This is a genomic window from Mucilaginibacter sp. P1_D10 (assembly GCF_056406215.1).
In genome coordinates this window covers 115,344-230,686 of the sequence record NZ_JBFUAP010000005.1, presented here as the reverse complement: position 1 = coordinate 230,686, position 115,343 = coordinate 115,344, and the positions used below count along the sequence as shown (strand labels likewise).

Here is a 115,343-nt window from a genome sequence, read left to right as displayed (position 1 = left end):
TTGATTGGTGGTTATATGCTCAAAATACAGCTGGTGCAGGGAATCCAACCAGTAGTTTTAACTTTGCTTGCGCTATAAATAGTGGAAGTATAAATACTTTATATCAGTTTTTATCTAGCGGTACTTTTGTAGCAACTACTGGTGCAATATTTACTAATAAAGCAGGTATAGGTGCAACTTCAGGCGATGGAGTTGTAATGCAAAATACATTTGCTGCAACCTCTGGCGTTCCGGTGCAATATTCCACAAGAGTAAGGCAAACTGGGACTGCCTGGAATACTACAACTACGACTTCAAATACAATGGATGTGATTCAAGAGTTACGCCCTGTTACAGGAGCTGTACCTTCTTCAAAACTGGTTTGGGCATTTCAAAATATAGCTGTTGGAGGTTATTTTGATAAGTTAAGCTTAAGCAATACAGGTGTACTTGGCTTATATGGTAATACCAGCGGCATTGTTAGCATTCAAACTCAAGCTGCCGCCGGGACCTATAATTTTAACCTTCCTACTACAGCAGGGACAGCGGGTCAAGTTTTAACCTCGCAAGGAGGGGGTTCAAATGCGATGACATGGGCAACGCCTGCTGTAGACGCCGTTAATACCGCAACTGATGCAAACTATACCGTTACCTCAGCATTGCAGTTTGTTAAGCTACCATTTGTAACCGCGAACAGGACGGTAACCATCCCTTCGGCCTCCAGCTATACCGGGCAAACCATAAAAATATGGAATCAGAATACTGCTGCCGGAGGGTTTAACTGGTCTTTTGCAGGAGCAACTGTCAAAGATGCAACCAACACTACTATCACAACATTGGCTAATACAACGGTTTATATCATTGAGTCAGACGGGACTAACTGGATTAAAATGAATTAAACGTCATGCTACTAATCTGTGGCGCGGGTGTATTGATTATACAGCCTAAAGCCAAAAGAGCATACCTGTTCTTCCCCCCAGGATTTACTGATATGCTCTTTTTTATTTTTGTCGGACCCTGATTTCGATTCTTAAAACCTAATTTCAAATCCAATCCATGAAAAATGAAAATTTCCCTTTTATAGGGGGAAGAATAATCTTTGGATTAATTTACTTTTTCTTCAACTTGTAAATCGAAGCTTAGGACTCGGACCAGGGGACCATAATTCAAAAAGTTCGAAAAACGCTCAATAACCGTATTTTTGCAGGGGTCAGAGAGGTGATACCTAAAGCAGCTACAAAGCCTTTTGCGTACCTAGTAAGTGATTGAAATTAATTGATAATAGAGTTACGTATATTTCCCAGATGGGTGTACTTCAAACATCAAACACCGCCTCCACAATATCGTGGCTGCGGTGTTTTGTCTCGCATTATTTGCATCGAGTTCTCCGGTGCTTAGCAACGGCCATTTCGGCTATGCCGCTTTACAAATTCATGTCATTTTTTACCCTCAGGCGGCGTTATATTCACACCACGAAGACGACTTGCCTGGCGGACAATCCGGATTGCCCCCAATCATTATTACCCACCCATGACCTCCCCCGCAAGCCACTATGCTTACCTTTGCCGGTAAATATTGTTTTTGATGAAGAAGATAGGATTTTTATCGTTCGGGCATTGGTCTAACCACCCCGCTTACCAAACCCGTACCGCGGGCGATACCTTGCTGCAGTCGATAGATCTGGCGGTTGCGGCGGAGGAGATAGGGGTAGACGGTGCTTACTTCCGGGTGCATCATTTTGCGCGGCAGCTGGCTTCGCCCTTTCCCTTGCTTTCGGCTATCGGTGCCAAAACCAGTAAGATAGAAATCGGTACCGGCGTTATTGATATGCGTTATGAAAACCCGATGTACATGGTAGAAGATGCCGGCGCTGCCGACCTGATTTCGGGCGGGCGCTTGCAATTGGGCATCAGCCGTGGTTCGCCGGAGCAGGTAATTGAAGGCTGGCGTTATTTTGGCTATGCGCCTGAGGAGGGTGAAAACGATGCCGATATGGGGCGGAAAAAGGCTCTGGAGTTTTTGGATAAGCTGAAAGGCGAAGGGTTTGCGGAGCCAAACCCGTACCCGATGTTCCCGAACCCGCCGGGCTTATTACGCCTGGAACCACATGCGGACGGCTTGCGCGAACGTATCTGGTGGGGAGCTGCATCCAATGCAACTGCAGTTTGGGCAGCAGAGAACGGCATGAACCTGCAGAGTTCGACCTTGAAATTTGACGAAAGCGGCAAACCTTTCCATATACAGCAGGCAGAACAGATAAGATTATACAAAGAAGCCTGGAAAAAAGCAGGGCACGAGCGCGAAGCAAGGGTTTCGGTAAGCCGATCTATTTTTGCGCTGGTAACCGAGCAGGACAGGCAATACTTTGGGCAAGCAAAAGGAGCCGATAGCTTTGGTTACATAGAAGCTGATAAACGGGCGGTTTTCGGTAAGAGTTATGCCGCCGAACCGGATCAGCTGATCAAAGAACTGGCGCAGGACGAAGCAATACAGGAAGCAGATACCCTGCTACTCACCATACCGAACACATTGGGCGTTGACTACAACGTGCATGTGCTATCGGCTATTTTAGAGCATGTTGCCCCGGCATTAGGCTGGCGGTAATAAAGCTTCGCCATATATTTAAGCATTCGCCGGATGCAGCAATTGGCTTGCTGTTTTACCGAAAGTCTTTTTAAAGGCGAATGAAAAATGCGAAAGATCTTCAAAGCCCAGGTCGAGGTAAAAGGCCGAGGGCTTTTGTTGTTTTTTGGTAATGAGGAAATAGGCTTCCTTTAACCTTTTGCGCACCAGCCAGCGGTTGGGCGTATCGTTGAACATTTCTTTAAAATCGCGCTTAAAGGCCGAACGGCTGCGGCCGGTGAGGTAGGCAAAGCGCTCGATACTGGCGTTGAACTTATAATTGCGGTTCATGAAGGCTTCGAGGTCTATCTTTTCGGGTTTGCCAAAATCGAAGAAGATATTAGCAAGTTCGGGCCTTGAGGTTAATAAAAGGCGGAGCAATTCTTCGCGCTTTTGGTCGGCCACCTGCTGGGCTATTTTGCCGGCACCATCATAATGCGGCATAAGCGAATCCAGGAAATCTACGATTGCAGCGTCGTGCTTCAGCGGTATAAAAGCCGGTTCGGGTTTAGGGGAGAGGGTGAGCGGCTGATAATTTGCCTGCATTTTTTTCAGGAATGCTTCATCAAAAATAATTACCACTTTTTCGAACGCATCGTTCACCCTTTCCTTGTTATAACGGGCCAGGTGGTTCTTGCGGACGAGGCAATACTCGCCCGCCTCAAGCGTAGAACTCCGGTGCCCGTCGTAGCCGTGTATCCTTCCTTTAGCAATATACAAGAAGAAATGTTCGGCCACGAACTGCTCCGGGGAAATCACCGGCCCTATATAGCATGATTTTATTTCGCTTACCCTCATTTGATATGGCCGAATTTAAGCATACTCTCTACACTAAGCAATACGGCTTTTTCATTGTTGGCTGCCGGTTGCCAGCCCAGCACCCTGCGGGCTTTTTCGTTACTTACGTTGCGGCTGGCGTTTAACATAGAAGCGATAGCTTTTGCCTTTGGGTTGAACAATGCGGCAATCCGCACCAACCAGTTGGGCAAGGTTCGGCCTGATATATTTTGAGCTATAGCAGGCATTTTGCTTTTCAATAAAGCTGCTATCTGCGGCAGCGAGATCATACCGCCTGCCAGCGCCAGGAAACGCTCGCCTTTGGCTTCGGGATTAAGCATGGCCCGGATATGCAGGTCGGCCACATCGCGTACGTCGATAATATTGAGGTTTAGTTTGGGGATGGCTTTCATGCTGCCATCGATTATACCTTTCACCAGTTCGAAACCGCTGGAAAGGTCGGCCCCTAAAGCCGGCCCGAAAATCCCGACCGGGTTTATTACGCTGAGTTCGAGCGCACCACCTTCCCGCGCCATGAAATCCCATGCGGCACGTTCGGCCATTACTTTTGATTTGTTGTAAGAAGATAGGTCTTTTTCGTTCGGGTTGGTCCATTCTTTTTCGGTGATGGGCGTAAGCGGGTCTTTATGGCTGTAACCTACCGCGCCGAAATTGGAGGTCATCACCACGCGTTTCACCCCCGCATCGCGGGCAGCTTTCAGTACCCTTAAGGTGCCATCCACGGCCGGCCTTATCATTTCCTCTTCGTTTTTGGGCAGGGCCAGGAAGATGGGGGAGGCGATGTGCAAAACATAGGTGCAATTTTTGACGGCTTCGTCCCAGTGCTCATCTTTGGTCAGATCGGCTTCAAAAAAGTGTAGGCGGTCGGTGTCGGTTACGCCGCCATTTTTAAGCATATCGATGATTTCGTCTTTTCGTTTCAAGGAGCGGAGGGTGGTATTTACCTCGTAACCTTGCTGTAATAATTGCAGGATGGTATGGATACCGACAAAGCCCGTACCGCCGGTTACTAATACTTTGATATTTTTCATAACACAAAGATCGCATGGATGCGGCTATTGCGTTTTGTTCAAAGGTCCAAAATGCAATCGGGCTATTAATTTCCTTTTTTGCGACGTAAAGCGAGTGCATACGCCTAAAGCTATGCACCATCAATCCGGTTAAACCCCTCCGGGTTTTATTTGGCTGCAAGCAGCTTGTCCAGCTTCTTTTTCGTGTCCGGATTTTTGCCCAGTTGGTAGGCCTTGGTAAACATTTCTATGGCTTTCGTTTTGTTTTTTTGGTCGGCGTAGTAATCGCCCATGCTATCGTAGGCGTTGGCACTTTGAGGGTAGTTGGCTATATTGATCGCAAAGAATTGATAGGCCTTCTGTAGTTTATGCACCTTCAAATAGTAATGGCCGTTCTGGTTTATATCGCCTTCGTTTGGCAGTACCTTATAGCCCATATGTTTTGATATATCGGCATAAAAATTATTGTAAAACGCGGCAATATCGAAGGTGTCGTCCGTCTCAATTTTGCTCTCGGCACCCGGCGGCATCTTGTAGAAAGGGAACAAAAAGCGCATCCCATCGTATGCGGTTATCAGCGGTGCCGAGCTATGGGTATCATTGGGGTAATATTGATAACCAAAGGTGAGCCCATTGGCGGCGTTGCTTTGCAGCATATCCTTCAACGCTAATATCGACCGGATATGCAGAGATGCGTTGGCTGTGTCCTTCCTTACTTTCAGGGTGTCCATTCCTTCTTCCATGGTATTGGCAATGCCCATATACAACGATTTCCCGGCGAATTTTTTTTGAGCCAGGATCTGCTGCACCTGCGTAAGTAGCTTTTTGCCATCCCACCACATGCTGGGATCTATAGCGATATAGGCGTTGAACATATCGCTGTGGTTGATAAGCGTGTTGATAACCATCAGCCCACCTAAAGAGTGGCCGATAAACATTTTATAAGGCGCGGTGCGGTACGCCGAATCGATATGCGGCATCAGTTCCTGTTGTATGAAGGCGGTGAATTTTTCGCCCCCGCCGGATACCACTAACCCGGGGTCCTTTTTCCCTTCATAAGACGTTTTTGCCTGGGTGGGGGTAAGGTCGCGCATGCGGTTGGTGTTGGGTATGGCCACTATGATCATCTGTGGTACCACCGCATTGCCATTTACCTCGCTCAACTGCTGAATTATCCCCGCAATAGAGCTGAAGTGACCGTCGCCATCGAGCAGGTAAACCACCGGGTAAATTTTACGGGCGTTGCTATTGTCATTATAACCGCCGGGCAGGTAAATCCAAACTTGTCTTTTTTCGCCTATAATCTTCGAGTAAACACTATCTGTTTTGCCAAGGATAACCTGGTTGTTTTTAACAGTAACCTGCGCACCGGCAGTAAGGGCGGCAAATAAAAAGGACAGGACAAGTAAAGATTTCATCATTGGGCTGTTTGGAGCTAAATTTAGGATTTCTCCCAAATGCTCAAAGCCCTTTTCATATTTAAATTTTCGGTTAATTCCCCCGGAAATTTAAACGGCAATGAAAGTTGTTCCTGTACCCGGTGATATTACAGGCCAGCAAATGCTTACTACAGGCATATCTGCGCTACTTCGGTGGTTGCCGGCTTAACTTATTATAGTTCTTTAATTTTAATATTCTTGAATGAAACGCCTTTGGTCCAGTCTTGCAGGGCGATGCGGCCGCTGGTGTACCTGCCAAATTCGGGGTAGGCTTTGAAGTTGGTGTGTTTTATTTTCTCTTTCCAGGCCTCGGTAGTAAGGTCTTGCTCGGTGGTGAGCGTGCCGTTGAGGTAGAAGCTTATCTTTCCGTTTTTCTGCACGATTTCCGAGTGGTTCCATTGGCCGGTGGGGTTTAATTTCGCGGGATGCAACTGCGGACCGAAGCTGAACAGGCAGCCCGATATTTTACTGGGGATATGCGCATCGGGATGGTGCTCATCCAATAATTGGTACTCAGGCCCCGAAGCCCAAGCAGTTAGGATATCCTTGCGCTCCAGCACGTTGATAAATACGCCGCTATTGCCCTCGGCTGGTATCTTCCAATCGAAAACGAGGTCGTAATTGCTGTAGGGGTCGTCGGTAACCAGGTCGCCATGGTCGAGGTTGACATCGGGGTTGCAATACAAAACGCCATCTTTTACCAACCAATTATTCCCTATGGGCCCAACGTTATACAGGTGCCAGCCGTTGGTGGTGCTGCCGTCGAACAGCAATTTCCACCCGTCGGTGTTTTCTTTTTCGGTTAATTGATTGTCGGTAGCAGCTTTTGGGCTGCACGAACCTAACAGGGCGGCCACAAGGCAGCCTGCGGCTATCGTCTTGATAATATGCATATCGATATAATTGGTTTTAAATGGTTGTCCGCAGGCCAATACCGGGGTTATAGGCAATGGTGCGGATGGCCCGTAAAGATATAGATGAGGCGCGGATTACCAACCTCTTATAAAAAATAATACAGCCAAAAGGTAGTACCCCGCTGCTTACTGCGTTGTCACGTATGATTTCAGCCCGATGATGCCCCCCATGATCATCAGCATAAAGAATACTTCGGGCCCGGATACGGATTGTTTGAGGAAGAGCACTTCGGTTAGTTTGATGAAGATAAGTGTTACGGCCGTCCACACCGCGAAGGCGATGGCCATCGGCATCTGTTTAACTGCCAGCGAAAAGAAGTAAATATTCACCAGGCCGAATACGATATAACCCACGAATGGCAATATTACCGGCAGCGATACCGCAGGATCGAGCAGTGTTTGGAAGTTGAGTTTCTTCAGCTCGCTGAATTTCATCAGCTTGAGGGAGAAGGTCCAGGCGGTTTCGCAAGCCGCAGCGATGATAAGGAATATCCAGGCCATGGGCTATTGGTTTACGGTTAACATGGGCGGTTGTGACGCAGTATCTTGCGCTTTGGCCCGTTTAGGTGCCCTGCGGGTAAAAAGCTTGATGAGGTTGGGGCGCAAATCGTAATACCATTTAAACCAGGGGTATTTCAAAAGCTTCTGCTCGTCGAATCGTTTTACCGAGAACGCATGCTGCAAAAAGTAGTCGCGCGGGTAATCGTAGTACAAACCCCAGTGTTCGGGCTTGTCGCCGGGAGCGTGGCCGGGATCGTAAACCGTGCCGAAGAGGTAGTCCCACACTGAGAGTTTGGTAGAGAAATTGGCATGGAATACTTCCTGGTAATTGGCATGGTGCCACAAATGCAAGCCGGGGGTATTGAAGAAGTATTTGAACCTGCCCAGGTTAACTTTGATATTGGCGTGTATGAATAATCCGAACATGGAATCGAGCAGGGCCTTGATGGGTATTACCACAGGGTCGGCACCTAACAGGATGATGGGCGCAAATTCGATGGTTTGGTTGATGATGATTTCCATCACGTGCGAGCGAGAGCCCGCCAAAAAATCGACCTGTTTTACCGAATGGTGTGCCTCGTGTATCCGCCAGAAAAATTTATTGCTATGCTGAAAACGGTGGAAAAGGTAGATATACAGATCGTGCATCACCAAAAAAAACAGTACCTGCACCCAAACCGGCCAATGCTGCACGAATTGGAAGTGCGACCAATCGAAATGCTTTTGCATGGGCGCAATCAGGTAATCGAAGATTACTATCTTAAGCACATAGCTCTGTATCAGCGTGTACCATACCAGATCAACCCAAAAACCATCGCGCAAAAAGGGCAGGCCTTTGCGGTAAGGCGATATACGTTCCCAGGTAATAATTACCGCTATCCAGCAGAACAGGATAGCGGTAGTTAGGGTAATAACATTCAGTTGCGGCATTTACACCAATGGCTTTGTTTTATACTCGCCGCCAATGTTTACGCGCAGGCGTTTCATGGGAGCCAGTTCAGATTCGTAAACTTGTTTGATGCCGTCGCCTGCGGCGGTTTCGATATCGCGGATATCGCGCACCAGGCGCTGGAAACCTTGCGGCTCTACAGAAGCAGCATGATCAGATCCCCACATGGCGCGATCCAGGGTAAAGTGGCGCTCCACGAAGGTTGCTCCCAAAGCTACGGCGGCAACGGTTGTAGCCAGGCCGGTCTCGTGGCCCGAGTAACCGATGGGGATGCCGGGGAACTTATTGGCCAAAGTATTGATCATTCTTAGGTTCAACTCTTCGGGTTTGCAAGGGTAGGCAGATGTTGAATGTGCCAGGAATACCGGGTAGTTAGGGTCGAAATCGTTCACGAAACGCAGGGCGTTCTCAATTTCTTTCATGGTAGACATGCCGCTGGAAAGCATCAGCGGGCGACCGGTTTCCAATATCCTTTCGATCAGTTCGAAATCGGTAAGCGATGCCGATGCCAGTTTGTAAAGAAGGGTATCGAATTGCTCCATAAAATCCACCGATGGCGCATCCCAGGCAGATACGAACCAGTCGATGCCCACTTTTTTGCAGTACTGGTCAATCGTAGCATACTCCGCTATGCCGAATTCGGTTTTGCGCTTGTAATCTATGTAGCTCATGCGGCCCCATGGGGTATCGCGCATAATTTCCCACTGGTCGCGCGGTACGCAAATCTCCGGCGTGCGTTTCTGGAATTTTACGGCATCGGCCTTGGCGGTAACAGCTTCATCAATCAGTTGCTTGGTAATCTCCAGCGAACCGTTGTGGTTGATGCCAATTTCGGCAATAATATAAGTCGGCTGGCCGGGTCCTATTTTGCGGCCGTTGCTTAAAGTAATCACGCCCGATTTTACAGGCAGTGCGGCAACGGTATCATTTTTCGCATCGATGATCAGCTCGGCAAATTCGCGGTAGCAGCCCTCGCCACCTTTGGCCTGGCAAACGTAGTCTACTGCGTTTTTTATGGCAGGCAAGGCATCGGCAGGGGAGGCGGTAAGGCCAACCAGTTGCATCACTTCCATATCGTTATAATCATCGCCTATGTAGGCTATCTCTTCGGCAGCCAGTTGCAGGCGGGCAATGATTTCTTTAAGCACCTGCGGCTTGTCTTTTACGAAGAGGTGCAGCTCAGTAATCTGCAGTTTTTGGGCGCGCGTAATTACCGAGGGTGATTTTTCGCCGGTGATGATGGCGGTATCTACGCCCGCCAGTTTGCGCAAACGCTCTACACCCATGCCATCGCGGATGTTGAATTTTTTCAGGTACTCACCGTCCTGACCGTAATAAACGCCTGCATCGGTTAACACGCCGTCGCAATCGGTAATCAGTAACTTAATTCTTGTCGCTTTTTGTTTTATGATTTCTTTCATGGTTCTTTAGTTAATGTTGTTTATTTAAGAGTCGGTGCGCTTCGTGGCCTCACCCCAACCCCTCTCCAAAGGAGAGGGGCTTAAAGTCCTCTCCTTTGGAGAGGATTATTTCATGAGGGCTTCGCCGTTTAGGTGAGGCTTCTGAGCCACTTAAGTAAACGGCATTGGGTCTTAGGTTTAAATTGCGGTCCACCCGCCGTCTACAATTAGGTTTGCGCCGGTCATGTATGCCGATGCTTCGCTGGCCAGGAAAATGAGGGCACCCTGGTAATCTGTTGCTTTGGCCATGCGGCCCAGCAATGTTTTTGCTGAATAACTTTGTATGAAAAATTCGTCCTGGCTATTCTCTACGCCACCCGGCGAAAGTGTATTTACCCTAACGCCCTTACTGCCCCAGTAGGCGGCCAAAAAGCGGGTAAAATTGATTACGGCGCCTTTGGTAACGGGGTATGCCGGCGATTTAAAAAAGGTTTGTTCGCCACATTGGTTGCGGTAGATGCTTTGATCGGGACCAACTACGCCATAGGTTGATGCGATGTTGATGATGCTGCCGCTGCCTTGTTCGGCCATTTTTGTGCCGAACACCTGCGAGCACAGGAACACACCGGTAACGTTTACGTCCAAGGATTTTTGGAAGGCATCCAGCGGATAGTTCTCGAATGCCGAAAGGTCCTTGGCCAGTGCCGGGTTCTCGAACATATCGTTGATAGCGGCATTGTTCACCAAAATATCAACGCTGGCGTATCGCTTGTAGATTAGCTCCGCGCCATCCAGAAGCGATTGCTTGTTAGCCACATTCATGCCTACGCCCATGTGCCCCTTGCCGAGCTGCTGTGCAAAGTGCTGCGCCATCTTACCGTCCATATCGGCAACCACCACGTTTGCACCAGCCGTAGCCAATGCTTCGCAATGCTTTTTGCCGATGAGGCCGAGCGCGCCCGTTACGATGGCTGTTTTGCCTTTTAAGCTGAATAGTTCCATCAGGCCAGTGCGCTTGCTTTTGGTTTGATATTGTAATTGCTCACCTTACGGAAAACAGCTTCCAGCACTTCGCCTTTCAGGTAGCTTTTGAGGTTGCCGCTTTCTATGGCCTCTTTTACTATGGGCAATACCTCGCGGTACGCGGATAGGGTATAGGCGATATCCTCGTCGGTATGGCTGTAGCACATATTGTGGAAGCCGGCCCACAGCACACCGCGTTTGATCATTTCCTGCTGCATCAGGGTTTTTACTTCCAGGCCGTTGCCGGCTTCGGGCGTAAAGGTTACCATGCTGCGGCAATTGTAGCCCACGCAACGGGTGTATTTATCCATGCCCAGTTCAAGGGCCAGTTGGTTGTAGCCATCTTTAAGCAGGGCTCCTTTGGTATCGAGGTATTGCGGTACGTTTTTATCAATCAGCTCGTTAATGGTAGCTATGCAAGCCGCCAGCGAAAGCGCCTCGCCGCCGAAAGTGGTATAGCTGAAAACCTGCGAATTGAACAAATCCATCACATCGGCACGGCCGGTGAGCAGGGCTATGGGCATACCATTGGCGCAGGCTTTGGAGTAAACGGCCAAATCGGCTTTTACGCCGAAGTATTCCTGTGCGCCGCCTACGGCTATGCGGAAGCCGGTCCACATCTCGTCGAAGATGAGCAGTGTGCCGTTTTCTTTGCAAACGGCGGCCAGTTCCTGCAAAAAGCCCGGCTTTGGTGCCTCGAAGATGAAGGGCTCCAATATCAGCGCGGCTACGGTTTCGTCTAAGGCGGCTTTTATCGATTCGATGTCGTTGTATTCAAAGGTGTAAGTAAGGTCCTGTATAGCCTCGGGGATGCCTGCATTGCGGCTGGTGATGCCGATATACCAATCGTGCCAGCCATGGTAGCCACAGCAAAAAACCTTATCGCGACCTGTAAAAGCACGGGCCACACGGATGGCCGCCGAGCATACGTCGGCACCGGTTTTGGCTATCTTCACTGCCTCGGCATTTGGGATAACCTGCTGCACCAGTTCGCACAGTTCCACCTCCAGTGGGTGCATCAACGAAAAGGTAATACCATCTTCCAGTTGCTGCCTGATGGCATTATCCACAGCAGGGTAGGCGTAACCCAGCGATAATGGCCCTATCGCCGCGTTGAAATCAATGTACTCGTTGCCATCCACATCCCACACATGCGAACCTTTGCCCTTTACCAAATATTTGGGCGCAACGCCTTTGGTAAACTGGCCGGGGCCCTTGGCCAAAGTTTGTGTTACGGGCATCTGCACTTTCAGCGCACGGGCGTATAGTTCGTCGGATTGGGTGATCTGCGGATAATCCTGGTTCAATGCTATTTTATTGGCCATATCTTTTTATTCTGAAAATTCGGTGAGTAATATTTCGGGCTGCTCGCTTGCGGTGCGGTATCCCAGTATTTTTTCGGCTATTTGTTTGCCGGTAAAGCCTTCGTGTTGCAATACATCGGGCAGTAATGCGGGTTTAAACCAGCGTTCTTCCAGCGCAAAAGGCAGTACGTTGGCGGTTTGGCGGTGTTTAAGCAGTACTTCGGCTACTATGCTGTACAGGCCACCGGTCAGGAAATGGTCTTCCAGGGTAACAACCAGATCCGATTTTGCAGCTTCAAGTATAGCTTGCTCGTCTACCGGTTTCAGGCTGCGCATGTTTACCAGGCCGACAGAGAGACCTTCGCTCTTCAATATATCTACAGCTATCAGGGCCTGCTCGAACAGCAGTCCGTAGGTAAGTATGGTAACATCGCCGCCTTCGGCTATTACCTCGGCCTTGCCGGGTATGTAATCTGCATGCTGATAGCTGGTTTTGCGCGTATTAATGCGGGTGTAAGCGGGCTGTGCCGATTGCCAGATGGCGGGCAGCATCTTTACCAAATCGTCCTCGTCTGCCGGGGCAAACACTGTCATGTGCGGTATGCCGCGCATCAATGCAATATCTTCTATAGCCTGGTGGGTAGGGCCGTTGCCGTCTGATAAAAAACCGGGGATAAAACCACTAAGCTTTACCGGCAGGTTGGCTATACCCACATCCGTGCGCACGAATTCAAAAGCGCGCATGGTTAAGAACGCCGTTAGTGCGTGTACTACGGGGGTACGACCACGCAGCGCAAGGCCCGCAGCGGCGCCAACCATGGTTTGCTCGGTTATGCCGGTATCTATAAACCTTTTGCCCAATATGCCCGGCAGGTTTCGTACCAGCGCACGGTTTTCGGCAGTCATCACTACCACCCGTTCATTGGCAAGGGCGGTTTCGGTCAGTAATTCTTCGTAGGTCATCTTAGCGGACGATTAAGGTTTCGGATGTTAAGGTGGTGGCGGCTTCGCCGTGGAGTTCGAGCAGTAATTGGTCTATCTCCTGGCCGGAGAAATTGCAGAACCACCTGTCGGCACGCTCTTCTATGCTGGGTAGGCCTTTACCGCGCACGGTATCGGCTATGATCACGTTCAGTTTGCCCGGTTGGAAAGGGTAAGCGCTGAAGGCTTCTTCCAACTGACCGAAATTGTGCCCATCTACCCGTTTTACCGCCGCGCCAAAGGCCTCGAACTTATCTTTCAGCGGTTCCAGCGGAATGAGCTCTTCGGTGCGCATATTGGCCTGGAACTGGTTGCGGTCTATCACGAAAATCAGGTTATCCAGTTTATAGGCGTTGGCCACCAGCACGGCTTCCCAGCAGCTGCCTTCGTTCAGTTCGCCATCGCCCAGTATGCACACTACTTTGTTATTGCCGCCGCTTATTTTGATATCCATAGCTACGCCTACAGCCACCGAGGGCAAATGCCCCAAAGAACCCGAATGGAATTCTATGCCGGGTATATGTGTATTGGGGTGCCAGTAGATATGATCGTTAAGCGAAAGATGGTTAGCGAGGCGACTTTTTTCGATGATGCCCAGCTCAGCAAGCGTGCCGTAAAGCGCAGGCACATCGTGGCCCTTGGACAGGAAGAGGTAATCGCGGTCGGGGTCGTTCAGGTTATCCTTGTTTACGTTGAGGAAACTGGTGTACAGGTAAACCATCAGGTCGGCGGCAGAAAGCGATGCGCCTATGAAGCAGCCGCCATCGGTAGCCATTTTGATGATGTGTTCGCGTACGTTTAAAGCTATTTTTTCCATTTATTAGTTAATGGGTTGAGGATTTGTTGGTGTAATGGTTTTGGTTTGCCCGGCATCTATGGTTTTCAATTCATCCAGGTGATGGCGGTACCAGTTTACCCCGGCATAGGCGCTGTTGATAGCCATGATATCGGGCCGCTCATCAAGCAGGTTCAGGATATCCGCACAACTAAAACCAGGATTTTGTGGATACAAGGCCTCGAAAACCGCCTTGATGAACTCATAATCCTCCCGGTAATCTATCGTGAAGCGGTGCGACATAGAATAATCCAGCCCGGTTTGCCAGGGAATATTGCCTATATTGAAGAGCCCGGGGTTCTCCCATATATAAGGCGTGGTGTGTTCCAACTCCAGTTGGCGACTGGCCTGCTGATGTGCGCGTGCAAGGCATTGCATGGTCATTATTTCTACATCGTTACCATCTGGCCAGGTGGCAGGGTGCAGGTTGCTGATATAATCGAAACGGCTGCCTGCTGCAAAGAAATACTCCAGCGCGGCATCTATGGCGGCGGGGTCTATCAGCGGGCAATCAGATGGTATCTTCAACACTACGGTCGCTTGCAGCTCTTGCGCTGCCTGGTAGTGCCTGTCGAGCAGATTGTTTTCGCTGCCGCGATAGCAGGCTACGCCCAATGCATCCGCTTCCTGCGCAAGTACATCATCTGCTTCGTTCACAGAAGTTGCGATTACCAGCGTTACATCGTACTTTACCATACGCAGCCGCTCTATCATCCTGGCCAGCAGGCTTTGGCCCAGTATGGGTAGCATTACCTTACCCTGCAAACGGCTGGAACCCATGCGGGCCTGTATCACGATGACGATTTTATCCGGCATATACTTCGTTTAATACCGAATGATGGGCCAGAGCCTCTGCCATGGCTGCGGTCGGGTCGAAATGTTTTTTATCGCCTTGATAGTCCAGGTAACTTTGGCATACTGCGGCTATATTTTGTGCCGATGTGCCTCCATTTTGCCATGGCGAAAGCTTGTGCAGCGTAGGTACATCGAACCAGGAATGTACTTTTTTGCCCAAGGCAATGCCCGTGAAAACCACGGTAGAATATTGGGTGATGAGTTCGGCGCAATTGGCAATCATATGGTTGGTATTGCCCGTGCGGAACACCAGCGTGCCTTGAGGTGCATGCTCGCGTATCTCGGCTTCGGCGCGTTCAAAATCTTCGTTGGGATGGAATTTGAATAGCAAACGCCTACCGGCGGCAATCTTAACGGCTTCTTTGATAAACGCGGGCCTGTTCTCGAAACGATACGTCTCGCGCATATCGGTGGTGGCCACCATCACGTAATCGCGGTAGGGGAAATCGTTATCCCTGAATTGCACCGCATTATCGTAATTGGGGATGCCGGTAACCACCAGCTTGCGACTCTCGGTGCCCAGGCTGCTGAAATATTGCTTATAACCCTCGGAGGCTGCGCAATAAACATCGCAGATGTTTGAGGAGCCGTTCAACGAGGTATTGGCAGATAATGCTGCGGGCAGCTTCAATGCTTTTACTACCTTGCTAAATGGCGTCATCCTATCTACCATGCCTTCCTGCACCCAAATGGTCTTGAATTTGCGCAGGCGGTGGGGGATAAGCATATCCGAGCAATACACCACCAGGTCGTACTGATGAAGGTGAGCACCATAATCTACCTGCAGGCTGTGCTCGCGCATATATTTTTCGGCATTGGCCCTAAACTGCCCACCGAGCACAGTACCATTCAGTAAGGTGGTCTTGTTCGTAAGGAAATTGATCAGGGGGCTATCGGCAAATACCTGGCTAAACCAGCAATCAACGCCAAAGAGCTCAGAAGCAATCTGATGCATTTGCGATGTTTGATGTACAGAGCCGGTAATGAATAATACTTTCTTCATATCCTATTCCAAATAAGCAGATTGTAAACAAATCTTAAGCTTCATGTGAATGAGGATAAATTTAGATGTGCCAGTTTTCGGTAATGAACATTTTACATTATCAAATTGTTAAGCGTCAAATAATGACATTAAACCGCAATGAAGCTTAGTTAACGCAAATGCGCTAATTTGTTAGCAATAAGGTAGTTTGAGAGGATATGAGGCGGATTAGGTGTGGGGATTTATTTTTTGGTTTTGCACGCTCTTTTACATTAAAAAACCGCAAAGTACCCCTAACGGGTACCTGCGGCGAATTTAACAGGGAACAGTTTGCTTAGTCGATTAGCGGTAATAGCTCGATGAGGTTATCTATTACGGCGTTGGGGTTGGCGGTTTGCAGTTGCGCCGCTGTGTGCGCGCCGGTGGTGATGCCTATGCTTAAGCCGCAACCTGCGTTTTGGCCTTCGTGTATGTCGATGATGGAGTCGCCTACTTTTACTACACCGGCAGCATCCGTTATGCCGAATTTTTCCATGGCGAACACGATCATGGCCGGGTCGGGCCTGTTTTTGCCAACATCGGTAGCGGTAACCATGGCATCATAATCAACGCCTTCCTGCCAGCCCAGTTTGGTGATGATGGATTGCGCGGTAGTCCGGTCGTACCCGGTATTCAATACAGCGTATATGCCGCGTTTTTTCAGTTCGGCAAAAAGCTCCAGGGCATTAGGCTGGGGAATGATATCCGCAGTAACGTAGGCCTCAGTAAGCTGCGGCAAAAAGCTATCGTATATCTTATTGGTAAACTCTTCGTCTTCTATGCCCGCGAAGGCGGCCAATACCGAACGTATGGCTTGTTTCTTCTCTTTTCCTGCGCCCTCGGCCAGTACCTGGTCTAAAGTAAAGTCGAAACCGGCTTCGTTGATGGCTTTTCTCAGGGTTTTGTAAACCAGGTTATTCTCGTCTATGGTGGTTCCTGCCATATCAAAAACCACCATTTTAATTTTCTGCTCCATAATTATCGTATTTATTTAGTTTTCATTATCTATACTGATGCCTACGCGCACCGGCTTTTGCTCGCTGGCGTATTTAAAAGCTTCGGCAATTTCATCAAGCGTGTATTCTTTTTCTACCAGTTCCTCAAAAGGGTATTTCTCGTAGTTCTGCTCTATAAAAATGGTGGCGTTCACAAAATCGGCATAATTGTAGTTGTGCAGGCCCTTTATTTCTAAAAGGTTGCGCACCACGCGCTGCGCATCCACAGGCACAGGTGCTGCCGGGAAAACCGCGCCTATCCAAACAACGCAGCCGCCCAGACCCAGCGACTCTACACCGACTTTCATCGCTTCAGGGTGGCCGGTCATATCGAACACTACATCCGCCTGTGGCCATGGGAAACTGCCATCTACGGGGCTTTTTGGGAAGATGAATTGTTCATCGGCCCCAAACTTTTCGCCCCAGCTTAAGCGCGAGGCATCGTTATCTATCAGGCCCACCCAACTTGCGCCGGCTTCGCGGCACATGGCTACGCAGGAAATACCCAAAAGCCCGGCACCGAAAACCAACACTTTTTTGCCGCTGATATTACCCGCTACACGCAGAGCACCCGTTACTGTAGAATGCGCGCAGCTGATGGTAGCGGCAACCTTCATCGGTATCTGTGGCGATATTTTTAGGAAAGCGGTGTTTGGCCTCAGTACGCAGTAATCGGCGAGGCCGCCGTTGAACAGGTCGGTATCGGTGGCTTGCGCGTGGCCGTATTTGAATAAGCCCGTGCTTTTCTGCGGCATATCTGCCCTTGGGGCCTCAATACCTGCCGGCACAGCAAAAATAGACCAGGTGATCCGGTCGCCGATTTGTACGGACTCGCCCCGGTAATCTTTAACATCTTCACCTGGTGGTAACCAAAGGATATCGCCGATGATTTCGTGGCCCAAAACCACCTCATCGGGCTCTTTGCGATGACCGCAGTAGGTGTGTATATCGCTGCCGCAAAGGGTAGTATAGCGGTTTTTGACCAGTATCTCGCCTTCGGCAAGGGCTGGTGCTTCGCGGTTTATCGCCTTAAAGGGCTTGCCTACGCCCTCAAACAGCGCTGCCCGCCCCTGTGGGAATGTTGGCATTTGTTGGTTCATCAACTTTCAGTTTTGTTTTAAAATATAAATGACAGAAAACCATCAGCAGCATGCCGGCAATAGCCAGGCCGATGCAAATCTTCAGGAATAAGGACAGCATGGTATCTGATGCGGGCAGGAAATACCGCATCAGCATCAGGCCTATATAGCCGGTATAACCTACAGAATCTACGATATACATCAGGAAACCCACAGTAGCCTTTTCACGAGTGATGGCGATAAGCCGCTCGAAGATTACGGCGTGTACAGCCACATAGGGCAAGTAAACGCCCAAACCAACCAACACCATAAAGCTGAATTTGCCCAGCCCGTAGTTGAGGCCTAAAGCAGCAAGCAAAACGATCAGGAAGCCCACGAAACTAGTGAGCAGCGAAACCTTGAAAGCCCGGTAATGGCTTTGCACGAAAACCGCAAGGCCGGTTATCACGATAACGCCGAGCGATACCAATATTTCTGAAGTGGTAAATATATCCGGCGTGTGGGTATAACCCAGGCCTGCCCATAGCTCTACTGCAAAATCGGCACGTACGCTGCGCAACAGGGTTACGAATAAATAAATGAGGATGATGGCGATGAGCCCCGGCATGTATTTTTTGAAGAAACGGAGGCGGTCGGCCCCCGTCATGGGGATGCGTGCCGAGCGCGATTTGATATCGCTTGCGGTGGGCTTGGGCACAAAGGCCAGCATGGTGGTGAACAGCGCGGTGGGCAGCATAAACACCAGCCCGGCCATAAAAGGCATCCAGTTTTCGGTTACGTGGACGGATAGCAGAAACGCGCCTACCGATTTAGACACCCCATCCGACAGGATAAAGCTGGCGCAAAGCCCCGCTATCAGGAACTCGGTTTGCCTGCGCCCCTCTACAAAACTCAACACCAGTCCGAAAATGACGCCCAACGGCAGGCCGTTCAAAAGCATAAAGGCAAGGCTCCAGGGGCGGGGCGTTATTGCGAACAACAACAGCATCGCCTCGGCAAAGGCCAATAGTATGATGATGGCAGTGATGCGTTGATGGGCTTTTATTTCGGAGACGAATTTAATGCCGAACCATTTGGCCAGTACGTAGCCGATAGTTTGTACGATGATGAGGCTGAATTTGTAGCTGAGCCCCCAATAACCGGCATCGGCAAAGGACGCAGCGGTGTAGGGCTTGCGGTAACCGTACATGCAAAAGTACGTGCCGAAGGCGGCCACCAGCGCCCAGGCGGGGTTTGCAAATATTTTTGCCGGGAAGATGTTTGGCGAAGGAGCTTCGGTTTTGGCCACAATCATAGTAAACAATGTTTAGCAAAACTAAATATTGTTTACTATTCTGTAGGGTATGGCGTATTAAGTTTTTGTTATGCTTTGTTTACCCCATTGCAATTGAATGCTAATTCTTCACCCGGTTTTGCTCGCTTTCTGCACCGTTAGCATCGTGCTTGCGCTGCCCGGCAATAGACTTGCCGAAACGGTAGGATAGGGACAATACCGCTGTACGGGAGTCTGACCGGTTTATCCAGTTGGCCGTGGTGTTGGCCAGGTTGTTTATTGCGCCGTGGGTTTGGAAAGTATAGAATATATCGTTCACTACCAATTTGAGCGAGGTGGCGGGGGAAAGTTTTTTAGATATCGCGCCGTTTACCCGCCCCCGGCCCTGGATAACGAATTGCGCGCTGGTTACCTTAGTTTGATAGCCACCATCGAGTTGCAAGGTCCAGTCCTTGCCGGTTTTAAAGCTGAATACCGGCCTTACGAAGTACAGGGTTCCCTTGGTGTCGAGCGTCCCGGTATAAAAATCACTTACCGAATGGATTTGCGTGGCATGCGTATGCAACTGGATACTGAGCCACTTCGCAGGGTCGAAAGAGGCATCGAATGATAAAGTCATCACCGTGCTTTTACCGATGTTTCCGGGGCGGCTGTAGTAGATGCCGTTCACTATTTCGATGGTTTCGTTCACGTCGTCCTTTGTGTTGCTGTAGCTAAAAGTAGTGGTAAACCGATCGTGGTAGGTGTGCGATATTTCGATGTTATTGGCAAACGATGGCTTCAGGAAAGGGTTGCCTGTATAATAGGTAAACTTATCCAGCGGATTAAGGAAGGGGTTCAAATCCTGGTAATATGGCCTGTCTATACGGCGGCCATAATCGATGCTGAACACGTTGAGCCCTGCGGTATCGGCCTTGTATTGCATGTAAAACGTAGGGAAGAGGCTGGTATAATTGCGTCGGAAACTGGAATCGGCTTTCTGCGCGTTGCCCAACTGGTGCCCATTGGACACGGTGTTCTCCAAACGTAGGCCCGCCTGGAACGAGAAGCGCTTAAACTCGCGCGAAGCGTTTAGGTAAGCTGCATTTATATTTTCTTTGTAGAGGAAGTGGTTGGTTTTACCATAATCAGGCGAGGTGATGCCGCTTGTGGTGTAAAAATAATCGGCAACGTTATCGGTTTTGGTATAGCTGGATTTAAGGCCCGCCGACAGCTTGATTCCGCTGGATAGGGGGTGCTCGTAATCGGCCTTGGCCGAATAGATATCGATATGCGCCGGCAGGCTGCCGGTAAGCAGGTCGCTGCCTTTTGGGGTGCCGTCGGCAAAGAAGCTCCGGTTATCGAACGATTGCCGGTCGTTGGTATAATAGTTCAGGTAATCCAGGTCGGCGCTTAACTGCGGCCCGTCTTTTTTAAACTGGTGCCGGTAATTGATGTTGGCGCTACCGTTGCGCAGCAGCGTGCGTTCGCTGTTGGCGGCTAATACGGTAGAATCCAGCATCCCTGCAGCGTTCGTAAAAAGACTGGTAACCGGCGTGTTTCGGTTTGCAGGGTTGTATAAGCCAGTGAAATTTACGCCCAGCGTGCTTTTATCCGAGAGGTAATAATCGGCGCCTATCTTGGCCAAATAGTTATTGCTGTGGTTGCGGATGTATGAGGCCTGCATAAAGTTGCTGAACAGGTTGCCCTGGGCATCAAAAAAATGGCGGTTGATGGTAAGGTCGGTAAAGGAATTGCCGTAATTATAGCTGAAATTGCCGAATAGGTTGAGCTTGCCGCTGCGGTAGTTTAAATTTAGGCTGTTATTGGTTTTGGCAAGTTTACCCTGTATGTAAGCGAGGTTTAGCCCGCCGTTAAAACCTTTTGCCTTATTGCGTTTGGTGCGTATGTTAATTACCCCGCCGTTACCCGCCGCATCGTATTTGGCGGGAGGGTTGGTCATCAGTTCCAGTTGATCTATACCCGCCGAGTTGAGCGAACGCAGGTAATTCTGCAGGTCGGCACCGGATAAATAGGTAGGCTTATCGTCTATAAAAATGACAACGCCTTTGCCCTTAAGGGTAATCCCGCCATTTTGGTCTACTATAACGCCGGGTGCTTTCTCCAATACATCCAACGCCGTGCTGCCCGCATTGCTGATGAGCGCTTCGGGGTTTACTACGGTGCGGTCTATCTTCTGCTCTACGAAGGGCCGCGCTGCAGTTACCGTCACTTCCTGCAACTGTTTGTTTGTGGCGGTAAGTACGATGTCGGCCAGTTTCAAATCCGCAGACAAGCTGAAGGGGCCGATTTTGGCTGTGATATGCCCCATCATGGTAACCGATAAGCGATAATCGCCAGCCGCTTGCCTGGCGAACGCGAAATTGCCCGACGCATCGGTAAGGGCACTTTTTATCAGTGTAGAATCTTGTGCTTTTAGCAGGTAAACGGTTGCGCCATCTAATGCTTTCTGTTCAGTGCTGAGTACCTTACCGCTAAGCAGGTACGTGGTTTGGGCCCTTGCCAAAATTGGGGCAATACTTATCCATACGGCAATGAGGGCCGCTATCCTTAATTTCATGATGGGTGGGTTTTAAAGGTTAAATGTTGTTTTTCTTAGTTTAGGGCCATAGTTATCCTGCGGGACTAAAAGCCCTATGTTGTTATTCTTTGTAGTTTCCGTTACTTTTCGTCGAAATTATACTTCCAGGTCCAGCTACCCTGCTTGCCGTTCTCGGGTGCTTTTACGTAGGCTTTTCGGTATTTGAGGTAGGTTTCGTCGGGTATTTTTTTGCCGTTTACAATGAATTCGGTGTCGCTCAACTTAAAGGATGTCAGTTCGTCGGCGTTTTTGATGATGCCATCGGCAATCAGGTCGGCGGTGAGTTTTTCTCTCGCCGTGCCATCGTGATAAGCTAGTGTGCCGGCCTTATAAGCATTGTAATTTGCATTGTAATTGGCGTTATTATTGGCATTGTACTGCGTATTGGTATTGTAGTCGGGCTGCTGCTTTAAGTTGGTTAGGCCGGTACTGATGGGCGATAGGGGAGACGCGGTAACCTTTAGCGGCCTGGTGATGCCTCGCAATTTCGTTTGCATAAGATTATCGATGATGCTGAGGTAACGAGGATAATCTTCCGTAGGTATAGTTTTGCCGTTTACCTGCATGGACATCAGCCTATCGGCATGGCTGTTCAGCTGGTATAAAACGCCATCCACTTTTACCAGGCGGGTTTGTATGTCGCCATTGCCTATGAGTATATCGGTAGGGTCGCCAATTTTTTCGGGGCGGTAAATCGTCAGCAGCGGCGTATCCAAATGGACAATCGGTTCTGCCAAGCTTAATGCAGCCACATTTTTTGGCTTGCTTGCCGGCGGCAGTTTCTTTAGGGTATCGGGTTTTTGAGCTTTCTGTTCGTCAACCTTGGTAATGGTACTTGTGGCATGCTTTGCTTTGGCAACCAGCTCGCTTACTTTATCCGGGTTGGTAAACGCAGCGGTGAACAATACGGCCGTAAGTAAACCGACCGCTAAAACAGCGCGTTCGACTATGCTTAATGATGCGTTGCTGTTTGATAGCATGCGTTTTACACGGCCGAGCAGGTGGTTTTTTTGCCCGCCAAAAGCCATGGCATAAGCCGGTACAGCGGCCTGGTATTCGTGGCATGCCACCAGGGCCTTGATGTAATTGGTTTTACTCCCGGTTTGGGCAAGCGCCATATCGTCGCAGCAGTTCTCGCGTTCCGCGCGGATAAGCGCGGCCAGCCAAAGTACTGCGGGGTTGAAGAAGAACACCACCTCCAGGCTGCTGATGAGCAGGTTCACCAGGTAATCGCGGCGATGGATGTGCGCCAGTTCGTGAACCAATATGGCTTCAATGCCCGCCGGAGGCAAGGCAGTAATTAAGCCCGCCGGGATAAGGATGAGTGGCTTCAAATGCCCAATTACCATAGGCACCTTAGCCATGCCCGATTCTGCAATGCCCACCAAACGTTTTATACCCATCTGGCCCGCGAGTTGCTGTACCCGCTCTGCCCATTCATGTCCAACCTCGCTAATCTGCCTGCGCCGCAAAAAATAGAGGCTCTGCAAGCCGGTAAGCAGCTGCAATGCCCTGGCCAACACAATAAGCATCCACACCAGTACGATACTGTTTGCATGCGTACGAAGCAAGCCGGCAATATGATTGTATTTGTTCGTGTCGATGTGTTGTTGCGATATAATTATGGTCGGCAGTGCGGTAGGCTGCGCGGCAACAGTACCTGATACCGTTTGGTGCGCCAGCATCTGTTTCACGAATATGAACAGCACCGCTGCCGTAAAAACTCCCAGGCCACCAACCAGCAGATTGTATCGTAATTGCGCACTTTGCTTACGGGTGCAGAGCACGGCCAGCCCGGCAGCAGCCGCCAATAAAAGCCCCAGCCAAAGGGAGCTCAGCAGCGTATCGCAAATGGCATTTATCAGGTGGTTGGGTATCGTTTCCATTGGGTGGTTTTTTTGGTGCTACGGTATTACTCTTCGTATTTATCAAGCAGGTCTTTTATCTGCTGCAGTTCCTGTTTCGATGGTTTTTTATCGCCCAGCAGCTGCATTACCAATTTGCCGGCCGAGCCTTTATACATCGAATCCACGAATTTATCCAGCAGATGCGCCCTCGTTTTCTCTTCGGCCTCGGCTACGCTGTAAATGTGCTTCATCTGGCTGTCGTCGCGTTTCAGTAAACCTTTTTCGGTCATAATCTGCATAAACTTAAGGGTGGTGCTATAGTTCACCTCCTTTTGCTTCAGCAATTCATCATTCACCGTGCGTACGGTAGCCGGACCGGTTTCCCACAAAACCTGCAGTATCTCCAGTTCCGATTTGGTTGGCTCCACTATTTGCCGCTCGTATTTGGTATCCATAATCCAAAGGTAGGAATTATTTTCTACCATCCAAATTTATTTAGGAATTTTTTCCTACCTTTTGATTGGAGGTAATCGGAAGGGTTTTTTTAGACACATCTTCAATAAAACAAAAAAAATGAATGACATCCGGCGTCCCGCGCCTATATAGTATTAGTAACACAAAAAACTATAAAGTACTTATGATGACTATCCTGAAAAATATAACGGCTCGTACCCAAAAAGCGTCGGCCACGCTCCTGAAATTGCTGTTTTACGCAATATCCGCAAGTTCTTTTACCTACTATACGGTATTGCGCAACTACATTAAACTCATTAATATAGGCCCGGATAGGTGCATGGATATTACAGGCTACGCACGCCCGGCTTTTAGTTTAGCTATGGCGCATCCTAAAAACCATAACGATACTATTATTTAGTAACTAAATAAATTAATAATTAGCGTTTCATTGCTGTTTTAAATATTTGATTTATTTTTTTGATACCTTTCACAATCAATTATGAACCTTAAAGATCGTTACAAATATCACTCTGGCAGAGATTTGCCGGGTAAGGGGGATTTCGCCCGGATATTATCTTGCCGACTAAGCTAAATGCTATTTTCATAATACTAAAAAAACCAGACTATAAACTAACACACAATAAACAACACACTAAATAAACTAATACGATGGAATTTAAAGACCGTTACCAATACCACCCAAGGACAGATTTGCTGGGTAAAGGGGGGTTCGCCCGGGTGTTCAAGGCGTACGATACGCTGCTGGATAGGGAGGTTGCCCTCAAAGTGTTCAACACCGAGGCATCTACCAAGTACGATCTGGTTGCCGAGATAAAGAAAGTGATCAAGCTGGATCATCCTAATCTTTGCCGCTACTACGATGTAGCCTTTGTAGAATCGGTAAGCGCGTTCAACGAAGAAGAGAAGCACCAGGTGGGTATTATGGAATATATCAATGGCGGCGAACTTAAAGCTTACATCAAGGCGCATCCCGAAAGTCTGGATGGCCTGCTGAAAGGCATACTGCATGGCTTGTCGTTTTTGCACAAACGCCACATCGTACACCGCGACCTAAAGCCGCAGAATATCCTCGTAAATAACACCGAGGATGGACCTGTGGCCAAGATAACTGATTTCGGCATCAGTAAAGATACGGGCGCAGCCGGCAATACGGCATCCTCGCAACTGATGGGTACCATAGAGTTTATGGCTCCGGAGCAATTCAACCCGGCTAAATACGGTATTGATGGCCGCATAAGCACTAACCTGGATCTGTGGAGCTTTGGCGTAATGCTTTACGAACTGGCCATGCCGGGCTCAAAGCTGTTCCCTACTGCCAGTACTGAGCAGATGATGAACAACATACTCGATCTGGAACAGGTGCTACCTAAGCTTATCACGCTTAAACAGCCTTACCGGGCCATGGCGCAGCGCTGCCTGGTGAAAGATGCCGCGCAAAGGGTGCAAAACGCCGACGAATTGCTGGCGATAATGGAAGGCAAAGCGCCGGCTGCAGCACCGGTACCCGCAGATGGAGGCGAAACCCGCGACCTATCGGGGACCATGCAGCACGCTAAACCATTCGACTCTGGTGCTACCACGGTAATGCCAAAGCCTTTGGATCCGGGTGCAACCACGGTGCACCCAAGGCCGCAAACCCAGCCCGTGCCGCAACCTGCACCAAGGCCAAAGCCGGTACCTGTGCCGGTCCCAGCCAAAAAAAGCAATTGGCAGGTGCCTGCTATCATAGTGGCGGTATTGCTGCTGATAGGGGTGATAGCCTTTGTTAACAAAGATAAATTCGGCGATAGCAAACGCACGGCCGATACCAACGACACCACAAAAAAAGATACCAACAAGGTAGATTCGCCTAAAAAAGTTGTGCCAAAGGTAGATACCGTTGCAAAAGCACCGGTGGGCGGAGTGAAACCATTGCCAGGTGTTAAACCAAAACCGGTAACGCTGGCAGATAAGCCGCAAACGGTGGATAAGCCAACCGTAAGGCAACAAACACCGGATAAGCCCGTAGTTACTGCCCCATCGGGCGGTGGCAGTGGCACAGGCGGCGTAGGTGGCTTGGGCTCGGGTAGTTCAGGTTCCGGCGGCGGCTCAGGCTCCGGCGGTAGTGGTGCTGGTGTGGGCGCGGCCGGTGGCTTAGGTTCCGGCTCGGGCGGTTCAGGTTCCGGCGGTAAAGGCGGTGTAGGTGGCCTGGGCTCGGCCGGTGGCCTTGGTTCCGGCGGCGGCGGCAGTACAACTACGCAATACGATGAAACGGCCAGCTTCCGCGAGGGTATGGCCCGGGTTAAGCTAAACGGCAAGTTTGGCTTCATTAACACCGACAGGAAATTGGTTATCCCCATCAAGTACGAATCGGCAAACGGTTTCTTCAATGGCGTAGTACCCGTTGAGCTGAACAACAAATGGGGTTTGATAGATAAGAACGGGGATGTAGTTATCCCTATTAAATACGAACTGGCCTTCAGGCTGGCAGCCGAAGGGCTCATTGCCGTAGAGCTGAACGATAAATGGGGCTTTATTGATAAATACGATAATGTGAAGATCCCCATCAAATACGAAGATGCCTGGAGCTTTAACGAGGGCGTAGCCGCTGTTAAGATGGGTGGCAAATGGGGTTTCATCAACAAATACGGCCAAACGGTAGTAGCGTTCTTGTACGATGATGTTGACAACGGCTACCTCATCAGCAAACCTACCATGAAAGTGAAGCTTAACGGCACCTGGTTCGAGATTGATAAACAAGGCAACAAAGTAGATTAATTACCGATAATATCAACAGGCAATGGATTTCCACGCCCGTTACAAATACAACCCCAAAACCGACCTCTTAGGCAGAGGCGGTTTTGCGCGGGTGTTTAAGGTACAAGATACGGTGCTGAAACGGGAGGTGGCCCTTAAGAAAGTGCCATAGCTTGCAGCCCAAAAAAGCCGCATAGTACCTGCAAAATCAGCATAAAAAGAATAGATATTTAGTCAACAAACCTTATAAACCAAATGATGAACAATACAGCCTTACAGCCGCATGCCTTCCCGCCTTAGCGTGGTTAAAGCAACCTTTTAAGGCCGTCGCCCCCGGCATCGTTTTATCTCTTTAATATTAAAATGACATTTTTACAACCCATCCTATATCATATAAAAACACAATGAAAAAATACATCATAGTATCGCTGGTTATTGTATCTACAACAATCAACGCTTTCTCACAAGACACCAAATTCAGTAAAGAGAGAATGGACCGGATCATGGCGACCTATAAAAAGGGGCTGTCGGCCTTTGCAAGCTACGATCGTTGCGGCAGCGCTTTCGATCGCCCGGCCGACGTTGTAAAACGTGCCGAGAACCGGCAGTTAGATAAGTTGGGGAATATTACGCCAGACCAGGAAGCCGAGCTGGGGCTGCAGATGTTCAAGAACTCGCAGGAGCCCAACCTGGCCAACGACCCCCGCAGCCTGGCAATGGTGCGCGGCCTGGTTACTAAAATGGCTGCCTACTCGTCAGATCCATCCCGCACGTACCATGTGTATATCCTTAACTCCGATCAGGTAAACGCCTACTCAACTATTGGCGATTATATCTATATCACCACCGAATTGTTGAAATTCGTTAAATCTAAAGACGAACTGGCATTTGTTGTTGGGCACGAGATGGGCCACATCCTCAACCACCATTGTTTACGCAAAATGAAAAAAATAGCCCTTATTGCCAGCATGGGCGAAAAACTCAACTACCAGCGGCTTTCAAACGTAGCCATCAATGCAACCATGGCCATATCTGCACCCTTCGATCAAATGGATGAGTACGATGCCGATGCCACAGGTTTTGATTTGGTAAAAAAATCAGGCATGGACCCAAGCGCGTTCAACTCCTTTTTTGGCGAACTCGAAAAAATGGAGCATAAGAAACTGCTTGCCCGTTTCACCTCTACGCACCCTTCATCGGCCAATCGCCGCAAATGCTTAAATGTGTTGCTGAACCAATAATAAAGCTATAGCCAACAGATAATGATACTTAAAATAGATGAGTTAGGCGTTAACCGTACCCTTATCGAGGGCAAAACGGTATCGATAGGGCGTAAAGGGTCGGGGAGCGATGTGCAGATAGATAACGTCAGCGTATCCCGGCACCATGCCGATGTGATGCTGCAGGATGGCAAGGCCATGATAAGCGATGCGGGCAGCACCAACGGCGTGCTGGTAAACGGCGTAAGGCTGGAAGCAGGCAAGTGGTACCTGGTTGGCAGCAACGATAAAGTTACGCTACAGAATTACGTGCTGAAGTTTGCCGACGCGAAGCCGAACGCAACTTCATCGCCGGAACCATCAAACACCGGCGACCTGAATAAGCGTTTCAAAGATTTGCTTGCCCTTAAGCTGCCCATAAAAATAGGCCGCCTTACCACTAACGATATCCCCCTGCCGGATGCCTTGCCCGATGATAAGATAGTAGGCCGCCTGCATGCCGAGATAACTTACCGCGACGGCAACTATTATATAGAGGACCTCGACTCGAAGAACGGCACCTATGTAAACGAGATACGCATCCCCCCAAGGCAGCCCAGGATGATAGATAAGGCGGATACCATACTTATCCACCTGCATTATTTTAGTTTGGAAGATGGGTATCGCGATTTGCGCAACGAGGTGGCCATCCGCGCCGAAGGTATTGGCAAGAAGTACCCAAGCGGTTTTGTTGGCCTGCAGCCTTTAAGCATAGAAGTAGAATTTAAGCAGATAGTAGCTTTGATGGGCCCTTCCGGTTGCGGTAAATCAACCCTGCTGAAAACGCTTAACGGCGATAGCCCCGCAACTTCGGGCGATGTTTTCATACACGGCCTCTCGTTACGCAAAAACTATCACCTGCTTAAAAAGAAGATAGGTTACGTACCTCAGGATGATATCATACACAAAGAACTTACCGTTGCGCGTACGCTTTACCTGGCGGCCAAGCTAAGGCTGCCTGATGGTACTTCGGAAGCGGCTATCCAGCAGAAAATAAGCGAAGTATTAAAGGATCTGAATTTTGATGAGGATGATGGCGACATCATCAATAAAGTAGTAGGCGGCCTATCGGGCGGGCAGCGCAAACGTATCTGTATAGCAGTAGAGTTGCTTAGCCAGCCTACCATCCTGTTTTTAGATGAGCCCACCTCGCCGCTGGATCCCGAAACGATCGAGAAATTCCTGATATCGCTGGCCAACCTGGCCCGTAAGGGCACTACCATCGTAATGGTTACCCACAAGCCCGAAGACTTGAACTATGCCGATAAGGTGATTTTTTTGGCGGCCAAAGGTTATTTGGTGCACGATGGCAGCAAGGCCAAACTGCTGGAGAAATTTAAGGTGGATAACATTATTAAAGTGTACACCCAGTGCGGCGACACCAAGGGCCAACCTTTCGATGTGCGGTATTATGTACCGCCTAAAGGGGCGTCTACACAACGGAACCCGCCTAAAGAAATGGCTGCCGACAAACAGAACTCGCTTTGGCTGCAGTTTTATTGGCTAACGGTGCGCTACCTCAATATTAAATTCAACGATAAAGACAACCTGTACCTGCTGCTGGCCCAGCCCCTCATCATTGGCGGCCTGGTAGCTATTATCTTCCCGAAGATAATGCCGCAGGTTTTGTTCATGATGTCTGTTTCGGCTATATGGTTCGGGGTGAGTAACTCTTCCAAAGAAATAGTGGCCGAATTCCCGATTTATAAGCGCGAGCGCATGTACAACCTCAATATACACATGTACGTATTGTCTAAATGGGCGGTGTTGTCGCTGATAGCCCTGGTGCAGGTGCTCATCTTCGTAACCATAGTACAGCTGCGTTTCCACAGCGATGAAAACTTAGGGGAATATATACCCAATGCGGGTTATATGTTTATGATATCTTCGGCTGCTACATTGTTTGGGCTGTTCCTATCGGCCTTTTTCGATAATACCGAGAAAGTGCTCACCGTAGTGCCCATTGCGCTGATGCCGCAGATTATGCTGGCCGGTATCGTAACACCATTTCAGAAACTGGCGGTGGTAATCATCAGCTACTTTACATTCGGCCGCTGGGGTACCGAGGGCCTGATGCGTTTGCAAAAGAACGTGATTAAAGAAGAATTGCCACCAGGCTCCAAGCATTTTGTACTCCCTCCAAGGAACGAGATTCACTTTTATTATAACAAAGAACTTAAAGAGAAAGGCGAGACTATAGTTACCCTGTTCAACGGCATGGACAAGAATGTGCTGGCTGTATTTATACTGGCTGCCATTATGTACACGGCTACTTACATCTCCTTAAAACGGAAAGACACGATATGATGACGCTGCAGATCAACAGATTTTTACCGGCCAAAAGCAGACTAATGCTTTTTTGCGCCATGCTATTGTATAGCCTGTTGATGGCATCATGTGCAAAAAAGCCCGTTTTCATCAACGTGGAATCGGTGAAGATCGGCTCGCTTAAAGATTCTATACTGCAAACTTATATCAATTTCAAGGTATATAATCCTAACAGCATCGGTTCTACGCTCACGGCATCAGACGTAAAAACGTATTATAAGGGCAAGTTGGTAGGCAGCAGCAGCATCGAAAAGGAAGTCAAATTGCCTGCCAATGATACCATCATCATCCCAATAGTATCGCAGCTGAATATATGGAGCCTGGCCGATGTGTTCCCCGAACTTTTGGCTACAGATACCGCTGTTTTCAGGATAGAGGGTAGCAATAGGGTAAGGGCGCTGGGCATGAATATTACGGTACCGGTAAAGCAGGATATAAAGCTGAACGTAAAACATGCCGTAAGCGATCAGCTTAGCCGTACCTTCCAGAACGACTCTAACTTCCGGATAAAACAGATCAGGCTAAGCCGGATGCCGGGACTCAGTAAAAGTGGCTTCAATATGGTGGTGCAGGTGAAAAATAGTTTCCCATTCGATTACCAGCTGCAGAGCCTTGATTTGGATATCTATCGAAAAGGGGGTACCAACGCCGTTGCCAACTGGAAAATGACCGACACCATCGACCAGAAAGCCGGCGGCGTAGCCAATATCCCCATCAAGATAGAGGTAGATAACCTAAATTTGCTGGGCGAGGCCAGGCTATCAGATTTGTTTAACCCTAAAATCGAAGTCGTAGTTAAAGGCCAGGCCGTAATTGCCATACAGGGGCGCACGTTCACTATCCCCGTAGAAGAAAACAGGACAGTATCTTTTAACCCTTTAACCGGTGTGTCTTATTGAGATATGGATGATTTGGAATTGATAGCAGGATTGATAGACGGCGACGACGCGTGCTGCAGGTACTTTTATAAAAAGAACCTGCCCGCAGCTAAAAGGTACATCTTAAATAACAGCGGCGACGAAGACGATGCCAAAGATACCTTTCAGGATGCGGTAGCAGATTTGATTGATAACCTGCGGAAAGGTAAATATGTACATAAAAGTAAGCTCGAAGGCTATTTTTTCATCATGGTAAAAAACAAATGGCACGATAAGCTCGACAAGATGAAGACCTGGAAAAAGCACCTGCCCGGCCTGGCGGTTGACGAGGACACGCAGGACGATGGCGTGACCTTTAAGCCAACCATGAGCCTGGCCGATTTTATGAACCGCGAACTGAACAAACTAGGCGAACGCTGCCGTGCGGTTATTACGGCCACTATTTATATAGGCATGAGCATGGAAAAAGCTGCTGAGGAATTGGGTTTCCCTACGGCGCATGCGGTAAGGCAAAAAAAGCTTACCTGCCTTAAAGAGATGCGTGGCTTTGTGCGCTACGAAGACGTGATTAATTTAACTTAAAAGGTTGTGGAGAAGGATTTAAACGATATAGACCTTATTGATAAATACCTCAGCGGCAATCTTAACGAGGTTGAGCAGCGGGAATTTAAAGAGCGCTTTTTAACCGACGAGGAGTTTAAGAAGGAAGTAGAGGTATATCAAAAAATTTATGAGGGCATAGAACAGGCGGGCCGCGAAAACCTAAAGAAACAGCTTAATTTTTATTACGACGAATACGCAGCAGAGGACGAGGAAAGCGATAACGTACGAAGCATAAACTGGCGGCGGAATATCTACGTAATAAGTGCCATTGCCGCTGCTTCTGCCGCTTTCTTTGTAGTATTTAAGTTGACGAGCCCTGTTACCAATAACGGTACCACAGGTACCGGCAGCTCGCCCGTGGCAGTTAGGCCCGTAAAGCCGACACCACCAAAAGTAGGGCCACAAGATACCGATGTTAAGGTTCCGCAGCCGCAGGTGGCACAACACCCTAAGCCGCACCCATCGCGGCCGCTGCCGAAAGATACTTCAGGCAGGCAAATGTTGCCCAATATAACCCCGCCCGGTGGAGGCTACGCCCTTAACGACCAAACGCGTTTGCCTGCAACAGCCATACGCCGCGCCGGCTATCCGCAAGCGCTAAGCTATACCTTTAGCCAGGGGCAGCTTACGGTATTCGGCAATCCCTTGCTTAGGATGCTGGACATAAGCGTGTATAAAAAAGGCGGGCATTATTATCTGGATTGTGATGATTCTGTTTATGAAATAGTGAATACAGCTACCGAAAAACCGCTGGTAAAGCTGGATAAGCAAATAACCGGCGACGGGATAAAATCTGCCGAAAAAATTAAGGTAGTGCTGGCTCCGCTTAAGGCTGCCGTTTATGCTAATGCCCCATTTGCCGTAGTTGTTGAAAAAGCAGCCGGTGCACCCAGGTATTATTTTACAAAAAGCGCGGGGGTGAATACACTGGTCCTACTGGGCAATTTCGTGCCCGGTAACACAACAGTAGTAAGCCTTAAAAACGATAGCGGCACCAATTGGTACGTGCGCAGCGGCACCCATATCTATAGTGTGGATGGCCAGCCCGCTAGCCCGTTGGCATTTAAAGAATTACAGACGTTAACTAACGACAACGCCCGGATGTTGATTGGCCGCGAGGGCATAGAAAGAACAGTGTTGACGTTTTAAAGAAAGAAGAAAAAAAATTAGAATAATTCGTGACGTTTTGAATTAAACCCTATATACTATAAACCAAGGACCGTTTAACAAGCATAACCAAATGATTACCCTAAAGAAAATAAATTACTTAAACCAAATAGGCCAACGGCCCCAGCTGGAAGATTCTATTTATCCGAAAGCGGGCAGCGCCACCACCGCCGACAAGCTATTTTTGGTTTGCGACGGCGTGGGCGGCGAAAGCATGGGCGAGGAAGCCAGCCGTATTGTAAGCGAAGAGCTCCCGGTTTACTTTAAAAAGAATCCGCCACCAGTAACCGGGCTGACCAAAACCTACATCAACGATGCCCAGCAGCATGCATTGAACACTATGCGTGTTTTTGCGGCTATACACCCCGAGGCAATAAAAATGAGCACCACCCTCACGATGGCTCATCTGGAAAAAGACCATGTTACCATTGCCTGGTGCGGCGACAGCCGTATTTATCACCTGCGTAACGGCGAAGTAGTTTGGAAATCTATCGACCACTCCCTTGTGGCCAACCTGGTAAAACAAGGCGAAATAACCGAAGAGCAGGCCGCCACCCATCCGAACCGCAACGTAATCACCCGCAGCCTAAGCGCATCGGGCGGGGCATCTGAAATAGAGTTGCATCGCATAGATGATATTCGCGATAACGATTACCTGCTGCTTTGCACCGATGGCGTGCTGGAGCAGATAAACGAAGACCGGCTGAAGGGCATCCTGCTGAACGATAACGACGATAAAGAAGGTCTGTTTATGACCTATTGCAAGGATAAAACCCGCGATAACTTTTCGCTGTACCTGCTGAAACTGGGCAGCGACAAAAAGGCGGTACCTGTGGGCGCCATGGGCAAAAGTAAGGGCATCAGTCCGCTTATTTTTGTGTTGATAGCCGTGTTGGCCCTGTTAATTTTAGGCGGCATATTCAACAAGCAGGTACTGGGGTTGCTGGATGGGACTAAAAAGGATACTACGGAAACACATACAGTTAAGGATAAACCGAAATTAGTGGAGCCGGATCCCGTTCCCGCAGGCGGAGCGGTGGAGCCAACTCATACCGACAAACCAACTTCCACAAAACCAAAAACCGGCGGGAATCAAAAACCGGCTGTTACAACTGGTGGTACTACTGCAACGCCGCAGGGGGGTAAACCGGCTAAACCGGTAGGCACAACAGGTGCGGCGGGTACCGGAAAGCCTCCTGTAGATATAAAACCCGGCGCTGGCTCCGACGGAAACCCCGGCCGTACCACAAATGGGAGCGGAGGTAGTGGAACCGGTGGTAATGGCGACAATGGCAGTAGTGGCAATCAGCAGAAAACGGAACAGGACCCGGTTGTTTCCCCCTCTGATAAACCGCTCGACAGAATTAAGGACAGAGTGAAAAGCACGCAACACAAACTGGATAGCATCAAAAAAGCAAAACTCGACAGTATTAAGGTGCGAAGAGTATCCCACGATATTTAAGCGCCTTTAAGAAACACGTATCTTATCGCACTTCAGGCCATCATACACCAAAGCCGCGGCAGCAATGCCCGGCTTTTTGCTTTTAGTCGGGCATTGCTGCATGACCGGCCATAAAAAGCCCCACCTCGTTACTGAAGCAGGGCCCATAGTATTAATTGTGATGTATAGGTTAAAACTTGTGTTTCGTTGTTCGTAACGTTGTTTTCAACGTCGTTAACATCTTTATATAGGGCACATGTAAGCTATGTCACATGCAAACACTGATTTATTTGTAATTTTTTGAGGAAGGCGGCGCATACTCACCGCCGGGGCGGTTATGCGCTCCGGCAATAGCTTCCCCGGCTATTTCATTTCTTTAAAAACCCGTGGGGCTATAATCTGTTAACCCACAAGCCATTCCCTATAGGATGGCACTTATACAGAAATGAAATTATTTAAATGCACCAATTGCGGCCAGTTGTTATACTTTGAAAACAGCCTTTGCGAATGCTGCAAACACCCCTTAGGTTTTATCCCCGAAAACTTGAGCCTTGCCACGCTGGTGCAGGGCGAGAACCTTACTTATACCCTGCACAGTGCCGAAAAGACACCCTTGTTTGCTAAGCTTTTCGGGAAAAACACTAAGCCGACTTTTAAGTATTGCAACAACTTCCAGTTTGGCGTTTGTAACTGGCTGATTCCTGCCGAAAGCGACAAAACCTTTTGCCGTGCCTGCGAACTCAACCACATCGTGCCCGATCTGACCGACCCTGAGCATATACGCCAATGGGGATTGATAGAAGGCGCAAAGCACCGCCTTATATACAGTTTGCTTCAAATGAAGCTGCCGCTGCTAAGCAAACTGGATGATTTGGAAAAAGGCCTCAGCTTCGATTTTCTGACAGACGTGAATGCCGTGCAAAAGGTGCTCACCGGGCACGAGAACGGCCTCATTACCCTGAATATAAACGAAGCCGACGACGATAAGCGCGAGCTATCCCGCAAGGAAATGAACGAGCCATACCGCACGCTGCTGGGGCATTTCAGGCATGAGGTTGGCCATTATTATTGGGACCGCCTGATAGATAACAGTGCTTTTATCGACGAATACCGGCAGGTATTCGGCGATGAGCGCGAGGATTATGGCCAGGCTTTGCAGCGGCATTACAGCCAGGGCGCTCCTGCCGGTTGGAACCAGAATTTCATCAGCGAGTATGCCACATCACACTCCTGGGAAGACTGGGCCGAAACCTGGGCACACTACCTGCACATTATGGATACGCTGGAAACGGCGGATACCTTTGGGATAAGTGTAGCGCCGCGCATCGCCACAAAAAGCGACCACTCTAACGCCGTGATAAAGGTAAACCCGTACGAACAGCAAAACTTTCAGCAATTATTGGATATGTGGCTCCCACTAACCTTCGCCATGAACAGCATGAACCGCAGCATGGGCAACCACGACCTGTATCCCTTCGTTATCCCGCCAAAGGTGGTTGAGAAGCTAAGCTTTATACACAAGGTATGCTATGCTTCGAGGGTAAATTAGCAAGGAATTAACCGGAATGCTGATCAAATTAACGTCATTCTGAACTTGTTTCAGAACCCCATCATAAAAGTAGCCGATATGCTGACGACATTGCATTGCCACGAACTAATCAGATGGGGTACCGAAATAAATTCGGCATGACGTTGTTATGTAGGGGGGCTAATTACTCCACCCGCCGTACGTCCACATTTACATACATGCGCTGGCCTGCGCCGCTGTACACAACGCCTTTGAGTGGAACAACGTCGGCAAAATCGCGGCCTATGGCGGTACGAATGTGCCTGTCGTTTACCAGCAGGTTGTTGGTCGCGTCGAACTCGGTCCACCCTACGGAAGGGATATAAAGGGCTATCCACGCGTGCGAGGCATCCGAGCCGAATAGTTTGGGTTTGCCGGGCGGGGGCAGAGTTTCTATATAGCCGCTCACGTAACGTGCGGCAAGGCCTATGGCCCGCAGGCAGGCCAACGAGAAGTGGGCAAAATCCTGGCAAACACCTTTGCGGTGCAGGAAAACATCTTCCAGCTTGGTGGTTACATCGGTAAAGCCGGGGGTGAAATCGAAATCGTTGAAGATGCGGGCGTTCAGATGCAGCATGGCCTCCATAATGGGCCTGCCCGGCGTAAAGGATTCCAGTGCGTATTCCCGTATGCCGGGGATAAATGTAACATGGTCCGATTCGAGGTAGAACTGCCTGATGTCGTTATCGGCGCTGGTACTGCGCAGCCAACTGGCCACGTTTTCCCAGGGCGTAGTATCCTTGGCTATGGTGTTTGTCCAGATGGGCTGCGCCACCTTAACCTCGCTTTTTATCTCTACGGTAAGCTTCTGATGGAACTCCTCAATGGAAAAATAAATGAACTTATTATTGAAGAAATCCTCCCGCGTGGCCAAAAAATGGGGTACGGGGTGTATCTGGTAATGTACCTTTTCCACCTCCTGGAAACTATGGTTCACGGGAACCTGGTACACCAGGTTGTGGCAAAGCGAGGCCGGGAGCTGGTACTCGTACCGGGTGATGTGGGTAACCTGGTATTTCATAGTTCGGGTAAGGCGTTATTGCTTTTTACGAAGCTGTACTGGCTTTGGGTAGGGCTAAAATAGCTCTCGAATATGAGGCTTGCCGCCTGCCCCAGCACATCGATCAAATGATGCAGGAACCTGTTGAGGTCCCTTTTACTGAAATCGTTAAGCGGGCCTGTAGGCACCATTTTGTTAATATCGCAAAGCCTTATCATAGTCAAGGCTTCCAATAGTTTTTTATGTGCGGGACTAAGGCCGCCTTCATCGTAATTATCGGGCAGGTGGGCCAGGTGCTCATCTATCTTGGCGACTAAAAACGCTACCGACTTGGGGTTATCCTCGTTCACCAGCAATAAATTGAGCACGCCGGGCAGTTGCAGCGTAGAGCGGTACAGGTAACGGTAGGTAACCAGGCTTTCGTTGCACATCAGCACCAGTTCCATCAGTTGCTTCTCTACATCGGGCTTTACGTTATTGCCCAGCGCGGCCTGCAATACGGCGCAGGTATTAATTGCCGACTCTAAAAAACGACCTATATTGAGCAAGCGCCAGCTGGAGGCGCGCGTCATGTTATCATTATTGAGGCCGATGAAGGCCATCAGCTTAATGATGAACTGATCCAGGTTATGGTATATCTTGCGCAAATCGTTGCCGTTTTGCTTCATCAGCTCAAACTCTTCTGATATGCTGTCTAAAATACGCCAGGTATCCAGGCTCAGTCGGTCGCGCACGGCGTAACCGTTGGTCAGGAATGACTGCAGCGATTGCGCCAGCGTGCCCGCACGACCTGTTTCTACAGCAAGGGAAAGCAATTCCTTTTCGGGCTGCCGTAGTTTGGTTTGGTCGGGCGCGGTAAAGCCGGGCAGGGTGCTGGTGAGAGTGGTGAGGCTCTTGAGCAAGATTACCAGCGTTTCGTTGGTTTCGGGGTGTATCTCGTCGTCGCGCTCGTTGTATATTTTTAGTACGATGCGCATCATCCGCACACCGTTCACGGCCCTATCCAGGTAGCGGCCAAGCCAAAAAAGGCTCTCGCCGGTGCGGCTGGGTAATATATTTTTTACTTGCCTTAGTATCGGCTGGTTTACAATGCGTTTGGGCTGGTCCTCCGGCGAGGGGCCCAGCACCCAGGTGTCTTTGCTGATGCCGCCCGTTTGGTTAGAAATGATGAACTCGCCTTTGGTAGGGAAGCTGCGCGATAGGCCGCCCGGCATTACGTTATAGGCTTCCTTCTCGGTATCGGCCACGATGTAGCTGCGGAAGATGGCGTTACAGGCCTGGAGGCTGTTATCTATCAATGATGGCGTGGTGCTGAAGCTCACCACCTCCTGCGCCACGTATAAATAGGGGCGGGTGATGATTTCTTTGCGCAAATCCTCTATCTGTTTCTTGCTCATCTCGCTGCCGATGTAGGGCCGGTTTTCGTTGCTGCGGTATATGGAGCGGATGATGAGGAAGGGCAGGTTATCCAGCACGTATTTCTTTTCCTTTTCGTGCCCGCACCACCAGGTAGCTACAGATGGCAATATCAGTTCCTGGTTCAGCAGGTGCCTGCAGAGGCGTGGCAAAAAGGCCATCAGGCCGGGGTTCTCTAATATACGGGCGCCTAATGGGTTGATGACCGTGACCTTTTTTTGCCTTACGGCTTCCATAAGCCCCACTACGCCCAGGTGCGAATCGCCCAGGAACTCCAGCGGATCACAGAATATGTCGTCTACACGGCGCACAATAACGTCTACCTTTTCCAGCCCTTTGAGGGTTTTGAGCCAAACGTAGCCGTCGCTCACGGTAAGGTCCTGCCCAAAAACGAGGGTAAAACCTAAGGATGATGCGAGATAGGCATGTTCGAAATAAGTTTCGTTGGCCGTACCCGGCGATAGCAATACCACCCGCGGGTTCTCCTTATTTTGGATGGATAGCTTTGTGAGGGTATTCTTAAGCGTTTGATAATAAGAAGATATCTTGCGTACCTGGTTCTCACGTATCAGATCCGGGAATACGCGTGTCATGGCTGCACGGTTTTCAAGCGTGTAGCCTGCGCCTGAAGGGGCATCGGTACGATCATGCAGTACCCACATTTTGCCGTTTGGCCCGCGCACCAAATCTGCTGAGTATTGTATCAGTTGGAATTTGCCCGGCATGATCACTTTATCGGCCTGCCGCAAAAAGCCCTTGTGTGTAAATATCAGATCGAAAGGGATAAAGCCTTCTTTGATCAGCCTGCGCTCGCCGTAAATATCCGTGAGGATAAGGTTCAGCAGTTCCGCGCGTTGCGCAAGGCCACGTTCTATGCTTTCCCATTCCAACTGGCTGAAAACCATGGGTACTGGGTCGAGCTTCCATGGGCGGTTGATGCCGTCGGGGTCGCTGTAAACGTTGTAGGTTACGCCGTTATCACGTAGCTCCTGGCTAATTTCGCGGCTGCGCAGCTCCATCTTATCAAGGCCCAGCTCTTCGTAAGCATGCGCAAGCTTTTTCCAATGCTCGCGCACCACACCTTCGGGCGCAGCGAGCTCATCAAAGAAAGGTTTGGCAGTGGTGCCGCTCCGGCGCAGGTACGTTTCAATCATTTCCCAAATCTATATTTTTCCGCTATAAATTTTTGGCATTTTTATATCTGCGTAAATCCATGGTATAAGGGTATTCGGGGCTTACCACCTCGTTGGTAATGGTGTACTGCGGTAATATGTTCATTTTGGTTACGAAACGGCCGCCGGTAGTTTGCTGCGCGGCGGCAGGTTCTACCAGGTTTACCGAATGCCCAAAATCGAAGAAGCGGGAAATGATACGCGATTCGGCCTCGTAGCTGTTCACCGGGAAGGTATCATAACTGCGGCCGCCCGGGTGCGATACATGGTATTGGCAGGCTGCTACGGATTTCTGCGTCCAGGTGTCGAACAAATCGAAAACCAGCGGGGTATCCGTGCCAATGGTGGGATGTAGCGCCGATGGCGGCTGCCAGGCACGGTAACGCACGCCTGCAATATATTCGCCTTGTACGCCCGTGCTTTTCAGCGGGATTTTGAGGCCGTTGCACAGGAAGGTGTAGCGCGAATCGGTAAGGCCGGATATTTTTACCTGTACGCGCTCCAACGACGAATCGACGAAGCGGGAAGTGCCGGTGCTCGACATCTCTTCGCCCAGTACGTGCCATGGCTCTATGGCCATTTTTATCTCAATGTTGATATCATCTACCTGCAGCTCGCCCAGGAATGGGAAACGGAAGCTGAAGAAGGGCTCGAACCAGGAGATATCGAAGCCGTAACCGGCATCGCGCAGGCTGTTTACTACCTCCGTCATGTCCTTTAAGCAATAATGCGGTAGCAGGAAACGGTCATGCAGCTCGGTACCCCAGCGCACCAGTTTGTGGTTATAAGGGGTTTTCCAGAACCAGGCCAGCAGCGTGCGGATGAGCAGGAACTGTACCATGCTCATGCGGTAATGCGGTGGCATATCAAAACCGCGGAATTCGAGTATCCCCAGCCTCCCGCTCGATGAATCGGGCGAGTAGAGCTTATCGATGCAGAACTCCGAACGGTGCGTGTTGCCGGTGATATCCGTTAAAAAGTGGCGGAAGATACGGTCGACCAGCCAGAACGGCACTTCGTTCTCGGCTCTTTCGGGCACCTGCTGGAAGGCGATTTCCAGTTCGTACAGGTTTTCCATGCGGCCCTCATCTACCCGTGGCGCCTGGCTGGTTGGCCCGATGAACTGGGTAGAGAACAGGTACGACAGCGATGGATGGTGCTGCCAGAAAGTGATGAAGCTGCGCAATATATCCGGCCGGCGCAACAGCGGACTATCCGCAGGGGTTTCGCCGCCAAGGGTTACGTGGTTGCCGCCCCCCGTGCCGGTATGCCTGCCATCGATATTGAATTTTTCTGTAGCCAGGCGCGATTCCGCTGCCTTTTTATAAAGGATATCGTAATTGGTGGCCAGTTCGCGCCAGCTGGCTGCGGGGTGGATGTTCACCTCGATAACCCCCGGATCAGGCGTTATCATCATTTTGGTAACGCGGTTATCGGTAGGCGGGTCGTAGCCCTCTATCAGCACCGGCATTTTTAATTGCTGCGCCGTGCGTTCAACGGCGTTAACCAGGTATAAATAATGCTCGAAATAACTGGTAGGCGGGAAGAAGATGAACAACTTACCCTGCCGCACCTCTACCACCAATGCGGTCTTGAATATGATTTTGCTGTTGTTGAATTTTGCGCCTACAGACGGGATAAGATGGTCGCCATCCGGCAGTGCTTCTACATCGGCAAACAGGCTCCTTTCGGGCAGTTGTTCCTGCTCGGCCGGGTCGTAATATTGTATCGAATCCAGCGGAAGGCGCAGCCCTACGGGCGAATTGCCCGGCACAACAAACAGGTTGTTGCGGCGGAAACTCCATTTACAGCTTTGCCAATTGCTTTGCTCCAGATCCCACTTGATAGGTATCACATAGCCAACAGGCTCGTTGAGGCCGGTGTTGAGCAGCTCGGCCAGTTTTTGCCTTTCCAAAGGCGATTTCAAGTCAACATTTAGCGGGTCTACATTTATCGGGGTTTTGCTTTCTTCCCACAAAAAGTAAAAAGGATCCTCGTAGGTTGGGGCGATGTTTTTGGTATCCAGATGCAGCTCTTTGGCCAGCATCCGCATAAAGTTTTTAGCATCCTTTGGGCCAAGGCCGTAATCTTTGGAGATATCGGCCATCAGCTTATCGTTGTTCCACATCGGCACATGGTCCTTGCGCCAGTAGCAGGCCAGTTTCCAGCGGGGGAGGGGTTCGCCGGGGTACCATTTGCCCTGCCCGTATTGCATCAGCGCGCCATCGCCGTATTCGTTCTTTAGCTTATGGAACAGGATATTGGAGAGGCGGCGTTTATGCTCCCCATCGGCGGCGGAGTTCCATTCCGGGGCCTCGTTATTGTCTACAGATACGAAGGTAGGCTCGCCACCCATGGTAAGGCGCACGTTGTTGGCGGCAAATTCTTCGTCAACCTTATCGCCCAGGGCCATAATATCCTCCCATTGCTCATCAGAGAAGGGTTTGGTTACCCTTGGTTTTTCTTCAATACGGGTGATGGTGTTCTCAAAGTGGAATTCGGTTTCGGCAGGCTCGGCCATGCCGCTGATGGGTGCCGCGCTCTGCGGGTCCGGCGTACAGGCCAGCGGGATGTGGCCCTCACCGGCAAACAGGCCGGAGGTAGGGTCGAGGCCCACCCAGCCGGCACCGGGGAGGTAAACTTCCGTCCAGGCATGCAGGTCGGTAAAGTCTTCTTCGGGGCCGGATGCGCCGTCTAATGATTTGATATCCGGCCTTAGCTGCACCAGGTAACCAGATGCGAAACGGGCGGCCAGCCCGAAATGGCGAAGCAATTGCACGAACAGCCAGGCAGTGTCGCGGCAGGAGCCTGATTTAAGCCCTAAGGTTTCCTCGCAGCTTTGTATGCCCGGCTCCATCCGGATGTTGTAGGAGATGGTGAGGTACAGCAAGCGGTTAAGGCTCACCAGGAAATCCTGTGTAACGGTATTTTTTTTGAGCAATTCGGCGGCTTTTTCGGTAAGCTCCATCAGCAGGGGGCCGCGCTCGGTTATCTCCAGGTAGGGCACCAGGTTTTTCTGCAGCGAATCCTCGTACTCGAAAGGGTAGTGGTTGGCGTATTCCTCCACGAAGAAATCGAAGGGGTTTATCACCACCATATCGGCAATCACCTCAACATCTATCACAAATTCGTTCACCTTCTCGGGGAACACGATGCGGGCCAGGTAATTGCCAAAGGGGTCCTGCTGCCAGTTGATGAAGTGCTTCTCGGGCAGTATCTTAAGCGAATAGCCTTTGATCATGGTACGCGAATGCGCGGCGGGGCGCAAACGGATAACCTGCGGCGACAGCGTGATATGCTTGTCGTATTTATAACTTGTAAAATGACGGATTGCTACTTTTATCGACATCGGCTACGTTTTATGTTATAAACATAGCCTATTTATAGTAAAATACGTAACAAAAGGGTTGTTTTTTTGTAGGAATTGAAAAAAAAGGAAGAGAAGGTAGCAGGAATGGCGCGAGCTTGGGGAGTGGACCGTTTGAAGGATAAGCCTGCTTCTTTAAATATTGATTGTTGAAGTGGGCAGTAATCTGTTTTGCGCCGAGTGTAATGTGATTTTAATCATTTAATTGGCATCCAATTATTTGCAACTTTGTTACTACCCCAAAGTTGAGACCTTTAAAACGGGCCATCAATTTAAACTCATCTATAATGGAAATGAAAAAAATGCCATCAGGTATGGATCATAGCAAAATGCAGCACGGTCATGATGTACATAAAGGCATGTCGGAACATGACCACCATGCGATGATGATCGCAGATTTTAAAAAGCGGTTTTATGTAGTGCTACTTCTTACTATACCTATTATGCTGCTGTCCATGCAGATTCAGCAATGGCTGCATGTAGATCTCAGCTTTACAGGATCGCCTTACGTGCTTTTTGCATTAGCCTCCATTGTGTTTGTTTATGGCGGCTGGCCGTTTTTAACAGGGTTGGCGGACGAGGTAAAATCGAAAAACCCCGGCATGATGTTTCTGATCGGCTTTGCCATCACCGTTGCTTACAGCTATAGTGTTGCGGTTGTTTTTGGTTTAAAGGGTATGGACTTTTTTTGGGAACTGGCCACGCTGATCCTGATTATGCTACTGGGCCATTGGATAGAAATGAAGTCGGTAATGGGCGCATCTAATGAACTGGAATTGCTTGTGCAGTTGATGCCATCGGACGCACACATGGTTATGAAGGATATGGTGCATGATGTAAAGACCGATACGCTGAAAGAGAACGATATTATCCTGGTGAAACCGGGTGAAAAGGTGGCAGCAGACGGCATCATATTAGAAGGTGAAAGCTACCTGAATGAATCTATGCTGACGGGAGAATCCAAACCCGTACAAAAAATAAAAGGCGATAAAGTAATTGCGGGCTCTATCAACGGCAATGGGTCCTTTAAAGTAACCGTATCGCACGCTGCTAAAGATTCGTATCTCTCGCAAGTGGTTAAACTGGTTGACGATGCGCAAAAATCCAAATCACAAACGCAGTTGCTGGCAGATACAGCTGCCCGATGGCTGACCGTAATTGCGTTGGTTACCGGCATCGCTACCTTTCTGTATTGGTATTTAACCGGGCAAACATTAGCTTTTTCGATGGAAAGGATGGTGACGGTTATTGTGATCTGCTGCCCTCATGCCCTGGGGCTTGCCGTGCCATTGGTAGTTGCCAAATCAACAGCCTTGTCTGCAAAGCATGGTTTGCTAATTAAGAACAGGACCGCTTTTGAAAACGCAAGAAGAATCACTACGATTGTATTCGATAAGACGGGCACGCTCACAGTTGGGAAGTTTGAGGTATCAAAAGTGATTTCCTTAAATAAGGACTTTAATGAAAACGAGCTCATTCGTATGGCATCTGCGTTGGAACAAAAATCAGAGCACCCTATCGCCACAGGCATCCTGCAAAAGGCCGAGGATTTAAAAATCGCTATCCCAAAGGCGGATAATTTTAAGGCGATTACAGGGCAGGGCGTGGAAGCAATCGTAGAGGGCAAAAGCATCGGGGTTGTTAGCCCTGGTTATTTAAATGAGAATAAGTTAAAAGTTCCTGATAGTTTTGAAGCTAATGATACGGAAACGGTGGTTTTTGTATTAATCGATAAAAAATTGGCAGGATACATCGCACTATCAGATGAAATCAGGCCGGAGTCGGCAGAAGCGATTAATATCCTGAAGAAAGAAAATATCAAATCGATATTGCTTACCGGCGATAATAGTAAAGTAGCTGCCAGTGTTAGCAAAACATTGGGGATGGATAGTTTTATTGCCGAGGTATTGCCTCACCAAAAACTGGAAAAAATAAAAGAACTACAAAGCAAGGGCGAGTTTGTAGCCATGACGGGCGACGGCGTTAACGATGCACCTGCATTAGCCCAGGCAGATATTGGCATAGCCGTGGGTTCGGGTAGTGATATTGCTGCAGAAACCGCAGGAATTGTTTTGGTAAACAGCAACCCGAAGGATATCGTCAGCCTGATCTTGTTCGGTAAAGCTACCTACCGTAAAATGGTTCAAAACCTGGCCTGTGCAACAGGTTACAATGTAATAGCGCTACCGCTGGCTGCTGGTGTATTGTATAGCCAGGGTATTGTGTTAAGCCCGGCTGCAGGAGCGGTTCTAATGACAGTAAGCACGGTTGTGGTAGCTATTAATGCAAGCCTATTAAAAGTAAAAGGGTAGGCTCCCGGGCGCGTAGCCCCACCACTTGATCCACACCGGATAATAATGCCAAAGCAACATTAAAGACAAATAAAGGGCGACAAACAATCTGTGATTTTTTAAAATTTCGACCACTGCAATTGCTTGCAGGCAGAACTCGAATCTGCACCTTTCCCCGCAGGGAACGTCGTACCGATGTAATACAGGTTTACGGCACCTTTAAAAAGAAGAGCGACAATTGCCTGCGTGTTTTGGTATTTGCGTGACAGGCGAAGTAACGCAGGCTTACGGCATCCTGTTTTTTCATAATAAAAGGGCAACAACCAACCTGTGACGTTTTTTTTCCTAAACTACTTCCGGAACTAACCGCTGGCCGGAGTTGAACCGACGTTTCCCCGACATAGCCGGGGTGTTCTAACCGATGTATCACCAGGTTTACGGCACCTTTAAAAAGAAGAGCAACAATTGATCAGCGTGCGGTTTGGCGTTTAAGGCGAAGTAACGCTGATACACGGCATCTTCTTTTTTTCTTTAAAAAGGGTAACAAGCAATAAGTGAGACACGCCTTGCGGCGTTCCTGCTCTGACCAACTGAGCTACACCAACCTTCGCCAAAAGCGAGAAGCTGATGGTTGGACTTGAACCAACGACCCGGACGTTAACATCGAAGTAACACTTATTTACGACACCTTTTTATTTTCAATACCTTTAAAAAGAAGGGCGACAAGCAACAAGTGCCTTTTGCCTGCGTTGTACCGTCTCAACTATCCTTGCGGAACCGGGCTCGAACCGGTGTCTCAGTTTTGGGTTGCGAAGTAACACTTGTTTACGGCACCTTCTTAGTTTTCAATTTCTTTAAAAAGAAGGGCGAAAAGCAATAAGCCGATCTGCACTGTGCTCTATCCAGTTGAGCTACCCTCATACAGAGGGGCCGGGTTCGAACCGGCAACCGCAGCATCCCATCGAAGTAAGGCTTATTTACGGCACCTTCTTTTTGCCCCCTAACCCCCTAAAGGGGGAATTAAAATCAGTATTCAAAAGCTCCCCCTTCAGGGGGCTGGGGGGCTTAATAAAGAGCAACAAGCGAGAGCGGGATATTTGTAAGGAGTTGAACCTTATACGGCTTGCACCGCACTGACCACAGCAGTTCTAATTTGGGCGAAGTAACCCACCTCTAACGGCATCTTTAAGTTTTCAATTCCCTTTAATAAAGAGCGACAAGCGATACAGGACAGGGAAATTGCTCAGGATTCGAACCCACACCATAATTCGCATTACAGTGCCATTTCCCCCTAACCGGTGACTCGAAGTACCCCGCATCTAACGGCATCTTTATGTTTTTTATTTCTTTAATAAGGAGCAACAGGCGACTCGGGACGGGGGAACGCTTTTGGGACTCGAACCCACAGTTTGGCATAACCATACTGACCACCCCCTTAATGAGCGAAGTATCCCGTTTCTACGGCATCCTTAATTTTTAATTTCTTTTAAAAGTATGGGGCTTTAACTTCCCCATACTTATTTATAACGCTACGTTATTTATGGCATCCAGCGCGGTGCCGCCGGCTTCCAAGGCAGCTAGCACCTCAAAAACCTTATCGCTCCAGCCGGCTATCAGGTACACGCCGTTGTTCAGCACCTGCAATGGTGTCTGGCCGTAACCCTTCAGGTCGAACAGGTAGAGCTTTGCATCTGGCGCAACCTGTGCCTTGTAACGCACCCATAGGGCTTGTATATCGTCGGCAGTCTGGCGGCTGTTCCATAGCTGGCAGTCGGTAAATAACATTACCTTATCCATTTTTACGCGGCGCTGCAATATGTCCTTGATAACCAGGTAGCCATTGGTGGAGTAACCCACCTCGCCCTCGCGGCGGTAAAATTCCTGCACGTTGCCCAGTATATGGCTGTTTGGAACCATAATGGTTTTCCAGGTATCGCCGAACATGCCCACCTCCACGTTTTTGCAGCGGCTTTGCAGCAGCATGGCCAGCATCAGGCCCACATCGTACAGCAATATCTTGCTATTGGCCGATACAGCAGTTTGCATGGAACCCGATACGTCGCAAGCCAGCAGCACGCTTGTCTCAGAGCCGAAGCCTTTGATGTTGGCGGCGCTTGCTTGTACTGCTTTTTCCAATGCATCCAGCAGATGGCCGATATAGCCCTTGTTGCTTACAGCTTTGTTATCAGCCAGCAACTCGCGGTACGCCGCCAGGTAACGGAAAGGGAACTGCTTTGCGCGGGCCACCTCATCCGCATCGGCCAAACGGCCGCATACTTTTTCAAAGTGCGCGTAGCTTACGCCGGCCTGCTGTATGTTGCGCAGGTTACGCAGCAGGGCCATGTAACCCAGTTTGCCGCTTTCGATCAGTTCTTCCCACTTGTTGCGGAAGGCCATTGCTTTGGCCTCGGCGCTATCGTAATTCAGCTGACCTATGGCCGATAGCTCGGTTTCCCAGGTGTATGGCGTTTGCAATGTGCCGTTCACTATTTTATCGAAAACCTGCTGCTGTACATGGCTCGCCGCTTTTGGGTGCACCAAAAACAAGGCATCGCGCAGTTTTATGCTGCCATCGCGGTTGTACTTTGCAAACTGGTACTCATCAAACCGGTTAAACGCCGCCGAAAGGCCTTTCTGCATCTGCTTGCTCAGGCGGTTCAGCTTTTTGGTGCCGGTACGCGTGTTGAGCTGTTGGTAGCAGGCCAGCAGTTCGGTTATCTCGTCGGCGCGGTTTACCACGCCTTCGGTAACGCGGGCCACCAGGCCATCGCCGCGGTGCAGGTGCGCCAGTTCGGTAGTCAAAACCAATGGTACCGAGCGCATGTACATTTTGGTGCGGGCATACACTGCCAGCTTACCCACGAATGTTGGGTTGCATTGCGCAATCAATTCGCGCAGGCGGACTAGTCGCGTTTGATCTTTTTCGTAAAAAGAGTCGTTCAAGCTCCAGGTAACCACGGCGGCGTATAGCTCCATTTCGGGGCTCAGCTTATAGGCTTTGGCACCCTCGTGGTTTACCGTTTGGTTTTTGAATTTGCTTAACAGGTTGAATTTCATCTTTTACTCCTTTCTTTTTTTGTTTGTTGATACAAAGGAATAGGGCTACTGCGCAGTGTATTTGCGCAGTAGGAAATATTTTGAAAAAAGTTTAAAATAATTGAGGGATGTGTGATTTTGGGGTATGTTTACGGGTAAATAGCGTAAACCTTAGCCATGCAAGCCACGTTATGATTACCTTTTATTCAAATATTAAAATATGGAAAAGAAAAAATCAATATCATTTACGTTTAGCATCGTAGCAATTATTTTAGGCGTGGTGTTGTTTAAACATTTCGATTTTAAAAATTTAAGATTCGCGCAACCCGCGTTGGATATTGTTTACCTGATTGTTTTTGCAGTTTCGGTTTATATTTTGGTTAGGGGCTTAAGAGGTAAATAAATACGCAGCGGGTTGGCGGTGTGAATCCCATCCGGGTTTTGTAACAAATCCGCAAGTGGGCAATCCAAAAAGAGCATTTAAATTCGATAGCTCAAATGCGCAAACCACTCATGAAATTCCTCCCATTTGATGATTTCAACATCATTACGCCGCTAAGCCCCACCGCAGCAGGAGAACGTTTGCTAAAGGACATGGAGCCTTTGCAGTTTCACGGTTTCACTAGACGATCTTACAAATCTTCTGGCCCTTATTTTTCGGGGTATGCGTTTAACGCAGGTTTTAAATTGCAACCCGTCATTCCGGGTAACAATGTGTTTTTACCGCAAATTACCGTTTCTATCTCACCCTCGAAAAACGGTAGTAGTGTTCACATCAAAATGCAAATACATCTTCCTGCAATGATAGTGATGTTCGTATGCCTCGGTATTTTTTGCCCTGCGGGCATTTCGGAGTTTATAATCAACACGTCAAGGCCCCAATTTGGCCTGGCTACAATTTTTATACTGGCTTTTTGTTTATTTGCATACCTTTTAACCATGTTTTGCTTTAAACCCGACGCGCGCGATGCCAAAGCCAAGCTGCTTAAGATTTTAGACGGGAAGATAGAGCAACAGGACCGGGGGATTTAATGCTATATTTATGAAATACCTACCCTACGATGATTTCAACATCATCACGCCGCTTAGCCCCGCCGAAGTAGAAGAACGGTTGCAAAAGGAAATTGAACCACCAAGAGGATTTAGTTTTACGGCCTTGTTCTTCCAATCATCTGGTTATTACTTCTCCGGCTATATATTGAACGGAAATTTTGAACTGCAGCAGGTCATCAGGGGAAGAAATCACTTTACACCACAAATTACAGGCGTTACCGAACCTGGGATGAACGGAAGCCGCATCCATATTAAAATGAAAATGTATGCCGCCGTAGTTGTATTGCTTTGCATATGGATAGTCGGAACTGCATTAGCAGCTGTTGCCGGCTTTGTGGCAATTTTAACAAGAGGTCAGTCCGTTGCGGCGGTGGTCGTACCTCTGGGGATGTTACTGACTGGATACGTGCTCCCTATGTTTGGGTTTAAACCCGAAGCCGACGAAGTTAAGGCTAGGCTGCTTAAGATTTTGCAGGGGACTATAGAGGAATAAAAAATATTTTTAAAGAATTTCTTGATTTATTAAAAACAATGCGTATCATTGCAGCATGAAAACAATAACAATACCCTGCCAGTTGCCGCGCCCGATCTATCGGAGGTGAATGAGTGTGTATTGAATAAATATAACAGAATACTCAAATCCTCTTAGGTCGGCCTAAGGGGATTTTTTGTTTTAAGGGCATTTTTAGGGTAGTATATCAATTGGTTCAGATTACTCCGTTTGGAACGGAGAGGTTCCCGGTTCGAGTCCGGGTTACCCTACTATTAATGACGGAAATATAGCTTAATGGTTAGAGCAACACCCTTATACGGTGAGGGTTAAAGGTTCAAGTCCTTTTGTTTCCACGTAAGTTGGCCGGTTGCCCGAGCGGTTAGGGTATCCTCAGCAAAAGGATTGCACGCAAGTTCGAATCTTGTGCCGGCCTCGGATGTGTTTATGGACGATAGGGAAGGGAACCCAGCCCTGTTTTAAGAAAGGCAAGCCCGGACAAGCGGGCACTTTAAAAGAAAGAATAGCTGCGGATGCGGGTAGGGGAAGCTGCGTGATGATGTAAAGAAAATTCTGTATTTGGATTATTAAATGATGTCTTGCCTGTTACCCGCTGCCTACGCTATCGCAATAGTGTACTTAGCCACCATGTGGCCTTTATCATCGTGCGAAACCTGCATCAGCAGCGTATCGCGGCGGTGGGTGTCTTTATCGCCCCGTAGCTCAAAATCCTGCGCCATGGTAACCGGGTTTGGCCCTTTGGGGTAAAGCGGACTTTGGAAAACTTTATCCTCCACCTCCTTAGGGAAAAAGAAATTAGTAGTGAGCGGAGCTTTGCCTTCTACACGTACTTTGGCGTGCAGGTGGGTAAGGCGGCCATTATACCAACCGGGGAATACGGCATCAAAGCGGCAAAGGCCCTGTTTATCCGTTACCTGGTAACCCCGCAGCCAGGTTTCGCCAAGTGTTTTTTCCTGCTGATAATCTGAGTAGTGGCCGTTAATGTCGCACTGCCAAATATCCACTATGGCACCGGCAATGGGTTTGCAGTCACTATCCTCCACCTTAAATAGGTAGGTAATGGGCAACCCTTCTTTATGTTCGGCAATATTGGGGCGGTTCAGTTTTTCGTCTTTATAGTAGGGCCCTTCGGGAACGGTCGGGGTGATTGGGTCACCGCAGTCGGTTATGATTGCAACCTTTTTTGACGACGACAGTATGGCTCCTAAAAACGACAGCCCTATGGCGGAGAGGAAGTTTGCTCTTTTCATGGATTGGAAATGATTGACATTAATTGGCCCGATAAATTTACGTATGTTGGGGCTAATATGTGGGAGTTAACGATTAATTATTAACCATTTGAAGCTGTTTTTGTGACGCGAGGGATAAAAGTCGTAAAACATCATTTTCCTGCATCCTTCAAGCCTGTTTGCAAGTGTTGGGTACGTCGCCCACCACTTGATACTACTAGGCTATTTACTTCAGAACGGAGGATAGCAGAAAAACCATAAAATGCCACAATGCAAATCCCGGCAGCATTTTATGGTTTGTTTTAGGCGCTTATTCTATTTAAGAAAGAACGACATCATGCCTAAATGAAATCTAGCGGATTGATTACTTCAATGACATAAGGATTTTGTTCAGTATTGCTTTCAAGCGGGTCTAACTTAAGTGGCGAATGCTTACTTGCGGAAAATTCGCGATAGTTTTCAAACTTCTTTTTCAATCTCACTAAGGTGAAGAATACAGGCACATTCGCTGACCAATCTTTTATAAAAGAAGCTTCGTTATATTTCGATATTTTCAGGTTCAGGGTAGCGTCAATATCTCTTTCCCCAGACCCGGTCGGCACAAGATTCTTTACAGTTCCACTAATCTCAAGTGTTGCTGTATCCGTATTCGATTGCATTATCAGCGCTTTCGCCGCAGTTGTTACGGAGATAAACACGAAATAGTCTTTCCGGTTCAGCGCATTTTGGTGCGGTATTAATTTATCATCCAAACCAATGATGCTTTTAAAGCGCGTTTCCTTGCAGACGATGGCTGACAGGTAAGTCGATTGTATGGTTTAAGGTTAAAAAATTTGTTCTGTGGTAAGACGGTACCAATGCACGAAATTTCTTTCTAATAAACCAATATGGTCGGGTACGCCATATTGATCTTCCATGCCATAAGATACGTAAAAACAGTGGGCTCTCGACGCGCCAACACATCCCGGATTAGTACGTGCATACCTTCGCCCTATGTTACGATAGTTGTGGCGTAGGCCAAGCCAGTAGGGGCCTTGCAAATAGTTTTCTCCGTTATTTAATGTTGCAATGGCCTGTTGATAGGTAAGATTATCCTGTTGATCGTTCCCTTCAATCATTGCTCTTTTTGCCATCACCGCATAGCAAAGCACTGCATAGTCGTAAATTTCCTTATTCGCAAGCTCCTGGAACATTGAGCCCGACACAGCCTGTTCATATTCCTGCGGACTAATCGTTGATTGGAATCCGTCGCGCAGCATAAAATTATAATTACCAGAGTCTTCTAATTGGGAATGAAAGATTTGATTAAGACCGAAAATTTCGATGCCGGCTTTAATGATAGCGATGCTAACGCAATTTCCCGTTCCTCCCTGCCGGAAGGAGCGGATAATTTCAAGGTTTGTCATTTGATTGATTTGGTTAGGTGTTTGTTTCAGTATAAATGACCATTAAAAAATATCGTTAGGTCATTGTTAACTTTACTATTCTTTCCTTTGGGCGGTACACGGTAGCGCAAAAATCGAAAGTGCTCACACATTTCTAAGTCAGTTTTTTACATGATAGCTTAGACGTACAGTGTGTAAACTTGGGCGCCATTCCTCTTATCGCAATCTGTATATTCCACATCTGAATAAGGTGAATCTTCAAAAAACGGATCAGGGGTCAACTTAGCATCCCGCTATCGGCTTTCTCCCATCACTTCAAATTCTTCACCAAACAAATAAAAGGCGAGGTGGCCCTTTGAGCGATATGGCCATGGGCATCAAGCCGTATGGTTTTCGTGCGTATCGAATCGGATTCGTTGCCGCCTACGGTAACGATAAAGCCTCCCTGGGCATCGCTGCCTTTTTCGATGATGATAGCCGTGTGGGATTCGTATTGGGAATGCGCGGCAGCATAAGCGTAATTGAACTGGTTACCGTTGCGGTTGTTGTGCAGGATATCGCCAACCTCGGGTGCAAGCTCCCCGAAAGGATAGCCCCGGAAAACGCCTTGGTTACTGGTTTTGTTTTTAATCGCATGAAACACAAATTCTGAATGCCTGCTGCTGAAGTGGAACTCGGCACTGGTTGCCCCGGCCTGTTTAACGCACCAGGAAATAAATACCGCCGACCATGGCGTGGATACCCCGGGGAACGGGCCAATGCCGGTCCAATAATGTGGGATCTGACTTTTTAGAGGATCGTGCGTTTCAGTGTAAGCGTGGTAGGCGTTGTACTGCCCCCTGGCAGTATCAACAAGCGATTGTACGTAAGGAGTCATTTTGAGTAAGGGTTAAGATGGTGAGGTTATTCACCTTATTGCAGCAGCAATAAAGCACAGCAATGTAGCCAGACTTTGCTTGCCTAAATAGCGTGGAATAACCCTTTTTTGTACCGTATTTATACGGTGGGAGGGTTTGGGTTTTAATCGCGAGCCGCACAAATCATTACTTTGCAATTGGTTGCCTTGCATGCGGGGCCACAAGTGAGGACACTTGCGGCAGTGGTGGGAGGGTGCCGAAATCGGCATGACGAACCCTAATAAATCTTCCGCCCGAAGCTGTTCTTGGGCGGAAGATTATTTTCCTCAGGTTTAATTTACCCTTTACAAACTCGGGTCAAATTCTACGATCCATTCGATGCCGTATTTATCCCTGAACATGCCGGCGTAGGTACCCCAGGGGCCTTCGCCTATAGGGCCTTCAACATCTCCACCCGCCGATAGACCGTTGAATATTTTGTCGGCCTCTTCGCGGCTTTCCGTGCTTACGGCTATTTTCGATCTGTTCTCGGCTTCGTTTACCCGCCCCATAAATTCGGGCACGTCGTTGGCCAATAGCACATTGTTTTTGCCAAGAGGGAGTGCGATGTACATTATTTTTTCCGCCTCATTTTCCGGTACCTGGAATTCGGCGCTTGCCAGGTCTTTGAAACGGATGATCTTCGTAAACTCGCCGCCAAAAACCGATTTGTAAAAGGTGAATGCTTCTTCGGCATTGCCATTGAAGTTGATCCAGGGATTAATTGCTCTCATAATTTTTATGTTTAAATTGTTTAATTTCTCTACTTACGTTTTTGTTGATCTATTCAGGAACATGTTTTCGGCGTTTTTTTATTCCCCTCTTGAGAGGGGGCGGGTCGGCCTTGTGCGGTGGCAGGGGTGTGTTAGCCACTATGCAATAGTGTAAAGCATGGTGCAGAAACACACCCCTCCGCCCCTCTAAGAGGGGAATCGCACAGTCCCGGCTCTTTTCGATCCTCCGACCACCCAAGCCGACAAAAGCTTATGATTTATTTCTGCGATAAGGTTGCCAACAGATTCTCCAGATTCACCAATGTTAGCTTAAATCCTATTGTGAAGCCTTCCAGCAGGCTTTCCATCCGTTCGAACGATTCATTGTAAATGTTGATACGCACGGTAGTCGTACCGTTTTGTTCGCTGAAATTGTAATCCCATTCCGATCCCGGCAATTGAGGGTTTTCGTGCTCGTCGGCAAAGGAATTATACATTTTATAGTTGGTTTTCGGCGTTATGGAAGTGTACTTTTGCAGCGACCAACGCTCTTGCCCATCAGGGCTTATCATCGCATAAAACCTCTTCCCTCCAACTTCAAAATTCATGTGTTTGGTTACGGCGCGCATAGGCGCAGGGGCGCTCCATTGGTCAAGCAGTTCCTGTTTGGTGAACGCATCCCATACCAAATCCTGTGCGGCATCAAATTCCCTGGTTATCGATACCGTTTTGGCTGCCTTGTCAACGGTGAAATCAAATAGCAAATCGTTGTTCATTTTCCCTGGTTTTTTATGGTTGATAATACTTTGTCGAGCTGATTGAACTGTGTTTCCCAATTTTTCCTGAACTGGGCCACCCAAATGTCGAATTCCTGCATTTTTTTTGCGTTAAAGTGGTAATAAATCTCTCTGCCGGCCTGTTCGGGCCTTATTAAATCGCATTCGTGCAATACCTTAATATGTTTCGATACCGCCTGCCGGCTCATGTCGAAGTTTTCGGCCATGGCATTTGGGGTTAATGCCCTCAGGGCAATCAAAGTTAAAATGGCCCGGCGTGTAGGGTCGGCAATGGCCTGGAATATATCTTGTTTCATCTTTTAATATCCAAATGTGCAACTCTCTGGTTGCAAATATATATGCAACTTTTGGGTTGCGCAAATTTATTTGAAAATAGTTTGGGGAAGGGGGGAAGGAACGAGGCAACGGGTTTAGACACTCGCGGCAGATGTATGCGCTTTTATTTCATCCGTTAGGATATATAAACCAAGGGTTAATATTATTATTAAATTAATATCATTTTGGTTAATTTGCGGCAAAAACCATCCTACATGAAAAAACAACTTATTAGAAACTACTTAGTTTTAACATTATGCCTGGTGTGCTCTGTTAACGCCCGTGCGCAATTTGGTGGCCTCGGCAAAAAACTGCTGGATAAAGGCACAGAGGTAGTCTCCGGCGGCGGATTGAACAAAATACTGAAACAGCCACAAGCCATCACCACCAGTTTTAAAGACGTTGATAAAAAGGGCTCCAAGCCGCCTTCATTCACCGAGGGGCAACAACCTCAACCTTTGTACCTGTTACCCAAGGCCCCAACCGGCGGCTTTAAACTTTGCGAAGGTTTTTACGAAATGACCAACAAAAGCTATTGCCTGCATGCCGGTACCCGCGGCCCAAGCAGTGGCGATGGCTATATGCTGGCGCCTGTTTTGGGGCCCAAAAAGGATGTGGTGATATTGATCCTGAAAAATGCCGAGAAGCACCCCGAGGTTGCCCAGCGCAGCATACAGGTATTGCTTTGGGCCATTATTGCCCGCACCCGTTTTGTTGATATGGGCAACGATATTAAGCTTACCGCAAGCACCCTCTTAACGCCGCAGCAATTGCTGATGCTGGAGGGCGGCGCACTGGGCGTATTACCGGCAAGCCTTATGGATAAAGCCAAAGGGGAGTTGCCTCCGGCCGTACAGGCGGTGTTTGAGGCGGAGAACAATATCCGCAGGCTTGCGGCATCCGGCTCGTCATCGTACGAAGACATGGAGAAATATGCCGTACTTGCCGGGCTTGCCCCGCAGCCCGACCCGGAAGTACCCTCGGGCATATGGAGCTTGCACCCTGATGGGTACTACATCCGGTTTATCCCCAGCGGCTATTCGATCACCAAAACACAAATTTATGTACCCAAAGAACTTATCGCCACCAGGCCCGACCTGGTGTACGATGCCCCCAACGGTATTGCCTGCCCCGCAAACGTAGGTTCGCAGCGCCTTGCGCAAACCAACGAACCCCTGCACCCCGATTATACGCAAAAGCTAAAAACGATTTGCTTTAGTAAATAAGTAAAACCGCCGGGTAGCAATAAGCTGCCCGGCGGTTGTTTTTTATATCGGCTTTCGAATGATAGTTTATATATTTGATAAACAACGAACAACGCTGATGTGTTTTTTGGTAAGGTTGAAAATGCTATGACAAAATTAAGCCGTTATACAAATTTTGATGATCTGAAAGCCAGCAAAAAAGCCGACAAACCGGTACCTGTTGGCCGCGAAATAAAACCGGCTGAATTGGAAGGGTTTTTTAACCTTTTGAGGAACAACCTGGTAACCGAAAAGGCTAAATCAAAAGAAACTATTGTTCATGAAGAATAGTTTGGTGGGCAGCATAGTTGATGTTTGTAAGGTGCTGCAAAAGCACGGCGTAAAATATCTTATCGTAGGGGCACTGCGGTAGCCTTGCACGGTTATTTCAGGGTGACTAAAAATCCTGACGGATCCACTGCTGATAAACATGATCTTGATTTTTGGTACAATCCTACCTACGAAAACTACTACAGTTTGCTTAAAGCGCTGGAAGAGCTTGGACTCGATACTATGGAATTTAAAGAAGAGAAATCTCCAAATCCGAAAAAGTCATTTTTCAAATTTGAAAATGATGTCTTTACGCTCGATTTTTTGCCGGAACTAAAAAAGCTTAGGTCATTTAGCTCTTCTTTCAAAGCAAAGGGAATTGTAAAGCTACAAGAAACAGAAATTTGGTTTATAAACTATGAAGACCTGTTAAAGGAAAAGCAGGAAAATGCAAGAGCCAAAGATATAGAGGACATAGAGCAATTAAAAAGAATCAGAGGCATCGAATAAGGCTCCGTTTTCCACGAATGCTACCACTTTCCCCAACGCCGCATACCTGCCCAGAGCAGGTTTTTTCAAAGAGACCCGGGGACATCTAAATTTCTCTTTCCTAATTTTCATCATAATTTTCCATCTCGGTAAGAGCACCCCAACTACCGCTTTCCTCTATCGGGCAATCCTTTACTTTTTCAAAGCTGGGAAGAGCAATATTATTGTCTGTCATTAAAGAAAGTATATTGATTAAATAGGGCATTGATATTTCTGATTTGAACTTTCCGTATAAATTCGATATTCCCACCCAATAAGTATTCTCAATAATTTCATTTATCAATACGCTGCGTGTATAATACAATTTCAACTCGCTTATTATGTCAACCGAAATCATTTTATAATCAGCTAAGCCAATTTGCTCGTCCAATATAAAACCAGGCATCATTTCTTGCGCCTCTGCTTGCCAGTCATCCAACTGGTTGGAGAAAACATATAATCGTAACAGGTCATCGAGAACAATAGGCAAAGCCGGTATTTTTTCGTGAGCTATTGCGCGTTTTATACATAAATAGGCATATATGTACCGTCCTGTTATTGAAATACGTTGAAAATCTGTTATTATATTTTTGTCCATAGTTTAGTCTGTAATTGGTTAGCCACGGGTAGCCCACCACTTTTCCCGCCCGGATACTCGCGCCAGAGGGGAGGGGCAGTGTAGATTTTGTCCTGGTGCCGCAGGGTCCTTTTTCAAAGAGACCCTGCGGAAACTTCCAAAACTTCCAATTAAGGCTTAATTAGCTACCTTGCAGGTGAGGCACGAGTACACTTCCGCACTTGGCCTACGCTGCATACTCACGCCAAAAGTGGCATGCTTAATTTAAAGGTTTTAAATTATCAAAATAATCCGACGAAAATAATATAGAAACTAATTCTTTCATTCCTTCCAATGTTATTTCTTGCACAATTAATAACCCCGGTATTGCTATGTAATGCTCGTCCTGTATATCTTGTTGCAATCTAACAGAGTCATAAAAGCAAACCTTATACATAAGGTTATTTGGTAATGTAACGTGTACATTATCACAAAAGCCCTTCGACCTTATTTCTTCTTCATATAATTCGATATCAAATTCAAAATCCAGAACAGGTTTATTTTCCATTGTTGGTTGTATGGATTGTTTTAATTTGTTTTAAAAGGCTTCGCATTCTGCCGCGAATAAGCAGGGGGCGGCAGGAGCGGGGCGTACGCGTGACTTTTTTTATCAGACTCAGATAACGCCTACTTTGCACGCCGGGCACGCGTAGCTCACCACATAAACCAAGCCCGGATACTCACGCAAGAGTGGGCACGCGTGCCGCATGTGCTATAACGGTCCTTTCTCTAAGACACCAGGTAATAGGGCAGTAACAACCGGTGCTAAAATGGACAGCGCAACTTTTAAGCTCTCTAACGGCGATTGGTCAATTGCGAATTTGCTGGCCCATATCGTTTCCTCGGGCGTTCCGGCCAGCGTAGCCGAGATATGTTCTGCTGTGCTGCGCATGCGAAACGCTATCGGCAGGTAAAGTAATGCCAAAAACAGCGTAAAGGTCAATCCATATAGGTAAGTAAATTCCTTGGGGAGCATGCCATCTTTTTTCACACCATCAATCAGTATCTCCGCGCCAATCGCCCGGCGCAGGGTATCTGTAGTCAGGATCGAAAGGACGATAAGAGCAGCGTCAACGGTAAGGAAAAATTTAAGGCTGCTTTTCAGGAAAGTAAAATCAGCTGCGAGTGCGGCCCAGTCGATTGATTTTTTGTTGGCTCCCAGCCAGCCCAGTTTACTGATGGCCTGGTTAATCAGCAGCTGTCCGGCCATGCCCAGGAGCCCGGAAAACAGGCAAATACCAATCAAATTTTTAACCCGGTACGGGTGATGCAGCAACACATCGCCCCTGACCATCAAATCAGCGAGCATCAGCACATTTTTACTGCTGCTCGTTTTATACATTAATCCACCTAAAGTAATGATTATCAATGCGATTGCTAATTTTTGCCATAACGTGAATTGAAATCGCAAGCAAAGCTGGTAGATTGCGCCCCATAGGATAGGCTGTAGTGCCAGTGCCGCGCCCACCGTAACCGAGACCAGCGCAATCCACACAAGGAAGGTTGGATTATAGGTTAGGTAAAACAGGCGGTAATCCATCACCTTGTCAGGTGTGCCAACAGGCTTTTTGTTCAGCGCCATACTTGAGGGATGAACGGTAACCTTGAAAGTATCCACCAGCGGATATTGCCCGTTCACCATTGTTGCGCTTGAATCTACTATGGCCCAATGCAGTGTACGGTTGGCGCTCATTTTAACATCGGAGGTTAGGTAAGCCATAGTGCCCACCATGCCCGCAGCGCCCAGCAGGATTACCAGCAAGATTAGCCAGGCCGGCGCAGGTTTATTACTTTGTGAAGCCATTGTATGTTTGTTTTGCGGTTTTAGGTTTTCTTTCAGATAAAGCTACATGATTTTAATGAAATTTTAACTTGCGTTTATCTATTTGGCATAAGCGCGGGCTCCGGAGGGGCATATTTCAGAAAAGTTTAGGAAAATTGAAAAATGTGCATTAATTATACAGAAGCAAATCGGGCAGGCGAACATGGCCGCCCATATGGCGAGTATGCAGGGTAGGTGCGGGGTGTACCTGTCACTTATTTTATCAAACTCAGATAATCCCTATTTTGCATGCAGGGCACGAGTAGCCCACCACTTAGACCAAGTTGGATATTCGCGCCAATTAGGGATTCGTAATCAAAATTCTTCAAAAGTATCGCGCGGTTCAAATTCCATCACGGTAAAAACGATACTTCTATTCGTCTGATCAAGTTTAAAAGATAAATTGTCTTTGCGCTTGTACTGTCTGTCTTGATCATCACAGCCAAAGTAGATGTCAACCTCAAATTCAACTTCTACCGACCCGCTAAGGAGGTGTCTGTCTGCGAAATCGACAGATACAACCTCAAAATCATCGATGGACGGTGAGCCTTCGCCAACGAATTGCTGCAGTAAATTCCAGCACACTGTTCTTTTGGTTTCTTTATCATTCTCAAGTATTTGAGCAATAAATTCGTATTGGGTCGGATCGTCGTTATGCTTCATATCGCGCCAGCGATTCGCTAAATAGGGTAATGTAAAAGTTGCCATAAACCAAATATAAGGAACGGTTTTCGCAAACGCTAAATTGTAAAAGTCTGTGAGTGTTTGCAGTAAGCTATCTGACCCTGCTTATGAATTTATGGTATCAAGCAAAGTAGCTTGTAATGAAGTTTTATGATTTTGAGAAGGGCTTATAGCCGGGTTAAAGTGATTCGTACTCATCAGCAATCACTTCAATCTTTAGACATAAAAAGGTCAACGCATAACTTAACTGCCAAACCCGATGTTCTTCCTGTATCACAGGATCGATTTTAGGGTCAGGGAATCTTTCCTGCCATGTCTGTTGATAGTCGTAATCCTTGAATTGTGAATTTTCAAATCCCGTTTTGATCCTGCTCAATTTAAAAGAAATTAGATTATTGTAAGATAATTCCTCAATAATATGGGGGAAATTGAGTTCGAAAGTAAATATAGTCTTTACTTGCTCCCAAACAGAAATTAATGCGAAACTCTCTGAGTCATGCGCTGCTTTGTTTCTTACTTTTCTTAATGCGTTGAGCGACAAATAAAGTTTTTTGTCGATAATTCGAAATGCATATAATAATTCGATTTTTCCTGAAAAGGAACTAAGTGCACCTGGGTAGTTGAATAAACGGGATTTATATGCCTTGGAATTTTCGGGGATGATGACTGATAATAATTTTTCCAGATAGTTTTCAATCTTACTTGTACCAACGAGCACAGCACCTCGTTCTGATTCATTGGTTAGGCTAAAAGCAAATTCAAAATTGAGTTCGCCGTAAGTGCTCAATTTCATTTTTTCTAAAATTTTTTCTTGGTGTGAAATCATTTATTAAACTTTGGATTTAAAGCCCAAATGGCGAAATGTTCTAAAGCTTCTGCTTCTCTTTTAGATTCGCAAATATGTATTTTAAATTTGCATTGCAGCGTGATATAATTGACAGCCAAGTGGCGTTCTAAATAGATCTCATTCTTCAAAAATTTACGAATTAAAGTATGGGTCGATTCGTGTTTTAAATCTACACCAAATCTAATATTGAATTTATTAGTGCTACCCACATAGATAACTTCGTAATCAGGCGAGTAAATTATATACACTCCAGTTACGTTTTTTTGATCTTTTACATAATTGAATGGCAAGAAATTGCTTGCGAAGAGTTTTTTATACGAAGCTTGCAAAATATCAAAATGATCCATTAGTGTTTTTTGGTTATCCTTAGCACAGAGTGTATTGTTGCCAAGTAAAAATAAAATATCCAACTATACCAGACCGCTTTATCATAATCTGTTTTTTGATCGAGATTATGATGTCTAATACCAAAATTATTGGCGATATAAAATATGTCATTTTCGTCTTTTTTATTTAGATGTTTCTTTATTTCAGGCCTTAAAAATTCCAAAACATCAGCCAAGTCTCTAATTGCCTCCTTTCTGTCGTCAAGGGTAGATTTATGTCGTCGAAATTTAAGTATAGAATTATCGATTTTATTTCTAATATTGACATCGTCGTTTGTCGGAATGTTGGCTGCAAATAGAGTAGATAGTCCATTTTCAGAAAGTGTTAAAATTTCTCCGGCGTTAGATATCTCAAAGCCACCCAGATATTCATTTAGAATAGGGTTTATTAATTCGCGGAAGTGTCTCTGGCCTTCATCGTCATTAAATTCTTGAAAATGATATCCACAATCGTTGTATTGGTGGTAATATCCGTTCAATCCTTTAGAGGTATGGTCGTGTAAAAATTCAAGCATGTCGAAAAAATCATCTTCCGTATACGAAGCCAATTTTTCGTGAATAGGATATAGATTTTCTTTCCTTAAATTAATGAAGATCATCTCGTTTACATCGCCCCCTAACTCACCTTCCATAAAACCATCGTAACAGTCTGTACCAAAATATTTTTGGAAATAACCATCACGATACAATTTATTGTAAGTAATCAAAAAAAGCTTTTTCAATATTTCAAAATTCATTTTTTCTTCCGCCGCCATTTTTCCGGTGCGTACTGAATAATAATTCCTCTTAATCATAGCTTTAAATAAATTTTAAATATACATTGAAAGAATAGCTTTCGCGATTCGCTTAACTCGATAGGTCATTGTGGGGCAGAACCTAACCTAAGTACCGCTACCCCTGCTTTTCAAATACACTCAACATTTTCCTGCAGTAAACAATATAAACTCATCCTCCTCCAACTCAAAATAGTTCTCTTTCAAACTCATATCCCGGCTATTTAATACCCGGTGGTTTTGTATGGGGTCGGCTTCGTTTCCGCTCCAGCAGCAATAGTATTCCACGGTACTGTGGGTTGTCAATTCATTAAGTAAGTCTAATAAGGCTTGCGACGAACTTTTCCTGTCCTGCCAGTTAGGGTCATCATAAAACTGCGATTGAAAGCTGAACCCGCAGGAGCAGCCGCCATCTGCACCAACGTGATATACATACGGCAGGGTAAACTTACCCGCCAGCCTTTCCAGTTCACCAGCATCCGGCACGGACAAGCAAAGTTTCGATACGCCGTCTACAAATTCCGTTGTAGGTCGCGGTGTGGGGGTAGCTATAAATACGGTGTAACACATCTTATTCTTTGTTAAATTTTAATAGAACCATTTCCTTGCCGCTGCCTTTCCCAAACCCAAGTGTAAACCCATAGCCGGATTAACTGTTCCACCCCCGATTTTAAATTTATTTTTCCAATTTATATAAGTAGTTATTAGTTAAATACTTATATAAGTTATCTCAACAACAGGGGTGTTCCAAAGTGTTCCACAAAAAACTGCAACTATTTGATAGTCAACACTAATTTAAAAATAAGTGTTCCATATTCAAAAGTGGGACACCTGGCAGCGTCGGCCTTAACCCCTCCCTGCCTTTGCGCACTCCTTCGGCAAGCTTAGGATGACCCCGCGCGTCATCCACAGGAAGAGGATTTTAGCCACCCTCAGTAAACTGCCCACCGCCCACCGCCAACTGCTACCGCCACTGCAACTCCAACCTCAATCCTCCGGCCTTTCCTTCGGGTCCGCCATCCTTACAATCCTCGGCTCAAATTTCGCCAGCACTTCTACCAAACCTTCCTGCGCGGCCATTACGGTGTGGATATCCTTATAGGCCATCGGGGCCTCGTCCATATCGCTGCCCATCAGGGTGATGCGTTTATCAACCAGGTTGGCGGCAATTGCGGCTGCGTCCAGCGTCCTAAACGCTGCGCTGCGGCTCATGGCACGGCCCGCACCGTGGCTGGCCGAGTTGATGCTGGCTGCATCGCCTTTACCGCGCACCAAAAAGCCGGGGGTGCTCATGCTGCCGGGGATAATACCCAGCACGCCTTCGCCGGCCGGGGTGGCGCCTTTACGGTGTACCATCACCTCGGTACCATCGGCCAACTGCTCGCGCCAGGCAAAATTGTGGTGGTTCTCTATACGGGTAAGCGGCGTAATACCCAGGGCACGCGCAATTTTGTTGTGTATCTCGTGGTGGTTGGCGCTGGCGTATTCGCCGGCCAGGTTCATGGCAATCCAGTATTCCTGCCCTTCGTCTTTATCCAGGTCCAGCCAGGCCAGGTGTTTGGCTTCGGGCGGCAGCTTGGTTTTGGTCATGGCAATTTTGCTGTAGTAATCGGCCACGCTGCCGCCAAACCCGCGCGAGCCGGAGTGGGAGAGCAGTGCCAGGTATTCCCCTGCGGGGATACCGTCCAAGGCGCCTTCAGTAAGGGTCAATTCGCCCCATTCCACAAAATGGTTACCGGTGCCGCTGGTACCCAGCTGCGCGTAGGCTTTGTCCTTCAGGTTACGTATCACCTTGGTTTCGTTCCAGGTTTTGCTATCGAACAGCGAGCTGTCGTGGTAAGCCCTGGTGGTACCGCCAATGCCGAAGTTGGTATGGTTAAGCAGCAGGCCCTTCAGCAGGTCGGTTTCGGTATCCACCGTCGCCGCAGGCAGGTGGAAAATGCTCAGGCACATACGGCAGGCAATATCCACGCCCACCGCAAAAGGGATAATGGTATTGGCCGTGGTGGCCAGCACCCCACCGATGGGCAGGCCGTAACCCTGGTGCGCATCGGGCATCAGCGCGCCGGCAACAGTAATGGGCAACTGCATGGCGGTTTTCATCTGCGCAAGCGCGCCAACTTCTATATTTTCAAGTCCCCATACCGGGAAATCGGCTATCTCTTCCTTCAGCTTAAAATTGCTGCGCTGCTGCTTTACAAATTTGCCCTCTTTACGCAGGGCGATCACGTCTTCGGCCAGGTTTTTGAACTTGCCGCCTTTTTTGAGGGCGTAAGGCATCGGGTCGTCAATCAGGGCTTCCAGGTTGGCCAGTATCTGGGCTTTGTCCATTACGCCGTGCTTAAGCAAGCCATTGGCCACGCGGCTGAAGTTTACCAGTACGTCAACTTCGTTGATGCCGAGGGCTTTTAATTCGTTGTTGGATACTTTTTCTTTCAGCCCCGCTGCGCCTTCATGGAACAGGTTTGGGGCGGTTGTTTCCCTTTTCATGATACAAAGTAATATAGCTACTGCGCAATGTATTTGCGCAGTAGAGAATATTTTGATAAATTCGTCTGAACTCGAATTTTAAGGAATTTATTGAATTGGCAGAATCTAAGCACACGAATATCATTCTGCTCATTCAAATAATTCCCCCTGATTCGAGTTCAGACAAATTGCCGATGCGCAGTTTACCAGCATCCCAACAATAAATCCGAAATCGAACATCCGAAATCAAAACCATGCCTGTAAACCGCAACGCCCTCATCCGCTACCGCACTATAGACCAATGCCTGCAGAACCACCGCCGCAAATGGACGCTGGAGGACCTGATAGCCGCCTGCGGCGAGGCCATATACGAGTACCAGGGCATTGATACCGGCGTGAGCCGCCGCACCGTACAGGCCGATATGGAGATGATGCGCAGCAACAAGCTGGGCTATGAGGCCCCCATCGTAGTCATCGACCGCAAATACTATACCTACAGCGATAAGGACTACAGCATCGCTAACAGCCCCATCAACCAGCAGGATATGCAGGTGCTTAGCGAGGTGTCGGACCTGCTGAAGCAGTTCAAAGGCTTCAACCACTTTACCGACCTGAACGAGATGGTGAGCAAGTTGGAGGATAAAATATACTCGCAGAAAACCCACAGCGCGCCGGTAATCGATTTCGAGAAGAATGATAACCTGAAGGGGCTGGAGTGGATAGAAGTGATCCGCAAGGCTATCGTGGCCAAAAAGGCAATCTGCGTTACGTACCAGTCGTTTAGGGCACGGCAGGCCAATAGTTTTTGCTTCAGCGCCTATTTGCTGAAGGAGTACCGCAACCGCTGGTTCGTGCTGGGCGTATCGCACCAGGGGAGGGGCATGCTGCTCAATTTGGCGCTGGACAGGTTGCAGGCCATTACCGAACACCAGGAACCTTACCGCGAAAACACCACCATCGATTTTGCCACTTACTACAGCGATGCCATCGGCGTAACCAAATCACCGGGGCAGCAAGATTGCGAAGTGGTATTCTGGATGGATAACAAGGATGCGCCCTACGTAATTACCAAACCCCTGCACCATACCCAAAAGATGCTGCGTGATGATGGCGCGGGCAAGATCTTCAGCATTCGGGTAATATTGAATTTTGAGCTGGAGCGGGAGTTGCTTGGCTTCGGCGCCAGGCTGCGCGTGCTTGGCCCGCGGCCCCTGATCAAACGGATAAGGGAACAATTGCACCAGGCCGTTAATTACTATAAAACGCCGGAGAAGGAGGGATGATGGCTTTGTTGCCTTGTATAAACAAACAGGCCGTTCCACGCGAATGGGACGGCCTGTTTTTGGGTAGCGTATTTATACGGTATAAAAAAAGGGGGTAATACGCTTATTTAAAATATATAATAAGCGCAACTTGCATTATAAATCGCAATGATTTATATTTAGATGATAAACCTTTTATTCACAATTAAACACTTAAAACAATGGCGATTGAATTAGACGAACCGGGTGTGACTCCTATGATGGACCCCATCACCCTCCAGCGATTTAGAAAGCTCCAACAAAATTACCAAACATTGGACCCATCCAACAAAACCATCTCCGGATGGGTAAGCCTTATCGAGTTAATGAAGCTGGTAAGCGACAACAACGCCAACGGCGTGCGGATATATTTCGGCCGATATGAGGATGGCGAACAGCCTTACCCCGGCCAAAATACAGTGATGCTAGTTGCCACACGCGGTAAAGCTGACCCCACTACTGCCGACTCTGTCGACGTGTTAGACGAGCATGCTACAATTTTATTAGGCAACTTTACCGGATTGCCCGGCGATGTTATTCCGCTTTGCCCGCCCGCATGCCCATAATATTTTTAATATTATTGAAATATTCCATATGCAACATGCAGCTAAACAACGTATTATTGTGAATGCTAAATGTTATCATAGGGTCAGTATCGCTTTTAATTGCGCTTTTCGTTTCAATAATATTTAACAAAAAGCCCGGGCCTGCGCGGCTCTGGCTTTTTACATGGTTTTTGCTGTTTACGTTCGTTATCCAAATTGTAGGATATTTGTATTCCTGGGTAAGTCACGGCGGCAGCAATCACTTTATTTTCAATTGCTATATTATTGTCGAATATGCTTTTTACGCTTATATATATTATCAAATCATAACCCGGCCCTTGTTCAAAAAGGTAGTGGTTTGTGCCTCTGTGTTTTTTTCGGCGTTTTGTTTGTATCATATGTTTTTTATTAACCATTTCTTTTTATACAGCCCAATTTCGCGCCTCGCAAGCGGAATTTTAATACTGGGTTATTGCCTTTTGTACCTAACCGAATTGCAGCAGTCAGATGAGTTTGTTAATTTTTTTAAAACGCCAATGTTCTGGATATCCACAGGTGTTATGATATTCATCGTCGGCATGTTTTTGTACATATGCTTATTTAGCTATATCCTCAAGGGGGGAATGGACAAAGGCGGTCACATCTATCTTTTGTTGGCAACGGTGTTGAGCGTTATCGAATATTCGTTGTTCACAATTGGTTTTTATGTAAGAAAGAATGCTGGATAGTGATTTGATGCTGGCCATCTGTTTTGTAACGGTGCTTGTAGTTGCGCTTACCTGCTTTATGCTGTACGTGCTTTTATTGCAGCGCAACAAAAGCAACAGATACATCACTGAGCGCGAATTGATGAAGGCCAACTTTAACGAGCAGTTGCTGCGCTCGCGGCTGGAGATGCAGGAGGAGAGCTTCAACGCCATTAGCATGGAGATACACGATAGCGTAGGGCAAACCCTCAGCCTGCTAAAAGTGCAGCTGAATATCATCGAACAGAAAGAAGTGTTGGACAAAACGCTGCTTACCGAGGCTAAGGCCAACGCCAGCAAAGCCATGAATGATTTAAGGGATATTGCCAAAAGCCTCAGCACGGGGCATATCCAATCGCTTTCACTGATAGAGATGGCTGCCCAGGAGTTGCGGAGGATAGATACCACAGGCATTGTTGCCGGCACATTGCTTACACAAGGCGACGAGAAGCCCGTGCAAAGCGAAAAGAAACTCATCCTCTTCCGCATGGTGCAGGAGAGTTGCCAGAATATCATCAAGCACTCCGGCGCTACGCAGATCAAGATTGCCATCCATTTTTACGATGATGAATTAACAATCCAGATCAGCGATAACGGAAAAGGCTTCGATCCCTGCATTTTAACCGGTGCCGGAAAAGGCCTTGGCTTGCAGAATATCATGAGCCGCGCAGTAGTAATTGGTGGCCAGGCCGAAATAAGGAGCGGGATAGATGAGGGGACAACCATTGGCATTACCATGCCATACAATTAATAACAGATGAACATAGCTATAGTAGATGATCATGTGCTTTTCCGCAGGAGCCTAAAGGTGCTGATAGAACTTTTTCCCGGTTATAAGGTTACGCACGATGCCTCGCACGGCCAGGATTTAATCAGGCAGCTAACGCCTGCCAACCTGCCCGATATCGTGCTGATGGATATCAATATGCCGGTGATGGATGGCTACGCTACCACCACCTGGCTTCACAATAACCACCCCGCCATTAAAGTGCTCGCCTTGAGCACTATGGATGCTGAGGCTGCTATCATCAAAATGATAAAAAGCGGCGCCTGCGGCTATGTGCTTAAAGATGCCGAACCAGCCGAACTAAGGATGGCTTTTGAGGAAGTGATGAGCCGCGGTTATTTTTATAACGAGCTGGTAACCCGCAAGGTGATGCGCTCGGTAGGCTTACTCGCCGAGACCAAGGGAAATTCAGGCACCTTCGCCAGCTTGTCGGAACGGGAGCTTGAATTGCTAAAATACATCTGCACCGAGCTTACTTACAAAGAGATTGCCGACAAGATGTTCCTGAGCGCACGCACCGTAGAGGGCTACCGCGACAATTTATGCGAGAAGCTGAACCTGAAAAGCCGTGTAGGTTTGGCCATGTATGCCATCAAAAACCAGATTGTAACCAGTTACTGATTCAGGGGCATTATCGGTCTGCTAAATCGCTTATTATACTTTTTTTGCAATTAATACCAAATAACGCGCAAACCGTGCGGGCCAATCCTAACTTTTGTATTATTGTACTATAAACCAATAATACCGCTTATGGCCATCCGCAAATGCTTTTATATCCTGGCATTCATCTCTTTGTCTTTAAATCTTGCAGGCTACGCACACCCCATAGTAGGCGACCCGGACTTGCTGAAGGCAAAGCAACTAAAACCCTTTGGTAGGTATTTGTTCAACAGCAGCGGCCAGTTGGAACTCATCAGTTCGGCCGTGCATTTCGGCTTTACGTTCAGCGGCAGCAAATGCGAATTATACGTGGGCCTTAACGACCCTAACGCCCACAGTTATATTCAATACGAACTGGATGGGGTGTACCAAAAAAGGGTGCGCGTGGATGGCAGCGTAGGCGAGCCCACCGTAATTACCGCAGCAGGAGAGGGCAAGCATACCATTTGGATATATAAAGCCACCGAGGCGCATACCGGCCCGATTATAGTAGACAGGATTACTGCAAAGGATATAAAACCGTTGACTGCCCCCGATGCGCCCATGATTGAATTTATCGGCAACAGTATTACCTGCGGCGCCGCGGCAGATGCATCTGACGTGCCCTGCGGTACGGGCCAATATCACGATCAGCATAACGCGTATATGGCATACGGCCCGAGGGTGGCCCGGGCGCTTAATGCCAATTTTATGCTGAGCAGCGTAAGCGGCATAGGCATTTACCGCACCTGGAATATGGATGGCCCATCTATGCCGCAGGTGTACGAGAAGGTAGATTTCCAGGTGAACGGGAGCAAGAAATGGGATTTTAAAACCTACAGCCCCAAAGTAGTGAGCATAGCCCTCGGCACCAACGATTTCAGCAACGGCGACGGCAAAACTCCCAGGAAGCCACTGGATACGGCGGTGTTCCGAAGCAGTTTCGTGAAGTTTATCCAACTGGTGAAATCCAAATACCCTAAGGCCCGCATAGCTTTGCTGAGCAGCCCGATGATAAAAGGGGAGAAACGCGTAATCCTGCAAGATTGCTTAACCGCCATCGCCAAAAACGTAGATGCCCTATACCCCGGCGATAAACCGGTGGCTACGTTTTTCTTCGAACCGATGGACCCACGCGGCTGCAGCACCCATCCCAGCGTAGAAGACCACGCCATTTTAGCCGAACAACTTACACCGTTTTTTAAGGTGTTATTGGAGAAATAAATTGCTCAAATTACCCGTCCCGTCATGCCGAAATCTTTTCGGTACCCCATCTGATTAGTTCGTGGCGATGCAAAGCAGGTTAGCATAGTGGCCACTTTTATGATGGGGTTCTGAAACAAGAAGAATGACGTTTTGGTGTTTTTTTCGTCTCAACAGGGGCTCTTTGAAAAAGGACCCTGCGGAACACATTCTTTTCTATCCCCCCATTTTGAAAAAAAGCATGTTATTATGACAAATGATGCTTGTTGCGTTCCCCGTAATTTAAGCTAATTTTATGCGTCAGGCCGGTAAATAAAAAAACTTGGCATAAGTTTGGGGCGCACGCTGTTTTACACATTGTACCATGCAACAAAACATATTGATTATTGACGATGAAAAAAAGCTGAACGGCCTTTTAACCCGCATCATCGAACTGGAGGGCTATAAGGTTTTCCAGGCGTTTACAGGGAAGGAGGGGCTGAAGATTCTGGCCCAGGAAGAGATACAGGTAGTAATAAGCGATGTAAAACTGCCCGATGTAAACGGCGTGGAACTGGTAAAACAGATAAAAGAAAAGCAGCCCTATGTTGAGGTGATAAACCTAACCGCTTTTGGCACCATCGCCGATGGGGTGCTGTCCATCAAAAACGGCGCGTTCGATTATATTACCAAGGGCGACGACAACGACAAGATCCTCCCCATGCTTGCCCGCGCTATGGATAAAGCACACCTGCAGCTACAGGTGCATAACCTGCAAAACAAGATAGTAAAGCAGTTTACTTTCGAAGGTATTGTAGGGCATTCTAAAGCCATCAACGCCGCTATAGAGCTCGCCAAAAAAGTTTCTGTTACTGACACTACGGTATTATTGCTCGGCGAAACAGGTACGGGTAAAGAGGTTTTCGCTCATGCTATCCATTATAACAGTAAACGTAAAACTGAGAATTTTGTGGCAGTGAATTGCAGCTCGTTCAGTAAGGAATTGTTGGAGAGTGAGCTGTTCGGCCATAAGGCTGGTGCCTTTACCGGCGCATTGAAAGAAAAGAAAGGCCTGTTTGAAGAAGCCGACGGCGGTACGATGTTTTTGGATGAAATCGGCGAGATGGATATCAACCTGCAGGCCAAGATACTGAGGGTGATTGAACAGGGCGAATTCATTAAAGTGGGCGATACCAAAACCACCAAGGTAAATGTGCGCATCATAGCCGCCACCAACCGCAAACTGGAAGGCGAGATAGCCAAAGGCAATTTTAGAGAGGATTTGTTTTACCGCCTTTCAGTTTTCCAGATATTGCTGCCATCGCTCAACGAGCGCCGGGATGATATAGGCTTGTTGGCAAAGCATTACTTAAAAGAATACACCCGCAAAGTAGGGCAGAAGATAAACGATATGAGCCCCGAGTTTTTAGCCGGACTGGAGAAACATAACTGGAAAGGGAATATCCGCGAACTGAAGAACATTATCGAACGTGCAGTAATCATCTGCGACAGCCCCACGCTCACCGCCGACTTATTGCCGCTCGATTTTTACGATCATGCAGAGAACGCTCCCTCATCGTTCGCGCTCTCATCTATCGAAAAACATCACATCAACAAAATACTCCATTACACCAAAGGCAATAAAACCGAAACAGCGCGCTTGCTGGGCATCGGCTTAACTACTTTGTATCGTAAGATTGATGAGTATGAATTGGAGAAGTGATCGCCCGAAGATTTTAACCACAAAGAACACAAAGTATTTGCTATGTGACGAACACAAAGGGCACAAAGCTTTGCAAATTGCTTACGGGGTTAAAGCAAGCTAATAATATACAACTCCTCTGCTTAAATCTTTCTTTGCGCCTTAGCGGCTTTGCGTGACAAAAATACCGTCGTACAACTTTGTGCCCTTTGTGATTCTTCTTTGTGTCCTTTGTGGTTAAATTACCATCAACACAAATCAGCCACCCCAAAACGACAAACCTCACCCCAAAATAGAAATAACACCACCCCGAAATGAAAAAGCAACCCTTCCATTTTGGTAGGGTTAGGCATGTCGCACTTTTTATAAAGTGCCTTTAAAGCACGTATAAGCCTTTTTTTCATTTTGGTATGCTGGTTGTTAGCCGCTGGGCATGAATAAATACCCTTTACCCCCAAACTATTGCCATTACGCGCTATTGGTGAATACTAACCCAATGTTAACCTTTAACCATTTAGTTCGATGAATCCGCATGTGCGTAAACTTACTGCCGGCGGCGTTCTGGTTACCCTCGGTATCATCTTTGGCGATATAGGTACTTCGCCTTTATACGCTTTGCAAACCATATTGAAAGAAGGCGGTCGCGCCGATGAGTTTATGGTGCTTGGCGCTATCTCCTGCATTTTTTGGACGCTTACGCTGCAAACCACTTTTAAATACATCTTTATCACCTTGCAGGCCGATAACAGGGGCGAAGGCGGTATATTCTCCCTGTTTGCACTGGTGAGGCGCTACGGCAAGTGGCTGGCCATCCCGGCTATCATAGGTGCGGGTACTTTGCTGGCCGATGGCATCATCACGCCGCCAATATCGGTAACCTCAGCTATCGAAGGGTTGGGGTTGGTGCCGGTATTATCGCATGTTATCATCCCGGGCAGCACCATTATACTCATTATTGTAATCATCATTATTATCCTGCTGTTCTTCTTTCAGCAGTTTGGTACCAATGTAGTAGGGGCATCCTTTGGGCCTATTATGCTGATCTGGTTTGTAATGCTTGGTGGCCTGGGCCTTGTGCAGGTGGCACAATACCCTATTATATTTAAAGCTTTCAATCCTGTTTATGCGTTCGATTTGCTGGTAGAACATCCTAATGGGTTTTGGCTGCTTGGTGCGGTGTTCCTGTGTACTACAGGCGCCGAAGCCTTGTACTCCGATTTGGGGCATTGCGGCCGTAAAAACATCCAGGTGAGCTGGATTTTTGTAAAAACAACTTTGCTGCTTAACTACCTTGGCCAGGCTGCGTGGGTACTCAGGCAGGCCAACCCCCATATTGTAGATAGTGTAAACCCCTTTTTTGCTATCGTGCCGCATGGCTTTATCATCCCGGCGGTGGTTATTGCTACCCTGGCCACTATTATAGCCAGCCAGGCACTCATCAGCGGCTCTTTTACGCTCATCAGCGAAGCCATCAGCATGAACTTCTGGCCGCGCATCACCGTGAAGTACCCATCCAATATCCGCGGTCAAATTTATATCCCCAGCATCAACTGGCTGCTGTGTATCGGCTGTATATTGGTGAGCCTTTACTTTAAAACTTCCGAAGCCATGACGGCGGCCTACGGTTTCTCTATCACCATAGCCATGCTGATGACCACCATCCTGATGTATTACTTTATGCGCTATGTAAAGCACTGGCCAGTATGGCTGGTTACTATAATCCTGTGCATGTTTCTTACGGTTGAGTTCTCGTTCTTCGTGGCCAACGCTATCAAGATCCTAAAAAGACTGTTCTTTGTAGGCTTCGAGGTCGGGCTGATATTTACCATGTACATTTGGTTCAGAGCCAGGAAGATCAACAACAGGTTCCTGAGTTTTGTGGACCTGGCCGAACAACTCCCCGTACTTACTGCCCTGAGCGAGGATACTAGCATATCTAAATTCTCTACCCATCTTATATACCTCACCAAAGCCAACAACAGTAAGCAAATAGAGCAGAAGATTATCTATTCTATCCTTAGTCGCAAGCCAAAAAGAGCCGATGTTTACTGGTTCCTACACATCGAACGTACCGATGAGCCATTTACCATGGAATACAGCGTGGATGAATTAAAAGATGATAAGGTTATTCGGATAGAGTTTCGCCTCGGGTTCAGGATACAGCCGCGTATCAACGTGCTGTTCCGCAAGGTGGTACAGGAGATGGTGGCCAATAAGGAACTGGATATTACCAGCCGCTACCCATCTTTAAAAGAATACCACCTCGCGGCCGACTTCCAGTTTGTGTTGATGGAGAAATTCCTTAGCTACGAAAATGAATTCAGCGCCAAGGAAGGCTTTATTTTGAATAGCTACTTCGCCATTAAGCGCCTCGCACAGTCAGATGCTAAGGCTTTCGGGCTGGATACCAGCGAAACCAGGGTAGAAAAGATACCCTTGGTGGTGAGTCCGGTGTCCTACTTTAACCTGAAGAAGATAGCGCCTTCCGGCCAGGCTTAAGATTTTTTCTCTTATGACAAGCAACCCTTCCAAAACGGAAGGGTTTTTTGTTGTAAGGCATTTTTATTAATGCTGCTTATCACATTAATGTACTGATTGTCAATTAGTTTTGGATAGCTTTACAAAATTGGTATTGGTATTGGCATAAGCCACAAAACATTAACAATATGATCACTATAATCCTCTTTGTATCCATCCTTATTTCGAGCTGGGTAATTTTTAAATCAATCGACTGGTTCGAAAAAATCTAAAACATCATGATCGCATTATTTATCATCTCCATTGCAGTTTTCTTATACATGGTATATGTGCTGCTTAAACCCGAAAACTTTTAACCCCCTGACACAATGAACACTGAACTATTAGGGATCATTGCATCCTTCGTTATTACGCTGGCCATCGCAATACCGCTGGGTAAATACCTGGCCAAAATGTTTGCCGGCGAAAAAGTATGGACCGATTTTATGAAGCCTCTGGAAAAAGGCATTTATAAGCTATCAGGCATCAATCCAAACGAGCCGATGGACTGGAAACAGTTTTTGAAAGCGATGATGGTAATTAACATACTTTGGCTGGTGTACGGTTTTTTTATTTTGATTTACCAGGATAAACTTCCGCTTAACCCCGACGGCAACCCCGGTATGACAGCCGACCTTTCGTTCAATACCATCATCAGCTTTGTGGTAAACTGTAACTTACAGCACTACAGTGGCGAAAGTGGCGCAACTTATCTCACCCAGCACTTTATTTTCATGTTTTTGCACTTTACCAGTGCAGCAACAGGTATTGCATGTGCGGTGGCTGTATTTAGAGCATTCCGCGATAAAACCACTACCAATTTAGGTAACTTCTGGGAGTTTTTTATCAAATCAATTACCCGCTTGCTATTGCCTGTATCTATAGTAATTGCCTTGATTCTAACCTTCAACGGCACGCCAAGCAGTTACGCAGGTAAAGACCAATTCATTTCCTTGCAGGGAGATACCGTAAATGTGTCCCGTGGCCCCGCCGCGCAAATGATAGCCATTAAGCACTTAGGTACAAACGGTGGTGGTTATTTTGGCGCAAACTCGTCACACCCGTTTGAAAATCCAAACTACCTCACCAACATGGTAGAGATTGTTTCGCAATTTATAATACCGGTGGCAATGATATTGGCCTTTGGATATTTCATCCGCAGAAAGAAACTGGGTTGGGTAATTTTTGGAGTAATGACGATTGGTATGTTTATGCTGATGATACCAACCATCACCAGCGAGTTGGGCGGCAACCCCGCCATTGCTAAAATGGGCATTACCCAAACAACCGGCGCTATGGAAGGCAAAGAGGTACGCTTTGGGCCGGCGGCTACAGCATATTGGAGTACGCTCACTACCATCACCTCAACAGGTTCTGTTAATGGTATGCATGATAGTACAATGGCTTTGACCGGCGCATGGGAATTGCTTGCTATGATGATAAACGGCTTTTTTGGAGGTTGTGGTGTGGGTATATTAAATTACTTTATATATCTGATCATAGCGGTCTTCATTTCAGGCTTGATGGTGGGGCGAACCCCAGAGTTTTTGGGCCACAAGGTAGAGGCGCGCGAAGTGAAGATAGCCGCTTTAATAACACTGCTTAGCCCCTTCCTCATTATGGCGGGGACCGCGATAGCGGCTTATGTTTTCACCAACCACGGCAATGCGGATTGGGCTGTGAAACCATCGGCCTGGCTAAACAACCCCGGCTACCATGGCTTTAGCGAAATGCTTTACGAGATGACCTCAGCTAATGCCAACAACGGCTCTGGCTTTGAAGGGTTGGGCGACAACAACATCTTCTGGAACGTATCTACAGGTTTTGTGCTCATTTTGGGCAGGTTCCTGCCGATTATCGGCCCCGTCGCCATTGCAGGCTTGCTTGCCAAAAAGAAATTCATCCCCGAATCTGCAGGTACATTGAAGACCGATACCATAACCTTCGGCCTGATGACCTTCGCCGTAATATTGGTACTTAACGCATTATCATATTTCCCTGCCTTGGCTTTAGGGCCTATTGCAGAATATTTTTCAATGGTAAAATAAGCCCCACCCAACCCTCCCCGGAAGGGGAGGGCTTAAAAAACTATTAAAATGACAACCAGATCAAATAAATTGTTCGAACCGGCTCTGGTGCAAACTGCACTTAAAGAGTCGTTTATAAAGCTGAACCCCAAGGTAATGCTGCGCAACCCGGTAATGTTTACTGTGGAAGTAGGTACTGTAATTATGGCCTATATGTGCGTTTACAGCTTCCTGAACGCCGGCCAGGGTTCATTTGCTTATAACCTTATCATCTTCATTGTACTGTTGCTTACCCTGTTGTTTGCCAATTTTGCCGAGGCCATTGCCGAAGCACGCGGTAAAGCACAAGCTGATAGCCTCCGCAAAACCCGCGAAGAAACACCTGCTAAAGTTTTGCTGAAGGATGGCAGCGTAATAACTAAGTCATCCAACGAGCTACGTAAAGGCGATGTGTTCGTTTGCGAAACAGGTGATACTATCCCAACTGATGGAGAGATTATAGAAGGTTTAGCTACGATAGATGAGTCGGCCATTACCGGTGAATCTGCCCCGGTTATTCGCGAGGCAGGCGGGGATAAATCGTCGGTTACAGGCGGTACCAAGGTATTATCCGATAATATTAAGGTAATCGTAACTACCGAGCCGGGCGAAAGCTTCCTGGATAAGATGATTGCACTGGTAGAAGGTGCATCGCGCCAGAAAACGCCAAACGAGATAGCCTTAACTATCCTGCTGGCCAGCTTTACGCTGATATTCATCATCGTATGCGTTACGTTGAAACCCTTTGCCGACTATGCAAATACCCCTATCACTATAGCCGCATTGATATCGCTCTTCGTTTGTTTGATACCCACAACTATCGGTGGCCTTTTATCGGCCATCGGTATTGCGGGGATGGACAGGGCACTGCGTGCCAACGTAATTACCAAATCGGGTAAAGCGGTAGAAACCGCCGGCGATATCGACGTATTGCTACTGGACAAAACCGGTACCATCACCATCGGTAACCGTAAGGCCACTCATTTTTGGCCCGCTATTGATGTGTTGCCTGATGATTTGGTAAAGGCAGCTGTACTATCTTCCCTTGCTGATGAGACCCCCGAAGGTAAATCCATAGTGGAACTGGCTGCACAAAGTAAAATGAACATTGCCAGCACTGCCCCTGTAGGAGCAGAGTTTATCAAGTTTACTGCCGAAACCCGTTCAAGTGGTATCGATACTAAAGATGGCCTGCGCATCCGTAAAGGTGCTTTCGACTCGATACGCAACTTAACCCTGAAGGCTGGTAATAAAGTGCCTGCCGATGTGGAAGAGCGTGTAAAAGCAATCGCATCAAATGGTGGTACGCCGCTGGTGGTATCGCAAAACGAAAAGGTATTAGGTACTATAGAATTGCAGGACATTATCAAACCCGGCATTGCCGAACGTTTTGAACGCCTGCGCAAAATGGGTATCAAAACCGTAATGGTAACCGGCGATAACCCGCTCACCGCCAAATTTATTGCCGAAAAAGCCGGCGTGGATGATTTTATTGCCGAGGCCAAGCCGGAAGATAAAATGAACTACATCAAAGCCGAGCAGGCAAGCGGCCGCCTGGTAGCCATGATGGGCGATGGTACCAACGATGCCCCCGCACTGGCCCAGGCCGACGTAGGTGTGGCTATGAACAGTGGTACGCAAGCCGCCAAAGAAGCAGGCAATATGGTGGATTTGGATAACGACCCAACCAAGCTGATCGAGATCGTAGAGATAGGCAAGCAGTTGCTCATCACCCGCGGTACGCTCACCACCTTCTCCATCGCTAACGACGTGGCTAAATACTTCGCTATCGTTCCGGCTTTGTTTATCGCTTCTATCCCGGCATTGCAGGCCATTAATATTATGCATTTGCACAGTCCGGAAAGTGCGATATTATCTGCCGTGATATTCAACGCCATCATCATCCCGATGCTGATACCGTTGGCTTTGAAAGGCGTAGAGTATAAACCAATCGGCGCCAGCGCATTGCTTCGCCGCAACCTGCTGATATACGGTTTGGGCGGTGTGATCGCACCATTTATCGGTATCAAATTAATCGACTTACTTATTTCCCTATTCTTCTAATTAATAGAAATTATGAAAAATTTAATGACATCCATACGCTTAACGCTGGTAATCATTGTGTTGGTATGCGTAATATATCCTGTGTTTATCTCTTTTGCAGGTAAACTGTCCAAAGGGCACGGCGATGGCGAAACCATTGTTGTTAACGGCAAAGTAGTTGGCTATGCCAACGAGGGACAAAGCTTTACCCAGCAAAAATACTTTTGGGGCAGGCCATCGGCAGTGGGTTATAATGCAGCAGGTTCTGCAGGCAGCAACAAGGGCCCAAGCAACCCCGATTACCTGAAAGATGTGGCCAGCCGCATAGATACCTTGCTTAAATACCACCCATACTTAAAACGCAACGATATCCCTGCCGAAATGGTAACTGCATCGGGCAGCGGCCTCGACCCCGATATTTCGCCTTTGGTTGCCAAGATCCAAATCAAACGCGTAGCAGATGTACGAGGCTTAACCGTACAACAGGTTACCGACCTGGTAGCCGCCCATACCGAAGGACCGCTTTTAGGTTTATTTGGGCCAGCGAAGGTGAATGTGCTGAAATTGAATGTAGCCTTAGACCAGTTAAAAAAATAAAGAGAATTTAACCACAAAGAACACAAAGGGAGAACCCCAAAGGGCACAAAGAAAAATAAGCTTAGTGCTCTTTGTGGTTACCAACCCGCAAATCTTAGTGTCCTTTGTGGTAAAACAGCCAATAAGATGCCAGACCAGAAAGACGACTCCGTAAAAAACTTCATCGAACTGTTGAAGGATAGCAGGCGCGGCAAGCTGAAGATCTACATCGGCATGAGTGCCGGCGTGGGTAAAACTTACCGTATGCTGCAGGAGGCGCATGCCCTGCTCAAAAATGGCATCGATATCCAAATAGGATACATCGAAACCCACAACCGTGCCGAAACACATGCCCTGCTGGCCGGGATCCCCTACATAGGTCGTAGAAAGACATTTTACAAGGGCAAAGAACTGGAAGAGATGGATCTGCAGGGCATCCTCAACCGCCACCCGGAAGTGGTGATTGTAGATGAACTTGCCCACAGCAACATCGAAGGCAGCAAAAACAGCAAACGCTGGCAGGATGTAAAGGATATTTTGGAGGCGGGGATCAGCGTGATAACTGCCGTAAACATCCAGCACCTGGAGAGCCTGAACGAGGAAATAGAATCTATCACCGGCATTGCCATCACCGAACGCGTACCCGATAAGGTGCTGGAACTGGCAGATGAGATCGTGAATATTGACCTTACTGCCGATGAACTCATTAGCCGCCTAAAGGAAGGCAAGATATATGATAAGGCAAAGGTGGCAACCGCGCTGCAAAACTTTTTCCGTAACGAGAAGATATTGCAACTACGCGAGATTGCTTTAAAGGAAGTGGCACACCACCTGGAACGGAAGATAAACGTGGAGGTGCCTAAGCAGATAAAACTGCGGCCCGAAAAATTCCTGGCCTGCATTTCGTCCAATGCCGAAACGGCGAAAATCGTCATCCGCAAAACGGCGCGGCTGGCATCTTATTACCGCTCGCCCTGGATAGTGCTATATGTACAAAGCAGCAACGAAAGCCTGGATAAAATAAAACTGGATAAACAGCGTCATCTTATCAATAATTTTAAACTGGCCACAGAACTTGGTGCCGAACTCATCAAAATAAAAAGCGACAACGTTACCAAAACCATTATGCAAATAGCAGAAGAGAAGGAGGTTACCACCATCTGCATAGGTAAGCCTCATTTAAATTTATGGCAGGTGATATTAAGAACGGCTATATTTAACGAATTACTTAACAAAATTGCAGCAACAGAGACCGATTTGGTCATATTATCATGAAAGTAAAAACTAAACTCCGGCTGGGCTTCGGCTTTTTGTTTGTAGTGGTGCTGTTTTTCGGCGCTACCGCTTTGTTCTACATCCGCGATATTTCGGAGAACTCGAAGGCCATACTCAAGAACAATTACGAGTCGCTGAACTTTGTGCGGCAGATGCGGCTGTTGCTAGATAACGGAGGCATTAATGCCGATACGGCCGGCGAACGGAAGTTCGAGAAGTACCTGTCCCTACAGGAGCACAACATCACCGAGCCGAACGAAAAGGCAGCCACCGAGACCCTGCGCGCGGGGTTCACGGCATATAAATTGTCGCACCTAAGCAGCGATATCAATGTGATAGGGGCGGCCTACCATAAGATATTTGCAGGCCTTGGCAAAATAGAGGAACTGAATATGCAGGCGATCGTTCGCAAAGATGCCCAGGCACGAAAAACGGTGGATGACGCCACGCTTATCCTGGGTTTGGTGGCCAGTTTCTCCTTCATGGTGCTGTTCAGTTTCAGCGTCAATTTCCCTGGCTTTATTGCCAATCCCTTGCGGGCACTGCTGGCAGGTATCCGCGAGATTGGGCAGAAGAATTATGCTACCCGCATCCATTTTGAAAAAGACGACGAATTTGCCGAAGTTGCCAATGCCTTCAACCTGATGGCCGCGCGGCTGAACGAGTGGGAGAACAGCAACCTGGCCACCGTAATATCGGAAAAACGCCGCATCGAAGCCATCATAGAGCAGATGCAGGATGCCATCATCGGGGTAGACGAAAAGCAGGAAATACTTTTCATGAACGATGCCGCCCGCAAAGCGCTCAACATTAATGATGATAAGGTAATCGGCAAAAATACAGAAGCACTCACGAAAGGCAATGACCTGTTCAGGTCCATCATAGGTGATGATGCCCCAGCAAAGCCTTTCAAGATTGTGCTGGATGGGAGGGAAGCTTACTTCCAGTTGCAGAGCAGCAGTATATCGGTGCCCAATATCAACCACGGAACGGATGTATTGCAGATAGCCAATCGCCCGGCGGGCAAAGTATATATCCTCAAAAATATTACCGAATTCAAAGAGCGCGACGAAGCTAAAACCAATTTCATCGCCACCATTTCGCACGAGTTGAAAACGCCAATCGCATCCATCAAAATGAGCCTGAAGCTGCTGAACGACGAGCGCGTAGGCGCCATGAACAACGAACAGCACCAACTGATTGCCCACATTAAAGACGATAGCGAACGCCTGCTGAAAATAACCAGCGAATTGCTGGAGCTATCGCAGGTGGAAACCGGCAATATCCAGCTGAACTTTGTGCCGGTAAGCCCTATGAAGATTGTGGAGTATGCCATCACATCCATCAAATTCCAGGCAGAGCAAAAGAAGGTAGAACTGGAGATAGTGCAGGACCATACCCTGCCCGATGTGCACGTAGATATCGAGAAAACGGCCTGGGTGCTGGTGAATTTCCTCTCCAACGCCTTGCGCTACAGCGCCGAAAAATCGAAGATAGTGATACAGGTTGCTGCTAAACAGGGCAAGGTTGAGTTTTCGGTAAAAGATTTCGGCCGTGGGATAGATGAAGCCTACCAAAAACGCCTGTTCGACCGTTACTTCCAGGTACCTACGGATGGGCAGAACAAATCCGGCTCGGGCCTGGGCTTAGCCATTTCCAAAGATTTCATCAACGCACAAGGCGGCACCATCGGCGTAGAAAGCGAGTTAGGCGAGGGGAGCAGGTTTTATTTTAGTTTGCCGGTGTGAGGGGGGAAGCAAATTCGAATAAAATTATGGTTTTGAAACCTTTTCCGAATAATAAATTTTAAACCAGTTTGGTACGTTATCTTGGTTAATCTCGTCCCATGCTTTTTTGCCGCCAATTATTTTAAAGTGCGCAAACATTTTAAAGTCTTCGCCATCTTCGGAATTATCGAAGAAAAAGGCTTGATAAGCTAATTGGGCAGCATCATGCAATAAATCAAGCGCACGATAATACCTCGTTTCAATTTTATTTATTGGGACGCTGTGACCGCCTTGTTTAATCCTGGTTTCAACACGGAACTTATTAATCTCAGGAGATTCTGTACAAACGAAATAAAGGTAAACTTTATAGCCCGCATTGACTGCATCTTGTAAAATGGCAAGTTTGGAACTGTGAGAAAAAACAGTTTCAAAAGAAAATCTTTTTTGTTCCTGGAGCAGTTTCTTGCGGAGGTAATCGGCTGTTATTTGAGCTAATCTGTCGATATTGTTTTCCTGTAGTGAATGAATAGAATTATCGGTAAGTTGATAAGCTTTAACTAATTGTTGGTGTGTAAATACATTGTTAATCAAACCAGATGTCAGCGCGATTTGATTAAAATCTTTAGGGGTAGCTTTAAAGTTAAAAGGCGTAAACGAAAATTTCTTTTCCGTTTTTAGCGCGTATGCTATTTCATCTGCGTTGACATAGTATCCAAACTCAACGTTTTTATCGTTAACCTTATAGTTGCGAATAAAACTGATTACAGTGCTTTTGCCGGAGCCGTTCGGCCCGGCAAATACCCGGAGTTTTGGTTGTCCGGAATCCATTTATTAATCTAAAGCTATAGGACCAGAATGAATAGGGGTTTGTATCTGTTCAATCCGCTCCACACTACCGTCCTGATTTTTTTTTACTATCCAACCTTCCTGAGCTATAATTGTATAGCCCATCGTATTCATAGCTTCCTGCGATGCTATCTTCATGCCTTTTTTTGTTGCGCGAATGACCACTCGTTTCGTTAAGTATTCTTCGTGTGTATTCATAATTTAAAGTTACTGATATTTTAAATAAACCTGACGATTTAGTTTGTCTTCTGTTTTTCTAATCCACGTGTATGTGGTAAATAATGCGGTATCCACTTTACGATAATTCCTTTCCATGCCTTTTCCCCCACCAAGCCTCAATTCCAATAAGTACAACTCCAACTAAAAATCCCTGCAATAAAATAATCAATGCAGGCGCATAATACCAAAGGGGAGGATGTGCTGCCGGTATATAGTCACGATGCCTATTGGCCATATAAATAGTAAGTAATTCTAACAGCCATCCCAAATTCATCAAAATGCTCGCAAGTAGTATGATGTAGATATTGCGCCCCAGTCTTGGGATTAGCAGAAATAAGGGAAAAATACAATTGCCGCTAAGCATTGACCAGTATGCCCACCAATATGGCCCTGTTGCGCGGGTTAACCAAATGTAGTCGGAAGCGCCAAAATAACCCCATGCAATTAAAGTCAGCGTATAAATTAAAGAGAGAACTGCATAGGTAATCAATATCCATTTTATGATTTTAACAGACAAATTGGTGTGAACGTACTTGCCAAACAGCGTTTTAGCCAATAGGATAACCAAAACGGTGATAAAGCAGCCGCGGATAAGGTTATATTGAAGCAGTGTGAGTATTGCACTGTAAAGTGTCATGAATAACGGATTTAAGGGTTTAGATACTCACATAATTAAAAAATATCCCCGCTGGCGGACTATTTTTTTGTATTTAATATCCTGGCGCAACATCCTACTTCCCCCCATGCGGCAGCATCATCAAACTAATCATATCCCAGGCAAAGTGGCAGAATATGAGTACCCTGATGTTGCGGTATTTTTGGTAATGGAGGGCAAATATAAAACCGATGAACATGGGCACCAGCACATTGGCCAGCGTGCCCCAGCGGGCATGCGCAATGCCGAACAAAACCGACGATACGATAACGGGCCAATACCATTTCTTGAAGAACAATTGCAGCCGGGGCATCAGGTAGCCGCGCATCACCAATTCTTCTACTACGCCGGCCGTAAGCGATATGAATATTTTCAGCAGCAGGCTGAATTGCCCGAGCCCTAAAACGGCCTCGTTTGTTTTGTACAGGCCCGCAAAATACAGCGCATAAGTAATGGCGACGTTACCGATGCCCAGCGTAAAGATAATGCCGGGTACCGATGCCAGGTAAAAGCCAACGCCGTAGTTTTTCTCGGGCCACAGCAGCAGGGGCTGTTTTTCTACGCGAGTTACGTACAGGTAAATACAGCCCAGCCACAGCCAGTAAAAAAACCTCGAAATCGTAAACATCCCTGCCGACCATTCCTTCATCCCCGTAACCGCAATGATGATGTGATTGATTTGCGCTATGGCAAAGAAAAGCAGCATCGTTAAAATCAGCCCACGGGTAACCAGGGCGCGTTGCGTGTTGCTTTTTAAGTAGGTTAAGAGCATGGTGGGCTTGTGTATTGTTAAAGCTTTTATTGCGCTGTTTTCCCCATCAAGCCCTCGTTGAATTTCAGCAGCAGGTTAAACAGGTCTTCGTATTCGTTCAGCGGCAGGGTGGCGCTGATGTCGTAAATATCGTGGTAGGCTTTTATGCCGCCAAGGGTGTACATAAAAAATGCGGGCACGCCTTTCTCGCTGAAGAAGTAATGGTCGCTGTTGGCGGCTTTGCCACGCGAGTTCACCTTCACCAGGTAATTTCCTTTTTCGTTCACCTGTTTAAGTAGGGCAAATTCTTTTGGGAACACCGATGCATTCACTACCGTGATGCCTTCCACGCCGGTACCTTCCAGGTCCAGGTTCACCAAAAAGCGGATGTTTTTCAGATCGGTCAACGGGTTCTCTGTAAAATGTTTGGAGCCGAGCAGGCCCGCCTCTTCGCCCGCAAAAAAGATGAATGCCATGGTGTAAGGCTGCGGATGCTTGCCGTAGTATTTAGCTAGGCTAAGCACCTGGGTTACGCCGCTGGCGTTATCGTTGGCACCGGGGAAATAGGTTTTGCTGCCCATGCCACCCAGGTGGTCGTAATGGGCGGTGAACACGATGACGGAATCGGGCATCTTCGTTCCCTTCACCACAGCGCAGATATTGGCCGCCTTGAACGATGGGTTGAAGGTGTTCTCGATATCAATCTTAATGGTTTTCGGCAGGGTGCTTTGCAGTTTCTTATCCAGCTGTATCACCGTATAATCCAACACGGTTTGCTCGGCCGACCAGGTAAGTTTTGTTTCCAGTGTTACCATAATACGGTTCACCGCATCGACAAAGTGCGTGCTGTCCTGCTGCACCAGCTTGCCTTCGCCGGTAACCCCACGGCTATCCGGACTAACGATGAAATCCCTGCCAGGCACCAAAGCCACGCCGTTGATAGCTACTTCCATCTTACCAGGGAAGGTATTAACGGGGTAGCTAAATTCCTGCAGGTAAGTTTTGCCGGCCATGGGTTTTAACCCGTAGCTTTTCAGCTGACCGGCAATAAAATCTGCTGCTTTGCCCATGCCGTTGTTGGTATAACCACGACCCCAAAAGTAGGGGGAGGTGAGGGTATCCACCATCTTATGGGCAAATTTGATATCCTGCGCCAGGCCCAGTTGGCAGGTAAGCAGTAGTATAAGGCTTAGTTTAAGTTTCATCAGCGTAAAAATACGAAAAAGCGTTCATGGTTGATGGTTCATAGTTCATGGTAGCTGCGGTTAGTTCATAGTCGATGGTTGATAGTTCATGGTAGCTGCGGAGAGTAAATCAAGGCCATCCTTTAATCCAAAGAATCAAGGTTCAATTCGTGTAATTCGTCTCAATTGGTGAAATTCGTGTCAATCAATTCGTCCTCGTTCGCACCAATCAATTATAATTGCATTATCTATGGATTATACGCCCATCCTCGCCAATATTGCCCGTTACGTTACCCTCGGCCCGGAGGAGGCCGCTTACTTTACCTCCCTGCTGCATTACAAAAAAGTTAAACGCAAGCAATATCTGCTGGAACAGGGCGACGTGGACAGCAAAATATATTTCGTTACCGCTGGCTGCCTTCGCAGCTACGCGATAGATAAGAATGGCGGCGAACATGTGCTACAATTTGCGCCCCCCGGCTGGTGGATAGTAGATATGCGCAGCCTGCTCACCGGCGAACCTGCACGCTTGAATATAGATGCGATAGAAGAAACAGAGCTGTTCTTCGTCCATAAGGTAGATATGGACGCCCTACAATTGAAGTACCCCATTTTTGAACGTTTCGGCCGTATGCTATCTGAGAATGCCATGGCCACCTACCAGCACCGGCAAATAGATAACATGATATTGAGCGCCATGGAGCGTTACGGCAACTTCTGCACCTTGTACCCATCGCTTATCCGCTCGCTGCCGCAAAAACAGGTAGCATCGTACATAGGCGTTACCCCTGAGTTTTTAAGCAAGATGCTGAATACGGTGGTTGTAAAATAGTTCATGGTTCATAGATGATGGTTCATAGTTAATAGGGGATGGTTGACAGGCCACAATCAGCCGTAACCCCACCGCAGCTACCATGAACTATGAACAATCAGCCATGAACTAAACCGCAGCTGCCATGAACTATGAACAATCAGCCATGAACTCCGCCGCAGCTACCATGAACCATCAACTATCATCTATGAACTAAGTTTCGCTTTCATCAGCATGCTCTTCCACATGTAAGGCATGCGGCCGCAGCCTACGAAATGCGTTACTTCAAACCCTGTTTGGGTAAGCAGTTTGCTTAATGAGGCGCGCGACCAGAATTTGATGTGCCCGCCAACCGCAACCGCGTTGGTATGCTTATCCCATTTATCGAAGATGCTTAGCACCAGGTTTTTGAGGTAGCCATGGTACGGCGTAGTGAGTATGATTTCGCCGCCGCCGTTTTTGCTGAGCACGTCCTTGCAAAGCGCCATAAAAATAAATGGGTTGTAAATATGCTCAATCACCTCGGTAGATACGATGGTATCGAAAGGCAGGTCGCGTATTTCGGCAGGGAGTTGGTTATCGTCCAGATCCTGGATGAAAAATCGGCCCGGGTTTACTTTATTGGCAATGGCAATGCCGGTTTGTGAGGCATCTATGCCGTAGGCATTGTACCCTTGCGAAATAAGGAAGTTTACCAGGTAACCGTTGCCGCAGCCCAGATCCAGTATACAACGGTTTTTATCCTTGTTCAGCAGCGAGATCATAGAGTCTTGCACGTATTGCCAAAATGGGCTCGCGTGTTCGCTGGAGAAGCCGTGGTCCTGATAATCTGCCATAGGGGTATATTGCGTTTTTCGTTGCAATATAATACATTTTTTGCAACAGAATTGGTGTTTTGGTGATAAAATTGGAACCGTTGATTTTTCGTGGGTTGATTGTTTTTTTGCGCTCAAGAGGGCTTCGCCGTTTTAATGATTAAATGATGTCGCTGATGCCATCCATCATTTAGAGATGAAAGCAGGCTCCCAAATCAACGCAATCCTAAAATTATTAAAATCAACGGTTTCGCCTTTGTTGGCCTTGTGATCAACAACCAAGGCCGCCAATTTTTAGTACTGCATACGGTAAAACTTATGCATATCATCAAGTTTTAAAGGGTTTGCCAGGTACCATTTTACAAAATCATCCCATTTGGCTTTGTTGGCAGTTTGCCAGGCGGTAAAAGCATCTTCGTCGCCTTTCATCAATAGCCAATGGTTATAGGCTTCCAGGTGGCCGGCGTTTTGCAACTGGCTTTGATAGTCGAAAAGTATATTTGGGTATTTTTTGTCGAAACCGCGCTCTGTATAGAATTTCAAAAAACCTTGTCGTATCCTGTCGAGCGAATTTAGGTTAATTTCCCGCTCAGTACTCACGGCTATGGCCATCGTTGGTTCGTATATCAGGCTGTAAGGCAATAACGTTGCGTTAGTAGCTATTATATTGTTTTTACTGAAACTAACGACTGCTTTGTCGGGAGCGGGGAAAGTAATGTGTGTTTTATAAGCATCGTACAGTAATTTGCTCATCGCCTGCGTGCGTTTGCTGTTACGTTCCAGGTTCATAAATAGCTCGCCGTATAGCATCCCCCACATTGGTTCGTCTGATTGCAGGTACAGTTCGGCAGCCCGGTAGTAATTAGACGAGAATTTCGGGTCTACCTGAATGCCTTTCTCGTAATAACCCATTGCGCTATCGTAATCTTTTTGCAGCTCCGCCATAATGCCACTTTCCAGGTATAAATTGCCTGATGCCGGGAATTTTTTAAGACCTTCTTTATAAGTGGCGATAGCCTTATCGGGTTGTTTTAAATAATCGTAGCTATTGCCCAGCAACTGGTACAAGCGGTCGAAACTGTCTGGCTTATCCTTAAGTTTCTCCATTAGGTCTATCGCGGTTTGATATTTCTCCTGCCGGTAATAAATATAGGCTATTTCGTAAGGGTAGGTAATATTATCCGGATCGAGTTTTTGGGCTTCATCAAGGAGTTTAAGTGCTTCATCAAATTTATCCTCGTCGCCCAGTTTTACCCCTTCCCGGGCTTTGGCAAGGGCAGTTTCCTTGTTGGTCTGCGCATAGCTACCAAGGCAAAACAGGGTGGCAACTAAAAATGCAACGAAAAATAAGCGTTTTTTCATAATGATATGGTTTTATGGCTAGGATGCAATTTGCGCATAAAATCCATAATCTGCTATAAAAATGTTATTTGTCTGTTTAAATGCTTTTTGGGTATCCGTTGATTCTTTTTTCACTTCATCATTCCATATTCAGCATTCGATGTTCGATATTGATTTTTCAGCGTAATCATTTAATCACACGAATCAGCGGTTCAGGCCCCAATTGTAATAACTTCTTTACGTCCTACCTCCACAATAAGCACAGGCTGCTGCTGTTCTAATCCTGTCTAATAAATACATCACAGCCCCAAAATGAAAACTTCCGCTCGATACCTTTTGCTGGCCGCGTTCGCGCTTCCGCTTGCTGCACTTGCCCAAAACAAAAACGATAAGCCAACCCTGCAGCCTGCGCCTGCCAAGGTATTGGTTGATGGCAAACTATCCGAATGGGGCGACAGCCTCCGTTACATCAACGAGGAAAAGAAGATACCCTACACCATTGCCAACGATAAGGACAATATATATGTGGCCCTGCGCATCAGCGACCATAGCGAGCAGCGCCGTGCGCTGATGGCCGGCATCACTTTCTCTATCGATCCGAAAGGCAAGAAGAAGGAAAGCTTCAGCGTAACCTTCCCCTATACCGACCCCGATGCGATGCCCGATTTCCGCGCAATGCAACAACAACAGCCCGGCGATGATAGTCAGCCGCCCCAACCCGGCACCGAGGGCGACAGGCAGGAACGTCTGGAAGCAGGCCTTACCCGCCTTAAGCAAATAAAGGCAACCGGCTTTGCCGATGTGCTGAACGAGGTGATGACCACCGCCAACCTTTATGGCATCAAAACCGCACTCTGCTTCGATAGCGAGGGATACCTGGTGTATGAAGCCGCGGTACCCATAGCCATGCTGCATGCAGATGCCAGCGGAAAGAACGAATGGGCATTCAATATCAAAATTAACGGACTCACCTTCCCTAAGAAAGGCGACAGGCCGGCAGGCGGCGATATGGGTGGCCCCGGCGGCCCTGGTGGTGGTGGCCGCGGTGGTATGGGCGGCGGCCGCGGCGGAGGTATGGGCGGCGGCGGTGGCCGTCGTGGTGGCGGCATGCGCGGTGGTGGCGCAGGCGGCGGCAACACAGCCGATAGGAGCGAACTCACCAAATCGGTAGATTTTTGGGAGAAGTTTTATTTGGCGGGGAAGTAGGGGAGGATGCCTTTGTTGGTCTTGTGACCAAAAAACCGAATGCGACAATGCCGACGACGGCGAAAAGGCAAAGAAATATTTATGGCAGTCCCCGATATTCATCGGGGCCGGGCTTTGCCGTCCCAACGCCTGTCGGGATTGCTTCGCCCTGCCTGTCTGACACCCAAGCCCCGCGCAGGCGGCTTCCCCTTTCAATCCCTACTGCGAATGCAGGTTCAATACACACGGCATTCGCACACCACCCGGGGGCATTCCCGCGCTTCAGTTGTTGGTCATAAGACACAACAACGGCCAGCACCGCGAACACCAACAAGGGCTCGAAAGGTCTATCCAGTTTACAACAGCGAAACTTATAAAGTAAAGCTTATCCTGGTCGCGGAATTTATATTTGGTGCTCATGCAAGCTAAAATAAAGCATCAGCCCTTACCTTGCAAGTGGTTAGGCACGAGTACCCCACCGCGCTTGCCTGCACTGCATACTCGCGCCAGGCTGGGAAACCTGCACCTTGCAAGTGGTTAGGAACGCGCGACACGCGCGCACCAGCAGAGGGATGAACAATTTCAAGCGTTTTTGACATAAAACYTCCTTTAATTAGTAAGCTTYAAGGCCTGCTGTTTWTAAARTTTGATAGCATCCTGCGCGGGAATACCWCTCSATATGGGCATCACCAATAAACCAYTCATTAAACAGCCGGAACAAGATTCMCTATCAGGTATTAAACACTAATTTGAAGCGCTGCTACTTCCAGTTAAAGCTTTATCAAATTTACTATCTGTCCCTTAATAAACCAACCGGCTTTCCGGCAAGACTTCCCTACTGCGAATGCAGGTTTTTAAAACAATTGCTTCATTTAACTAAACCTGCACCTTGCAAATGGTTGAGAACGCGCGATACGCGCGCACCAGCCGAGGTTATGCTGCATGCTCAGCGCCAAGTTGCCTTACTGACCGACTTTTGTAAGTTGTAAGGGTGACTCGCTTAAGTCGAATATTTTTTTTTGAGCATCCAAAGCAAAAAAATATTCAACTCCTTGTGGCAACGAAGATCGATATACTAAAATACCTCTTGCGGTAACTGGCTTATTATTAATATATAAGATAACGGTAGGGTCGATAATACTATTAATCGATTGGATTTTTTCCTTATTTAGAATAAATAAAGAGAGCCCCGTAGAATTAACTTCTATCTTACACTCATTCTTTTTTAAGATAATAGTGTCTAATTGATTGTAGAATCTAACCTGCACTTCCTTACTTTGGGTATCCTGATTATTATAAATTGAATGCTTAGGGGCGGGGTTGATAATAGCCAGTATCACCAGTGCCGCTAATACCTTGAACTTTTCCATATTCTGGGATTTTTTTTTCTAAATCTGAGCGTTTCATAACTTCGGGCTTCGCGTAATATCCATTTTTCGTGTATACATACTCTGTACCATCCTTGCTTTTTCCATAAAATACAGCACCATGTTGTGTCAAATTGTTGTCTTCACTTCCATAACGTAAAACCGTTTTACCAAATTCTGCGTTCTCCGGTTTGACAGAACTATAATTTGCGATTAAATTTCCATCAAATGTATTTTCACTAGGCATTGCAACTGATGGATTGATCTCTTTGCCTTGGCTACCAGCGATTGCAGAACCCCAGCAATTATATTTATCTTCCGGTGTTGCGAGGCCATTTGGTGCAATCCCGGCTGTCATTTTATCCGTAGTATAGGAACTTGTTGAGTTAGTAATTGACCGTGTGTAAACATTATCTAAGGTTAATTTCTCCCCGTCTTTTACATCAACGGAAAGTGAACCATCTCTATCAGACGTATTTACTGTTATCTTTAGCTTTTGATTGTCAATCATAGTTTGCGCATTATCTAAAGATGTGTTTAAATAAGTTGATAATGTTCCTGCGTTGTCTCCTTGTTCGGCAATTAGATTCCCTTGAGAATCTGGTTTCCATGCTGACATCCCATCCGGGTCAATGAACTTTATTGGATTGTCGAACCCATAAACATACGGCGACCACCTTCGTCCTTTCTCCGCCAATGGATCAACACTCGCCCACCTCCCAATCACTGGGTCGTAAAACCTCGCGCCATAATCGTATAGCCCCAAGTTCTCCTGTAATTCTTTCTTATTGTAAAGATATTCATTTTTAGGGCTTGTGGTAGTGCCGCCCGGTATTTCTAAACCAAAAGGATAGTACTCGTTCGTTTGTACTAACCTCGCTACGCCGGTGCCGGTATCGAAGTTTACGCGGCTGTTGCCCAGGTGGTCCGTTAAGGTATATTCATAGTTATAAGCAGTGGCACCGTTGGGCAATGCTCTTCCTTCCTCTGTCTGTATAAAAGTGACAGAGGGTGTCGTGCCGTCGTATTGTATGCCGCTGATGTAGTCGGTAGCCGCCGCGCCTATTACCCGCCTTAGCTTTTGCCCGGCGGCATTATAGGTGTAAGTAGTACTTTTGCCCATAAATGTTTCGGGCAGGTTGAGCAGATTATAGCTGATATCCGTAATACCTTTGCTGGCATCGGATTTCATATTGCCGTTGGGGTCATAGGTGTATCCCTGGTTAAGCCCGTGCTTAAAGCCTATGTCGCTGTTGGTGGCATCATCTACCGCCTGCAATTGGTTGGTAGGGTTTGCCCCAACCAGGCAGTAGTATTTCAGGTCATCTACCAGCACGTTGTTTTGGTAGCGTTTCAATGCGGTGATATTGCCTACAAGGTCGTATGCGATGCTGTTTTCGTTATTATTGCCCGTGGAGTTCCCGCTTGTTAGCCGGTTCAACAGGTCGTAGCCATAGGTAAAGGTTTTGGTATCCGGGTTCAGTTGCGTACCCCAGCTCTGGTAGGCTATATTGCCGTTATACTGCTTGTTCGTGCCGCTGTTGTACTTCAACTGCTCCTGGAACAATTGTGCCGCGCTGTTCAGCAGCCAGCCCCGTTCGTTATAGCTATAGGCAATGTCCTGCTTAAAGTTTATAGCATCCGTGCTATGAAGGTGCTTTTTCCACGCCTGCCCAATGGCGTTGTAATCCATTTTGGCAACCAGTATTTTTGCATCCGCTGCAAGCAAGCCGTTCTGCAGCTGCTGCCAGCTATTTATCTTTCGGCCCATGTGGTCGTAATCCCAACTGTTCGTTATCGTTACGGCCAATACTTTTGCTGTACCATTTGTATTCCTAACATAATGCATTCGCGTAAGGCTATTATCCTGATCGTTAAAATTGTAGCCTTTGCTTACCTCATCGTAGTTATACTGGCTTAATGCCGTTGCGCCGCCCAGGTAATGCTGGGCGTATGTTTTTATATTGCGCCCTTCATCGTCGTAATAACTTGCGCTCCAAAGCATGTCGGGGGTGGCATTTGCAATGGTGTTCAGTACCGCTATTTTGCTTGCCGTGGGCAGCCCTCTGGTTTGGGTGCTATAAGTGCCCGGCACCGGCACATAGCCCGATGGCATCAATGGGATATTGGTGTAGTCGTCGTAATAATTTACGCTCAAGTAACTTACAGTTCCCTGCGGCGTGGCCCCGTTGGTATATCCGGTTCCGTTGTTCGCATAGTCTCTTGTCTCCCATAAAACAGATTGCTGGTTGCTGTAGTTCTGCAGCCAAATAAGCTGCGCGGTTGATGGCGTGCTTGGGTTGTTATCAGCGGTGCTATTGGGGTAAGGATATATACCTGTTATTACGCTCCTTCCCAAGGCATCATACTTGGTAAACGTCCATTCCTGCGGGGCTTTGCCGCGCTGGTTGGCATCCTGCGACATCACGGGCTGATCCAGTTGGTTATAAACTGTGAACTCCCAGCCTTTACCCGGCAACTTTTTCTGCGTCAAACGGCTGCGTGCGTCGTAACGGTATTGGTAGCAAAGGTTATCCAGCATGGTTTGGGTAGGCATGGCGTTATCGGCATTGCTGGTGGGCGGCAACACAAAAGCCAGGTTGCCCAGATCGTCGTAAACGTAGTAGGTGCTTAATATTTGCAATGCCGGGGACCCGCCGGAAATATAATTGAACGTACGTTTCAGCACTACACGGCCCTCCTTATCTTTGTACTCTTCCATCGTCCCCCCGCGCCCGCTTTTCCAGTTCTCATTGTAGGCAACGGTGAGGTACAGCTCGTTGGCGTTGTACCTGCCAGCTGCGCCGCTACCCAGGGCCAGCGTGCGGCTTTGGTCCGCGTTAATAGTTACTGTATAAAGGGCCACCATTCGGGTGTTGGCCGTATCGGTTATCGCTGTGGTGTTATTACCGGCATAAGCCATTTTTAGGGTATGGCCAGTGGTAGCACCCGGCACGGGCTGCCAATCGGTACCCGGGGCGCCTTGTTCCAATACCCTGTTCAAAGGCGATGGTTCAAAAACAGTGGCTGAGAAAGGCTGCGGGTTATAAACAATGCCGTTAACAGTGCCGTTAATGTTTTGCTGCGCGCCCGAGGCTGCGGTACTGCCCGTTGGGTAATAGAAATTTGAAACCCCTGCGCCTGCTGTAAGCGCGTCTGCTTTATAGCTGCCGTTGGCCGTAGTGGCTGCATAGGGTAAGTATTTGTAAACCTCCCTGCCGTACTGATCGTAAGCAACAGGTTGAACAATATCCTTTTTGCCTGGCGAAGCCATTACCTGCACAGTTTGTATGGGGCGGCCCAGCCCATCAAAATACTGCACGGTCTGCATCAATTCACAAGCAGTGCGGTTAGCAAGGTCAGCATTGGTTAGCATGCCGCCAACGCGGGGTACCAAGGTGGTGATATAGTTTTGGTTCTGGCTTAGGCCGGCGGCTAAGAGCGCGCAGGTGTCTTTTATATTATAACGATAGCTATTATTGGCAGTCGCCGTTGCGCTGAACCCCGGCAAAAGGGATATCCGGGTTTCGTTGTAATAGTTGCCCGGCGCAGCGGGCGGCGCGCTTAATTGCGCAGGCGATGGCACATACTGCGCACGCGCGGTTAGCAAAGATGTTACCAGGCACAGGGTTAAAACAACCTTTGCCTGCAGGTGCTTAATATCGGTATAATTTAACATACGCTAAGGTTAGGGTGTTTATTATTGCTGGTAATGGTATTCGATATGTTTAAGGATGTTTCCGTCCTGGTCTTTGATATTCATTAGCCGCTGGAAACTGTCGTATTCGTAATAAGTAACCAGGCCCTTTGCATCTGCCATGCTGGTAATACCTACCAGTGGTTCGTAGGTGTAAGTGCTCATTTGTGCAGCAGAGGGGTGTAGCCTCAGTTCATCTATGTACCCTGCCCCGGTTAGGCTAATGGTTGTCTGCCCCGTTATTTTGTGCTCATAATAGGTCCAGCCCATGTGCGTGCCGCCTTTTACAGGGTAACCGCTAATAGTGCCGGCAATGCTAAATGGGGTGCTGTTCCGCGTCCAGTAAGATACGATATACGTTGTGGCAGCGGCCAACCCGCTTTTGCTTACCGCCCCGTTTGACAGGACATAGGAGCTTTTGCCCGTCAGCGCGACAGCGTTGTCGCGCAATGCGGAAGCTACCGTCCAGCCGGGGTTACCGTCAGTCTCAAAGCTGGTGAAAGCAACATTAGCTAAGCTCGCGTTATCCACCTTTGCCAACGGATAGGAAAGGCTGCTGCCCCATAAATACGCTGTGGATGCCCCGCGTTCGGGATACTGTTGCACTACGCGGCCAATATTATCGTATTTTAAGTTGAGGCGGCTGGCATAACCCGCAGCCTTGGCAAGGGTGCCGCCCGCAATAGACGAAAAGGCGAACCCGTATAAGGGCGATACGGTTTCGAGCACCTGCACCTGCTTAAGGGTGGGCAGGTCTGTATTGAAAATATTGAGCATTGCTCCCCAGTATTGCTTCGCTGCTGATGGAACAGTCGTAACGCGTTCGTTGTAGGATTCCAGCGGTACGATGACGTGTTTCTGCTGCAATAACTTAATGCCATTTGCCGCAGAATCGAGCCCGGTTGCCGCCTGAAGGTCGGGGTAATCCTGGGGGTATTTATAATAAGTATTCAAAGTATCCCCTCGGGAGGTACCGGCCGCTTTCTTAATCAGCTGAAAATGCCCGTTTGTTTTATCGTAGGTATAACCTTCGTAGGTTGTTTGCGTCTGATTGCCTGCCGCATCGTATTCAAAGTGCTCCTTCCGCTTCATTACATTCTTATAAACGGGTATCGGGAAATGGATGGCGTAAATTCTAAATACCTGGGCATTGTCGTACCCGGGCTGGCTGTAACTGCTCAAGCCCTGATTAAACAGCATCTGCCAAATTTTTGGTGCTGTATCGCGGTCATAGTAATAGTAATCCCTTGCAACCGGCACAAGGTTGCTGCCGGACGCTTTAAAACGCTTTTCCTCTATCAGGTCTCCGCGCCCGCCGGGTACCGAAGGTATCGTAGCCATGATGGGGTTGACAATAAACGGGGTGCTAAGCGTATTGCCGTAATACAATACGGTATTTAAATTAAAATTACTCGAAGCATTATAGCGGAACTCCGACAGCCCGTTTAGGTTGTTGCCTTCGCTTTCGGAGATCTGCACGGTGGAATATCCGAAGCAGGGGGCATCGCGGCCGTCGCTGAAAGGGTAGATCGATTGCCCGTAGCGATAACGGAAATTGTTAGAAGCCAGGACCACATTCGGGGCCTCAGACAACTTGTAATAATCCGTGCCTTCCTGGGAGACATAAATAGGTATATCGTCTTCCCTGCCATCAATGTAGGTGAATTTTTTAATGTTGCTTGTTTGTGTTACGGGGTCGTAGTTAGTAATCTTGCTGACTCGAAGCCCGCCTGAATAATAGGTTTTATCTACATAAACAGTACTACTGCTTGTTGCCTTAACATAGGTCTGAAGCCTGATCTCGCAGTTATTGAAAAAAGCCTGCGTATAAGGCTCGAAAAACACCCGGTAAGTGCTTGCGCTTTCGATAACTATAGAAGAATCGATTGCCGGCGTATAACTGGAGTTGGATGTTGCGATCCTTTTAAGGAATGCGCCGTTTTTGTAGACAAGAATATTTAGGAAATAATCGGACGTGTAAGTACCGTGCCTATCGACCAGGCAAAAAATGTTCAACTTTTTACCGACCCAGTTAGCAGCGGGTGTAATATTGCCGTTTGCGTCCATAAATCCGGAAGCGGACATCACGGTTGCCCCGGATGCTTTATAGGAATTGCTGACGGTATCCCGGTAAGTCGTTACCGGTTCGTTTCTGACATATTGGTTAGTTTCATAGTTGAACGTAGATGTCCCTCCTGTGGGGTATTGAATGGAGGTTAATATATTCGCCTGCATGTAATTAGGGTTGGCATCCCTGTTGGCACCGGTCAGCGATTGCCAGGCCCCATTCAAATAAATGTTTGCGGGAGGTACCAGTTGGAGGTTGCCCGCACCATTATAGTAGCCCCAATGATCGATCGATAAGGACAGTTTAGCCGGCAGATTAAGTGTTTCGTTGTAGGTATATACGGTTTTTTTAATCGGCACTGCACTTATGGAATCTGATTCTGCAATGCTATTTAATTTAAGCCGTTTATTATGGTTGTCGCTAGTATATTGGCTTAAGTTACTAAAAATGCCATTGAACCCCACGTTTCCGCTAAATCCGGCTGTCGCCGTAAAATAAGCATCATTGTCAAGCACGATTTTCTTCACCAATGAGCCCTTTTTATTCCTGATCTCGATAGCCTGCAAACGTCGGGCAACCTGGAGATCAGCCCGGGTTTCACCATATACAAACTTTACAAAACCATCTGAGAAGCTGATCTTACTGATATTGAGCTGCTGGTAAATTGAGAAGCTGGCCGTAACGTTATCCGCCTGTTGCAGCGTATGTGGCGAAACGTTTCCCACCAGATAGGTTTCGCCGATGTTCGGCAATGGATGGGTATAATTCTGCGTAGAATACAGGTACTCAAAGTTTATTTCGCCATTTATCGGAGAAACGATTTTTGTCAGGTGCCATGTATTGAGTGTATGGGAAACCCGGTTATTGATAAAAAAGGGGTCCGTCGAGTTCGTTGAATTAAGTTGTCGCTGCGTAAAATAATATATGATACCTTTCTCATCAGTTACTTTCCAGTCGGGGAAGCTACTGTTAGGGTAGGAAATGAGTTCGATCTTCAATGAACCGTCGCCCAATACTACGGGCTTAAAATTATTGTCGAAAATGAATTTATAGCTGCGGTCGCCGATACTGATCGTATACAGGTCGGACGCGAAATCGGGGGCCTTTCCATCATACCCCACCTCGAAATAATTAAAATATTCTTTGTTAACGCCGTTATGAGGAAGTGATAGCCCACTTATGATTGGGTTTGAAATGCCATTTGCAAAGAAAGTGTTGGTATTGTTATTCCAGATGTAATAATAGTTATCCATACTGAAGAGAGGCGATTTTGTTAACAGTGTCTGCTGAGGATTGTCGGGCATGTCCACGTAAGTAGCCCAAAACCCCCCTTCGAAATCGGGGCCTCCGCGAACAGTGCTGACAATTGACCCGCCTGCGCTGAGCGCCCAGCCCAAGCCTACTTCGCTGGCCTCCTCTTTCACCTTGATTCCCCCGGCATGGTACATCAGCGAGATGGGGAACTGAAGATTCCCCTCCTGGATCGTATAAACCGGGTAGCTGATGCTGGGTATGCCCGAAAAGTTACTAACCGGGATAAGCCCGAATTTACCCAGCGCGCTTACATCTGGCGGCGGGGGCGTAAGTAATTGGGGCTTAGGCCCTGTTTGAGCCTTTAAGGTTTGGGATAAAAACAAAACGGATATGGCCAATAAAACAGGCAGAATAGGCAATCGGTATTTCATGTTCGTATTTTATGAGGCTTGCTGGTAGGGACTTTGATTATTATTGAAGTAAGTCCGATAGCGCATGTAAATATTTCGCAAATTGTATCTCTGCCGATGTCCGTGCGCGGGACGACATGCAGAAAAGCAGTGTGATCACTAGCAATATTACTTCTCTACGGATATTATTTTCTTTTAAAAAGCTTGTTAACTTTTGTATTTAATTTTCTTTGTTCGTTCTGCATCCTCAGCAATAGACTATTTTGCGCCTCAATCTGCTTGTCTTTCTCAATCAGGTAAAGTGTCAACTCCTCCACCTTCTTCATCAACAGCTTATTCATTTCGCCGACATCCAAACCATTGGTCACCATTTCATTAGCAGATGGCACATCGGGCAGGTGGTGGTTCATGTCGATGTATGTTTTCACCGATTGCAACGAGGGTAATTTATAAGCCTTGTCGAACACATAATCGGACCAGCCAATCAAGTCAATGACTACCGCTTTGGAATGAACGGTACCATTCACGGCAAGTGCTTCCTGAGGGTTAGTTTTCCCAATCCCTACATTTCCTGAAAAGTAGCCGTTGCCGGTATTATCCACCGTGAATTTAGAGGTATGCGTACCACCGCCTAATGATGCACTATTAGTTCCCGCATCAATAAGGTTATGCACCCCGGTACCAACTGTAGTTTCCAGAGGTGATATCCATAGTGCCTGGTATCCTGCTGTGCCGGTTTGCGATATGGTATTTAAAATGGCCAGCCCACGCCCGGGCGCCCCGGATTGCATTAACGCCCCAGACACAGCCGCTATACTCGCATTTGACGTAGCTGTACCGCTGTTGAGTTGAAAAAAACCGGCTGGGCCGCCTGAATTGGCAATTGTAAACATCCTGGAGGATGTACCGAGTACCAGGTTACGAATGCTGCCTGTACCGCCGGCGTCGGTTATAGTATAGTAGGTATTGCCGCTCCAATATTGGCGTAGGCGCTCAAAATTAGTTGTTTGATCAGCCGTGTTATAGTAAGCAAGGCCAGTACCTGTTGAGCCAAAAGTTAAGGAATGGGTCGGTGCTGATGTGCCAATCCCAAGGTTTCCATTTTTATCTAATACCATTTTTGCAACAATACCTGAACCGCTTGATACACCGAAAACCAGGTTCGCGGCTGCATTAGTTGTGGCGCTACCCTGTATTTGCGATCCGATATAGGCCATCCCCTGGTTGCCAGTAGAATTTTTGGAAACCCAACTAATGGTTCCTCCGCCACTACCGTCCAATGTGGAACCTGTACTTAAAATAACATGAGACTGACTGTTCAGGGTAGTATTTGAGTTGAAAATCTCGAGTACTTTATTAGTGCCGCCATGGAAATAAGAAGAAGGGGATGTTGTACCTATGCCTAAGTTACCGTTTTGATCTATTCTCAATCTTTCGACAGTATTAGTCCAGAAGGTCATTGGCGCGTTTGAGCGCTGAACGATCCTGAAATCCAAGTTGGTATAGGCATTCAATTGGATAGGTTGCCCACCGCCTGCCGACATGGAGAGGAGATCAAAGCCGTTGCCGACTATATGCAATAAACCTAAGGTCGGCGTACTTGTACCTATACCAACGTTCCCTGAAGTTGGCCATGGGTTTGAATTTTGTGCGAACGCAGTTGAAAATGTACCACCAATAAGGCACAATAAAAACAAGATTTTTTTCATGTTGGAATAAGGTTGAGATAGAAAAAATAATTATAAAACAGACACGTATTTGACTTAACTATTAAGTATCAAATAGCACATCCACTTGATTTTTAAGACAATTTTTGGTGAGGGGTATTTTGTACATAGTATTGTGATATAAGGTTACAAGGATTTGTTCTAAACATAGAAATAAGATTTTTAAATTTCAAAAAAATAAATTGAAATATTTCTCCACAATTTAAAAACCCGAAATTGCATAACTAATCGGAACAAAAACAATGCGTTATTATATTTAACGCAAAATCAGCCAAATTAATTTTCGTTTAACGCTTACCGACTAAAACGTTAAATGATTGACGTAAGGACATTCGCACGCAGGATATCCGCTCTGCATGCTACCACAGGGTTCTCTATTGAGAGACCCGGCGGTGACGGCATAAACGCTTATACAAAAAAGCTGACCAAAAAAGCTTTTCACCTTTTTGGTCAGCCGTCCCTTTGCCTTGCAAGACAAGAAAAAAAGGGTGCAACTTACTTTTTAGAAAGGCTCAATTGAGGAGGGATTTCCTAAACGCGGGGTACAGTATCAAAGGGCTACTCTTTTACAGAGGTAGCTCCTTGTTATTCAATTGATTATTTCAAGCTTAGCTGAACAGAAGCCCGCGTTTCGTCAAAGAACAGGTTAAGTGCCTTAGGTTTGGCACCCGCTGGTAAACGATAAGTGATGTCGCTATCAGATTCCTTCGTGGATTCAGGCTCACAAGAGAAGTTTCCACCATACTTTTGCGAAATAGAGGTATTGTTGTCAAGCACCAATCTAAAATCTGCTGTATTGACACTGATTTCATCACCTCCTATTTTTTCTTTATTCGTAAGGCTAAGCTTAAAAACAAGTTCAATACCCAGGGATTTTCCATCCGGGTCGGTCAGGTCTGTAGCACTTACCGGTATTAATTTTACTAATGCTTCCTTTGCCTTACCAAGCAAGGCGGTATCCGGGCTGAATATTACTGTATAGGTTTTAGGTGCATTTGCCGGCTGTTCGGCAGATGCCGCTGTTGGTGAACTTGTTTGTTGGGTAGCATTTACGCTATCCTTTATTTCAAATCCGTTATTGCCTGATTTTGATTTGCAGGAATAGATCAACAATGAACCTGCGGCAAGTGTGATTAAACTTTTTTTCATCGTGTTGTTTTTTATAGGGATACTAAATTATTATTTCGAATTATTGCAAGCAGCATCATACTTTCTGCCTGGCGCCGGGATCAGGTGAGTCGATCAATTGCAATTGGCAATCCGGGGATTGTCCGGGCTGCTGCAGTAAAAAAGGTATTTGCTTTGATTATATTTCGGGCTGGGGTTATCAGTAACCTCCAACGGTGCCATCAGTTCTCCTTTGTATCCCGGCATAGTCACCTGTTCGGTAGAGCCATTGCCCAGGGCAACATTCTTACCGGCTTGACTGTTATTAAAGCTGTAGTCGATCAGCGCATCCAATAAACGGTAAACCCCATAGTAATCATAGGCATCATAAGCAGAACGGCTATTGGGTAAGTTATGTTCCGTTGCGTATTTATAGCCGGCAACAGTTGAGGACCGCAAGTAATAAAAGTCCTTTTCTGCATTGGAAATATTGATATTCTTAAAAATGTCAATGGCCAGGCGGTGGTCATTATAAATGTCCTCGTCATAAACCTGGGTGATCATCTTCGTATTAGCCGGGAAGTTCGAAAGCTGTGCGGGCGTGATCTGGTAACTGTACCAGGGTGCCATCGTGAACAGGAAACGGCCGTCTTGTCCCCATCCTTTTTCAGTAAAGGCCTTGTAAGACAATCCGATGGAAGCGCCGCCACCAAAGGAATGCCCCATGAAACCTGCTTTTTTGGTATCGATAATATTGGGGTAATCGGCTGCGGCCTTGGTAAAACCGGTCCACAACGTTAAGTAACGGTGATCAATGCTGATATCCGTTGTTGGGTAAGGTACAAATACAACAACATAACCTTTCTTTGCAATGAACTCGAACAGTCCCCGGTTGTATTCCTTATCCTCGCCGCCATACGGGTGCGAATAAAAGATCGTTGGCCTGGCTGAGGTGATGCCCGAAGGATAAAAAATAGTTACTTGCGTACCGGGATATTCGGTATTGGGAAAACTAATCTCCGCGACTTTATAGCTACCGTCGGCACCATAGCCGGATGAAGGGCGGGAGATCGGCCCTGCGAGATCATCATCTACGGGGTCGGTGTTTGTGCTGCTGTCACTATTTTTGGAACAGGCTGGTATCAGCAGCAATAAAAAACTCATTTTCAGCAGAGTAGATCTCATTGGGATATTTTTTTTAGTGAATATGTGTTGAATAATGGTACAGCCGGGTGTGGTAAGGGTTATGCCCAGATTATCGCTGCCCCATTTTTTCTTTCATTTTATCCTTCATTTCTGTCTTAAAAGCCTCATACTGTTTATATTGCTCGGCAGTGAAGATCTTTTTAAGCTCCTCGTCTTTTTCTTTTTGCAGTGCCTTAATTTGCCTGAACCTGGAAAACTTGCCGGCATCACTTTTAATGATCGGGTCGGTTTTTAGCGCGTACTTCAGGTTGATAGCCTGTAATTGGGTAACTTGCCCGGAATCCAGATTAAGTTTGCTTTTCATTAGGTTTGTTTGGAACTGCGCCCTTTCTTCCGGGGTTTTATCTGTCAATCCGGTCGCATTCTGTGCTATAGCCAGTTGGGCGAAGAATGTCAATAACAGGCTTAGCCCAAGGGTAAATATGTAAAAGCGATACGGGCCGATTTGATGTTTCATTTACTTCGTTTTTTTTTAATTCACGATGTGAAGTTGACTAAGAAAACAGGAAGAAAGCCGGGAAAACCGGGTGAAGCTGAAAAATCAGGCGGCGAAATGTTTTGGTGCTTTCCCTAACCGCTAATCTCAATTCTCTAACCTCTAATCCAACCGTTCGTCAACACCCCATTGCCGTTCGTCAAAACAATTTCTACACCCTGCCTGCAAGCCATTCTTTTGAATAAAAAACAACAAAATGGAAACCACGCAACGACAAACCTACCTCGACTGGCTCCGGATCATATCCATTGCCGGCGTACTCATCTTCCACTCGGGCATGCCCTATGCCGACGACGAATGGTGGCATATCCGCAATCACGATACCAGCCAGCTAATGGCCATGAGCAACTATTTTATGCACCTGGTGCGCATGCCCCTGCTGTTTTTTATCAGCGGTACGGTGAGCTATTATATGATGCAGCGCCGTTCGGCCTGGAGCTTTATCGGGGTGCGTTTTACCAGGCTATTTATCCCGCTGCTGGTGGGCATGTTTATCATCGTACCGCCGCAGATCTACATGGAGCGCCTTACGCAGGGCTTCACCGGCAACTACTGGGACTTTTATAAAACCACGTTCACCACCGGCACTTACCCCAAAGGCAACCTTAGCTGGCACCACCTGTGGTTTATTTGCTACCTTTTTGTGTACGATTTGGTTTTTGCACCGGTGTTTATGTGGCTTATCTCGCCAAAAAGCGCCCGTTTCAAGCAAGCGCTTAGTGTATTGGCAAAGGGCAAATGGGTTTACCTGCTGGCGCTGCCTTCTATAGTGTGGTACACCATGTATGCCCGCAAATTCCCCCAAACCAGCGACCTGATACACGATACCTGCTTTATAGTTTATTGGCTGCTGTTTTTGCTGGCAGGATTTATTTGCATACTGCAGCCCAGCCTGATGGAAAGCCTGCAGCGCAACCGCAGGTTTGCTATCACCATTGGCTTTATCAGCCTGGTTCCTATCTATTACTTTTGGCTAAACCCGCCTGCAAACGGTGCGGAGTGGAGCGTACTGAGAGGCTACGGCTTCCGTACCTTCTCGGTAATAGTAGCCTGGAGCTGGGTGCTTGGGCTGGTTGGCTATGGCAAACAATACCTCAACAGGCCGCACCGTTCGCTGGCTTATTTAAACCAGGCGGTGTATCCTTTTTACATCCTGCATCAAACCATAATTGTTATTTTAGCCTACTACATTGTAAAAACCAACGATACGGTGATCATGAAGTACATTTACACGGTAGGGGTAACGCTGTTCTTCACTATGGGTATTTACCATTTGCTAATAAAGCCCTATGCCATCACCAGGTTTTTATTTGGGATGAAACCGCTGGAGAGGGAACAGAAATTAGAGGTTGGTGGAGTGGAGGTTAGGAAGCAGGAGGTAGTGGTAGAGGAAGTTAAAGAAGCCGTACTCGTATAGCCCAATAAATTTTTTCTGAACTCGAATTAAACGAATTAAGGAATTAACAGAATTTGTATTGGCGATTTAAGCATTCTGGAAATTCTAAAAATTCGTTTAATTCGAGTTCAGACAATTAAAACAACATGAAACAATTCCTCAAAAATATATTCCCGGCGTTTTACGGTTTGCTCAACTACTTTACCATAAGGTTGTTGCAGGATACCGATTCGCACTCGCATTTTTGGAGGCGACCATGGCAAACCACAGCGGGAGAAATTGTGGTAAGCATACTGGTAGGTTATGTGGTGCTTTTTGGGGTTAAACGCATTTGCCGGTATAACGATAAGAAGTCGGTAAAAAGTTCGCTCACCTGGGAGCTACTTACCATAATGGCGCTTTCTTTCGTTGTAAATAACCTGGTGCTGATGCCTATGGCCGCCTTTACCGATGATGGGCTCTCCATTAGCGACCTGGCAGAGATAAACATCATCCCCCTTTTGTACACTATTTTATATTATGGTATAGTACGCAGCCGCACTTACCTGCGGGCTTACGTACAACACCAGGTATTGGTGGAAAAACTTACCAACGACCAACTGGAAACCGAACTGAAATTCCTGCGGGCGCAGTACCATCCGCATTTTTTGTTCAATGCGCTTAACACCATTTATTTCCAGGTGGATGATGATGTGCCGGGCGCGAAGCAAAGCATAGAGCTACTTTCCGAACTGCTGCGCTACCAGCTTTACGACCGCCAGCACCAGGTAAGCATTAGGCAGGAACTGGATTACCTGCAAAATTACATTCTGCTGCAAAAAGTACGTGCCAGCAAAAAAATGGCCTTACATATTGATTTTGATGCGGCGCTTACCGGGCAACAGGTTTACCCGCTGCTTTTTTTGCCGCTGGTAGAGAATGCTTTTAAATACGTGGGAGGGAAGTACGGCATCTGCATAACTGCCCAAAGTGAAGCCGGCGGCATATTATTTAAGGTAGAAAATGATTTGCCCGGACAATACCAACCCAATAAAGAAAACAGCGGTATCGGCCTCGAAAACCTGAAACGCCGGCTGGAGCTATTGTACCCCGGCAAGCATACTTTAACTTTGGATAGGCATGCCGATAGGTTCGTAGCCACGCTGCAACTAAAATATTAACATGAAACCGATCACCTGCATTATAACCGATGATGAACCTTACGCCCGCAAAGGCTTGCAGGCCTATGTGGAGAAAACATCCTTCCTGCAGTTAAAAGGGCAATGCGAGGATGCGATGGAACTGGGCGAAATGCTAAAGCAGCAACCGGTAGACCTGCTGTTCCTGGATATACAGATGCCGCATATTACCGGGGTAGAGTTCCTTCGTTCGTTAAGCAATCCGCCTAAGGTAATATTCACCACAGCCTTTAAGGAGTATGCGATAGAAGGTTTTGAGTTGGATGTGCTGGACTACCTGCTGAAACCCATCAGCCAGGAACGTTTTACCAAAGCGGCTTATAAGGCGAAGGATTATTTCGGACTGAAGGGCGCTACCGAACAACCTACCTACCTTTTTGTAAAAGCAGAGGGCAAGCTGGAGAAGGTGGTTTTTGACGAGGTGCTGTACCTGGAAGGGATGGAAAACTACGTGATCATCCATACGGCAACAAAAAAGCTGATCACGCACAGCACACTAAAAGCCCTGGCAGAAAAATTCCCCCGGCAGGCATTTATGCAAACCCATAAATCATTTGTTGTATCCCTGGGCAAGGTAAACACCATCGAGGGCAATATGCTGCACATTGGGCAGCACCGCATACCCATTGGCCGGCAACTGAAGGATGAGGTGATGAACCGGATAATTAAGTTGTAAAAGCAATATTTATGGAAGTCCCGCCGGTAGAAGCGGGCCTGCCTGTCCGGTAGGCAGGGCCGGGCTTTGCCGTCCCAACTACTGTCGGGAGCGCTTCGGCCTGCCACTCAAGCCCCGCGCGGGCGGCTTCCCCTTTTTATCCCTACTGCGAATGCAGGTTAAATACACATAGCGCGCGCCACCAAGGCATCAGCAGGGGGCATTCCCGCGCTTCAGTTGTTGGTCATAAGACACAACAACGGCCAGCTCCACGAACACCAACAAGGGCGGAGAAAATGGGAGCTGCCGACATTTTAGGTCGAAGTTACGCTAAACTTCGACCAGTTGAGGTAGTTTTTGAGCAATACGAATCCAATTAACAATACTAATAAGTTAATTTCTATAAAATATCCTATGATTTGATGATCCTTGTGAAAAAACATTAAAGTAATATTGAACCAATCGTACATTATTCCATAATCTGAACCAGCTGAGTTTTTGAAATAATAAATCGACAGCTTAATTCCGATCAAGTTGTTTATAAGCCAACTACCCAGCCGGAGTTTAAAACTAAAAACTAAACAAAACAATGCATTATATAAGAACACCCTACGTGACTCAATAACGTTTAGTTTTTTTAGAAAGAAAGCTATATTAAACGATGCCATTGTTAACGCCAAAAGCAAGAAAAAAACAACAACGTAGTTTCCACTATATAGTATAACATTGATATTTTTAATCAAAAATGCAAATAATATTACGTAAGTCACTGTCAAATAAACAAGTGTCATTTTTGACACCAACAATAGCTTATTCATCTATATAATTTTGTGGTTTAGTTGTTTTATCAAAAAAAGATTTAAAATAATTCCTCACTGATTGTACCGCGTCATTAAATTGTTTTTTTATTTCGGTTGGGTTTATTTTTACTGGTCCATATTCATATACTTCCGGGTCGTCTGTGACAAATGGAACCTTTGGTTCTCCCGAGTTTACTTCAGTGTCAATGTTATATTCAGCATCAGCATCGGACCATGCGATGCCTTCAACTGTTCCTTTTGCGACGGCATCATTACCTAATTCAAAGCTTACTTTTTGCCCTATACCCTTTTTTGAATTGAGAACAAGTGAGTAACTACCCCCACCGACACTAACATCTTTATCTCCCACTTTGACACCAACGTCCTTTGAAAGCAACTTCACTTCCAAAGTGTTTTTTCCCGTCGCTTGTCTCTGAACAGGTGCAGCAACTTTTGCTGTATTAAACGCTTTTTTAAATTTTGTTTGAATCATTGTTTTAAATGCATAGTAACTTGCTGTCAGTTGAGCAATGTCAATGAGCCCGCAACACTGAGCGTCGCTTTGTGCTACTTGTGCATTAAACGCAGCCTCAGCTGCCTTTGCCTGCGCTACAATCTTACGTAACCTTTCCGCTTCCTCCTCGACACTCATCCCATCAGGATCAATAAACCTAATCGGATTATTCATCACATAATTATAAGGGCTCCACCTTCTGTACTTTTCGGCCAAGGGGTCCATCGCCATCCACCTTGCTATCTCGGGATCATAATGCCTTGCGCCGTAATCGTAATCCCCTGTTTCGTCTTGTATTTCCTTACCGTTGTAAAGATACTTGTTTACAAGTGAAGTTGGGTTGATGGATTTTCGTTTGCCAAAAGCATAATAATTGTCGCTCTGTACTCTATCGGCCTTGCCGGTTGTTGTATTCTTCTGGAAGGTAAGCCGCACATTCCCTAATTGGTCTTTCAGGTCGTACTGGTAGCGATATGTACCGTCGCCATTATTGACGGCCCTGCCTTCTTCGGTCTGGATAAAATCGATGCGGTAGACGCTATTGAGCGTATTGTACACGATGCCCGAGATATAATCTGAAGTACCCGTTACATTACTTACTTTCCTAATCTTTTCTCCTGCCGCATTATAGGTATAGGCCAAACTGACTCCTGTTTTGGTAACTGTTTGGGGCAGATTTAAAAAGTTATAAGTGAGCAATGCGCTGTTTCGTGCATCCGTTACCATATTGCCGTTTCCATCGTAGCCATAGTCGGTGTTAGTTATGCCGGAAACGGATTTCAGCCTGTTGGTTTCAACGCTATTGTTGAAGAAGTAATTGTAACCTAACACTGCTCCATCCCTGGTAAGGCTTTTTATATTGCCCAACTCATCGTAGGTGATGTCTTTCTCCCGCATATTATCAGCTGCCAGGGTGGCACCCAAGGATTCGCCGCTGATGAGGCGGTTCAACTCATCATATTTGTAAGTAAATGTTTGCAGGGGTTCGGCGGTACTTCCGGTGTTTAAAAAAACCTGGTTGGCAATATTGCCATTGAATTGCTTATAAGTGCCGTCGGTATATTTCAACTCCATGCTAAACAGTTTTGTGTTGTCGGTAGGGGGCGTTACGTAAGGGTCGTTCACTTTCGCCAGCCAGCCCCGGTCATTGTAACGGTAGGCTATGGTTTGCAGGTAGCTGCCGCCGGTATTTTCTGAATGCAGCTTTTTCTGGTACAGCTGCCCAACCTCATTATAATCGCTATGTACAATAAGTATTTCCGGCGCATTGACTGCGCCGGTAGCCTGGTAAGTATCAATCTTGCGCCCCAGGTGGTCATACAAATAACGGTTGGCCACTGTAACCCCAAGCTGCTTTACATTGCCCGTCGCATTAATATAGTGAGAGCGTGTAACCGTAGTGGGTTCTCCTGCAAATGCGTAAGCGGTAGTAGCCTCGTCGTAATTGTTGGTGCTTGCCGCGCCATTGTAATAATGCTGTGAGAAGGTCTTTACCGCCCTGCCCAGGTCATCATAATAAATTACCGACATCAGCATGGCACTCGTCCCTAAAATATTCACTAAGCCGCCCGTGGGCTTGCCTTTTGTAGCTATGCTTGCTGAGGCAAAAGGATAGGGATTGGTACCCGCAAAGGTGTAAGTATCATAATAATTCACGGATAGCGTACTTGCTACAGCTGATGGGAAGCTGGATGCCGTGTAACCGTAATTAGCGGCGGTGCCTGTAGGCGTTTCCCAAAATACGGTAAAGGCATTGGCCAGATTCTGCACAGCGGTACGGTAATTGGTGAGTGCCGATCCGTATTGGTAAATGCCCGTCATCACAGGCCTGCCCAAGGCATCATAACGCATTACCGTCCATTCCTGGGTGGGTTTGCTTCGTTGTATCGTATCCTGCGTGGCAACAACTCTGTTGAGTTTATCGTAAATAATAAATTCCCAGCCCTTGCCCGGCAGCTTCTTTTGCGTCATCCTGCCGCGCTCGTCGTACCGGTATTGATAGCAAAGTTCATCCATTACGGTCTGCGATATTGCGCTGGCGTTATCCGGGTTGGCCTTAGGCGGCAATACAAACGCAAGCAATCCTCTGTTATCATAAACATAGTAGGTGGACAAGGGCTTTACGACACCGCCGCTGGTGATAAAAGTGCGTTTTACCAGCACATGCCCCTCTTTGTCTTTATATTCTTCTACTGTATTTAAGCGCCCGCTCGTCCAGTTCTCATCTTTACCAATGCTTACGGTAAGCTGCCCGGCATCATAGATCCCGGCACTACCAGCAGCACGTCCAAAAATACAACCCTGATGGGCCTGAACGGTTGCAGTGTATTTTGCAACCAGGCGCGTTGTTGCAATAGTTGCGATAGGTACAATATTGTTCACATCGTATTCCATCACAACAGTTCTGCCTGCAAGGTCTGTCCTCGATGTGGATGGCTGCCAAATATCGCCGGGAGCGCCCTGGTCCGTAACCCGGTTCAAAGGCGAAGGCTCGAATTTGCTTAAAGAAAACGGCGAGGTGATATCCTTATAACTTTGGCCCGTTAGCGCATAAAACTGCTTTTGCTTGCTGTCTGCATAGCCGTTTGGCCCTGCAAGGGCATCGGCACGGAAACTTCCGGATACGCCCGTGCTGCTTACGTAAGGCAAATAGTTATATGACGCGCGGCCATAAATATCATAAACAACCGGCTGTATAAGGTCTTTGGTAGCGTCGGGGCTGCCTTTTACCTGTACAGTTTGCAGGGGCCTGCCCAATCCATCAAAGTACTGTATGGTTTGCATCATATCGCAGGCGCCACGGTTAGCCAGTAGCGATGCATCGGATATGCCGGTACGGGGCGTACTGGTTACGATATAATTTTTCCAGTAACTGGCATTGGTTTGCAAGGGCGTGCAGCCGATATATAAATATAAACTCTGCCCTGTTGTTGCGGTAAAGGAGAATGGCGCCTGTAACGTAATGCTTGTATTGTTATAATATTGCCCTGCTGCAGGTGTCCCGGTCATGGGGGCGGTAACAAATGTTTGCGCTCGTAAATCGGCTACGCAAAACAATAACGCCGGTAGCAGCAAACCGATACCTCCGATTTTTTTTACCTGCCGTAGTAATATGGTAATCATTGAAAATGCATTTAAGGTTGTTGCCGTTATCCGGTTTACTTTGATAAAGTTGGTGCTTGCTGTCTTCATGGCAATAGGGTTAATCAGCAGGGCACGGTGCACCCTTTGTAAATCCCCCGCCGCTTACAGATCCGTCTACGGCGCAAATAGTTGCTGTTCCAAAATTGCCAAGTGTAATTGTTTGTACGATATTAAGGGAGTTGGTGTAAGTGTATGTAGCTCCGTCTTTCCCAGCGTTTAAAGCGTACTGAAAAACACTGAGACTGCAAACCCCGTTGGTGTTTGCGTAGGTTTGGCCGTTGGTGTTTACATCTGTTTGCGCTTTCTGATCCGCATCATCCTGTGAAACAGTTGAGGTGTAGGCATTGGCAGCAACGTTATAGGTTACCGGCGTTGTAGTGTATCCTGAACCGCAACTTTTGGTAAACACACCCGATTTTGCCGCGCTATAATAAATAGCGCCGGTACCCGATGTGAAGCAGTTGCCCACCTGCCCGGCGTAATTGTAGCAGTAAGCTTTTACGATATTCTTGTCTCTATCGCGAACAAGCGAAAGCCGCTGGAATTCGTCGTATTCATAATAGGTTACCGTCCCGCTGGGGTCCATGGCGCTGGTCATCCCTATCTCGGTGTCGTAAGTATAGCTTGTCAGCAATGAGCCTACCGGGCCAAAGCGTATATCATCAACCTGTGTATTGAGACCTAAACTATAGCTGCCTCCTGTTACCGTAACGTTTGACGTTACGTATTGCCAAACGGATCCATTTTTTTTATAATAGCTTAGTGTATAAGCACCATTATCCAAATTACCGATCAATACGCCGTAAGTGCCGGTGTGGCTATAATGCCCCGTTTCGCAGTCATTCAAGGTGCTATTGCCCGCGCCGCCTTCGAACCCTTCGTAAAAGATATTCGTTGCCTTTGCATTTTTTGCCGCCATCACCGGGTAAGTGTTATTATAACCCCATACGTAGCTTGATGGCACATTGTCGGTCAGCTTTATCTCATCGGTATTGCCGTTGGTATAATGAAAAGTTGCTTTATCAGTATAGCCAGCATCTTTTATTAAGCTTAGGCCATCGCCGGATGCCGCAACATAGGTGAACGAAGTTGGCGACACGAGGTAATCCGTTTTGCCCATACTTGTCAGGTATATTTTATTTTGCGACGACGATTGATAGTTAAACCCATTGAATGCCGCCGCCATTACTTTATCATTTTTCAGTTCCACGGTCTCTAAAAGGTTAAACTCGTTTTGTGCCCTTAAATCCAGGTAGGGTTTCAGCGTACCTGCGTTGGTAATATCCTGCTGCAAACGTGTTTGATAAGTGTTGTTAGGCCCGGTAAAATTGGCGATGCGGTAGTTGATCAGGTTCATCCGTAGATGGCACTTCGCAATATCATAATCAAACCATGTGTTACGCTTACATCTTGCATCATCAACGCAAAGCGACATGGTACTGGTGTAGTTTGCCGTAAGTGTATTAAGATTGGTTATATAAGACGGGAAACCTGTATCGAGGCCATCAAGGTTTGCCACGTAAAGATCCTGCACATACTTGTAGCGCGTTTCGAGTACATCGCCTGAGGAGTTCGTAGTGATCTTTCTGGTTAACTGGTGATGGTACGGGCTATCGTAAAAACTTTGTTCAACCACGCTATGAGTGCCGTTGGCGTTATAAGAGCGTTTTGTTGTCGTTTCGTTTATTTTCCGACCGGTTGTTTGGTAATACCATGACCATATCGAACGAAGGTTGGGGCTGCTTGCATCCCTTGTAATGACCACTGCCGGTGTAGGCAGCGGATTATCCTGGTATTGGGTGATGGAGGTCATATCCTGCAACGGGGTGCCATCCTCCCGATATTGGGCCTGGTACTCTAACTGCCCCCTTTTGAAAGCGTTGGGGAGGGGTACAGCAGGGTAATTTGGAATATCCAAAGTACAGTTGTTCGCCGTGGTAATAATGCTTCGGTTGACGACGTCGTTCCTGGAGACCAGATTCTCCCCATCCATATTGAATATGGACACCGTATAGCCATTACCGGTTTGCCTGGTGGTAACTTTATGGTAACCGATATGCGACCCCTGCGACGCATCCATAGCCCTGATGCTCGCAGCAGAAAGCAGGTAAGCTAATTGAGAGCCCGGAGAATTTGGGCAGCCGTTGACATCAATACCAGTCTGGCCCGTTGTAGCACCTGGTTGAAATGCATCTTTATAAATATCGTTCCGGGTTACCTGCGCGATGGTCGGTTTCCCGAATACGACGCCGGTGGGAAGGAGCTGGCCGCTTGAACTGTCATTGTAATCATACGAAGTGACCATATCCGGGTTGCCGTTGCCGCTGCTCTGCGTAATGGTCTTTATCCGCAATCCGCCCACCATTGCGATATTATTCTGCACCACACCGGCGAGCTGATATATTCTTACTGTCGCCCCATTGCCGCCGTACGAGTTATATTTGGTGACGCGAAAATGATATGATCCCGGCGCATAATTACGTTGTATTTCCTGCGTAGTGCCGTTGGAGGCAGAAATATGATCGATTGGAGCCCAATTACTATCGTAAATATCAAGTTCCGCCCCGCCGCCTTGCGGCTTGTTCTCTAATTGGAATACAAAAGCATGGGAATCTATAACCTGATCGAGCGTTGCCTGTTTGGTACAATCGCAGCCATCGTACCCCGCCGAAACGCTGCTTAACAAGGTCCTCGTGCCATTGGTCCCGGTTATCTGCGATGTATAGGTCTGATTCGCTTCAAAATCGTAAATATTGTACCCGCCGGTCGGGAACGTGATCTTATTCAGCGTACCCGCGCGCATCGCCGGCCAATGTGGTTCGCGGTCGGCACCTGTCATTGTTGTAGTAGTACCATTTACTGTTTTATAGTACGTGCCTATCAAATTATTCCCGTTGCTGGTTACGCCGTTGATAAATCCCCAGTTATCTTGCCCAAATGTTAAACGCCTGGGCACTGGTTCGGTAAAATAGTCGAATTTATACGGCGGAATTAAGGTCCCGGCTTTCCCTTGCTCTTGAATACTTAAGAGTTTAAGTCGCTTTCTGTCTGTTGTGGATACATTGAGTGTCGTAGCAATCGGCCCGTTGGGGTCATCGAAATAGCTGTATGCAAAATTGTAACTCTTGATCAGCACCTGGCTGCTTTTTTGTAAAATGTCGATCCTGCCCAGGGGATAGGCCGCTGTAGCGGGATTATTTAGCCCATTCACCTGTTCAACGCCGGTTGTACTCGAACTTGACAGGTCCTGCCTGGCTTGAGCTGCCTGGATAAAGTTCACTTGTGCGTTCGTAGATGTAATGGATGATAACTCCACGCCGTGGATGTAATTGCGGATAAGTTTATACCCTAATGCCGGATTAGGGCTCCCCGCTACCGGAGATAAAGACATACTGAAGTAGCTATAAACCAAAGGCCGGTAGGTAAAATTGATTATGTCGGTACCATCAGGCGAAACGATTTTATTGAGGTACCAACTGGAGAGGACTTTATCCCAGCCAAGGCCATTTTGATCGGTTAAAACTTTAGTGAACTCCACAGGGTCCGTATCTGTTGTGGAGGGCGTTGCCCCAAAGTAATATTTCGTCCCGTCCGGTGTTGTTAAAGTAAAGCCCTGGATACTCTCGGAAGATCCATAGGTATAATTCACTTCGATTTTTATATCCTGTTCCGGGAGTAGGATTGCTGTCCTGTCGTCATTAAAATAAAATTTGCCGCTATATTTACCTGCGCTGAAAAAGAAAAGGTCTGGCTCGGAGTCGTATTCCCCATTTGCAAATGTTTCATATATATTAAAAAATGCACTATCTGGTCTATAGTCCTGCCTATATGGATCATTTAGATTGTTCATAGGATTGAGCGGGTCATTAGCAGCATAATGGTCGGGGTGCTGGTAAAGATGGCTGGTATAACCATAGTCGCTATAAAAGCCTGTGCGTTGAAAATTATTCACCGTGCCTTTTTCATCCGGTGTGCCCCTTACGGATCGCGTGATAACGCCGCCTGTATTTAATGCCCATCCAGCGCCCACGTAACTGGATGGCTCCAGCGTTTTTAAGCCGGAAGCATGGTAACTCATACCAATAGGCACTTCCAAATTACCTTCTTTTAAGGTGTATAAAGGAATATCTATTTGGGGGATACCCGTATGGAGACTAACGGGGATATCAACAAATTTGGCTAACGCTCCTGCGCTTGGAGAGGCAATGGATACTTTGTTGTATTCCTGTGCTTCCTGGGAGTTTTGTGACCAGGCAGGTAAACTGCAGAAAAGGCTCAGGACGGCAATTACGGAAAATGCTGAAAAATGATAACGGCTCATTTGTAAGATAAAAAGGTATTAGATACTTGATAATGATATCGGCACGGAAAATTTCAAACCTCAGTTTAATGATTTTTCAATTCGGCGAGTTGTTTCTTTAAGTCCAATATCAGTTCGTCCCTTTCTTTATCTCTCTTATCTTTTTCAATCAGGTACAACGTCAACTCCTCCACTTTTTTCATCAGCAGCTTATTCATTTCGCCTAAACTTAAACCGTCTGTTTCTACCTCTTTTGCGGATGGTATCCCGGGAAGGCGTTGGTTTTTGTCGATATAATTTTTAACTTCAGCAAGCGAGGGAAGTTTATAATTAGGCATGAACACATAATCGGGCCAGTTTGTTAACTCTACCTTTACCTCTTTTGAGCGGATGGTGCCATTAACTGATAAGGCCTCGCGTGGCGTCAAC

94 protein-coding genes and 3 tRNA genes (2 of these 97 cut by a window edge) are annotated in these 115,343 nt (G+C 47.3%); 39 read left to right on the top strand and 58 right to left on the bottom strand.

Features of this window, described 5'->3' with window-relative positions; genetic code table 11:
* Window positions 1-878, top strand: partial view of a glycosyl hydrolase family 28-related protein gene (locus AC1DYT_RS09760; RefSeq protein ID WP_477469433.1) — the end only. 2,884 nt of this gene lie to the left of the window's left edge; only the last 878 of its 3,762 coding nucleotides appear in the window; the start codon falls outside the window, past its left edge; its stop codon occupies window positions 876-878.
* Between the two features lie 685 nt (window positions 879-1,563).
* Window positions 1,564-2,583 (top strand): LLM class flavin-dependent oxidoreductase, encoded by a 1,020-nt coding sequence (locus AC1DYT_RS09755; RefSeq protein WP_477469432.1) that lies wholly within the window; start codon window positions 1,564-1,566, stop codon window positions 2,581-2,583.
* Window positions 2,584-2,601: 18 nt separating this feature from the next.
* Here the strand turns inward: AC1DYT_RS09755 and AC1DYT_RS09750 are convergent, their stop codons facing one another.
* From AC1DYT_RS09750 to AC1DYT_RS09660, 19 genes are all read right to left on the bottom strand, one after another.
* Window positions 2,602-3,399 (bottom strand): helix-turn-helix domain-containing protein, encoded by a 798-nt coding sequence (locus AC1DYT_RS09750; protein WP_477469431.1) that lies wholly within the window; start codon window positions 3,397-3,399, stop codon window positions 2,602-2,604.
* Window positions 3,396-4,430 carry an SDR family oxidoreductase gene (locus AC1DYT_RS09745; protein ID WP_477469430.1) on the bottom strand — a complete coding sequence of 345 codons (1,035 nt, stop codon included), beginning with the start codon at window positions 4,428-4,430 and terminating at the stop codon, window positions 3,396-3,398. The genes AC1DYT_RS09750 and AC1DYT_RS09745 overlap by 4 nt, the downstream gene beginning before the upstream one ends.
* A 146-nt stretch (window positions 4,431-4,576) precedes the next feature.
* The gene (locus tag AC1DYT_RS09740; protein WP_477469429.1) at window positions 4,577-5,830 is read right to left on the bottom strand and encodes an alpha/beta hydrolase-fold protein; all 1,254 of its coding nucleotides are present in this window, start codon (window positions 5,828-5,830) and stop codon (window positions 4,577-4,579) included.
* 191 nt (window positions 5,831-6,021) lie between these two features.
* A complete protein-coding gene (locus AC1DYT_RS09735) occupies window positions 6,022-6,741 on the bottom strand; it encodes a 3-keto-disaccharide hydrolase (protein ID WP_477469428.1) in 720 nt (239 codons plus the stop codon).
* Window positions 6,742-6,888: 147 nt separating this feature from the next.
* Window positions 6,889-7,263, bottom strand: a complete 375-nt coding sequence (locus AC1DYT_RS09730; RefSeq protein WP_477460273.1) for a DMT family transporter — start codon at window positions 7,261-7,263, stop codon at window positions 6,889-6,891.
* A gap of 3 nt (window positions 7,264-7,266) precedes the next feature.
* Window positions 7,267-8,193, bottom strand: coding sequence for a sterol desaturase family protein (locus AC1DYT_RS09725; RefSeq protein WP_477469427.1), 927 nt, complete (start codon window positions 8,191-8,193; stop codon window positions 7,267-7,269).
* Window positions 8,194-9,633: an N-acetylneuraminate synthase family protein gene (locus tag AC1DYT_RS09720; RefSeq protein ID WP_477469426.1), complete on the bottom strand. Its 1,440-nt coding sequence runs from the start codon at window positions 9,631-9,633 to the stop codon at window positions 8,194-8,196. It lies immediately after the preceding gene.
* A gap of 177 nt (window positions 9,634-9,810) precedes the next feature.
* A complete protein-coding gene (locus tag AC1DYT_RS09715) occupies window positions 9,811-10,614 on the bottom strand; it encodes an SDR family oxidoreductase (RefSeq protein ID WP_477469425.1) in 804 nt (267 codons plus the stop codon).
* Window positions 10,614-11,960: an aminotransferase class III-fold pyridoxal phosphate-dependent enzyme gene (locus tag AC1DYT_RS09710; RefSeq protein WP_477469424.1), complete on the bottom strand. Its 1,347-nt coding sequence runs from the start codon at window positions 11,958-11,960 to the stop codon at window positions 10,614-10,616. Before AC1DYT_RS09710 ends, AC1DYT_RS09715 begins: the two co-directional genes overlap by 1 nt.
* A 6-nt stretch (window positions 11,961-11,966) precedes the next feature.
* Window positions 11,967-12,902 (bottom strand): transketolase family protein, encoded by a 936-nt coding sequence (locus AC1DYT_RS09705; RefSeq protein WP_477469423.1) that lies wholly within the window; start codon window positions 12,900-12,902, stop codon window positions 11,967-11,969.
* A gap of 1 nt (window position 12,903) precedes the next feature.
* Window positions 12,904-13,737, bottom strand: coding sequence for a transketolase (locus AC1DYT_RS09700; RefSeq protein WP_477469422.1), 834 nt, complete (start codon window positions 13,735-13,737; stop codon window positions 12,904-12,906).
* A 3-nt stretch (window positions 13,738-13,740) separates the two neighbouring features.
* Window positions 13,741-14,571, bottom strand: coding sequence for a cytidylyltransferase domain-containing protein (locus AC1DYT_RS09695; protein WP_477469421.1), 831 nt, complete (start codon window positions 14,569-14,571; stop codon window positions 13,741-13,743).
* Window positions 14,561-15,613, bottom strand: a complete 1,053-nt coding sequence (locus AC1DYT_RS09690; protein ID WP_477469420.1) for a hypothetical protein — start codon at window positions 15,611-15,613, stop codon at window positions 14,561-14,563. The genes AC1DYT_RS09695 and AC1DYT_RS09690 overlap by 11 nt, the downstream gene beginning before the upstream one ends.
* A gap of 313 nt (window positions 15,614-15,926) precedes the next feature.
* Window positions 15,927-16,607, bottom strand: a complete 681-nt coding sequence (locus AC1DYT_RS09685; protein ID WP_477469419.1) for a phosphonatase-like hydrolase — start codon at window positions 16,605-16,607, stop codon at window positions 15,927-15,929.
* A 15-nt stretch (window positions 16,608-16,622) separates the two neighbouring features.
* The gene (locus AC1DYT_RS09680; RefSeq protein WP_477469418.1) at window positions 16,623-17,726 is read right to left on the bottom strand and encodes a zinc-binding dehydrogenase; all 1,104 of its coding nucleotides are present in this window, start codon (window positions 17,724-17,726) and stop codon (window positions 16,623-16,625) included.
* A complete protein-coding gene (locus AC1DYT_RS09675; RefSeq protein ID WP_477469417.1) occupies window positions 17,677-18,999 on the bottom strand; it encodes a DUF5690 family protein in 1,323 nt (440 codons plus the stop codon). Before AC1DYT_RS09675 ends, AC1DYT_RS09680 begins: the two co-directional genes overlap by 50 nt.
* 100 nt (window positions 19,000-19,099) lie before the next feature.
* On the bottom strand, window positions 19,100-21,538 hold the full coding sequence (locus AC1DYT_RS09670; RefSeq protein ID WP_477469416.1) for a TonB-dependent receptor: 2,439 nt from the start codon (window positions 21,536-21,538) through the stop codon (window positions 19,100-19,102).
* Between the two features lie 101 nt (window positions 21,539-21,639).
* A complete protein-coding gene (locus AC1DYT_RS09665; protein WP_477469415.1) occupies window positions 21,640-23,445 on the bottom strand; it encodes a M56 family metallopeptidase in 1,806 nt (601 codons plus the stop codon).
* A gap of 26 nt (window positions 23,446-23,471) precedes the next feature.
* Window positions 23,472-23,861 carry a BlaI/MecI/CopY family transcriptional regulator gene (locus AC1DYT_RS09660; RefSeq protein WP_477469414.1) on the bottom strand — a complete coding sequence of 130 codons (390 nt, stop codon included), beginning with the start codon at window positions 23,859-23,861 and terminating at the stop codon, window positions 23,472-23,474.
* Window positions 23,862-24,043: 182 nt separating this feature from the next.
* Here AC1DYT_RS09660 and AC1DYT_RS09655 point away from each other — a divergent pair, with 182 nt between their 5' ends.
* The 9 genes from AC1DYT_RS09655 (at window position 24,044) to AC1DYT_RS09615 (ending at window position 34,316) form a co-directional block, all read left to right on the top strand.
* Complete coding sequence (locus AC1DYT_RS09655) at window positions 24,044-24,280, top strand: hypothetical protein (RefSeq protein WP_477469413.1); 237 nt, start codon at window positions 24,044-24,046, stop codon at window positions 24,278-24,280.
* A gap of 251 nt (window positions 24,281-24,531) precedes the next feature.
* The gene (locus AC1DYT_RS09650) at window positions 24,532-26,640 is read left to right on the top strand and encodes a protein kinase domain-containing protein (RefSeq protein WP_477469412.1); all 2,109 of its coding nucleotides are present in this window, start codon (window positions 24,532-24,534) and stop codon (window positions 26,638-26,640) included.
* Window positions 26,641-26,662: 22 nt separating this feature from the next.
* Complete coding sequence (locus AC1DYT_RS09645; RefSeq protein WP_477469411.1) at window positions 26,663-26,791, top strand: hypothetical protein; 129 nt, start codon at window positions 26,663-26,665, stop codon at window positions 26,789-26,791.
* 232 nt (window positions 26,792-27,023) lie between these two features.
* Entirely contained in the window at window positions 27,024-27,860 is an 837-nt protein-coding gene (locus AC1DYT_RS09640; protein ID WP_477469410.1) for a M48 family metallopeptidase, read from the top strand.
* 21 nt (window positions 27,861-27,881) lie between these two features.
* Window positions 27,882-30,185, top strand: coding sequence for an ATP-binding cassette domain-containing protein (locus tag AC1DYT_RS09635; protein WP_477469409.1), 2,304 nt, complete (start codon window positions 27,882-27,884; stop codon window positions 30,183-30,185).
* Complete coding sequence (locus AC1DYT_RS09630; RefSeq protein ID WP_477469408.1) at window positions 30,182-31,105, top strand: LEA type 2 family protein; 924 nt, start codon at window positions 30,182-30,184, stop codon at window positions 31,103-31,105. The genes AC1DYT_RS09635 and AC1DYT_RS09630 overlap by 4 nt, the downstream gene beginning before the upstream one ends.
* 3 nt (window positions 31,106-31,108) lie before the next feature.
* A complete protein-coding gene (locus tag AC1DYT_RS09625; RefSeq protein WP_477469407.1) occupies window positions 31,109-31,666 on the top strand; it encodes an RNA polymerase sigma factor in 558 nt (185 codons plus the stop codon).
* A 6-nt stretch (window positions 31,667-31,672) separates the two neighbouring features.
* A complete protein-coding gene (locus tag AC1DYT_RS09620; RefSeq protein ID WP_477469406.1) occupies window positions 31,673-32,836 on the top strand; it encodes a hypothetical protein in 1,164 nt (387 codons plus the stop codon).
* Window positions 32,837-32,927: 91 nt separating this feature from the next.
* The gene (locus tag AC1DYT_RS09615; protein ID WP_477469405.1) at window positions 32,928-34,316 is read left to right on the top strand and encodes a PP2C family protein-serine/threonine phosphatase; all 1,389 of its coding nucleotides are present in this window, start codon (window positions 32,928-32,930) and stop codon (window positions 34,314-34,316) included.
* 6 nt (window positions 34,317-34,322) lie between these two features.
* Here the strand turns inward: AC1DYT_RS09615 and AC1DYT_RS09610 are convergent, their stop codons facing one another.
* Complete coding sequence (locus AC1DYT_RS09610) at window positions 34,323-34,463, bottom strand: hypothetical protein (protein ID WP_477469404.1); 141 nt, start codon at window positions 34,461-34,463, stop codon at window positions 34,323-34,325.
* Between the two features lie 277 nt (window positions 34,464-34,740).
* On the opposite strand from AC1DYT_RS09610, the gene AC1DYT_RS09605 reads away from it, so the two are divergent.
* Window positions 34,741-35,844, top strand: a complete 1,104-nt coding sequence (locus tag AC1DYT_RS09605; protein WP_477469403.1) for a zinc-binding metallopeptidase family protein — start codon at window positions 34,741-34,743, stop codon at window positions 35,842-35,844.
* A 163-nt stretch (window positions 35,845-36,007) separates the two neighbouring features.
* Here AC1DYT_RS09605 and AC1DYT_RS09600 read toward each other — a convergent pair whose 3' ends face one another.
* From AC1DYT_RS09600 to AC1DYT_RS09590, 3 genes are read right to left on the bottom strand one after another with little or no spacing between them, the layout of a single operon-like run.
* On the bottom strand, window positions 36,008-36,883 hold the full coding sequence (locus AC1DYT_RS09600) for a transglutaminase family protein (RefSeq protein ID WP_477469402.1): 876 nt from the start codon (window positions 36,881-36,883) through the stop codon (window positions 36,008-36,010).
* Window positions 36,880-39,432 (bottom strand): circularly permuted type 2 ATP-grasp protein, encoded by a 2,553-nt coding sequence (locus AC1DYT_RS09595; protein ID WP_477469401.1) that lies wholly within the window; start codon window positions 39,430-39,432, stop codon window positions 36,880-36,882. The genes AC1DYT_RS09600 and AC1DYT_RS09595 overlap by 4 nt, the downstream gene beginning before the upstream one ends.
* A 22-nt stretch (window positions 39,433-39,454) precedes the next feature.
* Window positions 39,455-42,799: a transglutaminase family protein gene (locus AC1DYT_RS09590; RefSeq protein WP_477469400.1), complete on the bottom strand. Its 3,345-nt coding sequence runs from the start codon at window positions 42,797-42,799 to the stop codon at window positions 39,455-39,457.
* Window positions 42,800-43,104: 305 nt separating this feature from the next.
* On the opposite strand from AC1DYT_RS09590, the gene AC1DYT_RS09585 reads away from it, so the two are divergent.
* Complete coding sequence (locus AC1DYT_RS09585; RefSeq protein WP_477469399.1) at window positions 43,105-45,129, top strand: copper-translocating P-type ATPase; 2,025 nt, start codon at window positions 43,105-43,107, stop codon at window positions 45,127-45,129.
* Window positions 45,130-46,629: 1,500 nt separating this feature from the next.
* Here the strand turns inward: AC1DYT_RS09585 and AC1DYT_RS09580 are convergent.
* A complete protein-coding gene (locus AC1DYT_RS09580; RefSeq protein WP_477469398.1) occupies window positions 46,630-48,165 on the bottom strand; it encodes a TROVE domain-containing protein in 1,536 nt (511 codons plus the stop codon).
* Window positions 48,166-48,364: 199 nt separating this feature from the next.
* On the opposite strand from AC1DYT_RS09580, the gene AC1DYT_RS09575 reads away from it, so the two are divergent.
* From AC1DYT_RS09575 to AC1DYT_RS09555, 5 genes are all read left to right on the top strand, one after another.
* The gene (locus AC1DYT_RS09575) at window positions 48,365-48,547 is read left to right on the top strand and encodes a hypothetical protein (RefSeq protein ID WP_477469397.1); all 183 of its coding nucleotides are present in this window, start codon (window positions 48,365-48,367) and stop codon (window positions 48,545-48,547) included.
* A gap of 639 nt (window positions 48,548-49,186) precedes the next feature.
* Window positions 49,187-49,690, top strand: coding sequence for a hypothetical protein (locus AC1DYT_RS09570; RefSeq protein ID WP_477469396.1), 504 nt, complete (start codon window positions 49,187-49,189; stop codon window positions 49,688-49,690).
* Window positions 49,691-49,884: 194 nt separating this feature from the next.
* Window positions 49,885-49,959 (top strand) — tRNA-Pro (locus AC1DYT_RS09565).
* A gap of 11 nt (window positions 49,960-49,970) precedes the next feature.
* Window positions 49,971-50,043, top strand: a tRNA-Ile gene (locus tag AC1DYT_RS09560).
* Window positions 50,044-50,051: 8 nt separating this feature from the next.
* Window positions 50,052-50,123 (top strand) — tRNA-Cys (locus tag AC1DYT_RS09555).
* 181 nt (window positions 50,124-50,304) lie between these two features.
* Here the strand turns inward: AC1DYT_RS09555 and AC1DYT_RS09550 are convergent.
* The 7 genes from AC1DYT_RS09550 to AC1DYT_RS09520 all read right to left on the bottom strand — a co-directional run bounded on the left by AC1DYT_RS09550 (window position 50,305) and on the right by AC1DYT_RS09520 (window position 55,024).
* Window positions 50,305-50,958: a dioxygenase family protein gene (locus AC1DYT_RS09550; protein ID WP_477469395.1), complete on the bottom strand. Its 654-nt coding sequence runs from the start codon at window positions 50,956-50,958 to the stop codon at window positions 50,305-50,307.
* A 320-nt stretch (window positions 50,959-51,278) separates the two neighbouring features.
* On the bottom strand, window positions 51,279-51,689 hold the full coding sequence (locus tag AC1DYT_RS09545) for a hypothetical protein (RefSeq protein WP_477469394.1): 411 nt from the start codon (window positions 51,687-51,689) through the stop codon (window positions 51,279-51,281).
* A gap of 72 nt (window positions 51,690-51,761) precedes the next feature.
* Entirely contained in the window at window positions 51,762-52,343 is a 582-nt protein-coding gene (locus tag AC1DYT_RS09540) for a hypothetical protein (protein ID WP_477469393.1), read from the bottom strand.
* Window positions 52,344-52,632: 289 nt separating this feature from the next.
* Window positions 52,633-53,199: a DUF2272 domain-containing protein gene (locus AC1DYT_RS09535; RefSeq protein WP_477469392.1), complete on the bottom strand. Its 567-nt coding sequence runs from the start codon at window positions 53,197-53,199 to the stop codon at window positions 52,633-52,635.
* 324 nt (window positions 53,200-53,523) lie between these two features.
* A complete protein-coding gene (locus AC1DYT_RS09530) occupies window positions 53,524-53,952 on the bottom strand; it encodes a VOC family protein (protein WP_477469391.1) in 429 nt (142 codons plus the stop codon).
* A gap of 257 nt (window positions 53,953-54,209) precedes the next feature.
* Window positions 54,210-54,707 (bottom strand): SRPBCC family protein, encoded by a 498-nt coding sequence (locus tag AC1DYT_RS09525; RefSeq protein ID WP_477469390.1) that lies wholly within the window; start codon window positions 54,705-54,707, stop codon window positions 54,210-54,212.
* Window positions 54,704-55,024, bottom strand: a complete 321-nt coding sequence (locus tag AC1DYT_RS09520; RefSeq protein ID WP_477469389.1) for an ArsR/SmtB family transcription factor — start codon at window positions 55,022-55,024, stop codon at window positions 54,704-54,706. Before AC1DYT_RS09520 ends, AC1DYT_RS09525 begins: the two co-directional genes overlap by 4 nt.
* 234 nt (window positions 55,025-55,258) lie before the next feature.
* Between AC1DYT_RS09520 and AC1DYT_RS09515 the strand changes: the two genes are divergently transcribed.
* The 3 genes from AC1DYT_RS09515 to AC1DYT_RS09505 all read left to right on the top strand — a co-directional run bounded on the left by AC1DYT_RS09515 (window position 55,259) and on the right by AC1DYT_RS09505 (window position 57,067).
* The gene (locus AC1DYT_RS09515; RefSeq protein WP_477469388.1) at window positions 55,259-56,269 is read left to right on the top strand and encodes a hypothetical protein; all 1,011 of its coding nucleotides are present in this window, start codon (window positions 55,259-55,261) and stop codon (window positions 56,267-56,269) included.
* Window positions 56,270-56,395: 126 nt separating this feature from the next.
* Window positions 56,396-56,578 (top strand): hypothetical protein, encoded by a 183-nt coding sequence (locus AC1DYT_RS09510; RefSeq protein WP_477469387.1) that lies wholly within the window; start codon window positions 56,396-56,398, stop codon window positions 56,576-56,578.
* Window positions 56,579-56,680: 102 nt separating this feature from the next.
* Window positions 56,681-57,067: a hypothetical protein gene (locus tag AC1DYT_RS09505; protein WP_477469386.1), complete on the top strand. Its 387-nt coding sequence runs from the start codon at window positions 56,681-56,683 to the stop codon at window positions 57,065-57,067.
* A gap of 100 nt (window positions 57,068-57,167) precedes the next feature.
* Here AC1DYT_RS09505 and AC1DYT_RS09500 read toward each other — a convergent pair whose 3' ends face one another.
* The 9 genes from AC1DYT_RS09500 to AC1DYT_RS09460 all read right to left on the bottom strand — a co-directional run bounded on the left by AC1DYT_RS09500 (window position 57,168) and on the right by AC1DYT_RS09460 (window position 64,703).
* On the bottom strand, window positions 57,168-57,683 hold the full coding sequence (locus AC1DYT_RS09500; protein WP_477469385.1) for a hypothetical protein: 516 nt from the start codon (window positions 57,681-57,683) through the stop codon (window positions 57,168-57,170).
* A gap of 238 nt (window positions 57,684-57,921) precedes the next feature.
* On the bottom strand, window positions 57,922-58,209 hold the full coding sequence (locus AC1DYT_RS09495; protein ID WP_477469384.1) for a hypothetical protein: 288 nt from the start codon (window positions 58,207-58,209) through the stop codon (window positions 57,922-57,924).
* A 204-nt stretch (window positions 58,210-58,413) separates the two neighbouring features.
* The gene (locus tag AC1DYT_RS09490; RefSeq protein WP_477469383.1) at window positions 58,414-59,505 is read right to left on the bottom strand and encodes a hypothetical protein; all 1,092 of its coding nucleotides are present in this window, start codon (window positions 59,503-59,505) and stop codon (window positions 58,414-58,416) included.
* Window positions 59,506-59,838: 333 nt separating this feature from the next.
* Window positions 59,839-60,231 (bottom strand): hypothetical protein, encoded by a 393-nt coding sequence (locus AC1DYT_RS09485; RefSeq protein ID WP_477469382.1) that lies wholly within the window; start codon window positions 60,229-60,231, stop codon window positions 59,839-59,841.
* A gap of 154 nt (window positions 60,232-60,385) precedes the next feature.
* Window positions 60,386-61,033 (bottom strand): hypothetical protein, encoded by a 648-nt coding sequence (locus AC1DYT_RS09480; protein WP_477469381.1) that lies wholly within the window; start codon window positions 61,031-61,033, stop codon window positions 60,386-60,388.
* Window positions 61,030-61,401 (bottom strand): GIY-YIG nuclease family protein, encoded by a 372-nt coding sequence (locus tag AC1DYT_RS09475; protein ID WP_477469380.1) that lies wholly within the window; start codon window positions 61,399-61,401, stop codon window positions 61,030-61,032. Before AC1DYT_RS09475 ends, AC1DYT_RS09480 begins: the two co-directional genes overlap by 4 nt.
* A complete protein-coding gene (locus AC1DYT_RS09470) occupies window positions 61,401-62,234 on the bottom strand; it encodes a hypothetical protein (protein ID WP_477469379.1) in 834 nt (277 codons plus the stop codon). Before AC1DYT_RS09470 ends, AC1DYT_RS09475 begins: the two co-directional genes overlap by 1 nt.
* A gap of 120 nt (window positions 62,235-62,354) precedes the next feature.
* A complete protein-coding gene (locus AC1DYT_RS09465) occupies window positions 62,355-62,783 on the bottom strand; it encodes a hypothetical protein (RefSeq protein WP_477469378.1) in 429 nt (142 codons plus the stop codon).
* Between the two features lie 417 nt (window positions 62,784-63,200).
* Window positions 63,201-64,703, bottom strand: coding sequence for an RtcB family protein (locus tag AC1DYT_RS09460; RefSeq protein WP_477469377.1), 1,503 nt, complete (start codon window positions 64,701-64,703; stop codon window positions 63,201-63,203).
* Window positions 64,704-64,936: 233 nt separating this feature from the next.
* On the opposite strand from AC1DYT_RS09460, the gene AC1DYT_RS09455 reads away from it, so the two are divergent.
* Window positions 64,937-65,965, top strand: a complete 1,029-nt coding sequence (locus tag AC1DYT_RS09455; RefSeq protein ID WP_477469376.1) for a helix-turn-helix transcriptional regulator — start codon at window positions 64,937-64,939, stop codon at window positions 65,963-65,965.
* A 200-nt stretch (window positions 65,966-66,165) separates the two neighbouring features.
* A complete protein-coding gene (locus tag AC1DYT_RS09450) occupies window positions 66,166-66,549 on the top strand; it encodes a hypothetical protein (RefSeq protein WP_477469375.1) in 384 nt (127 codons plus the stop codon).
* 113 nt (window positions 66,550-66,662) lie between these two features.
* Here AC1DYT_RS09450 and AC1DYT_RS09445 read toward each other — a convergent pair whose 3' ends face one another.
* The gene (locus AC1DYT_RS09445; protein ID WP_477469374.1) at window positions 66,663-66,944 is read right to left on the bottom strand and encodes a hypothetical protein; all 282 of its coding nucleotides are present in this window, start codon (window positions 66,942-66,944) and stop codon (window positions 66,663-66,665) included.
* Window positions 66,945-67,245: 301 nt separating this feature from the next.
* Here AC1DYT_RS09445 and AC1DYT_RS09440 point away from each other — a divergent pair, with 301 nt between their 5' ends.
* The 11 genes from AC1DYT_RS09440 to AC1DYT_RS09390 all read left to right on the top strand — a co-directional run bounded on the left by AC1DYT_RS09440 (window position 67,246) and on the right by AC1DYT_RS09390 (window position 81,809).
* Entirely contained in the window at window positions 67,246-68,025 is a 780-nt protein-coding gene (locus AC1DYT_RS09440) for a sensor histidine kinase (RefSeq protein ID WP_477469373.1), read from the top strand.
* Window positions 68,026-68,031: 6 nt separating this feature from the next.
* Window positions 68,032-68,682, top strand: coding sequence for a response regulator transcription factor (locus tag AC1DYT_RS09435; RefSeq protein WP_477469372.1), 651 nt, complete (start codon window positions 68,032-68,034; stop codon window positions 68,680-68,682).
* Between the two features lie 129 nt (window positions 68,683-68,811).
* On the top strand, window positions 68,812-69,924 hold the full coding sequence (locus AC1DYT_RS09430) for an SGNH/GDSL hydrolase family protein (RefSeq protein ID WP_477469371.1): 1,113 nt from the start codon (window positions 68,812-68,814) through the stop codon (window positions 69,922-69,924).
* Window positions 69,925-70,267: 343 nt separating this feature from the next.
* Entirely contained in the window at window positions 70,268-71,605 is a 1,338-nt protein-coding gene (locus AC1DYT_RS09425) for a sigma-54-dependent transcriptional regulator (RefSeq protein ID WP_477469370.1), read from the top strand.
* 501 nt (window positions 71,606-72,106) lie between these two features.
* Entirely contained in the window at window positions 72,107-74,083 is a 1,977-nt protein-coding gene (locus AC1DYT_RS09420) for a KUP/HAK/KT family potassium transporter (RefSeq protein WP_477469369.1), read from the top strand.
* Window positions 74,084-74,340: 257 nt separating this feature from the next.
* Window positions 74,341-74,418, top strand: coding sequence for a potassium-transporting ATPase subunit F (locus AC1DYT_RS09415; protein ID WP_078346467.1), 78 nt, complete (start codon window positions 74,341-74,343; stop codon window positions 74,416-74,418).
* A gap of 12 nt (window positions 74,419-74,430) precedes the next feature.
* Complete coding sequence (gene kdpA / locus AC1DYT_RS09410; RefSeq protein ID WP_477469368.1) at window positions 74,431-76,149, top strand: potassium-transporting ATPase subunit KdpA; 1,719 nt, start codon at window positions 74,431-74,433, stop codon at window positions 76,147-76,149.
* Window positions 76,150-76,197: 48 nt separating this feature from the next.
* Window positions 76,198-78,231 carry a potassium-transporting ATPase subunit KdpB gene (gene kdpB, locus AC1DYT_RS09405; protein WP_477469367.1) on the top strand — a complete coding sequence of 678 codons (2,034 nt, stop codon included), beginning with the start codon at window positions 76,198-76,200 and terminating at the stop codon, window positions 78,229-78,231.
* Between the two features lie 12 nt (window positions 78,232-78,243).
* Window positions 78,244-78,807 carry a K(+)-transporting ATPase subunit C gene (locus tag AC1DYT_RS09400; RefSeq protein WP_477469366.1) on the top strand — a complete coding sequence of 188 codons (564 nt, stop codon included), beginning with the start codon at window positions 78,244-78,246 and terminating at the stop codon, window positions 78,805-78,807.
* Window positions 78,808-78,933: 126 nt separating this feature from the next.
* Window positions 78,934-80,061 (top strand): sensor protein KdpD, encoded by a 1,128-nt coding sequence (locus tag AC1DYT_RS09395; protein ID WP_477469365.1) that lies wholly within the window; start codon window positions 78,934-78,936, stop codon window positions 80,059-80,061.
* Window positions 80,058-81,809: a HAMP domain-containing sensor histidine kinase gene (locus tag AC1DYT_RS09390; protein ID WP_477469364.1), complete on the top strand. Its 1,752-nt coding sequence runs from the start codon at window positions 80,058-80,060 to the stop codon at window positions 81,807-81,809. The genes AC1DYT_RS09395 and AC1DYT_RS09390 overlap by 4 nt, the downstream gene beginning before the upstream one ends.
* A 24-nt stretch (window positions 81,810-81,833) precedes the next feature.
* Here AC1DYT_RS09390 and AC1DYT_RS09385 read toward each other — a convergent pair whose 3' ends face one another.
* The 5 genes from AC1DYT_RS09385 to AC1DYT_RS09365 all read right to left on the bottom strand — a co-directional run bounded on the left by AC1DYT_RS09385 (window position 81,834) and on the right by AC1DYT_RS09365 (window position 85,464).
* Entirely contained in the window at window positions 81,834-82,616 is a 783-nt protein-coding gene (locus AC1DYT_RS09385) for an ATPase (RefSeq protein ID WP_477469363.1), read from the bottom strand.
* Window positions 82,617-82,619: 3 nt separating this feature from the next.
* The gene (locus AC1DYT_RS09380) at window positions 82,620-82,832 is read right to left on the bottom strand and encodes a hypothetical protein (protein WP_477469362.1); all 213 of its coding nucleotides are present in this window, start codon (window positions 82,830-82,832) and stop codon (window positions 82,620-82,622) included.
* 97 nt (window positions 82,833-82,929) lie between these two features.
* Window positions 82,930-83,490 (bottom strand): hypothetical protein, encoded by a 561-nt coding sequence (locus AC1DYT_RS09375; protein ID WP_477469361.1) that lies wholly within the window; start codon window positions 83,488-83,490, stop codon window positions 82,930-82,932.
* A 94-nt stretch (window positions 83,491-83,584) separates the two neighbouring features.
* The gene (locus AC1DYT_RS09370) at window positions 83,585-84,280 is read right to left on the bottom strand and encodes a lysostaphin resistance A-like protein (protein ID WP_477469360.1); all 696 of its coding nucleotides are present in this window, start codon (window positions 84,278-84,280) and stop codon (window positions 83,585-83,587) included.
* A 26-nt stretch (window positions 84,281-84,306) separates the two neighbouring features.
* Window positions 84,307-85,464: a M28 family metallopeptidase gene (locus AC1DYT_RS09365; RefSeq protein WP_477469359.1), complete on the bottom strand. Its 1,158-nt coding sequence runs from the start codon at window positions 85,462-85,464 to the stop codon at window positions 84,307-84,309.
* 229 nt (window positions 85,465-85,693) lie between these two features.
* Here AC1DYT_RS09365 and AC1DYT_RS09360 point away from each other — a divergent pair, with 229 nt between their 5' ends.
* The gene (locus AC1DYT_RS09360; protein WP_477469358.1) at window positions 85,694-86,275 is read left to right on the top strand and encodes a Crp/Fnr family transcriptional regulator; all 582 of its coding nucleotides are present in this window, start codon (window positions 85,694-85,696) and stop codon (window positions 86,273-86,275) included.
* Window positions 86,276-86,460: 185 nt separating this feature from the next.
* Here the strand turns inward: AC1DYT_RS09360 and AC1DYT_RS09355 are convergent, their stop codons facing one another.
* Together AC1DYT_RS09355 and AC1DYT_RS09350 are read right to left on the bottom strand one after the other, a co-directional pair.
* Entirely contained in the window at window positions 86,461-87,090 is a 630-nt protein-coding gene (locus tag AC1DYT_RS09355) for a class I SAM-dependent methyltransferase (protein ID WP_477469357.1), read from the bottom strand.
* A gap of 273 nt (window positions 87,091-87,363) precedes the next feature.
* Entirely contained in the window at window positions 87,364-88,431 is a 1,068-nt protein-coding gene (locus tag AC1DYT_RS09350; RefSeq protein WP_477469356.1) for a tetratricopeptide repeat protein, read from the bottom strand.
* A 291-nt stretch (window positions 88,432-88,722) separates the two neighbouring features.
* On the opposite strand from AC1DYT_RS09350, the gene AC1DYT_RS09345 reads away from it, so the two are divergent.
* On the top strand, window positions 88,723-89,616 hold the full coding sequence (locus AC1DYT_RS09345; RefSeq protein WP_477469355.1) for a hypothetical protein: 894 nt from the start codon (window positions 88,723-88,725) through the stop codon (window positions 89,614-89,616).
* Between the two features lie 941 nt (window positions 89,617-90,557).
* Here AC1DYT_RS09345 and AC1DYT_RS09340 read toward each other — a convergent pair.
* From AC1DYT_RS09340 to AC1DYT_RS09310, 7 genes are all read right to left on the bottom strand, one after another.
* Window positions 90,558-90,965, bottom strand: coding sequence for a hypothetical protein (locus tag AC1DYT_RS09340; protein WP_477469354.1), 408 nt, complete (start codon window positions 90,963-90,965; stop codon window positions 90,558-90,560).
* Entirely contained in the window at window positions 90,904-94,641 is a 3,738-nt protein-coding gene (locus AC1DYT_RS09335) for a DUF6443 domain-containing protein (protein WP_477469353.1), read from the bottom strand. The genes AC1DYT_RS09340 and AC1DYT_RS09335 overlap by 62 nt, the downstream gene beginning before the upstream one ends.
* Window positions 94,642-94,662: 21 nt before the next feature.
* Complete coding sequence (locus tag AC1DYT_RS09330) at window positions 94,663-98,412, bottom strand: hypothetical protein (protein ID WP_477469352.1); 3,750 nt, start codon at window positions 98,410-98,412, stop codon at window positions 94,663-94,665.
* 164 nt (window positions 98,413-98,576) lie between these two features.
* On the bottom strand, window positions 98,577-100,100 hold the full coding sequence (locus tag AC1DYT_RS09325) for a hypothetical protein (RefSeq protein ID WP_477469351.1): 1,524 nt from the start codon (window positions 100,098-100,100) through the stop codon (window positions 98,577-98,579).
* A gap of 615 nt (window positions 100,101-100,715) precedes the next feature.
* Window positions 100,716-101,267, bottom strand: a complete 552-nt coding sequence (locus AC1DYT_RS09320; RefSeq protein ID WP_477469350.1) for a hypothetical protein — start codon at window positions 101,265-101,267, stop codon at window positions 100,716-100,718.
* Between the two features lie 93 nt (window positions 101,268-101,360).
* Window positions 101,361-102,410, bottom strand: coding sequence for an alpha/beta hydrolase family protein (locus AC1DYT_RS09315; protein WP_477469349.1), 1,050 nt, complete (start codon window positions 102,408-102,410; stop codon window positions 101,361-101,363).
* 70 nt (window positions 102,411-102,480) lie between these two features.
* Window positions 102,481-102,888 (bottom strand): hypothetical protein, encoded by a 408-nt coding sequence (locus AC1DYT_RS09310; RefSeq protein ID WP_477469348.1) that lies wholly within the window; start codon window positions 102,886-102,888, stop codon window positions 102,481-102,483.
* Between the two features lie 235 nt (window positions 102,889-103,123).
* On the opposite strand from AC1DYT_RS09310, the gene AC1DYT_RS09305 reads away from it, so the two are divergent.
* The 3 genes from AC1DYT_RS09305 (at window position 103,124) to AC1DYT_RS09295 (ending at window position 106,177) form a co-directional block, all read left to right on the top strand.
* Window positions 103,124-104,344 carry an acyltransferase family protein gene (locus AC1DYT_RS09305; RefSeq protein ID WP_477469347.1) on the top strand — a complete coding sequence of 407 codons (1,221 nt, stop codon included), beginning with the start codon at window positions 103,124-103,126 and terminating at the stop codon, window positions 104,342-104,344.
* 125 nt (window positions 104,345-104,469) lie between these two features.
* A complete protein-coding gene (locus AC1DYT_RS09300; RefSeq protein ID WP_477469346.1) occupies window positions 104,470-105,483 on the top strand; it encodes a sensor histidine kinase in 1,014 nt (337 codons plus the stop codon).
* A gap of 1 nt (window position 105,484) precedes the next feature.
* Window positions 105,485-106,177, top strand: coding sequence for a LytR/AlgR family response regulator transcription factor (locus tag AC1DYT_RS09295; protein WP_477469345.1), 693 nt, complete (start codon window positions 105,485-105,487; stop codon window positions 106,175-106,177).
* Window positions 106,178-106,966: 789 nt separating this feature from the next.
* Here the strand turns inward: AC1DYT_RS09295 and AC1DYT_RS09290 are convergent.
* The 3 genes from AC1DYT_RS09290 to AC1DYT_RS09280 form a co-directional block, all read right to left on the bottom strand.
* Window positions 106,967-110,662, bottom strand: coding sequence for a DUF6443 domain-containing protein (locus tag AC1DYT_RS09290; RefSeq protein WP_477469344.1), 3,696 nt, complete (start codon window positions 110,660-110,662; stop codon window positions 106,967-106,969).
* Window positions 110,663-110,672: 10 nt separating this feature from the next.
* Window positions 110,673-114,935 carry a DUF5977 domain-containing protein gene (locus AC1DYT_RS09285; protein ID WP_477469343.1) on the bottom strand — a complete coding sequence of 1,421 codons (4,263 nt, stop codon included), beginning with the start codon at window positions 114,933-114,935 and terminating at the stop codon, window positions 110,673-110,675.
* Window positions 114,936-115,000: 65 nt separating this feature from the next.
* On the bottom strand, window positions 115,001-115,343 hold the 3' portion of the coding sequence (locus tag AC1DYT_RS09280) for an autotransporter outer membrane beta-barrel domain-containing protein (protein WP_477469342.1). It continues 998 nt past the right edge of the window; only the last 343 of its 1,341 coding nucleotides appear in the window; its start codon lies beyond the right edge, outside the window — the gene reads right to left on this strand; the stop codon is at window positions 115,001-115,003.

Bases quoted from the DNA above. Each gene is read 5' to 3' on its own strand.
- AC1DYT_RS09355 (WP_477469357.1), bottom strand. From the start codon at position 87,090: ATGGCAGATTATCAGGACCACGGCTTCTCCAGCGAACACGCGAGCCCA.
- AC1DYT_RS09680 (WP_477469418.1), bottom strand. From the start codon at position 17,726: ATGAACCAACAAATGCCAACATTCCCACAGGGGCGGGCAGCGCTGTTT.
- AC1DYT_RS09705 (WP_477469423.1), bottom strand. From the start codon at position 12,902: ATGACCTACGAAGAATTACTGACCGAAACCGCCCTTGCCAATGAACGG.
- AC1DYT_RS09710 (WP_477469424.1), bottom strand. From the start codon at position 11,960: ATGGCCAATAAAATAGCATTGAACCAGGATTATCCGCAGATCACCCAA.
- AC1DYT_RS09345 (WP_477469355.1), top strand. From the start codon at position 88,723: ATGAAAACTTCCGCTCGATACCTTTTGCTGGCCGCGTTCGCGCTTCCG.
- AC1DYT_RS09445 (WP_477469374.1), bottom strand. From the start codon at position 66,944: ATGGTTAATAAAAAACATATGATACAAACAAAACGCCGAAAAAAACAC.
- AC1DYT_RS09570 (WP_477469396.1), top strand. From the start codon at position 49,187: ATGAAATACCTACCCTACGATGATTTCAACATCATCACGCCGCTTAGC.
- kdpA (WP_477469368.1), top strand. From the start codon at position 74,431: ATGAACACTGAACTATTAGGGATCATTGCATCCTTCGTTATTACGCTG.
- AC1DYT_RS09495 (WP_477469384.1), bottom strand. From the start codon at position 58,209: ATGGAAAATAAACCTGTTCTGGATTTTGAATTTGATATCGAATTATAT.
- AC1DYT_RS09650 (WP_477469412.1), top strand. From the start codon at position 24,532: ATGGAATTTAAAGACCGTTACCAATACCACCCAAGGACAGATTTGCTG.
- AC1DYT_RS09335 (WP_477469353.1), bottom strand. From the start codon at position 94,641: ATGTTAAATTATACCGATATTAAGCACCTGCAGGCAAAGGTTGTTTTA.
- AC1DYT_RS09490 (WP_477469383.1), bottom strand. From the start codon at position 59,505: ATGGCTTCACAAAGTAATAAACCTGCGCCGGCCTGGCTAATCTTGCTG.
- AC1DYT_RS09695 (WP_477469421.1), bottom strand. From the start codon at position 14,571: ATGCCGGATAAAATCGTCATCGTGATACAGGCCCGCATGGGTTCCAGC.
- AC1DYT_RS09310 (WP_477469348.1), bottom strand. From the start codon at position 102,888: ATGAAACATCAAATCGGCCCGTATCGCTTTTACATATTTACCCTTGGG.
- AC1DYT_RS09285 (WP_477469343.1), bottom strand. From the start codon at position 114,935: ATGAGCCGTTATCATTTTTCAGCATTTTCCGTAATTGCCGTCCTGAGC.
- AC1DYT_RS09575 (WP_477469397.1), top strand. From the start codon at position 48,365: ATGGAAAAGAAAAAATCAATATCATTTACGTTTAGCATCGTAGCAATT.
- AC1DYT_RS09595 (WP_477469401.1), bottom strand. From the start codon at position 39,432: ATGATTGAAACGTACCTGCGCCGGAGCGGCACCACTGCCAAACCTTTC.
- kdpB (WP_477469367.1), top strand. From the start codon at position 76,198: ATGACAACCAGATCAAATAAATTGTTCGAACCGGCTCTGGTGCAAACT.
- AC1DYT_RS09600 (WP_477469402.1), bottom strand. From the start codon at position 36,883: ATGAAATACCAGGTTACCCACATCACCCGGTACGAGTACCAGCTCCCG.
- AC1DYT_RS09340 (WP_477469354.1), bottom strand. From the start codon at position 90,965: ATGGAAAAGTTCAAGGTATTAGCGGCACTGGTGATACTGGCTATTATC.
- AC1DYT_RS09460 (WP_477469377.1), bottom strand. From the start codon at position 64,703: ATGAAAAGGGAAACAACCGCCCCAAACCTGTTCCATGAAGGCGCAGCG.
- AC1DYT_RS09415 (WP_078346467.1), top strand. From the start codon at position 74,341: ATGATCGCATTATTTATCATCTCCATTGCAGTTTTCTTATACATGGTA.
- AC1DYT_RS09730 (WP_477460273.1), bottom strand. From the start codon at position 7,263: ATGGCCTGGATATTCCTTATCATCGCTGCGGCTTGCGAAACCGCCTGG.
- AC1DYT_RS09535 (WP_477469392.1), bottom strand. From the start codon at position 53,199: ATGACTCCTTACGTACAATCGCTTGTTGATACTGCCAGGGGGCAGTAC.
- AC1DYT_RS09520 (WP_477469389.1), bottom strand. From the start codon at position 55,024: ATGAAACAAGATATATTCCAGGCCATTGCCGACCCTACACGCCGGGCC.
- AC1DYT_RS09590 (WP_477469400.1), bottom strand. From the start codon at position 42,799: ATGTCGATAAAAGTAGCAATCCGTCATTTTACAAGTTATAAATACGAC.
- AC1DYT_RS09360 (WP_477469358.1), top strand. From the start codon at position 85,694: ATGGATTATACGCCCATCCTCGCCAATATTGCCCGTTACGTTACCCTC.
- AC1DYT_RS09635 (WP_477469409.1), top strand. From the start codon at position 27,882: ATGATACTTAAAATAGATGAGTTAGGCGTTAACCGTACCCTTATCGAG.
- AC1DYT_RS09380 (WP_477469362.1), bottom strand. From the start codon at position 82,832: ATGAATACACACGAAGAATACTTAACGAAACGAGTGGTCATTCGCGCA.
- AC1DYT_RS09725 (WP_477469427.1), bottom strand. From the start codon at position 8,193: ATGCCGCAACTGAATGTTATTACCCTAACTACCGCTATCCTGTTCTGC.
- AC1DYT_RS09720 (WP_477469426.1), bottom strand. From the start codon at position 9,633: ATGAAAGAAATCATAAAACAAAAAGCGACAAGAATTAAGTTACTGATT.
- AC1DYT_RS09500 (WP_477469385.1), bottom strand. From the start codon at position 57,683: ATGGACAAAAATATAATAACAGATTTTCAACGTATTTCAATAACAGGA.
- AC1DYT_RS09655 (WP_477469413.1), top strand. From the start codon at position 24,044: ATGATGACTATCCTGAAAAATATAACGGCTCGTACCCAAAAAGCGTCG.
- AC1DYT_RS09450 (WP_477469375.1), top strand. From the start codon at position 66,166: ATGGCGATTGAATTAGACGAACCGGGTGTGACTCCTATGATGGACCCC.
- AC1DYT_RS09435 (WP_477469372.1), top strand. From the start codon at position 68,032: ATGAACATAGCTATAGTAGATGATCATGTGCTTTTCCGCAGGAGCCTA.
- AC1DYT_RS09670 (WP_477469416.1), bottom strand. From the start codon at position 21,538: ATGAAATTAAGGATAGCGGCCCTCATTGCCGTATGGATAAGTATTGCC.
- AC1DYT_RS09615 (WP_477469405.1), top strand. From the start codon at position 32,928: ATGATTACCCTAAAGAAAATAAATTACTTAAACCAAATAGGCCAACGG.
- AC1DYT_RS09675 (WP_477469417.1), bottom strand. From the start codon at position 18,999: ATGATTGTGGCCAAAACCGAAGCTCCTTCGCCAAACATCTTCCCGGCA.
- AC1DYT_RS09465 (WP_477469378.1), bottom strand. From the start codon at position 62,783: ATGTGTTACACCGTATTTATAGCTACCCCCACACCGCGACCTACAACG.
- AC1DYT_RS09645 (WP_477469411.1), top strand. From the start codon at position 26,663: ATGGATTTCCACGCCCGTTACAAATACAACCCCAAAACCGACCTCTTA.
- AC1DYT_RS09290 (WP_477469344.1), bottom strand. From the start codon at position 110,662: ATGAAGACAGCAAGCACCAACTTTATCAAAGTAAACCGGATAACGGCA.
- AC1DYT_RS09470 (WP_477469379.1), bottom strand. From the start codon at position 62,234: ATGATTAAGAGGAATTATTATTCAGTACGCACCGGAAAAATGGCGGCG.
- AC1DYT_RS09665 (WP_477469415.1), bottom strand. From the start codon at position 23,445: ATGGAAACGATACCCAACCACCTGATAAATGCCATTTGCGATACGCTG.
- AC1DYT_RS09630 (WP_477469408.1), top strand. From the start codon at position 30,182: ATGATGACGCTGCAGATCAACAGATTTTTACCGGCCAAAAGCAGACTA.
- AC1DYT_RS09700 (WP_477469422.1), bottom strand. From the start codon at position 13,737: ATGGAAAAAATAGCTTTAAACGTACGCGAACACATCATCAAAATGGCT.
- AC1DYT_RS09605 (WP_477469403.1), top strand. From the start codon at position 34,741: ATGAAATTATTTAAATGCACCAATTGCGGCCAGTTGTTATACTTTGAA.
- AC1DYT_RS09715 (WP_477469425.1), bottom strand. From the start codon at position 10,614: ATGGAACTATTCAGCTTAAAAGGCAAAACAGCCATCGTAACGGGCGCG.
- AC1DYT_RS09755 (WP_477469432.1), top strand. From the start codon at position 1,564: ATGAAGAAGATAGGATTTTTATCGTTCGGGCATTGGTCTAACCACCCC.
- AC1DYT_RS09295 (WP_477469345.1), top strand. From the start codon at position 105,485: ATGAAACCGATCACCTGCATTATAACCGATGATGAACCTTACGCCCGC.
- AC1DYT_RS09430 (WP_477469371.1), top strand. From the start codon at position 68,812: ATGGCCATCCGCAAATGCTTTTATATCCTGGCATTCATCTCTTTGTCT.
- AC1DYT_RS09510 (WP_477469387.1), top strand. From the start codon at position 56,396: ATGACAAAATTAAGCCGTTATACAAATTTTGATGATCTGAAAGCCAGC.
- AC1DYT_RS09660 (WP_477469414.1), bottom strand. From the start codon at position 23,861: ATGGATACCAAATACGAGCGGCAAATAGTGGAGCCAACCAAATCGGAA.
- AC1DYT_RS09540 (WP_477469393.1), bottom strand. From the start codon at position 52,343: ATGACAAACCTTGAAATTATCCGCTCCTTCCGGCAGGGAGGAACGGGA.
- AC1DYT_RS09585 (WP_477469399.1), top strand. From the start codon at position 43,105: ATGGAAATGAAAAAAATGCCATCAGGTATGGATCATAGCAAAATGCAG.
- AC1DYT_RS09315 (WP_477469349.1), bottom strand. From the start codon at position 102,410: ATGAGATCTACTCTGCTGAAAATGAGTTTTTTATTGCTGCTGATACCA.
- AC1DYT_RS09330 (WP_477469352.1), bottom strand. From the start codon at position 98,412: ATGAAATACCGATTGCCTATTCTGCCTGTTTTATTGGCCATATCCGTT.
- AC1DYT_RS09515 (WP_477469388.1), top strand. From the start codon at position 55,259: ATGAAAAAACAACTTATTAGAAACTACTTAGTTTTAACATTATGCCTG.
- AC1DYT_RS09350 (WP_477469356.1), bottom strand. From the start codon at position 88,431: ATGAAAAAACGCTTATTTTTCGTTGCATTTTTAGTTGCCACCCTGTTT.
- AC1DYT_RS09390 (WP_477469364.1), top strand. From the start codon at position 80,058: ATGAAAGTAAAAACTAAACTCCGGCTGGGCTTCGGCTTTTTGTTTGTA.
- AC1DYT_RS09525 (WP_477469390.1), bottom strand. From the start codon at position 54,707: ATGAACAACGATTTGCTATTTGATTTCACCGTTGACAAGGCAGCCAAA.
- AC1DYT_RS09485 (WP_477469382.1), bottom strand. From the start codon at position 60,231: ATGGCAACTTTTACATTACCCTATTTAGCGAATCGCTGGCGCGATATG.
- AC1DYT_RS09300 (WP_477469346.1), top strand. From the start codon at position 104,470: ATGAAACAATTCCTCAAAAATATATTCCCGGCGTTTTACGGTTTGCTC.
- AC1DYT_RS09740 (WP_477469429.1), bottom strand. From the start codon at position 5,830: ATGATGAAATCTTTACTTGTCCTGTCCTTTTTATTTGCCGCCCTTACT.
- AC1DYT_RS09370 (WP_477469360.1), bottom strand. From the start codon at position 84,280: ATGCTCTTAACCTACTTAAAAAGCAACACGCAACGCGCCCTGGTTACC.
- AC1DYT_RS09395 (WP_477469365.1), top strand. From the start codon at position 78,934: ATGCCAGACCAGAAAGACGACTCCGTAAAAAACTTCATCGAACTGTTG.
- AC1DYT_RS09385 (WP_477469363.1), bottom strand. From the start codon at position 82,616: ATGGATTCCGGACAACCAAAACTCCGGGTATTTGCCGGGCCGAACGGC.
- AC1DYT_RS09745 (WP_477469430.1), bottom strand. From the start codon at position 4,430: ATGAAAAATATCAAAGTATTAGTAACCGGCGGTACGGGCTTTGTCGGT.
- AC1DYT_RS09455 (WP_477469376.1), top strand. From the start codon at position 64,937: ATGCCTGTAAACCGCAACGCCCTCATCCGCTACCGCACTATAGACCAA.
- AC1DYT_RS09750 (WP_477469431.1), bottom strand. From the start codon at position 3,399: ATGAGGGTAAGCGAAATAAAATCATGCTATATAGGGCCGGTGATTTCC.
- AC1DYT_RS09320 (WP_477469350.1), bottom strand. From the start codon at position 101,267: ATGAAAAAAAGTTTAATCACACTTGCCGCAGGTTCATTGTTGATCTAT.
- AC1DYT_RS09625 (WP_477469407.1), top strand. From the start codon at position 31,109: ATGGATGATTTGGAATTGATAGCAGGATTGATAGACGGCGACGACGCG.
- AC1DYT_RS09480 (WP_477469381.1), bottom strand. From the start codon at position 61,033: ATGATTTCACACCAAGAAAAAATTTTAGAAAAAATGAAATTGAGCACT.
- AC1DYT_RS09305 (WP_477469347.1), top strand. From the start codon at position 103,124: ATGGAAACCACGCAACGACAAACCTACCTCGACTGGCTCCGGATCATA.
- AC1DYT_RS09400 (WP_477469366.1), top strand. From the start codon at position 78,244: ATGAAAAATTTAATGACATCCATACGCTTAACGCTGGTAATCATTGTG.
- AC1DYT_RS09375 (WP_477469361.1), bottom strand. From the start codon at position 83,490: ATGACACTTTACAGTGCAATACTCACACTGCTTCAATATAACCTTATC.
- AC1DYT_RS09325 (WP_477469351.1), bottom strand. From the start codon at position 100,100: ATGAAAAAAATCTTGTTTTTATTGTGCCTTATTGGTGGTACATTTTCA.
- AC1DYT_RS09580 (WP_477469398.1), bottom strand. From the start codon at position 48,165: ATGAAATTCAACCTGTTAAGCAAATTCAAAAACCAAACGGTAAACCAC.
- AC1DYT_RS09530 (WP_477469391.1), bottom strand. From the start codon at position 53,952: ATGAGAGCAATTAATCCCTGGATCAACTTCAATGGCAATGCCGAAGAA.
- AC1DYT_RS09690 (WP_477469420.1), bottom strand. From the start codon at position 15,613: ATGAAGAAAGTATTATTCATTACCGGCTCTGTACATCAAACATCGCAA.
- AC1DYT_RS09550 (WP_477469395.1), bottom strand. From the start codon at position 50,958: ATGAAAAGAGCAAACTTCCTCTCCGCCATAGGGCTGTCGTTTTTAGGA.
- AC1DYT_RS09685 (WP_477469419.1), bottom strand. From the start codon at position 16,607: ATGGAGCAGAAAATTAAAATGGTGGTTTTTGATATGGCAGGAACCACC.
- AC1DYT_RS09425 (WP_477469370.1), top strand. From the start codon at position 70,268: ATGCAACAAAACATATTGATTATTGACGATGAAAAAAAGCTGAACGGC.
- AC1DYT_RS09365 (WP_477469359.1), bottom strand. From the start codon at position 85,464: ATGAAACTTAAACTAAGCCTTATACTACTGCTTACCTGCCAACTGGGC.
- AC1DYT_RS09640 (WP_477469410.1), top strand. From the start codon at position 27,024: ATGAAAAAATACATCATAGTATCGCTGGTTATTGTATCTACAACAATC.
- AC1DYT_RS09735 (WP_477469428.1), bottom strand. From the start codon at position 6,741: ATGCATATTATCAAGACGATAGCCGCAGGCTGCCTTGTGGCCGCCCTG.
- AC1DYT_RS09440 (WP_477469373.1), top strand. From the start codon at position 67,246: ATGCTGGATAGTGATTTGATGCTGGCCATCTGTTTTGTAACGGTGCTT.
- AC1DYT_RS09610 (WP_477469404.1), bottom strand. From the start codon at position 34,463: ATGGGCCCTGCTTCAGTAACGAGGTGGGGCTTTTTATGGCCGGTCATG.
- AC1DYT_RS09420 (WP_477469369.1), top strand. From the start codon at position 72,107: ATGAATCCGCATGTGCGTAAACTTACTGCCGGCGGCGTTCTGGTTACC.
- AC1DYT_RS09475 (WP_477469380.1), bottom strand. From the start codon at position 61,401: ATGGATCATTTTGATATTTTGCAAGCTTCGTATAAAAAACTCTTCGCA.